Here is a 103279-nt window from a genome sequence, read left to right as displayed (position 1 = left end):
CCTGCACCACCCGCCTGCGCCTGATCGTGGCCGACCAGAAGGCTGTTGACGAGGCCCGCCTCAAGGCCCTGGGCGCGCGCGGCATCGTGCGGCCCTCCGACAAGGCCCTGCAGGTGGTGCTCGGCCCCATCGCCGACACCGTCGCCGGCGAAATCCGCCAGGCCGCCGGCGCGGGCGTGCAGGCTCCGGTCGTCGCGGCCGTGGCTTCGGCCAAGGCCGCTGACCCGGCTGCCGCCCAGGCCCTGCTGCCGGGTCTCGGCGGCGCGGCCAACATCGCCGCCGTTAGCGCTTGTTCCAGCCGTCTGCGGTTGGAGCTGCGTGATCCGTCCAAGCTCGACGAGGCGGCGCTGAAGGCCGCCGGCGTCCGGGCGCTCGTGCGGCTCGACGGGCCGGTGGTGCATCTGGTGCTCGGACCTAACGCCGAGGCCGTGGCTGCGGCGCTGCAAGAGGCGGTGGCCGTCTAACCCCTCGCTCCTCCTGCCGCCTTCCTGGGCCTTGTGCCCAGGACCCATCGGTCAGCCTGCCCAAACCTTTCGAGCGCGGCCGCTGTCTGAGCCGCCGCCGGCATGGGCCCTCGCCACAAGGGCGAGGGAGGCGGAAAGAGAGGGGCGAGAGGGCGGCAGAAGGGAAGGGGCAGTGATCCTTCCGTCCGCTCCCTGGCCAACACTCGCCGACTCGCGTCATCCGACGCCGCGCTCGCGGGGCGCGGGCGCCTTTTCGTGGGCGCCGGGCGCAAGCTCCGCGCGCGGCGGCCTGGCGATTGCGCGCGGAGCTTGCGTGCGCCCGGGGTGTTGGGCGCGAATGGTCGCAAAAAAGGCATTAAATTGGTATTATGCCTAGGCCTGTCCAATAAGGACAAAATTTCACTAATCGACTGACTTCATTCGTATTTGTTGCCGATCGCCGATATGCGGCGCGGCTTAGCCCGACAAATTGGGCGCCTAACCGGCAATCTCTGCCGAAATACAAGCAATAGAACAGGTTGCCGGCTTTGACGGGTATCGCGTCGGCCCCTAGGTTGCCGGTGAGCAGCGAAAAAAGGTCTTTAAATGGTCTGCTCAAAAACGACGCCGCGGGGGAGCGGCGTTCACAGGGCGCGCGCGCCGCGCCAGCTTGAGGGGATAACAGGATGATCGGTCACAAGCTTACGAGTTTCAGGCCCGCCGCCCGGCGCAAGGCCTTCGCCCTGGCCCTGCTGGCGGGCGTCAGCTTCGCCGGCGTCGCCGCCGCGCAAGAGGCCGCGCCCAGCGAGGCCGTCGACGAGGTGGTGGTCACCGCCTTCCGCAAGAGCCTGGCCACGGCGCTGGACACCAAGCGCAACGACGTGCGCGTGTCGGACGGCATCTCGGCCGAGGACATCGGCAAGTTCCCGTCGGAAAACATCGCTGAAGCCATCCAGCGCATTCCGGGCGTGCAGATCTCCAACATCAACGGCCGCGGCTCGACGATCAGCATCCGGGGCCTGGGTCCGCAGTACGCCCTGACCACGGTCAACGGCCAGGCCTTCAAGAGCTCGAACTTCACCGACGGCTTCCGCTACGACGTCATCCAGACCGAGCTGGCCTCGGGCATCCAGGTCTACAAGTCGCCGACCGCCGACATGGACGCGGGCGGCCTGGCCGGCACCGTCAACATCGACACCGTGCATCCCTTCAACGTGAAGGGCCGCCAGCTGATCTTCGCCGGCAAGCTGCAGCAGCAGGAGCTGATCGGCGGCGATCCGACCGCCAAGTTCGGCGCGACCTATGTCGACCACTTCCTCGACGGCAAGCTGGGCGTCTTCCTCGGCGCGGGCTACCAGGAGCTGAAGGACCGCGGCGACTATCTGTGGATGGACCGCTGGACCGTCGCCAACGGCGTCTACACCCCGGCCCGCCTGCGCTATCGCCGCATCGACCGCGAGACCAAGCGCAGCATGATCAACGGCGCGGTGCAGTTCAAACCGACCGACGACCTGCAGATCGACGCCATCGCCACCTACGCCAAGGACAAGACGACGCAGGAACTGCACCAGCAGGTCTTCCTGTTCACCACCCCCTCGGCCTCGAACGTGGTGACCCTGGCGACGGCGAACAACACCGCCACCAAGGTGCAGATCAACAACTTCCGCCTCGAGAACAACCACCAGCACGAGGACCGGCCGCAGTCGACCGGCGCCTTCACCACCAAGGTGCGCTGGACCGGCATCGAGAACTGGGACTTCAGCGGCGTCGGCCACTATTCGCGCGGCCACGCCCTGTTCAACGAAGAGGCGGCGATCCTCGGGGTCAACATCTCGAGCGCTTCGCTCGACATCAGTAACCCGAAGAACATCGTGTTCTCGACGGCGACGGCGCTGGACGACACGGCCCAGTACAACACCTCGACCCTGATCCGGAACACCTACCCGAACGGCGCCTACCGGACGATCGACTCCTACGAGAACGCCGGCCAGTTCGACGCCAAGCGCTACGTGAACTTCAGCATCCTCGACTCCGTGCAGTTCGGCGCGAAGATCCGCCAGGAAGTGCTCAAGCGCTACGTCGTGCGCCGCGACGGCCAGAACACCATCCCGGCCTCGTACTCGCCGACCATGGCCGGCTCGGGCATCCTGGTGACCAACTTCCTGGACGGCGACATGACGCTGCCGGGCAGCTGGGTCTCGCCGAACCTCGACGCCTATCGCGCGGCCCTCAAGGCCCAGGGCGTGACCGTCTACGAAGCCTTCGACCCGGCCGGCTCGTTCCGCGTAGAGCGTGACCTCGGCTCGCTCTACGCCATGGCCAACCTGAAGGGCGAAGTGCTGTCGCGCACCTTCCGCGGCAACATCGGCGTGCGTCGCGAAAGCACCGACCAGACCGTCAACGGCTATGTCGGCGGCGCGGCCAACCCGCTGAACACCGAAGTCAAGCTGGTGGCCGGCACCTACACGACCAAGAAGTCGTACGACAACGTCCTGCCGTCGGCGAACTTCAGCTTCGACATCACCGACAACCTGCTGCTGCGCGTCGCCGCGGCCAAGGTGCTGGTGCGTCCGATCATCGACTCCAACAACCAGCTGGCCACCACCATGACCAGCACCACCGACACCACCGGCCACAAGGTCTACACGATCTCGATCGGCCAGGGCGGGCTGGACCCGATGACCGCCAACCAGCTGGATGTCAGCCTGGAGTGGTACTACGGCTCGGGCAACGGCCTGTCGGCGGGCTTCTTCTCGAAGAAGGTCAAGAACGGCGTCTACACCTCGACCATGTGCCCGACCGCCTACGAAGGCACCTCGCTGACCAAGGACAGCAGCGGCGTCTGCGTCTCGGCCGCCGGCGACACCTACACCATCACCCAGAGCTTCAACGACGCGCGCACCGTCGACATCCACGGCTACGAGCTTAACTGGCAACAGTCGCTCGACGCCTGGCTGCCGATCGCGGGCTTCGGCCTGATCGCCAACTACACCCACGTCAATCCGGCGACCTCGGTGACCGGCTTCAAGCTGGCCAACCTGTCGGAGCACACCGCCAACGGCACGGTCTACTGGGAAAACCAGACGTTCAGCGCGCGCCTGTCGGCCAACTACCGCAGCGCCTACGACCAGACCTCGGTCGAGAGCTTCTTCTCCGGTCCCCTGGGCCACACCGTCGATGCGCGCACCCAGTTCGACCTGAACCTGGGCTACAACATCAACGAGAAGCTCAGCCTGTCGTTCGCGGCGATGAACATCAACAACGCCCAGGAGAAGGCCTATCTCGGCAACGAGAGCCGCTGGCAGATGACCTCGGTCACCGGCCCCAGCTACTACCTGTCGTTCCAGTACAAGATGTAACCGAATCTCCTCCCCGGAGACGCCGCCTCGTGCGGCGCAACTGCTGGTCGCCGCCTGACTCCTGGGCGGCGACCAGATTTTCGTTTCGGAGCAAGAGCCAACGATGCCGTCCACCCCCTCGCGTCGCCAGACCCTGAAGCAGGCCCTGGCCCTGATGGCCGTCTCCACCGCGCCGTCCCTGGCCCAGGCGGCGGGCAAGGCGGCGGTGAAGGAGCCCGGCGGCGTGGCGGCGGCTCGGGCGGTGCTGGCGCGGCGGTTCGGACCCAAGGCGGCCGGCGTCCAGCTGGCCCTGACGGCGTCCAAGGGCGGCAAGCCCGGTTATGCGGTGAAGGCCGTCGGCGGCAAGGTGGCGATCAGCGGCGACACGCCGGTGGCCCTGGCCCGCGGCGCCTACGCCTATCTCAAAGATCACGGCGCGGCCTCGGTGAGCTGGGAAGGCGATCGCGTCGCGCTGCCGGCCCGTCTGCCCGACGCCGACACCGGCCGGGTGGAAAGCCCCTTCGCCCATCGCGCCTATCTCAACACCTGCACCTACGGCTACACCACGCCCTGGTGGGGCTGGGACCGCTGGTCCCGCGAGATCGACTGGATGGCGGTCCACGGCGTCGACATGCCGCTGGCCATGGAAGGCCAGGAATATGTCTGGCGGGCCCTGTGGCGCGAGTTCGGGCTGAGCGAGGGCGAACTGGCCGAGTATTTCTCCGGGGCGGCGTTCACGCCCTGGCACCGGATGGGCAATATCGAGGGCTACGCCGCGCCGCTGCCGACCGCCTGGATCGACAAGAAGAAGGACCTGCAGGTTCGGATCCTGTCGCGGATGCGCGGGCTTGGCATGACGCCGATCCTGCCGGCCTTCGGCGGCTACGTGCCCAAGGCTTTCGCCAAGAAGAACCCCAAGGCCCGCATCTACCGCATGCGGCCGTGGGAGGGCTTCCACGAGACCTATTGGCTGGATCCCGCCGACCCGCTGTTCGCCAAGATCGCCGGCCGGTTCCTGGCGCTCTACACGGAGACCTATGGCGCGGGGACCTACTACCTCGCCGACTCCTTCAACGAGATGCTGCCGCCGATCAACGCCGACGGCGCCGACGCGCGCGATGCGGCCTATGGCGACGGGACGGCCAACACGGCGGCGACCAAGACCAAGGTCGAGGTCGATCCGGCCCTGAAGGCCGAGCGCCTGGCCGCCTACGGCAAGGCGATCTACGATTCCATCCGCCAGGCCCGGCCGGACGCGGTGTGGGTGATGCAGGGCTGGCTGTTCGGCGCCGACAGCCACTTCTGGGATCCGGCCGCGATCAGCGCCTATCTCAGCCGCGTGCCGGACGAGAAGCTGATGATCCTCGACATCGGCAACGACCGCTATCCCGACGTCTGGAAGAACGCCAAGGCCTTCGGCGGCAAGCCGTGGATCTATGGCTACGTCCATAACTACGGCGGCAGCAATCCGGTCTATGGCGACCTCGACTACTATCGTCGCGACATCGCCGCGGTGGCGGCCAGCGGCGAGACCGGCAAGCTGTCGGGCTTCGGCATGTTCCCCGAAGGCCTGCACAACAACTCGATCGTCTACGAGGCGGTCTACGACCTGGCCTGGAACGGCGGCGGGGCCTCGACGGGCGCCTGGCTGTCGAGCCGTTCGAAGGCGCGCTACGGCAGGACCTCGCCGCAGCTGGACGCGGCCATGGGCCTGCTCGTGCAGGGCGCCTATTCGACCCGCTACTGGTCCTCGCGCTGGTGGAAGAGCAAGGCCGGCGCCTATCTCTTCTTCAAGCGGCCGACGGCGACCATCGGCGAGTTCCCGGGCCATCCGGGCGACCGCGCCAAGCTGGATGCGGCCGTGCGTGCGCTGAGCGCCCTGGCGCCGGGCTACGCCAAGGAAAAGCTGTTCGTGCTCGACCTGGTCGACGCCGCCCGGCAGCTGGCCAGCCTGGAGATCGACGTGCAGCTGCAGGCCGCCGTGGCCGCCTATCGCAAGGGCGACGCGGCCGCCGGCGACGCCGCCCGCCGCAAGGTCGAGGACCTGGCCCTGGCCGTCGACGCCCTGCTGGGCGTGCAGCCCGAGACCCTGGCCACCTGGGTCGACGACGCCCGCGCCTATGGCGACACGCCCGCCGACAAGGCGACCTATGTCAGCAACGCCAAGGCCCAGGTCACGGTGTGGGGCGGGGAGGGCAACCTCAACGACTACGCCTCCAAGGCCTGGCAGGGGCTCTATGCCGACTTCTATCTGCCGCGCTGGGGCCGTTTCCTCGACGCCCTGAAGGCGGCCGGGACCGGGTCCTTCGACGAGGCCGCCGTGGTCAAGGACGGCGTCGTCTGGGAAAAGGCCTGGGTGGCCGCCGACGTCGCCTATCGCCGCCAGGCGCCGGCCGATCCGGTCGCCGGGGTCAGGGCGCTGATCGCGCGCATCGACCGGGCCTAGAGGGGGAAAGACACAGCCATGACGACCAAGCCCGCCCCCCGTTTTCTGTCGCTGGACGTGTTCCGCGGCCTGACGGTCTGCCTGATGATCGTGGTCAATACCGCCGGTCCCGGCGCCAAGGCCTTCACCCAACTGGTGCACGCCAAGTGGTTCGGCTTCACGGCGGCCGACGCGGTGTTTCCCTCGTTCCTGTTCGCCGTCGGCTGCTCGATGGCGTTCGCCTTCTCGCGGCCGATCCCGCTGCCGGACTTCAGCGCCAAGGTGTTCAAGCGCACGGCGCTGATCTTCCTGCTCGGCTTCCTGATGTACTGGTTCCCGTTCGTGCATCACGTGGACGGGCACTGGGCGCTGGCGCCGTTCTCCCAGACGCGGGTGATGGGCGTGATGCAGCGGATCGCCCTGTGCTACCTGATCGCCGCCTTCGCCGCGCGGTTCCTGTCGCCGCGCTGGATCCTGGCGCTGTGCGCCGGCCTGCTGCTGGGCTATTGGGCGATCCTGCTGGGCTTCGGCGACGGCGATCCCTATTCCAAGCTGGGCAACGCCGGCACCAAGCTTGATTTGCTGGTCGTCGGCCGCGACCACCTCTATCGCAAGGACGGCGGCTTCGATCCCGAGGGCCTCTTGGGCACCCTGCCGTCGGCGGTCAACGTGCTGGCCGGCTACCTGGCCGCCCGCGCCCTGCGCCAGGCGACCGACACCCGCAAGGCCCTGGTCCGCATGGCTGGTGTCGGCGGCGTGCTGATCCTGGCGGCCCTGGCCTGGAACCCCTGGTTCCCGATCGCCAAGAAGCTGTGGACCGGCCCCTTCGTGCTGCTGACCGTCGGCATCGACCTGCTGCTGCTGGCCGCCCTGACGGCCGTGCTGGAAGGCCGCGAGCCCAACGCCGCCACCCGCTTCTTCCAGGTGTTCGGCCTCAATCCGCTGGTGATCTACCTGTTCTCGGAGCTGTTCGTGGTCACCCTGAACCAGTTCGCGATCGGCGGCGTGGGTCCCTACGAGTGGGTGGGCGTGCACGTGTTCCAGGCGGTCGCGCCGGGGCCTGTGGGCTCGCTGCTGTGCGCGGTGGCCTACATGCTGGTGTGCTGGCTGCTGGGCTGGGTGATGTACCGGAAGAACTGGGTGGTGAAGCTGTAGGGGCGTTCGCCCCTTCTTCTTCCCGTCATTCCCGCCCTTGTGGCGGGAACCCCTCTGTCAGCCGCAGGTGCGGATGGGGCGGATCGCTGGCGATCCGCTGGCGCTTCTTGTGCGAGCGGAACCAGGGTTTCCCGCCACAAGGGCGGGAATGACGGGAGGTGGGAGTGTGGCTGCGCTACACCGCCCCCGCCGCCGCGCCCTCCGCATAGCCCCGCAGCCGCGCCGCGATGATCTCGCCCACGGCCTCGGCGGCGGGGCGCTGGGGGAAGTGGGTGCGCCAGACGATGCGGACGGTGCGGCTGGTCAGGGCCGACAGCGGCCGCAGCACGATGCCGGCGTCCTGCGCCGCGCCCGAGGCCAGGCCCGGGATCAGGGTGGTGCCGTAGCCGGCGGCGACCATGTTCAGCAGGGTCGAGAGGCTGGAGGCGCGCAGGGCCGTGCTCAGCGCCGTGCTGGACTTGCCGCAGGCCTCCAGCGCCTGGTCGCGCAGGCAGTGGCCGTCGGCCAGGACGAGGATGTCGCGCGCCAGGTCGGTCTCGGCGATGACCTCGCGGCCGGCCAGAGGATGGTCGGGCGGCAGGGCGGCCAGGAACGGTTCGGCGAACAGCGCGCGGCCGTCGAGGTCGGGCGCGGCCTCGTCGGTGGCCAGCAGGATGGCGTCCAGTTCGTGGGTCCGCAGGCGCTCCAGCAGGGCGGCGGTCTGGTCCTCCCAGGGCTCGATCTCCAGATGGGGCAGGGCCTCGCGCAGCGGCGCGAAGATCAGCGGCAGCAGGTAGGGCGCCAGGGTCGGGATGATGCCCAGGCGGAAGCGGCCGGCCAGCGGGTCGCGCAGGTTCCGGGCGGTGGCCAGCACCGCCTCGCCCGACGTCACCGCCGCCCGGGCGTGGTCGAGCAGTTCGCGGCAGGCGGCGGTCGGGGCGGCGGTCTTGCTGGTGCGCTCGAAGAGCGTGACCCCGAGCAGTTCTTCCAGCTTGCGGATCTGCACCGACAGGGTGGGCTGGCTGACGCCGCAGGCGCGGGCGGCGCGGCCGAAGTGCTCGTGCTCGGCCACGGCCAGCAGGTAGCGCAGGTCTCGCAGGTTCATGGTTCCTCCCGATAGGGGAAGCCTATCGCAACCATTGGATCTTGGCGCTTCTATTCAATCCTGGTTTGCGTGAAGGTCCTTCGCGACGGCGCCCTCGGGCGGCGTCGGAATTCGGGCGCGGGAACAGAGGTCGCGACGCCGGAAAGAGCGCGACCGTCCCTCCGCCCCGGGAGGACGCCTTCGATGCCTCACGCCGTGGACGCCGTCCTCCAGGACGCGCTGCGCCGGGCGGGACTGCCGAGCCGTGGCCCGGCGCCCCGACTCTTGGCGCTGCTGCGCGCCTCCGAGGAGACCCACCTGACCCTGCCCGAGGTCGCCGACCTGGCGGTCGAGGCCGGCCTGTCGATCCCGCTCGGCGAGCTTGCCCGCCAGATGGAGGCCTTCGCCGACCACGGCCTGGTCTCGCGCCTGCCGACCACCGGTCCCGAGCCGGTGTTCGACACCCAGCCCGAGCCGCACTTCCACATGGTCTACGAGGAGACGGCGCGGATCGTCGACCTGCACGTCTCGGAAGAGACCCTGCTGGCCATGCTGCGCGACGCCCTGGCCCGGCGGCCGGGCGGGGTGGAGGTGATGGTGGTGCTGCGCAAGCCGCCGGATGGGAAAGGCGAAGGCGGGGGCTAGTTCCCCTCGGCGGGCGCCAGGGCGATGTCGACCATGATCTCGCCCGAGATGTCCTCCAGCGCCGCCTGCACGGTCGCGACCGACAGGCCGGCGGGCAGCCGCAGGCGGGCCTCCATGTGGAACAGCGGCGCGCCCGAATGCGGCTCGACGCTGAGACGCGTGCCGAAGGTCTCGATATTGGCCGAAAGGCCGCTGAGCACGCCCGTCACCTGGTGCACGATGCCCGGCCGGTCCTGGCCGACCAGGGCCAGTTGGATCGCCTCGCCGGCGCTCTCGGCGGCCTCTATGGCGGGAGCGATCCGCACCTCCAGGCCCTGGGCGTCCACCGCGCCGGCGGCGGCGCGCAGGGCGTCGACCTTGCCTTCGTCCAGCTCGACCAGCACCGAGCCGACATAGAGCCCGCCCAGCCGGCTGAGGTGGCTCTCCAGCCAGTTGCCGCCGGCCGACAGCACCGCCTGGGCCAGGGCCTGGGTGAGGCCCGGCCGGTCGCTGCCGACGACGCTCAAGATCAGCCTGGCCATGGGAGTCCTTTGCCTTGGAAACGGTTGGAGCGAGCCAGCCACGGGCCGGTCCGGCCGTCAATCCGTGCGCTAACCCCTCAGCATACGATCCACTCGCGCGGCCAGGTCGGCGACGGCGAAGGGCTTGGTCAGCACTTCCATGCCGGGCTGGATGTGGCCGTGGTTGAGCACCGCGTTCTCGGCGTAGCCGGTAATGAACATCACCTTCAGGTCGGGCCGCAGGGCGCGGGCGGCGTCGGCCACCTGGCGGCCATTCAGCCCGCCGGGCAGGCCGACATCGGTGATCAGGAGGTCGATGCGAGCGTCGGTCTGCAGCAGGCGCAGGCCGGCCGGGCCGTCGGCGGCCTCGATGCAGGCGTAGCCCAGCTCCTGCAGCGCATCGACGATCAGCATGCGCACGGTCGGCTCGTCGTCGACCACCAGCACGGTCTCGCCGGCGGCGGCGGGCGCGGGCAGGGCGGCGGCGACGTCGCTGTCGTCGCTCTCTTCCTTGCCGAAGTGGCGCGGCAGGTAGATGCAGACCATCGTGCCCTCGCCCAGCTCGGAATAGATCCGCACGTGGCCGTGCGACTGGCGGGCGAAGCCGTAGACCATGGAGAGGCCAAGGCCGGTGCCCTCGCCGATCGGCTTGGTGGTGAAGAACGGGTCGAACACCCGCTCCTGGATGGCCTTGTCCATGCCCACGCCGGTGTCGCTGACGCAGATGCAGACATACTGGCCCGGCTCCATGCCGCGCTCGTCGGCCGAGCGGCGGTCGAGCCACTTGTTGCCGGTCTCGATTGTGATGCGGCCGCCGTCGGGCATGGCGTCGCGGGCGTTGATGCAGAGGTTGAGGAGGGCGTTCTCCAGCTGGTTGGCGTCGACCAGGGTGGGCCAGAGGCCGCCGGCGGCGACGGTCTCGACCTTGATCGCCGGTCCCACGGTGCGGCGCACCAGTTCGACGAACTCGGCCATCAGCCGGTTGATGACGATCGGCTTGGGCGACAGGGTCTGGCGGCGCGAGAAGGCCAGCAGGCGGTGGGTCAGGGCGGCGGCCCGCCGCGCCGCGCCCTGGCCGGCGGCCACGTAGCGGTCGACATCGACCATGCGGCCCTGCGACAGCCGCGTGCCGATCATCTCGAACGAGCCCGAGATGCCCGACAGCAGATTGTTGAAGTCGTGGGCCAGGCCCCCGGTCAGCTGGCCGACGGCCTCCATCTTCTGGGCTTGGCGCAGGGCCTCCTCGGCCTCGCGTAGGCGGTCCTGCTCGGCCAGGCGCTCGGTGACGTCGTAGACGAACTGATAGGCGCCGGCCTGGAGGCCGGCCTCGTCGCGCAGGGCGCCGAACCGCATCTCGTAATAGCGACGGTAACGGTCGGGATCGCCATAGGCCTCGACCTGGACGAACTCCTCTCCGGCCAGGGCGCGGGACCAGACCGCGCGCACCTGCTCGCGGTTCTCCGGCTGGTCGGCCAGCAGGTCGAGCATGCTGTCGCCGACACACGGCGTCACGCCGAATACCCGTTCGAACTCGCCGGCGGCGGCGCTGTTGATGGCCAGCCAGCGGAAGTCCTTGTCGGCCACCTGGATGAAGGCGTTGGCCCCCTCCATCGCGTCGGCCAGCACCCGGCGCTCGGCCAGGGCCGCGGCCACGCGCTGCTCCAGGGTCTCGTTCAACTGGCGCAGGGCCAGCTCGGCCCGGCGACGCTCGGTGATGTCCTGGAACAGCACCGCCACCTGCCTGCGCTCGGCCGGCTCGATGCGGAAGGCCGACAGCGAAAGGTAGCGGCTGGTGGCCACCAGCTCCTGCTCGAAGCGGATCGGCTGGCCCGTGCGCAGCACCTGTCCGTAGCGCGCCGCCCAGGCGTCGGCCTCGTCGCCGACCATCTCGCGCAGCTTCTGGCCGACCACGTCGGGAATGCCGGCGTGGCGGGCGTAGGCGGCGTTGGCGTCGACGTGGACGTAGTCGCTGAGCGGCCCGTGCGGGCCGTCGAAAAACTCGATGATGCAGAAGCCCTCGTCCATCGAGTCGAAGAGGGTGCGGTAGAGCTGCTCGCTCTGGGCCCGGTGCTGCAGCGAAAGCCGCAGGTCGAGCTGGTTCATCACCTGCCGGGCCAGCACCTGCAGGGTGCGCTGCTGCAAGGGCGACAGGTCCTTGGGCGCGGTGTCGAGCACGCACAGCGTGCCGATCGGCAGGCCCTCGGCGGTCTTCAGCAGGGCGCCGGCGTAGAACCGCAGGTGCGGCTCGCCGGTGACCAGCGGATTGCCGTCGAAGCGGTGGTCGCGCGTGGCGTCGGGCACCAGCAGGAAGTCGTCTTCCAGGATCGCCTTGGCGCAGAACGAGGTCTCCAGCGGCGTCTCGCGCACGCCAAGACCCACCTCGGCCTTGAAGAACTGCCGGTGCTCGTCGATCAGGTTGACCACGGCGATGGGCGCGCCGCAGATCTCGGCGGCCAGGGCGACGATCTCATCGAACGCCGCCTCGCGCGGGGTGTCCAGAATGTCGTAACGGCGGAGCGCCGCGAGGCGATGGGCCTCACGCTCCGCCGGATCGGCAGCGTCCATGCGAACTTTGAGGCCCCCCTCGATCACCGGCAGCGTCGGACAGCCGACGCGCGTGCACGGCTAGTGGCTTAAGACGCATGGCGAGGCCAACGGTTCCACGCAATTACGGCAAAGCTTGCAAAAGGTGGAGCGTGGCGGCCGAACGCGCGTGCGCTTTTGGGGCTCAGCCCCAGCCTTCCGACACGCCGACGCGGCGGGCCATCGGGGTCACGGACACGGGCTTCTGCGAGGGCTGCGGCTGGTCGGCCGGCTTGCCGTAGAGCCAGCCCTGGGCGAAGTCGACGCCGGCCTTGCGGACCACGTCCTCGACCTCGGCGGTCTCGACCATCTCGGCGACGGTGCGGACGTTGAGGTCGCGGCACAGCTCGACCAGGCGGCGCACCATGGCCCCGTCGCGGCTGTTGCCGGCCAGCTCGCGCACGTAGCGGCCGTCGATCTTGACGATGTCGAGGGTCAGTTCCTGCAGGTAGGCGAACGAGGCCGCGCCGGCCCCGAAGTCGTCCAGGCAGACCAGCGAGCCCAGGCCGCGCAGGGCCTGGATGTGGCGGTTGGCGCGCGGCAGGTCGTCGATGGCGCTGGTCTCGGTGACCTCGAAGATCAGCTTGCCCCTGGCGGCCGGCGTCTGGGTCAGCAGGCGGTTGATGTGATCGACGAAGGTCTCGCTGACGATGGTGCGGCCCGAGACGTTGACGGCCAGCTTCACCGCGCCGTTGCGGTCCGAGGCGATCCGGCGCACCGCCTGCTCGGCGATGGCGTGGTCCAGCTCCTCGATGATGTCGAACTCCTCGGCCATGCGGATCAGGGCGAAGGGGCTGGCGCCGTCCTCGAAGCGCACCAGCGCCTCGTGGTGGTGGGCCTGACCGTTCGAGAGGTCGACCACGGGCTGGTAGGCCAGGGTGAAGCGGCGCTGGCTGACCGCCGCGCCCAGGGCCCCGGCGCGGGCCAGGGTGCGCTTTACAGACCTGTTCATCGCTTCGGACAGGGTCAGGGGCGGAGTGTCCTTCAGGCCCTCGCGGAGGAAGTCGTCGAGGGCGTAGCGCAGGGCCCGCAGGCCGCGCGACGAGGTCCCGCCGTCCAGCGGCACCACATGGGCGCTGGCGTCGAGGGCGGCGATCTTGGTCAGGCGGGCGGCCAGGGCCTCGGGTCGGTCGTCCTTGGCGCGCAGCAGGGCGTAGCGCTCGGGTGAGACCTGGGTGGCCATGGCGCCGGCGTGGGACTCGGCCCGCACGGCGCCGGCGATCTTCATGTCCAGCGCCAGGGCGTCAGGCGCGTTCAGGCCCTCGCGCAGGGCCGACAGGCCGGCGAACTCGACCATGGCCAGTTCCAGCTCGAGCCCGGTGACCCGCGCGGCTTCAAACAGGCCCTTGGCGATCTCCTCGAAGTTCTCGCGCGGGCGCAGGCCGGCGGTGTCCAGGCCCCCCGCGGGCGCGCGGGCGGCGGTGACCGCGATAGAGGTGCGACCGAAATTGTCGGGGAGGGCCCGCAGAGTGACTCCAACGAAGCGCTCCGGCTCCCCGGCGACGCGGACGGTGACCGGACCCCGGCGCTGGCCCTCGTCGAGAGCATAGAGCGCGGCGTCCATCAGCGGGCGGTCCGCGGCGGTGAACAGGTCGCGCCAGACGCGGCCGATCAAGGAGGTTTCAGGCTTGCCCATGATCTTTTGCGCGGCGCCCAGGGCGAGGCTGACGCGATCGCCTTCGAGTTCCAGCAGAAGGTCGGCGCTGGCGAAGGCCAGGCCCAGAAGGCGGCGCGGATCGATCGACACGGACAGAGCTCTCCCCAGAGGAGGGGCAGCTTGCGCGCCTTAGCTTAAAGACCCGTGCACGGGGGCGGGTCGCCGATGGGGCTGCGACCGCCCGTCGCAGGCGGGTCCGGCGGGCGCGCCGGAACGAAAAAGAACATCTTGCGAACATAGAACAAAATGTGTACGCATTAATCATTCCACAGGCGGTGGGCGCCGAGGCGCTCGAACTTCCGGCCGGACGGTCGGAATCATGGAATAAGGCGGATCATCCAATGACCAGTCAGGCGGCTTTGAAACTCGTGGGCAAGGAAGAAGGCGACAAGGCGCGGGCGCTAGAAGCGGCCCTGGCGCAGATCGATCGGGCCTTCGGCAAGGGCTCGGTGATGAAGCTGGGCGAAAAGGGCAAGGTCGAGATGGAGTCGGTCTCCACCGGCTCGCTCGGCCTGGACATCGCGCTCGGCATCGGCGGCCTGCCCAAGGGGCGGGTGATTGAGATCTACGGTCCCGAAAGCTCCGGCAAGACCACCCTGGCCCTGCACGTCGTCGCCGAGGTCCAGAAGGCCGGCGGCACCGCGGCCTTCGTCGACGCCGAGCACGCGCTGGATCCGGGCTACGCCTTCAAGCTGGGCGTCAATCTCGACAACCTGCTGGTCTCCCAGCCGGACAACGGCGAGCAGGCGCTGGAGATCACCGACACCCTGGTGCGCTCGGGCGCGGTCGACATCGTCGTCGTCGACTCCGTGGCCGCCTTGACCCCGAAGGCCGAAATCGAAGGCGAGATGGGCGACAGCCTGCCCGGCCTCCAGGCCCGCCTGATGAGCCAGGCGCTGCGCAAGCTGACCGGCTCGATCAACAAGGCCAACACCATCGTCATCTTCATCAACCAGATCCGTCACAAGATCGGGGTGATGTACGGCAGCCCGGAAACGACCACGGGCGGCAACGCGCTGAAGTTCTACGCCTCGGTGCGCCTGGACATCCGCCGCACCGGCTCGGTCAAGAACCGCGACGAGATCATCGGCAACAACGTCCGCGTCAAGGTGGTGAAGAACAAGGTGGCCCCGCCGTTCCGCGAGGTCGAGTTCGACATCATGTACGGCGAGGGCATCTCGAAGCTCGGCGAAATCATCGACCTGGGCGTCAAGGGCGGCATCATCGACAAGGCCGGCTCCTGGTTCTCCTACAACAGCCAGCGCATCGGCCAGGGCCGCGACAACGTCCGCGAGTTCCTCAAGAACAACAAGGACCTGGCCAACGAGATCGAGATGGCCGTGCGCAAGGCCTCGCAGAAGATCGAGGAAGAGCTGCTGGTCGGCGGTCCCGAGGACGGCGAGGAAGAATAAGAGACAGCTCGGGGCGCGCCTGCTCCGAGTTTCGCGGCCGCCGCCCGCCGAGGGCGACCCCGCCATACGCCCGCGGCGGACCTACACCGCCACGACGGCCGCGACCCCGGACGCCTGGACCCCATGCCAGGCGTCCGATTTCGTTTATCCTCCCCCGTGCAACGGGGGAGGTGGCGCGGCGCGGAACGCGCCGTGACGGAGGGGGCGACCGCCGCAGGACGCGGGCCTCATCCCCCTCAGCCGCTCCGCGACACTCCCCCAGAGGGGAAGCACCTTCCTGGCGCTGCGCCGACCAAAAGATCCTCCCCCTCTGGGGGAGGTGGCCCGGAGGGCCGGAGGGGGGGCGTTCTCAGCTTCCAAAATCCCGGCCGGTTTCCTCCCCGCGATAGGGGAGGCGAAAAGCCCCAGCCCCTTCAGTCCCCGATCTTCGTCCACGGCCGCTGCACGCACACCGGCCGGCCGTCGATCACAGGAAGGGGCGACTGCCGCAAGGCGCCGCCAAAAGATCCTCCCCCTCTGGGGGAGGTGGCGCTAAGCGCCGGAGGGGGGCCGGTTTCAACTTCCGATCTGCCGGCCGGTTTCCTCCCCGCGACAGGGAGATGAACAGGCCCCGCCCCTCAATTCCCGACCCTCGTCAGCGGCCGCTGCACGCAGACCGGCCGTCCGTCGATCACCGCCACCCGCGCCGAAGCCGGCGGCGCGTAGAACGCCCGCTCGCTGCCGATGCTCACGGCCAGGGCGATCGGGCCGGTGAAGTCGCAGACCGGCGCCTCGCGCCTGCCGCCTGCCTGGGCGTAGGTCCGGTGGGTGCATTCCATGTGGCCGGCGCCCCGCGCCAGGCCGACGCCGTCGAAAGCGAAGGTCATCGGCTTGCGCTGCCGGGCCTCGAAGGCGGCCTGGGTCAAGACCGGGCAAGGCGTCCCGGCCAGGCTCCAATAGGCCTCGGCGGCGCCGGCGGCCTCGCGCTGCTTCCAGGCGACGAAGGCGATCAGCGGCGCGGCGATGGCGACGGCGATCGCGGCCCAGAAGATCCAGCCGCCGCGCCTACGCCGTCCATCGACCCGCACGGCGCCTGCTCGTCTCGCAATCCCGGCGTCGGTCATGGCGTTCCTCCCGTGCAGCGACAGTAGGGGCGAGGCGATCGCCGCGCCAAGAGCTTCCTTCTCGGTGGTGGGCACGCCCGCCGGCCCCCTCAGTCGCTCCGCGACAGCTCCCCCAGAGGGGGAGCATCTGCGCGACGTAGATCCTCCCCCTCTGGGGGAGGTGGCCCGAAGGGCCGGAGGGGGGCGTTTTCAGCTTCCGCCGAACCGGCCGTCCGCCAACACACGCCCCCCGCCGATCGCTACGCGATCGCCTCCCCCATAGGGCTAGGTTCTTCCATTCGATTTCCCCAAAACTTGAAACCGCGCTATGCAGCGCCGACTTCCGGCAGCCACCGGACCTTTCGAGATTCCCGAGACGACGATGCCTAGCCTCAACGAGATCCGCAGCACCTTCCTCGACTACTTCGGCAAGGCCGACCACGCCGTCACGCCGTCGGCGCCGCTGGTGCCGCAGAACGATCCGACCCTGCTGTTCGTCAATGCGGGCATGGTGCCGTTCAAGAACGTCTTCACCGGCGCCGAGACGCCCGCGCACCCGCGCGCGGCCAGCTCGCAGAAGTGCGTCCGCGCCGGCGGCAAGCACAACGATCTCGACAATGTCGGCTACACCGCCCGCCACCACACCTTCTTCGAGATGCTGGGCAACTTCTCGTTCGGCGACTACTTCAAGGAACAGGCGATCACCCACGCCTGGACCCTGCTGACCGGCGAGTTCGCCCTGCCCAAGGACAAGCTGCTGGTCACGGTCTACCACACCGACGACGAGGCGGCCGATCTGTGGAAGAAGATCGCCGGCCTGTCCGACGACAAGATCATCCGCATCCCGACCAGCGACAACTTCTGGTCCATGGGCGACACCGGCCCCTGCGGCCCGTGCTCGGAAATCTTCTACGACCACGGCGAAGGCATCTTCGGCGGCCCTCCGGGCAGCCCCGATGAGGACGGCGACCGCTTCATCGAGATCTGGAATCTCGTCTTCATGCAGTTCGAGCAGTTGGCCGGCGGCGAGCGCCTGTCGCTGCCCAAGCCGTCGATCGACACCGGCATGGGCCTGGAGCGCATCGCCGCCGTCCTGCAGGGCCAGCACGACAACTACGACATCGACCTGTTCAAGGCCCTGATCGCCGCTTCGGTCGAACTGACCGGGGTGAAGGCCGAGGGCGACCAGGCCCCGTCGCACCGCGTGATCGCCGACCACCTGCGCTCGTCATCGTTCCTGCTGGCCGACGGCGTCACCCCGTCGAACGAAGGCCGCGGCTATGTGCTGCGCCGGATCATGCGCCGGGCCATGCGCCATGCCTATCTGCTGGGCGCGCAAGAGCCCCTGATGCACCGCCTGGCCCCGACCCTGGTGGCCGAGATGGGCCAGGCCTATCCGGAACTGCGCCGCGCCGAAGCCTCGATCGTCGAGACCCTGCGCCAGGAGGAAGAGCGCTTCCGCGTCACCCTGGGCCGCGGCATGGGGCTTCTTGACGAAGCTACCGCCGGGCTCGAAAGCGGCGGCGTGCTGGACGGTGAGACCGCCTTCAAGCTCTACGACACCTACGGCTTCCCGCTCGACCTGACCCAGGACGCCGTGCGCGCCAAGGGCATCACGGTCGACACCGACGGCTTCGACGTGGCCATGGACCGCCAGCGCCAGATGGCCCGCGCCAACTGGGCCGGCTCGGGCCAGCAGGGCGCGGCCGCCGCCTGGTTCTCGATCAAGGAAAAGGCCGGCGCCACCGACTTCGTCGGCTACGAGACCACCGAGACCACGGGCGTGGTCAAGGCCATCGTCGCCGACGGCGCCGAGGTCGAGTCCGCCTCGGCCGGCCAGACCGTCGACGTCCTGCTCGACCGCACCAGCTTCTACGCCGAGAGCGGCGGCCAGGCCGGCGACACCGGCGCGATCGAGGCCAACGGCGCCGAGAGCCGCGTGCTCGACACCCAGAAGCAGGCCGGCGAGCTGCACGTGCACCGCGTCGAACTGGCTGGGCCGCTGAAGGTCGGCGACCAGGTCGTGGCTTCGGTGGACGCCGAGCGCCGCCACACCACCCGCTCCAACCACTCCGCCGCCCACCTGGTGCACGCGGCCCTGCACCATGTGCTCGGCCCGCACGTCGCCCAGAAGGGCCAGATGGTCGACGGCGAGCGCATGCGCTTCGACTTCAGCCACGGCGGCCCGCTGAGCCCCGACGAGATCGAGCGCATCGAGGCCGAAGTGAACGCGGTCATCCGTCAGAACGTGGCGGCCCAGACCAAGGAAATGGCCCCGCAGGAGGCCATCGAGGCCGGCGCCGTGGCGCTGTTCGGCGAGAAGTACGGCGACAGCGTGCGCGTGCTGACCCTCGGTGACTCGCTGACCGAAGCCGGCAAGGCCTATTCGGTCGAGCTGTGCGGCGGCACCCACGTGGCCCGCACCGGCGACATCGCCCTGTTCAAGATCGTCTCGGAACAAGGCGTGGCCGCCGGCGTGCGCCGCATCGAGGCCCTGACCGGCGAGGCGGCTCGCCGCTTCCTGCTCGACCAGGCCGGCGTCGCCAAGGCCCTGGCCGACCAGTTCAAGACCCCGGTCGCCGAGGTCCTGGCCCGCGTCGACGCCCTGGTGGCCGAGCGCAAGAAGCTGGAGAAGGAACTGGCCGAGGCCAAGAAGCAGCTGGCCCTGGGCGGCGGCGGCGCGGCCTCCGGTCCGGAAGACGTCAATGGCACGGCCCTGATCGCCCGCGTCCTCGACGGCGTCGGCGGCAAGGAGCTGCGCGGCGTCGCCGAGGAGTTCAAGAAGCAGCTGACCAGCGGCGTCGTGGCCCTGGTGGGCACGACCGACGGCAAGGCCGCCGTCACCGTGGCCGTCACCGCTGACCTCGTCGGCAAGTTCAGCGCCGCCGAACTGGCCAAGGCCGCCGTGATCGCCATGGGCGGCCAGGGCGCGGGCGGCAAGCCCGACTTCGCCCAGGGCGGCGCCCCGGACGCGACCAAGGCCGACGACGGCCTGGCCGCCATCAAGGCCGTGCTGGCCGGCTGATCGCCTTAGATCGGCCCGCTTCCTCGTCGAAGCGGGCCGACTTCTCTTCCAAGTTCAGTATCGGCGGACCAGCGCCTGCGTAAGATCCACAACATCGTGCCCGATCCCGCCGAGCGTCGCGCCTGGCGGGTCTGGCTGGGCCTCGCCGCCGTGGTGGCGGTGATCGGCGGCGGCGTCGGCCTGACCGTCTCGCGCTGCACGCGCCCATCCGAGCCCGGGACCAAGGCCGAGCGCCAGGTCGCCGCGGCCGCCACGCCCGTCGTCCTGCCGCTGGAGGCCAAGGACTGGCGCGGCAAGATCGACTACCGCGCGCTGGACGCCCGCATCCGCACGATGATGGCCGACCGCAGCATGACGGGCCTGGCCGTCGCCGTGGTCGAGGACGGCCGGCTGTCGTTCGTGAAGGGCTATGGCCAGACCACGCCGAACGACGGCGAGGCGGTCAACGCCGATACCGTGTTCCGCTGGGCCTCGCTGTCGAAGACCGTAGCCTCGACGCTCAGCGCGCGGCTGGCCGGGGAGGGGGCGTTCTCGCTGCAGGACCCGCTGGCCAGGTTCGGCGTCAGCCTGCGCCTGCCGGGCGGGGCCGAGCACAGCCTGACGGTCGAGCAGCTGCTGTCGCAGCGCACCGGCCTGCCGCGCAACGCCTATGACGGCTGGCTGGAAGGCGGTCGCGATCCGAAGACGATCCGGCAGGCGCTGGGAACGGTGCCGCCGCAGTGCCCGCCGGCCACCTGCCACACCTACCAGAACCTCGCCTACGACACGATCCGCGAGGTCATTGAGGCCTCCACCCACCGGCCCTACGCCGAGGAGGCGCGCCAGAAGCTGTTCCTGCCGCTGGGCATGGGCAGCACGACCATCGGCATGGAGGAAATCCGTGGCGAGCGGCACTGGGCGCGGCCCACCCGCTATGGCCGCGAGTCGATCCTGGCCGAGGCCTATTACCGCGTGCCGGCCGCCGCCGGGGTGAACTCCAACATCGTCGACCTGGCGCGCTGGATGCAGGCCCAGATGGGCCTGGCGCCCGCCGTGCTGCCGGCCGGGGTGCTGGAGGAGATCCAGCGTCCGCGCGTGCCGACCAACCGGCCCTACGGCAACTCGCCGCTCGGCCGTTCGCTCGACAAGCCGGCCTATGGCCTGGGCATGCGCAGCTTCGGCTACCAGGGCCACCGCCTGGCCGGCCACAGCGGCGCCGTCGATGGCTACCGCTCGACGATGATGTTCGACCCGGCCACGAAGACCGGCGTCGTCATGCTGTGGAACAGCGAGAGCAGCCTGCCCTTCAAGCTGCAGGCCGAGGTCTTCGACCTCTACTACCACCTCCCGTTCACCGACTGGCTGCAACTGAAGGGCAGTGACGCGGTGGAGGTCGCGCCCTAAGGGGGCGGCGACAATCCAGATCCGGCGCTTTTCTCACCGCTTCGGCCCATGCCAACGACCGCCTTCCTGGGCCTTGCGCCCAGGATCCATGGTTCAACCTGCTCAGACCTTCACAGGACGGTTAGGGCGGATCGACATTCGGCTATTAGCGACCTTCAACTCCGCGCATCCCCGCGAAGGCGGGGACCCAAGCTGGATTTCAGGATGAGGCGCGACCGTGGATCGAATCCAACCTCGTCTTGGATCCCCGCCTTCGCGGGGAGGCTCGGTGAAAAATGAGCTCAGGCCGGTGAATGTCGATTGGCCCTAGGTCTGAGCGGTCGCCGGCATGGGCCCTCGCCACAAGGGCGAGGGAGGCGACTGTGAACAGGCGCTCTTCTTGTCCGATGTGGAAGGCCACGTCGCCGCGGCCTCGCTTCTGAGCGTCCCTCCGTCCGGGATGACGGGCGAGGGGGGCTAAACGAAGAAGGGCGCTCTTCCCTTCCGGAAAGAGCGCCCCTGTCTCGCCTGGAACTAGGCTCCCTAGAACTTCGCGCGAACGCCGAAGAAGTAGCGCGAGCCGAAGGTCTCGTTGCCGATACGGCGGGCGGGGCTGTTGTATTCGATCCGCACTTCGTCGGTCAGGTTCACGCCCTCGACGAAGACGGTGATCTTGTCGTTGACGTTGTAGCTGGCCGAGGCGTCCAGCGTGCCGAAGGCCTTGTTGAACTCGGCCAGGCCGCCGCGGCCGCGCGGGGTGATCAGCCAGTCGTCGCGCCAGTTATAGGAGGCGCGGGCGCTGAACTTGTCGTTCTCATAGTAGAGCGAGGCGTTGTAGCTCTTCCGCGACAGGCCCTGGAACGGCAGGATCTCGCCGGTCAGGATGCTGGTCTCCTTGTAGCCCTTGTCCTTCTGGTAGGTGAAGTTGGCCAGGACGCCGAAGCCGTCGAACGGCGCGGGCAGGAAGTCGAAGGCGTACTGACCGCCGACCTCCAGGCCGTCGATGGTCACCTGGTCGGTCCCGTTGACCGGCACGGTGATCGTATAGGGCTTGCCGTCGATATCCTCGGTCGTGCTGGTGTTGGTGATGAAGGACGAGATCTCCTTACGGAAGTAGGTCGCCGACACGAAGCTGTCCTTGCCAAAGTACCACTCCAGCCCCGCGTCATAGGCGGTGGCCTCGAACGGCTGCAGGTCGGGATTGCCGCGCGATCCGGTGAAGCCGACTTGATCGATGCTGCGGCGCAGGGCCAGCTGGCTGGGCGCGGCGCGGGCCATCACCTTGCTGGCGGCGGCGCGGCCGATCAGCTTGCCAGGAATGAACTCGAACCGCAGGTTCAGCGACGGCAGGGTCTTGGTGTAGCCGCCCTCGGCCTCGCCCTTGATGAAGTTGACGACGGTGGGGCTGGTCTGCACGCGGTTGTAGCCGGTGGAGAGGGTCTCGGTGTCGACGACGCGTACGCCCAGCGTACCGCTGACCGGCACCGGCAGTTCATGGAAGTCGAAGTTGGCCTGGACGTAGGCGCTTTTGGTCTTCTCCTCCACCGACCATGTGTCGAGGAAGGCCTGGAAGCTGCCACGGCCGCCAGCGGTCTCAGCGGTGTTGATGTTGGGATTGACGCCGTAGATGTCGTTGCCGAGGCCCGCGGTCGCCAGGGTGGCGGCGTAGGTGCCCATCGTGTTGTCGTTCCACTGGCGGATGCCGCCGGAATAGCCCAGGTCGCCGGTCTGGAAGAACGGGATGTTGTTCACGCCCGAATTGACGTTGACGATGTTCTCGAGCGTCGCGCACGAGGCAGCCACGGCGATGATGGCGCCGCTGCTGGCGTCGCCTCGGCAATTCAGACGCGTGGTGCGCTGGTATAGGATCTGGTCGGTCTCGAACTGACGCGCCTGCACGCCGGCCTTGATCGAGGTCAGCCAGTCGATGTTGGGCCGGTAGGTGACGTTGAACTGCTGGGCTGTCTCTTCGGAGGTGTTGTTGCGCGGGTTGAACAGCGCGTCGAGCCGCTTGACGCCCTGGCCGGTGGTGACGTCCAGGCCCGGGAACGAGAAGTTCGGCGACTTCTGTCCGCCCTTGTAGTCGATGATGGCGCGCGGGACGCCGAACACCGTGGCGGTCGCGTTGATCTCGTTGTTCTGGACCTCGGCGTTGGAGTAGTCGAGGCGGGCGTCGAAGGTCCAGTTGTCGAGCTTCCACTCGCCGCCGACGGCCGTGGCGTATTGGGTGCGCTTCAGGTCGCCCAGGATGTTGCGGTAGGCCAGATCCATCGGGAAGTCGGCGTTGCTGGTCAGCTCGATGTGGTTGACCGTGTTCTCCTCGCCCAGCGTGGTCTTGCTGTAGTCGATCAGGCCGCCCGACGCGCCCAGCTGCAGGAACGAGCTGTTCACCTTCTCGGTGGCGGTGGCGTAGGTGGCGTCGACATAGGCCTTGAAGTTGTCGGTCGGACGCCACTCGACGACGCTGCTCAGCGCTTTGCGCTCGGTCTCGCGGCGGTCGATGATCAGGCGCGGGATCTCGGGGATGTAGTCCAGCTTGCCGTCGCCGTTGATGTCGGTGCTGCGCCCCGGCGTAGCCCCCGTGCCGGTGGCCGTGGCCGCGCGGCTCAGCCAGCCGGTGGTGCGGGCGTTGTTGCTGTTGAGGTGGCGCTTTTCCCAGGTGCCCGACAGCAGGACGCCCAGCTTGTCGTCGAAGAAGGTGCGGCTGCCGATCAGGGCGACCTTGGGGTCGTATTCCTTGGCCAGGTTCGAATATACGCCCTGGATCGAGCCGGCGACGTAGGGCTCCTTGCTGTCGAACGGCCGGCGCGTGATCACCCGCACCGTGCCGCCGATGCCGCCCTCGGCCATGTCGGCGGTCGGCGACTTGACCACGTCCAGACGCGAGACGAACTCGACGGGGATGTCGCGGAAGTCCACAGCCCGGTCGCTGCCGCCGACGGTGAGCGACAGGGCCGAAGAGCCGTTGATCTCGACGCGGTTGAGGCTGGGATCGGCGCCGCGGATGCTGACGCCGCGGCCTTCGCCGTCCTGGCGGCTGATCTGCACGCCGGTCACCCGTTGCAGGGCTTCGGAGAGGTTCTTGTCAGGGAAGTCGCCGATGTCCTCGGCCGAGATGGTGTCGACCACCTGCAGGGAGTTGCGCTTGACGTCCATGGCGCTGCGCAGCGAGGCGCGGATGCCGGTGACGACGACTTCCTCGACCGCGTCGGGCTCGACGGTCTGGCCGGCCGGGGCGGCGGGCGCGGTCTGGGCGAGGGCCATGGCCGGGGCGGCGAACACGGCGGCGGCCACCGCGATGCTCGAAACACCCGCCCACAGTTGCGCGCTGTTCGACGACTTCATCGTTTCCTCCTGTGCCTGGCGTGGCTCGGAGGCGACCCGGGGGAGGGCGCGACGCCGAGATCGACAGTTTTCATATTGTGGGAACTTATCCCGATAATCGGGATGATAGTCGCGATGTCTCGGAGATGTCGAGTGGGATACGATATGTCGTATTAGAAATGGACCGAAAGCACGGATCTGGCCAATATCGGCAACGTGAGGATTTGCTTGGCTTTTTCGGCGCTTCAGGTTGAGGCGAGGCGTATCGTCGGTATCGCAAGGGCTCGGTTCAGCCCCGATCACGACGACCCTCTGGGCGACGTCCCGACAGCCCGCGCGGCCAAATCGGGGGCGACCTAAACAAGACCCTCGGGGCGCCGACCGGCAGTATCGCCGGCGTTCAATCCACTCCGCTTTCCAAGGACACCGTCGATGCCGATCACGGCCACCCCGACTCCCGGCGATCAACTGATCACCCCGACCGACCACACGCTGATCATGATCGACTTCCAGTCGCAGATGGCGTTCGCGACCAAGTCGATCGACCCGGTCTCCCTGCGCAACAACGCCGCCCTGGTGGCCAGCGGGGCGGCCGGCTTCGGCGTCTCGACCATCCTGACGACGGTGGCCGAGAAGAGCTTCTCGGGCCCGATGTTCGACGAGGTCACCGCGCCGTTCCCGGGCAAGGCCCTGGTCGACCGGACCTCGATGAACAGCTGGGAAGACGTCGGCGTGATCGACGAGGTCAACAAGATCGGCAAGGGCCGCATCGTGCTGGCCGGCCTGTGGACCAGCGTCTGCATCGTCGGTCCGGCCCTGTCGGCCCTGCAGCAGGGCTATGAGGTCTACGTCATCACCGACGCCTGCGGCGACATCTCCGAAGAGGCCCACGAACGGGCCGTGCAGCGCATGATCCAGGCCGGCGCCCGTCCGATGACGGCCCTGCAGTACCTGCTGGAGCTGCAGCGCGACTGGGCGCGCGGCGAGACCTACGACCTGACCACCGGCATCGCCAAGAAGTTCGGCGGCGGCTACGGCCTGGGCATCATCTACGCCAAGACCATGTTCAACGCCCACGAGGGCTGACGAACCGGCCCGCGCCGGCCGCTTTCCAGGCCGGCGCGGGCCGCCTTTGCAGCAAGGCGTATCCCAATGAAGATCTACATCCTGTCGCTCGCCGCCGGCCTGGTGGTCGGCGTGTTCTACGCCCTGGTCCAGGTGCGCTCGCCCGCTCCGCCGGTGGTGGCCCTGCTGGGGCTGCTGGGCATACTGGTCGGCGAGCAGATCCCGCCGCTGGTCAAGGGCGCCCTGGCGCGCAAGCCCGCCGCCGTCTCGTGGCTGCGCCACCAGGTGGGGCCGCACATGTTCGGCAGCCTGCCGGGCGGCGTGAAGCCTGCCGAACAGGCGCGAGCCGAGCCGACCACCCCTGAAGCCTGACGTCCCCACTTCCCTCGGCCCCAGTTCCCCCGGAGTATCCGCATGACCTCGCCCGACCTGATCCTGCGCAACGGCCGCTTCACCACCCTCGACCGTGGCAATCCCAACGCGCAGGCCGTCGCCGTGACCGGCGGGCGCTTTTCCGCCGTGGGGACCGAGACCGAGGTCATGGCCCTGGCCGGGCCGGCGACCCGGGTGGTCGACCTGAAGGGCCGCCGGGTGCTGCCGGGCCTGATCGACAACCACCTGCACATCATCCGCGGCGGACTGAACTTCAACATGGAGTTGCGCTGGGACGGCGTGCGCTCGCTGGCCGACGCCATGGGCATGCTCAAGCGCCAGGTGGCCATCACCCCGCCGCCGCAGTGGGTGCGGGTGGTGGGCGGCTTCACCGAGCACCAGTTCGTCGAAAAGCGCCTGCCGACCATCGAGGAGCTGAACGCCGTGGCGCCCGACACGCCGGTGTTCATCCTGCACCTCTATGACCGCGCCCTGCTGAACGCCGCGGCGCTGCGGGTGATCGGCTACGACCGCGACACCCCCGAACCGCCCGGCGGCCAGATCATCCGCGACAGCCAGGGCAATCCCACCGGCCTGCTGCTGGCCAAGCCCAACGCCCAGATCCTCTACGCCACCCTGGCCAAGGGTCCGAAGCTGCCCTTCGACTACCAGGTCAACTCGACCCGCCACTTCATGCGCGAGCTGAACCGGCTGGGCGTGACCGGGGCGATCGACGCCGGCGGCGGCTTCCAGAACTATCCGGACGACTACGAGGTCATCCAGAAGCTGGCCGACGACAACCAGCTGACCATCCGCCTCGCCTACAACCTCTTCACCCAGAAGCCCAAGGGCGAGAAGGACGACTTCCTGAACTGGACGAAGACCTCGACCTACAAGCAGGGCGACGACTATTTCCGCCACAACGGCGCGGGCGAGATGCTGGTGTTCTCGGCCGCCGACTTCGAGGACTTCCGCCAGCCGCGCCCCGACATGCCGCCGCAGATGGAAGGCGAGCTGGAGGAGGTGGTCACCATCCTGGCCCAGAACCGCTGGCCCTGGCGGATGCACGCCACCTATGACGAGACCATCGACCGGGCGCTGGATGTCTTCGAGAAGGTCAACAAGGACGTCCCGCTGGAAGGCCTGAACTGGTTCTTCGACCACGCCGAGACGATCTCGGAGAAGTCGATCGACCGCATCGCCGCCCTGGGCGGGGGCGTGGCCGTGCAGCACCGCATGGCCTATCAGGGCGAATACTTCCTCGAGCGCTACGGCGCGGCGGCCGCCGAGGCGACGCCGCCGATCGCCAAGATGCTGGAGAAGGGGCTCAAGGTCTCGGCCGGCACCGACGCGACACGGGTGGCCTCGTACAATCCCTGGGTCTCGCTGGCCTGGATGATCACCGGCAAGACCGTGGGTGGCACGCGGATCTATCCGCAGCGCAACTGCCTGGACCGCGAGGGCGCGCTGCGCATGTGGACCGAGAACGTCACCTGGTTCTCCAACGAGGAGGGCAAGAAGGGGCGGATCGTGGAGGGCCAGCTGGCCGACCTGATCGTGCCCGACCGCGACTTCTTCGGCGTGCCCGAGGACGAGATCGCCGACATGACCTCTGACCTGACCATGGTCGGCGGCAAGATCGTCTATGGCGCGGGCGACTTCGCCACGCTGGACGAGAACGAGGTGCCGCCGGCCATGCCCGACTGGTCGCCGGTGCGGGTGTTCGGCGGCTATGCGGCCTGGGCCGAGCCGGAGAAGGATGCGGCCCTGCGTCGCCAGGCGGCGGCCGCGTGCGCTTGCGCCAGCGGCTGCGGGGTTCACGGCCACGACCACGCCACGGCCTGGACCAAAAGCCTGCCGATCAGCGACCTGAAGTCGTTCTGGGGCGCGCTGGGCTGCGCCTGCTGGGCGGTCTGATGCGGGCCGTCCTCACCTCGCCGGCGGTGCGCTGGATCGCGCTGCTGGGCCTGTGCGCGGCCTATATCCAGGGCGGACTGACCAAGGCCTTCGACTTCGGCGGGGCCGTCGGCGAAATGGCCCACTTCGGCCTGTCGCCGGCCGCGCCGTTCGCCGTGGCGGTGATCGTGCTGGAGCTGGCCGCCTCGGCGATGATCCTGAGCGGCCGGCTGCGCTGGCTGGGGGCGCTGGCCCTGGCGGCCTTCACCCTGGGCGCGACCTTCATGGCCAACCGCTTCTGGGAGATGGCCACTCCCGAGCGGTTCGGCGCGACCAACAGCTTCTTCGAGCACCTGGGCCTGGTCGGCGGCTTCCTGCTGGTGGCCTGGCACGATCTCGACGCGCGGAGAGGGTCATGAGGACGTTGGCGGCCGCGGCCCTGGTGCTCGCGGCTACCGGCCCGGCCCTGGCGGCCGAGCGTCCCGCGATCAAGGCCAACCGCTGGCAGGAGGACTGGTCGGTCCTGGCCGATCCGGCCAGACGGACGGAGCCTCTCGACGGCCTGAAGTACGTGCCGCTGGGCGACGGGGCCTTCCTGTCGCTGGGCCTGACCCTGCGCGAGCGGCTTGAGCTGGGCGACGCCCCGACCTTCGGCCAGGAGGCGTCCGACACCAGCCTGTCGCAGCGCTTGCAGGTGCACGCCGACGCACGGGCCGGCGGCTGGCGGGCGTTCGTCATGCTGGAGGACGTGCGCGCCATCGGCCGTCGCCATGTGGGCGGGGCCGACGCCGACCGCCTGGACCTGCGCCTGGCCTTCGTCGATCACGTGGGCCAGCTGGCCGGCGGCAAGGCGACGGTGCGGGTCGGCCGGCAGGACTTCCCGATCGACCAGCAGCGCTTCCTGTCGGCCCGCGACGGTCCGGGCGTGCGCCAGTCGTTCGACGCGGTCTGGGTCGACTGGAGCCGGGGTCCCTGGACCCTGGCCGGCGTCGTCAGCCAGCCGGTGCAATATGCCGACGACGAAGCCTTCGACGACACGTCCAGCGGCCATGTGCGGCTCGACTTCGCACGGGTTGAGCGCAAGGCCTTCGGCGGGGCGGTGTCGGCCTATGCCGGCCGTCTGGCCCGTTCGACCGCCCGCTACGGCGACGCTGTCGGACAGGAGGATCGGCAGGTCTACGACCTGCGCTACGCCGGCAAAGCCAGAAGCCTGGACTGGGACCTCGAAGCCATGGTCCAGCGCGGCGAGGTCGGCTCGACCGACGTCCACGCCTGGGCGGCCGGGGCGCGGGGCGGCTGGACGTTCGCGGGCGTCCCCTGGTCGCCGCGCCTTGGCCTGCAAGGCGACCTGGCCAGCGGCGACGGCCGGAAGGGCGACGGGCGCCTCGGCACCTTCAACCCGCTCTATCCCAACGCCGCCTATTTCACCCGCGCCGGCTACACCGGCTACGCCAACATCGCGCACCTGAAGCCATCGGTGACGGTGGCGCCGACGCCGAAGCTGAACATCATGGCCGCCCTGGCCGGCCAGTGGCGGCGCACGAGCGCCGACGCGATCTACGGCCAGCCCTTCGTCGCCTATGCCGGCACGGCCGGGCAGGGCGGCCGGTGGACTGGCGCCTACGCCCACCTGCGGGCCGACTACGCTTTCAATCGGAGCCTGACGGGCACGGTCGAGGCCGTCCATTTCGAGGCCGGAAGCGCCCTGCGCGCCGCCGGCCGGGACGACAGCGACTATCTCGGCGTCGAGCTCAAGTACGGATGGTGACCATGCGTTTTCCCAGCCTTTCCAAGGTGATGAGCTTCAACGGCGGCTATCTCGACACGGTCGGGTTCCTGGCCTTGCAGGGGCTGTTCGTCGCCCACGTCACCGGCAACTTCGTCACCTTCGGGGCGGCGATGATCCATGGGGCCGACGGGGCGGTGGCCAAGCTGCTGGTCCTGCCGATCTTCTGCGCGGCGGTGGTGATCAGCCGGCTGGTCACCTTCCGGCTGGAGGCCGAGGGCCTGCCGGTCCTGCGGATCATGCTGGGGGTCAAGACCCTGCTGCTGGTCGCCGGCTCGGCCCTGGCCGTGACCCTGGCGCCGTTCGCCAAGGGCGACAGCTGGCAGCTGATCCTGGTGGCGGCGGTCTTCGTCTGCGCCATGGCCATCCAGAACGCCGCCCACCGGGTGCACATCCCGACCGCGCCGCCGACCACCCTGATGACCGGCTCGACCACCCAGATCATGCTCGACGTCGCCGAACTGATCCGCCGGGGACCCGATCGGGCGGCCTCGATCGCCCGGATCAGGAAGCTGTCGGTCGCCGTCGGCCTGTTCGCGGCCGGCTGCGGCCTGGGGGCTCTGGCCTTCGCCCTGCTGGGACCCGCTGCCTTCTGGCCGTCGGCGGTGCTGGGCCTGCTGTCGCTGTTCTCGGACGAGGCGCGGGGCGTGGCGGTGAAATAGGGGGAGGAGATAGCGCTCCCATCCGGGCGGGATTCTTCACCCGCCTGGGTGAGTGCGCTTCACCCGTGCGGGAATGGCGCACAGGCGCGCCTTGGTTGAGTTTGCTCCTGCGCCGGCAAGTGGTCGGCGGCGTCCTGGACTGACCACCTTCCCAAGAGAGCGACGATGCAAGCCCAGACCGTCATGACCCGCGCCTCCGACACAGGCGCCCAAACCGACGCCGAACAGGCTCCCAGACCGGCCCACGACCAGATCCGCCAGCTGCTGCAGCAGGCCCGTCACGCCCTGGCCACCGACCCGGCCGACGCCGAGCGCTGCATCGCCGTGGCGGTGCGGCTGCTGCCGCAGATCGAAGCGGCGGCCTCGCGCAGCTTCGCCCCGGCCGCGCCCGCCTCGCCGGCCCTGCAACGCGGGGGGCTGGCCCCCTGGCAGGTGCTGCGGGTCAAGGCGCTGGTCGAGGCCCGGTTGGCCGACCGGGTGACCAGCGCCGAGCTGGCCGCCGCCGCCCGCCTCAGCCCCAGCCACTTCTCGCGGGCCTTTAGGGCGAGTTTCGGCGACGCGCCCAAGACCTATGTCAACCGCCGCCGCATCGCCCGGTCCAAGGACATGATGCTGTCGACGGGCGACAGCCTGGCCGCCATCGCCCTGGCCTGCGGCCTGTCGGACCAGGCGCATTTCTGCCGGATGTTCCGTCGCTTCGAGGGCCAGTCGCCCAGCGTCTGGCGTCGCCTGCGCGGCGGCGAGCGCGAGGCGGCCTGGCCGCTGATCGCGGCGGAATGATCGAGGTTCGGAACCCGTCGTGACCGCGACCGTCCTGCTGATCCACGGCGCCTGGCTGACCCCCAGGTTCTGGGATCGCTTCCAGGCCCGCTACACCGCGCGCGGCCTGAGCGTGTTGGCGCCGGCCTGGCCGCTGCTGGACGCGCCGCCGCGCGGCCTGGGGCGGCTGAGCCTGGAGGAAGTGGTCGAAAGCTACGCCGCCCACGCCGCGACCCTGGCAGAACCGCCGGTCCTGATCGGCCACGGCTTCGGCGGACTGGTCGTACAGCTGCTGCTGGACCGTGGCTGCGGCGCCTGCGGGGTGGCCATCGCCTCGACCCCGCCGTTCGGCCTGCTGGAGCGGCCGCGCGCGGCCTGGGCCCTGCGCCGGATCCTGGCCCGCTGGTGCGGCTGCAACGGCGCCGCGCCGCTGAGCTTCGAGCGCTTTTCCGCCCTGTTCGCCCAGACCCTGCCCGAGGCCGAGCGCCGCGCCGCCTATGCCGAGCAGATCGTGTCTGCGCCGGCCAGGGTAGTGCGCCAGGCGCTGCTGGGCCCGTGGCGACGGAGGAAGGGCGCGGGCCGCCGCCGGCCGCCGCTGCTGCTGATCGCCGGCGACGAGGACAGGATCGCGCCGGCCGGCATGGTCGCGGCCGCGGCCCGCCACCAGCGCCGCGCGGCCTCGCGCACCGACCTGCAATGCTTCTCGGGCCGTTCGCACTGGCTGTGCAACGAGCCGGGCTGGGAGGACGTCGCCGACTTCGCCCTCGACTGGGCGCTGGCGAATGGGCGTCCCATTCCCATGGAAGCTTGATCGGCGCGGTTCCGCGTCAACCCCCGAAAGGGTAATGCTGCGCCGCTTTCGTGTATGGTCGCGGTTCGCCAAACACGTCACCTGTACGAGTCCCATGCGCAAGGACCGGTCCACGGACGCCGCCGAATGAACGAGTACCCCGCCAGCGGCGCGTCCCCTGCCAGCGACGAACGCATCCGCGTGCTGATCGCCGATGACCACCCGATGCTGCGCGAGGGGGTGATCGCGGTGCTGGAGACGCAGGCCGACATGGTCGTGGTCGGCGAGGCCGCCACCGGCGACGAAGCGGTCGCCAGCTGGGAGGCGCTGCGCCCCGACATCACCCTGATGGACCTGCAGATGCCCGGCCACGGCGTGGTGGCCATCGAGACCATCCGCCGGGCCCATCCCGAGGCGCGGATCATCGTGCTGACCACCTTCACCGGCGACGCCCAGGCCCTGCACGCCCTGCGCGCCGGGGCGGCGGGTTATCTGCTGAAGAGCAGCCTGCGCCGAGACCTGCTGGACGCCATCCGCGGCGTCCACGCCGGCCGTCGCCACCTGCAGGCCGAGGTGGCCGAGCGCATCGCCATCCACGCCATCGACGAGTCGCTGAACGCCCGCGAGATCATCGTCCTGCAGCTGATCGCCAACGGCAATTCCAACAAGCACATCGCCCGCGAGCTGAACCTGTCGGAAGACACCATCAAGTCGAACATCAAGAGCATCTTCGCCAAGCTCTACGTCAACGACCGGACCCACGCGGTGACCGTGGCCGCCAAGCGCGGCATCATCGACCTTTGAGCCGGGCGGGGGGCTTCCGGATCGGACTGGCGGGCGTCGCGCTCGCCTTCGGCCTCGCGATTTCAGCGCAGGCCGCGCCGAGTCTCGAGCCCCTGGCCGAATACAAGCGCGTCAGCTGGTCGCTCGAGGGCGGCGCGCCCAGCCGGGTCAACAGCATCGGCCAGTCGAAGGACGGCTATCTGTGGATCGGCAGCGTCGACGGCCTCTTCCGCTTCGACGGCGTCGCCTTCGAGCAGATCCAGCGCGGCGGCCCCAAGCCCGGCCGGCTGAACGTCGCCCAGGTGCTGGGCGCGAAGTCGGGCGCGCTGTGGGTGGGCCTTGGCCGCAGCGGCGGGGTGGCGGTCTATCGCGACGGCCAGCTGATCGACGCCCGCATGCCCAATCCCTCGCGCGAGGTCACGAGCCTGGCCGAAGACCGCGAGGGCGGGATCTGGGTCGCGCGCGGCGGCCGCAAGCGAAACACCCTGGCCCGCTGGCATGCCGGCCGCTGGCAGGAGTTCGGGGCCGAGGTCGGGCTGCCCGAGCAGGAGGTCTGGCAGGTCTTCTTCAGCCGCGACGGCGCCCAATGGCTGGTGCTGGGCGACACCGTGCTGCGCCGCGCGCCGGGCCAGGCCCGCTTTTCGCCCACCGGCGTCAAGGTCGCTCGCCGCGCCAGCCTGGCGGAGGACGCGCTGGGGCGCCTCTGGGTGTCGGATTCCACCGGCGTGCGGCTGCTGGCCGGCGAGGCCCCGGCCGCGTCGTCGCTGACCCGGGCCTATCCGCGGCGCGACGAGGTCGGCGGTTCGAAGATCCTGTTCGACCACAAGGGCGACCTGTGGGGCGCGACCTGGACCGACGGGGTCGTGCACATTCCGGCGCCGGGCGTGGCGGCCAGGCGCGCCGACGCGGCGGGCCTGCGCATCCAGTCCTACAAGGCCGTGCACGGCCTGACCTCGGACCAGACCCACGCCGTGTTCGAGGACCGCGAGGGCAATGTCTGGTTCGGCACCGAGCTCGGCCTGGACATGATGCGGCCGGCCAGCGTGGTCGTGGAGCAGGCCATCCCGCCCAACTCCGCGCGCGGCTACCGCATGACCGCCACCCGCGACGGTACGGTCTGGGTCGCCGACGCCCACACCGTCTACGCCATCGCCCCGGGCGGAGCGCCCAAGCCCGTCGCCAGGACCGAGTGGTCGGCCGGGGCCCTGTGCGCGGACGCGAGCGACGCGGTCTGGGTCACCCTGCGCGACACGGTGCTGAGAGTGCGCGGCGGCAAGGTCGAGACCTATCCCAAGCCCGCCGAGGCCAGCGCCTATGGCTGCGCGCAGGACGCCGAGGGCCGACTGTGGATGGCCGCGCTCGACAAGGGCCTCTACTGGCGCGAGGGCGGGGCCTGGAACCGTTGGCCGGGCCTGTCGCCGACCCTGGGCGTGGCCTCCAACGCCGCCGTCCAGCCCGACGGCCGGGCGGCGATCCTGTTCCGCACCCCGCCGCCGCTGCAAGGCCGGCCGCCGTTCGAGCCGCTGTACAAGGAGCGCTTTGCGATCGGCGAGATCGAGGGCGTGCTGCCCGGCGCGGCGGCGCTCTATCTCAGCGGCGGCCAGGGCCTGGCCCGCCTGCGCGACGGCAAGGCCGCGACCCTCGACGCCGAGCGCTATCCGTGGCTGGCCTCGGTCAACGGCCTGGTCCAGACCCCGGCCGGCGACACCTGGACCATCGGCGACGCCGGGGTGGTGCGGATGCGCTCGGCCGATCTCGACCGCGCGCTCGACAAGCCCGGCTCGCCGCTGCCCCGGCAGGTCTTCGACTTCCGCGACGGTCTCAACAGCTTCGTGCAGAAGTCACCCGGCGCCCAGATCGCCGCCGGCGGCGACGGCCGCATCTGGATCCTGACCCGGCGCAACGTGCTGGTCGTCGATCCGGCCCGCCTGGCGTTGAACACCGTGGCGCCGCCGGTGGCGATCCGCGCGGTGGTGGCGGGCGAGCGGCGCTTCGCCGATCCGTCGGCCGTGCGCTTGGCGGCCGGCACGACCAGCCTGCGCATCCACTACACGGCCTTGAGCTTCGCCGTGCCCGGCCGGGTGCGTTTCCAGTACCGGCTGGAGGGCGTCGATCGCGACTGGGTGGACGCCGGCGGCCGGCGCGAGGTGATCTACAACAACCTGCGTCCCGGGACCTTCCGCTTCCGGGTCAAGGCGGCCAACAACGACGGCGTCTGGAACGAGCAGGGCGCGCAGGTGCTGGTCACCATTCCGCCGACCCTGGCCGAGACCTGGTGGTTCCGCCTGCTGTGCATGGCCGCCGTGGGCCTGGCGCTGTGGGGCGTCTACGCCCTGCGGCTGCGGCGGGTGTCGGCCCAGATCAAGGACCGGCTGGAGGAGCGCGCCGCCGAGCGCGAGCGCATCGCCCGCGAGCTGCACGACACCCTGCTGCAGAGCGTCCAGGGCCTGATCATGCGCTTCCAGTCGGTGGCCTATCAGATTCCCGACGACCTGCCGGCCAAGGACGTCATCAACCAGGCGCTGGACCGCGCCGACCAGATGCTGGTCGAGGGCCGCGACCGGGTGCGCGACCTGCGCGGCCGCGAGACCCGGCGGCTGGACCTCCAGCTGCGCGAGCTGATGGCCGAGCAGCCGTTCGAGCCCGGCGTGAAGGTCGAGCTGGTGGTCGAGGGCGTGGCCCGCGCCATCCAGCCGCTGGTGCAGGAAGAGATCGTCCGCATCGGCGGCGAGGCCCTGTTCAACGCCGCCCGCCACGCCCGCGCCGGCCAGGTGCAGGTGCGGGTCTCGTACGGGGTGCGCCAGCTCCAGGTGACGATCCGCGACGACGGCGTCGGCATCGGCGCCAACCGCATGGCCTGGGCCAGCCGCGAGGGCCACTACGGCCTGATCGGCATGCACGAACGCGCCAGCAAGATGGGCGCCCAGCTGGCCATCGAAAGCGCCGCCGGCAAGGGCACCACCATCACCCTCAGTGTCGCCGGCTCGATCGCCTACCCGACGCAGCCGTGGCTGGCGCGGCTGGGGAGGCGGGCGAGGGGGTAGATCTCCGTTCCTTGACGCCCGTCGTTCCCGCCCTTGTGGCGGGAACCCCTTTGTCGGCCGCAAGGGCGGGAGGGGCGACGTGCCGAGCACGTCGCTTGCGTCTCACATGCGAACGGAACCAGGGTTTCCCGCCACAAGGGCGGGAATGACGGGAGGTGGGGCGGGCTTCAGCTCTTAAGCCACACCGCCGTCGCCGACAGGGTCAGGCAGGCGACCACCGTGGTCAGGGCGACGATCCTCGCGCCGCCGCGGGCGAAGACGTTGTAGGCGCGGGTCTGGATGAAGACGTTGACCGCCGACGGGGTCGCCGCCAGCAGGGTCGCGGCCAGGCGGAAGGCGGCGGGGGCGGGCGTCAGGCCGACAACGATCCAGACCAAGATCGGCAGCACCAGCAGCTTGGCGAGGGCGGCGGCGATCACCGGGCTCCAGCGCGGGGCGGGGACGTCGGCCTCGACCGGCAGGCCCAGCACCACGCCCAGCGCCACCAGGGCCACCGGGCTGCCCGAGGCGGCGGCCGCGCCGACCGCGCGGTCGAGCACGCCGGGCAGTTGCAGGCCGAGCAGCGCCAGGGCCGCGCCGAACAGGGCGGCGGCGACGATCGGGTTGCGGAACGCCTGCATGGTCGAGCGCCAGACCGAGCGCCCGCCGGCCCAACCGAGCAGGGCCACGCCGAGAGCGGTGGCCAGCACGAAATCGACGGCCACCAGCCCCGCGCCTAGGCGGGCGATCTCGGGTCCGAACACGGCGGCGGCCACCGGCAGGCCCAGGAACGCGCTGTTGCCGACGCCGGCGGCCATGGCGGTTCCGGCCCGCTCCTCGCGGGTCCAGCGCAAGGCGAGACCCGCCAGCACCAGCAGCCCCATGATCGCCGCCAGGCAGCCGGCGTAGGCGGCCAGGCCCAGCGTCAGGTCGTGGCCCGGCCGGCCCATGCGCGACAGGGAATGCACCAGCAGGGCCGGGAAGCCGATCCAGTAGACATAGGCGGAAAGACCCTGGGCCATGCGGCCGTCGAACAGCCGCAGCCGCGCCAGCACCACGCCGGCCCCGACCAGCATGAAGAACGGCAGGGCCCGCGTCAGGACCTCCAGCGTCAGGGCGGTCACGCCGGATACGCCCTGGAGGGCGGGGAGAAGGTCATGCGCGAGGGCCTCGGCGGAAAACGCGGGGTCGCTGATACCACCCGTCGCGCGCCGGGGTCAAAAGCGGCGCTGCGCGGCGATCGCGGCCGGCAGGGTCAGGCGATAGACGAGGATCAGGCTGTCGTTGTCGGCCGCCGGGGCTCCGTCGGGCGTCTTGGGCGCGGCGTCGAAGGCCAGGTCGCCGACCTTGCCCTCGCGCGTCTGGAAATCGTTGTCGCTGCCGACCAGCAGGAAGACGTCGTTCGGCGCGGCCGGATCGAGGGCGGGCACGATGGCCAGCGACTCCAGCTTTTCGGGCAGGGTGGCGGCGGTCGGGGCGGCGTTGTCGAGGTTCAGGCCCACGCGGGCCAGGCCCTTGGGATCGACAAGGTTCACGTACTGGACCTGCCGGGCCGGGACCACGCCGGCCGGCAGCACGCCGCCGGGCGCGATCGCCGCGCCCTCGGCGTCGGCCGCCTCGCCGACCAGGTTGGTCGCGCCGGCGGTGTCGACCAGCAGCACCGAGCGATAGACGGTGGGGTTGGCCGAGCCGGAGCCGAGGCCCGCCCCGTCGCGGGCCAGGACCAGGAACTGGTGGTCCGACAGCGCCAGCAGTTCGGACTGGGCGGCCACCTTGTTGGGCGCGCCGCCGTCGCCCTTGGTGCGCACCGCCGGCAGTTCGAGCGCGTATTCGGCGATCGGGGCGGCGGGCGCGGGGTCCTTCTCGATGTCGTAGACGAAGAGGCGGGTCACGGCGCGGTCGGCGTCGCCCTCGCCGGAGTCCTGGATCGTCGCGCTTTGCAGCAGGGCGTAGAGGCGCTTGCCGTCAGCCGAGACGGCCACGCCTTCGAAGCCCTGGTTGATGCGGCGGCCGGTCCTGGGCTTGGTCTCGCCGGAGAAGGCCGGGCGGCCGTCCTTGCGCGGCTGGACGGCGGCGACCGGGGCGATCACCCCCTTCAGCGCGCCCGCGGCGTCGAAGCGGTAGAGATTGGCCGCATATTCGTCGCCGACATAGAAGCCGCCGTCCGGCAGGCGGGCCAGGGCCTCGCCGTCCAGGCTGATGCGGAAGGCGCCGGGGCCGGTGATGGCGCTGGGGCAGGCGGCCTGGCCGCAGAACACCACGCCTTCGCCCGGATCCATGCCGGTGAACGGATGGCCCTTTTCGTCCTTCAGCAGGAAGCCGCCGGTCGGGGTTAGGGTCAGCTGGTCGGGCGCGCCGCCGGCGCCGGCGGCCAGCGGCCGGAAGACGATGTCGAAGCTGTGCACGCGGTTGTCGTAGGGCGTCGTGCCGCTCACCGAGCCCACGCCGTTGGGGCCGCGGTCGGGCAGGGTCAGCAGCGCGCCGGCGTAGGATCCGTCTTCGCGACGGCTCCAGGCGGTCACGGCCATGCCCGAGAACGAGCCGAGGGAGTCGCCGAGGAAGTCCCTGGTGGTCGCAGGCAGGCGTCCGGCCCCGACCAGGCCCTGGTTGACGAAGCTCGCCCCGTTCAGCGTCGCGGTCGCCGGCGTGTCGGCGGCCACGTCGGGCGTGCGGTAGGCGGCGGGCGCGGCGATCGCATGGGAAGACAGGGCCGGCGAGGCGGCCAGCAGCGCCAGCAGCGACGCGGCGCGGACGAACGACTTCATGATTGACCCCCGATACGCCCCCCCGGGCGATAGAGCTGCCTAGCAGCAGCGCTTGAAGGTTCGGTGACAGCCGCCGTTGCCTCTCGCGCCGGGATGACGGCAAGCTGGTCCCATGAGCGAGACCATCCAGTTCATCCGCGCCGTTCCGATCCTGCGCAGCTTCGACGAGGCCAAGGCGCGGGAGTTCTATCTCGGCTTCCTCGGTTTCTCGGTGACGTTCGAGCACCGCTTCGAGCCGGGAACGCCGCTCTACATGGGGATCGAGCGGGCGGGCCTGGTGCTGCACCTGTCGGAACATCACGGCGACGCGTCGCCGGGCTCGACGGTCTATGCGCCGATGACGGGCGTGCGCGCCTACCAGGCCGAGCTGATCGGCAAGGGCTACAAGTACGGCCGGCCCGGCGTCGACGAGCAGCCGTGGGGCGACGTGCTGCAGGTGCACGACCCGTTCGGCAATCGCATCAGGTTCTGCGAGGAGCGGGGCTAGGCCTTACCGATCCTTCATTTGCCACCGTCTTGCGGTTGAGGTTGAACGAAACCTCGTTCTTTGCGTGAAGGGTTCCCGATGCTCGACCGCCGCCGACTGCTCGCCCTGGTCGCTGTCGCGGGAGCCTCGCCGTCCCTGGCCGTCGCGCGGCAGGCGGCGCCCGCTCCCGCCGCGCCGATAGATCCGGCGGAGGTGCTGGCCGAGACCGGCGCCCCGGCCGTGGCGGGGCTGGTCAGCGACGGCGACAAGGTGATCGCGCAAGCCGTGGGCGGCGTGCGCCGGATCGGCGCGACCGATCCGGCGACGGCCGCCGACCGCTGGCACATCGGCTCCAACACCAAGGCGATGACGGCGGCGCTCTACGCCCGGCTGGTCGAGGCCGGCCAGGCGAAATGGGGCGCGACCCTGAGCTCGCTGTTTCCGGACGTAAAGCTCGACCCGGCCTGGAGCGGAACCACCATCGAGCAGCTGATGAGCCACCGCGCCGGGATCAGCGACGGGCCGATGCTGGCCGGCGGCTGGTTCGTGCGCGCCAGTCTCGACAGACGGCCGCTGCCGGTCCAGCGGGCCGAGGTCGCCGCCCGGCTGCTGGCCGCGCCGCCGACCGGCAAGCCGGGGACCTTCGAATACGCCAACTTCAACTACGTCCTGGCGGGCGCGGCGATCGAGGCGATCACCGGCGCGGCCTGGGAGGACGCGATCCGCACGCGCCTGTTCCAGCCGCTGGGCATCGAGAGCGCCGGGTTCGGCGCGCCGAAGGGCGATGCGCCCTGGGGGCACCTGCCCGCGCCGGGCGGCGGGCTGACGCCGATCGATCCGTCGGGACCGGCCGACAATCCGCCGGCGCTGGGTCCGGCCGGCACGGTGCACATGAGCCTGGCCGACCACGCCCGCTTCGCGCGGCTGTTCCTGAAGGACAATGCGATCCTCTCGCCCGACAGCATCCGCCGCCTGACCACGCCCGCCGACGGGGCGACCTACGCGCTGGGCTGGGGCGTCGCGCCCGAGCAGAGGCCCTGGAGTCGCGGTCCGCTGCTGATGCACGAGGGCTCCAACACCATGTGGCACGAGGTGGTGCTGATCGTTCCCGGTCGCGGCGTCGCGATCATCGCCGCCAGCAACGCCGGCCCTGAGGCCTCCAAGGGCGCGGCCTTGAAACTGGGCCAGCAGCTTCGCAAGGCCTACATGGCCTGACGGGCGGCCGCTTCGTCGAGGGCGGTCTCGGCGGCGGCGACCGCCAGGTCCCGTCCTGCCCGGATCGCCGCCAGGGTCTGTCGCGCGGGCCGGTCGGGCGCGACGCCGACGCCTTCGAGGTGCTTGCCGTCGAGGTCGAGATAGGACGCCACCGGAACCTGCACCGCGCCTCCGCCGGGCAGGTCGAACCGGCGGGAGACCAGGACGGCCCCGGCCGTGCGCTCGCCGACCAGAACCGCGCGGCGGTGGCGGCGCAGGGCGTCGGCGGTGACCTCGGCGGCGCTGGCGCTCATCGGGCCGATCAGGACGGCGACGGGACCGGCGTATAGCTTTTCGCCCTCGGTCTTCTCGATGCGTCGCCGGCCGGTCAGCCAGACGCCGATCGGGACGCCGTCGCCCAGCAGGGCGCCCAGCAGGCGCTGGTTGGCGCGCGTGTCGCCGCCACTGTTGGCGCGAAGGTCCAGCACCACGCCCTTGGCCGGCGCCCGCTTCAACTGCTCCCGCAGCCAGGCGATCGAGGCGTCGTCATAGCGGTCGAAGCGCAGCAGCAGGCGGCCGCTGGGCAGGGGTGTGGCGGCGAACGGCGGCGGCTGCGATGCGGTCCACAGGTAGGACAGGTCGGCCAGGCTTCCGTCCGGGCGCTCGAACCGGCCTTCGAAGCGCGACGCGGAACCGGCCGGTCCCACGGACAGGGCCAGGATGCGGTCGCCGGGGGCGACGTCGGTGCGGTCGAGCGGCGAACCCTTGTCGACCCCGACCACCACGAGGCCGTCAGCGTTCATCGTGAAGGTGAAGCCCAGGCCCTTGCGCGGCGGGTCGCCCGAGGGCGTGAAAAGCGGGGCGGCGGGGCGGGTCGAGGTCTGGGGGCGCGCCGCGGGCTGCGGGGGAAAGGCGTCGAAGTGCGACTCGCCCAGCGTCCCGAAGGCCGACCGCAGGATGTTCAGATAAAGGTCGACATCGTTTGCGGCCCTGGCCGCCAGCGGGCGCGTCCCGCTGGCGATGGCGTCCAGTTCGGTCCGGCGGGCCTCGCGGTCGTAGTAGTTCCGCTCGACCACGCGCCAGGCGGCGTCGAAGATCCGCAGGTTATGCCGCTCCAGGCTTTCGGGCTCGCGGGCGCAGGCCTCCAGCCCGGGCGGCAGGCCAAGCGCGGCGAGGCCGGCCGCCAGTGCGAACCGGCGCGATCTTGGGACCATGCGCTTCATCCCCGAATGACGGGGTTATCCTTAGGTTGCACCGCCGGGGCGAGCAACCGACGCGCGGTCAGCGCTCGTCGCCGGGCAGGCGGATGTGGACCAGCTTCCACTCGAACAGCGCCCGGCGCTGGAAGGTGAAGATCGTCGCCTTGTCCTTGGCGTCCGGCCGGCGCACGGCGATGCGCACGCGGTTGGGGTCCCAGTAGGCGATGGTCGGGTAGGGGCCGCGCACCACGGCCTGCATCCGGGCCAGCACCGTCGGCGGGCGCGGCGGGGACAGCGGGGCCGCGCCTGGCGCATAGCCGCGGGTCAGGGCTTGCAGGCCCGGGACGGTGAGATAGCGGTCGACCTTGGGCTCGGGCGGGGCGATCGGCTCGATGGCGCGCTTGAAGACGCCCAGCGGGTTGCTCCAGATCGACGGGGCCTCGGGCTTGGCGGCCGGCGCGGCCTCGTCCAGCTGTCCGGTCAGGCTGCGGCGCACCGAGGGGAAGTCGACGAGTTCGCCGATCGCCTGCACGTCCTCGTACTGGGCGGCCGCCTTCAGGGCGCGGAACGCGAACCAGGGCGCCGTGGCGTAGGCGGCGGCGAACACGAAGATCGCCAGGACGATGAGGTCCCAGATCCGCTTCTGCAAAGTCATTGCGCCCCCGCACGGTTAACGCCGCCTAGAATGGGCATTCATGCCCTTCCTGCAAGGGCGTTCGCGCGCCGGGAGTTCCATTGATGGAATCCGCTTTCCTGACGCGCTTGGGCGCTCTATGGGGTCGCCGCTCGCGGTCGGGCTTAAGCGCCCGCCGCCCCTGAGGAATTTCCGGAGCGCCCATGGCCGGCCTGCGTCTCGCCGATCTCTTCCGCTGCAAGCCCGTGGGCGCGATCGCGGCCGAGGGGGACGACAATCCCAACGACCTGTCGGGTGAACTGCACCGCTCGATCGGCCTGTTCCAGCTGACCATGCTGGGCGTCGGGGCCACGATCGGCACCGGCATCTTCGTGGCCCTGACCACGGCGGTGCCGCTGGCAGGACCTGCGGTCATCGTCTCGTTCGTCATCGCCGGGATCACCGCGGCCCTGACGGCCCTGTGCTACGCCGAGCTGGGCTCGACCATCCCGGTCTCGGGCTCGTCCTATTCCTACGCCTACGCCACGCTGGGCGAGTTCGTCGCCTTCCTGGTCGGGGCGTGCCTGCTGCTGGAATACGCCGTCTCGGCCTCGGCCATCGCGGTGGGCTGGGGGCAGTACCTGAACGAGCTGTTCTTCGACCTCTTCCAGTGGCGTCTGCCCGAGGCCCTGGCCGCGCCGCCCGGGGCGGGCGGGGTGTTCAACCTGCCGGCGGTGGTGCTGGTCGGCTCGTGCATGGTGCTGCTGCTGCGCGGGGCCAAGGAGTCGACGACCATCAACGCCGTGCTGGTGGTGGCCAAGCTGCTGGTGCTGCTGTTCTTCGTGGTCATCGCCTTCACCGGCTTCCGGTCGGAGAACCTGACGCCGTTCGCGCCTATGGGCGTGGCCGGGATCGGGGCGGCGGCCTCGTCGATCTTCTTCTCCTACATCGGCATCGACGCGGTCTCGACCGCCGGCGACGAGGTCAAGAACCCGCGCCGCAACCTGCCGCTGGGCGTGGTGCTGAGCCTGCTGATCGTCACCGCCGTCTATGTGCTGGTGGCCGTGGCCGCCGTCGGCGCCCAGCCCTGGACCGCCTTCGCGGGGCAGGAGGCGGGTCTGGCGGTGATCCTGCGCAACCTGACCGGCGCGGGCTGGACCTCGCTGATCCTGTGCCTGGGCGCGATCATCTCGATCTTCAGCGTCACCCTGGTCGTGATGTACGGCCAGACGCGGATCCTGTTCGCCATGAGCCGCGACGGCCTCTTGCCGCGCCTCTTCCAGAAGACCGACCCGCGCACCCGCACGCCGGTCTGGAACACCGTGATCGTGGCGGCCTTCATCGCCTTCCTGGCCGCCTTCGTGCCGCTGGACGTGCTGGTCAACCTGACCAGCATGGGCACGCTGATCGCCTTCGCCATCGTCTCGGCCGGGGTGATCATCCTGCGCCGCACCCGGCCCGACCTGCCGCGCGGCTACAAGGTTCCGCTCTATCCGGTGCTGCCGGTGCTGAGCGTGGCCTTCTGCCTCTACCTGATCATCGGCCTGCCGTGGGACACCTACGTGCTGTTCGGCCTGTGGGCGGCGGCGGCCTGCGTCATGTACTTCGGCTATTCGCGCCGGCACTCGAAGCTGGCGGCGTAGCTGCCCAGATCCAAGACGCCCGTCATTCCCGCCCTTGTGGCGGGAACCCCTGGTTCCGCTTCTACGTGAAGAGCCAGCGGACTGCTCAGCAGTCCGCCCCTCCAGCCCTTGCGGCTGATAGAGGGGTTCCCGCCACAAGGGCGGGAATGACGGGAGGAGAGGAGTTCAGGATCGTTTCGGGACGCCGTCGCGTGAAGTTTCGGCGCTGCGCCATCTTCCTGGGGACCATCCGTCCTCGCGCCTTGCCCTGGCTTTCCCCGCGCCTCTAGGCTCGCTCTCAGGTTGGCGATGGGGCGGGGCAATGATCGCGACGAACAGTCGGCGGGCGGTGCTGGCGGGACTAGGGACGATGGGACTGTCGGCCTGCGCCTCGACCGGGCGGGTCGCGCCCGGCCCAGGTCTTGTCGCGTCCGGCTTTCTCGCCACGCCGCTGGCCCCGCTGCGGATGGAGGTCGACCGGATCACCAAGATCACCGTCTGCCTGCGCCCCTTCCGCGCCATGGGTCCGCGTCTCGACGTCGAGACCGTCGCCGGAAAGCGCGTGGTGCACAACTACGGCCACGGCGGCAGCGGCTGGTCGCTGTCGTGGGGCTCGGCCGAGATCGCGGCCGGCAAGGCGCTGGAGGGCGGTACCCGCGAGGTCGCCGTCATCGGCTGCGGCGCCATCGGCCTGACCACGGCCCTGACCCTGCAGCGGGCCGGCGCCAAGGTGACGATCTACGCCAAGGAGCGCACGCCCTACACCCGCTCGGCTCGAGCCACCGGCACCTGGTCGCCCGACAGCCGCATCGCCGAGGCCGACCGTGTGTCGGCCGACTTCCCGGCGCTGTGGGAGCGGATGGCCCGCACCTCCTACGCCGCCTATCAGACCATGCTGGGGCTGCCGGGCGAGCCGGTGGCGTGGAGCGACCGCTACACCCTGTTCGACGCCCTGCCGGCGCCGCGCGGCCCTGGCCCCGTCGACGCCGCGCCGCCGGTGCGTTTCGCCGCCTACAACGAGCGCCTGGCGGGCCTCGTGCCCAGCATGCGCGACCTGCCGGCCGGCGCGCATCCGTTCCCCGTCGCCCGCGCGCGGCGCGGCGTGCAGATGCAGTTCAACGTCGCCGACCTGGCCCACCAGTTGACCACCGACTTCCTGATCGAGGGCGGGCGCATCGAGACCATGGTCTTCGACACGCCGGCGGATCTCGCGCGCCTGAAGGAGCCCGTGGTCGTCAACTGCACCGGCTATGGCGCGCGGGCGCTGTGGAAGGACGAAAGCGTCGTGCCGGTGCGCGGCCAGATCGCCTGGCTGGCGCCGCAGCCCGAGGTCCGCTACGGGCTCTACTACCGTCACGTCTCGGTGCTGCCGCGCCCTGACGGGATCGTCGTTCAGCAGGTGGGCGACGGCGAGATGTTCGGCTACGGCGTCGCCGACGAGACGCCGGACCGCGCCGAGGCCGAAGACGCGGTTCGTACAATCGCAAAGCTGTATTCACCAAGTCGGGTGTAGAATCGCCGCGATGAGCCAGATTGAAGTCCAGGGAATGGAAAAGCGCGCCTACCGACGCTACCCCGCCTCGCGCAAGGCCTACCTCGTGGTGGGCGGCGAGCCGATGCGTTGCCGGCTGATCGACATCGCCAAGGGCGGCGCCCGCATCGCCGGGCCGGAGCTGTCGCCACAGGCCGGCCCGCTGCACCTGGTCGACCCGGCCCGGCGCCTCGTCCACCTGACCCGCATGGTCTGGCAGGGCGACGGCCAGATGGGCCTGCAGTTCATCGAGAGCCGCGCCTTCACCGAGGCCCTCGGCGGCGCCGAAGGCGCCGGCCGCGTGGTCGACATGATCGGTCCCTGGCCCAGCGACGGCTAGTCCGCCGTCGCGGCCTCGTGGCGCATGGCTTCGGCGCCCAGGGCGACGTGCTCGGGGATGCGGCCGTCGGCCTTCCGCTCGCTGTAGCGGTCGACCAGATAGTCGGCCCGGTCGCGGGTCAGCAGGGTGAACTTCACCAGCTCCTCCATCACGTCGACGACGCGGTCGTAGTAGCTGGACGGCTTCATGCGGTCGTTCTCGTCGAACTCCTTGTAGGCCATGGCCACTGACGACTGGTTGGGGATGGTGATCATCCGCATCCAGCGGCCCAGCAGGCGCAGGGTGTTGACCGCATTGAACGACTGCGAGCCGCCGCTGACCTGCATCACCGCCAAGGTCTTGCCCTGGGTGGGACGGACGCTGCCGATCTCCAGCGGGATCCAGTCGATCTGCGACTTGATGACCCCGGTGATCGCGCCGTGGCGCTCGGGGCTGCACCAGACCTGGCCCTCCGACCACTGCGACAGCGCCCGCAGTTCCTGGACCTTGGGATGGTCGAGGCCGGCGGCGTCGGGCAGCGGCAGCTCGCGCGGGTCGAAGATCCGGGTCTCGCAGCCCAGCGCCTGGAGGATGCGCGCCGCCTCCTCGACCAGCAGGCGGCTGAACGAGCGCTCCCGCAGCGAGCCATAGAGCAGCAGGATGCGGGGCGGATGCGTGGCGGGCTCCGCCACCGCGAGCCGGGCTTGATCCACCGGGGCGAGAAACTGGCGGTCGAGGGCGGGGAACTCGGTCACGGGCGACTCCAAGAGGGTCATTGAACTGTCGGATAATTCCATCATATTGGAAATATGGAATCGAAGTCCGCTGTCAACATGCTCTCCGCCCTCGGCCATGAGGGACGCCTGGCGATCTTCCGCCTGCTGGTGAAGGCCGGCCCGGTAGGGATCGCGGCGGGCGACATCGCCCGGACGCTGGACGTCCTGCCCAACAGCCTGTCGGCCAATCTCAACGTCCTGTCGCACGCGGCGCTGGTCACCTCGCGGCGCGAGGGGCGGTCGATCATCTATTCGGCGGACTACGGCGCGATGAGCGGCCTGCTGGGCTTCCTGATGGAGGACTGCTGCAACGGCGCGCCGGAGGTCTGCGCGCCGCTGGGCGCGATCGTCGCCAAGGCCGGGGCCTGCTGCTGACATGGCGCGCTTCGACCTGCCGCGCCGCCTCGTCGCCGAAGGCCTGGGCTCGGCCCTGCTGCTGGCGGTGGTGGTCGGCTCGGGGATCATGGGCGAGCGCCTGGCGGGCGGCAACGTCGCCGTCGCCCTACTGGGCAACACCCTGGCCACGGGGGCTGCGCTGGTGGTGCTGATCGGGGTGTTCGGACCGATCTCCGGCGCGCACTTCAATCCGGCCGTGACCCTGGTCGCGGCGCTGCGGCGGGAACTGCCCTGGCGGCTGGCGCTGGCCTATCCGGTCGTGCAGGTCGTCGGCGCGGTGCTGGGCGTCTGGATCGCCCACGCCATGTTCGGCGAGCCGGTCGTCCAGGTCTCGACCAAGCTGAGAGCGGGCGGCGCCCAGGCCCTGGCCGAGGTGGTGGCCACCTTCGGCCTGGTGGCGACGATCCTCGCGACCATGCGCTTCAGGCCCGACAGCACGCCCATGGCGGTGGGGCTCTACATCACCGCCGCCTACTGGTTCACGGCCTCGACCTCGTTCGCCAATCCGGCGGTGACGATCGCGCGGAGCCTGTCGGACACCTTCGCCGGGATCGCGCCGTCCTGCGTTCCGGCCTTCATCCTCGCCCAGCTCGCCGGCGCCCTGCTGGCGGCGGGCGTCTTCGGCTGGCTGCTGAAAGCGGAGACCGCGTCGTGACCGACTTCCCGATCACCATCTTCCACAACCCCACCTGCGGCACGTCGCGCAACGTCGTGGCCATGGTCGAGGCCGCCGGCTATGCCCCGGTCGTCGTCGAGTATCTGCAAGCCGGCTGGACCGTCGAGCAACTGCGCGACCTGGCCGCCCGCGCCGGCCTGCCGCTTCGCGACCTGATCCGCGAGAAGGGAACGCCCGCCCAGGACCTGGGCCTGCTGGCCGACGGCGTTTCCGACGAGCGTATCCTCGATGCCATGATCGAGCATCCGATCCTGGTGAACCGTCCGATCGTCGTGACGCCCAAGGGCGTGGCTCTGTGCCGTCCGTCCGAGCGAGTGCTCGACCTGCTGGATCGCCGTCCGGCCAGCTTCACCAAGGAGGACGGCGAGGTCGTCATCCTCTAGACGGCCGCCGCGTCCCGGGGGCGAACAGCAGGTCGGACCAGCGCCAGGAGGCGTCGCCGAGCGCCAGGCGCGGCGCGCCGGGGCCGTCGGCCAGGCTGACGACCACCAGGCCGCGCATCAGGTCGGCGCGGCAGGCGGCTGGAGCAAAGCCGACCTCCATGATGATCGCCTCGCGCACGCCTGCCAGGCCCTTGCCGACTTGCCCGGGACTCTGCAGCCACTTGCCGCGCCAGACCAGCACCGCCTTGCCCGAGGCGGCGGCCTCGCCATGCGCCGAAGCCAGGGCCGAGCGGACTCGCGGATTGCGCCGCAGCGCGGCCTGCAGCCGCCGGACCATGTCGCAGCTGGCGCCGTCGCCCGCGCCGTTGCCGGAGCCCGTTCCCACGGTGGTCGCGCCGGCCAGGTCGGCCTCGCCCAGTTCGGCGGCCATCATGGTGGTGTCGGCGGGCGTGGCGGTCAGGGGCTCGACGTCGGGCGGGCGCACGGCCGGGCGGGCGGTGCGGGTCGGCGGCTTCGGGTCCGGCTTGGGCGGGGCGGGCGAGGGCGGCCGCGCGGGCGTGGGCTCGGGCTTCGGCTCCAGGGCCGGCGGCTTGGGTTCCGGCTCGGGCGGGGGCGGGGGAGGGGGCTGGACCAGATCGACCGCGATGGGCTCGGGCTCGGGCGGACGCGGCTCCGGCTGCGCCATCAGCACGGCCGCCAGGGCCAGGGCGTGCGCGCCGACGCTGACCAGGCCAGCCGTCAACTGCGTCGCGCGCGAGGGGCGGCGGCGAGCCGGCGGGTCGATCAGCGGTCTTGGCATCACGCGTCCGTGGCGAGCGCCGGAACGCCGGCGCCCGTGCAGGTGAACACTCCCCCGCGTCAGGATCGTGGCGAGCCGCGCCCCGATGCGGCCACGGGCTAACTGGACGGTGTGGACGTCAGCCGCCGACGGGGAAGACTTCGATGGTCAGCGGGGCGCCGCCGGCGGCGATCGCGAGCAAGCGGTCGACATTGGGGTGCTTGCCCGGGTGCTCGCGCGCATCGGCCGCGTGCTCGCCGAACACCGCCAGGCCGTGCTCGGCCGCCTGGGCGTTCAGCGCGCCGAAGGCCTGCTTCAGGTGCTGGTAGACGGCCAGCGAGCCTTGCTTGCCCGGCTGGTTCTCGATGCTGGCGACCACGGCGCCTTCGGAATCGACGAGGTCGATGCGCTGCACGCCGTCGATGGCCGGCAGTTGCCGAAGGTTGTCCTTGAAGGTCGCGCCCGGTTGAAACATCGCCAGCTTTCTTGAAACGCCGAGGGAGAGGCGGGGGCCTGTAGCACCCCGCGCGGCGGTTCGCCCAAAGAAAAAGGCCCTCCCGCGAGGGAGGGCCTTCTCGTTCCGAAAGGTCGGACCGCTTAGACGGCCATGGCCTTCTGGAGGTTCTCGTCGATCTTGTCGAGGAAGCCCTCGGTGGTCAGCCAGCCTTGCTTGTCGCCGACCAGCAGCGCCAGGTCCTTGGTCATGAAGCCGCTCTCGACGGTGTCGATGCAGACCTTTTCCAGGGTGGCGGCGAACTTGGCCAGTTCCTGGTTGTCGTCGAGCTTGGCGCGGTGAGCCAGGCCGCGGGTCCAGGCGAAGATCGAGGCGATCGAGTTGGTCGAGGTAGACTCGCCCTTCTGGTGCTGGCGGTAGTGGCGGGTGACGGTGCCGTGGGCGGCTTCGGCTTCCACCGTCTTGCCGTCCGGCGTCATCAGCACCGAGGTCATCAGGCCCAGCGAGCCGAAGCCTTGAGCCACGATGTCCGACTGCACGTCGCCGTCGTAGTTCTTGCAGGCCCAGACGTAGCCGCCCGACCACTTCAGCGCCGAGGCGACCATGTCGTCGATCAGGCGGTGCTCGTAGTGAATGCCCTTGGCCTTGAACTGGTCGGCGTATTCGGCGTCGAAGATCTCCTGGAAGATGTCCTTGAAGCGGCCGTCATAGGCCTTGAGGATCGTGTTCTTCGTGGAGAGGTAGACCGGGTAGCCGCGGTTCAGGCCGTAGGCGAACGAAGCGCGGGCGAAGTCGCGGATCGAGTCGTCGAGGTTGTACATCGCCATGGCGACGCCGGCGTCCGGAGCCTTGAAGACTTCGTGCTCGATGGTCTCGCCGTCTTCACCGACGAACTTGATCGACAGGGTGCCCTTGCCCGGGAACTTGAAGTCGGTCGCGCGGTACTGGTCGCCGAAGGCGTGACGGCCGACGATGATCGGCTGGGTCCAGCCCGGCACCAGGCGCGGCACGTTCTGGCAGATGATCGGTTCACGGAAGATCACGCCGCCCAGGATGTTGCGGATGGTGCCGTTCGGCGACTTCCACATCTTCTTCAGGCTGAATTCCTCGACGCGTTGCTCGTCGGGGGTGATGGTGGCGCACTTCACGGCCACGCCGTGCTTCTTCGTCGCGTTGGCCGCGTCGATGGTCACCTGGTCGTCGGTGGCGTCGCGGTTCTCGACCGACAGGTCGTAGTAGTCGAGTTCCAGGTCCAGATACGGGAAGATCAGCTTATCCTTGATGAGCTTCCAGATGATCCGGGTCATTTCGTCGCCGTCCATGTCGACGACGGGATTGGCGACTTTAATCTTGGCCATTGCGGGGTCTTCCTCTCGCGGTGGCGCGCTCTGACGCTCGGCGCACAGGGCCGGAACGTGGCGCGGACGGCGAGCCCTATAGACTGTTGCGGCCGTTGGGGAAAGGCTGCGTGGCGGCGCCTCGCGCGGGAGCGCGGCATTCCACCGCAGGCGACATCACCCCCGCAGCGCCCTAATGGGTTGAGATCGTGCGGAAGGTCCCTGGCGGGGGACGGTTTGGGGGAGATGCGTGAGCAGCCTGTGGCGCCATACGGACGTGAAATCGCCCCTGGCGCGACGGCTCCTGGCCTTCGCCGCCCTGGTGTCGATCGCGGTCACGGGGCTGGTCACGGCGGTCACCTTCTACTTCGTCCAGCAGAGCGCGGCCGAGACCCAGATGCGCCACCTGGCCGAATATGTCGGCGAGCGGGTGAAGACCGAGGACCGGCTGTTCTCCGACCTCGTCAAGGTGCACGACGCCTCCAGCCTGGCCCTGCTGCGCCGCCTGCGCGAGATCGAGCCCGACATCGACCGCCAGTTCGACCTGCTGTTCCCCGACCACGGCGACGGCACCCGTCGCACCGCCCCGCGACTCTATGACGGCGGTCGAACGGGCAACCACTACGTCTACGGCATAGGCGGCTTCGTGCCCCACGCCGCCGACCTGACCCGAGCGGACAAGGCCCTGATGGTCGGGGCCATGGAGGTGGTGGCCAACGCCGGCGAGACCGAGATCGGCCACTACGACAACTTCTACTTCTTCACGCCCGACACGCGGCTGGTGATGTTCGGCCCCAAGCGCAAGGACCGGCTGCTCTACTACCGGCAGGACGCGCCGCCGACGCTCGACATCTCCAAGGAGGAGATGACCCAGCTGACCCGGCCGGAGGCCAATCCGCAGCGGGTGATGAAGTGCACCAAGCTGCGCAAGCTGATCTCCAATCCCAGCGGGCGCGGGCTGAACGCGGCCTGCATGACGCCCTTCGACCTCAACGGCCGCCACGTCGGCGCCTGGGGCACCAGCCTGTCGCTGGATTCCTTCCTGCTTCGGGCGGTGGGCGACGCCCTGCCGGGCGGCCAGAACCTGATCGTCTCGTCCGACGGCGAGCTGATCGCCGCCCCCGGCCTGGCCAAGGACGGGGTGGTCGACGCCGCCCAGCTGGCGCGGGTGCAGTCCAGCGAGCGTGTGGCCGACCTGGTGGCCCAGATCCGCAGACACGGCGGCGAGGTCGGCGCCCTGCGCGACAAGGCCGGCGACCGGGTGGTGGCCTACGGCCGCATGAAGGAGCCCGACTGGTACTTCCTGATGACCTTCCGCTCGGACCAGATCGTGTGGAACGCGGTGAAGACGGCCTCTTGGGTGCTGCTGTTCGGCGTGGTCGGGGTGATCGCCCAGCTGTTCCTGCTGTATCGCCTGATGGCCCGCGAAGTGGTCTCGCCGCTGCGGGGCCTGGCCGAGGCCCATCGCGAGGACGACGGCGTCGCGGCCGCCCGCATCGAGGCCCGCGGCGACGAGATCGGGGCTTTGGCCAGGGCGTTGCGCAAGCAGAGGGAAGTGCACGACGAGCTGTTGCGCTCGCTGGAGGACCGCGTCGCCGACCGCACCCGCGAGCTGGAAAAGGCCAACCAGGCCAAGTCGGTGTTCCTGGCCAACATGAGCCACGAGCTGCGCACGCCGCTGAACGGCGTCATCGCCGTCGGCGACCGCCTGGCCGAGGAGAGCGATCCGGCCCGCCGCCGCGAGCTGGCCGCCCTGGTCGCCTCTTCGGGGCGCCTGCTGGAGCAGGTGCTGGGCGACATCCTCGACGTCTCCAAGATCGAGGCCGGCGAGTTCCAGCTGACCTTCGCGCCCTTCGACCTGGAGACCCTGGTCGCGGGCATGGCCGAGCTGCATCGCGCCTCGGCGGAAGCCAAGAACCTCGCCTTCTCGTGGTCGGTGTCGCCGGAAGCGATCGGCCGCTACGAGGGCGACGCCGGCCGGATCAGCCAGATCCTGTCGAACCTGCTGGGCAACGCGGTGAAGTTCACCAGCGTCGGCGGGGTGGACCTGTCGGTCGAGCGGATCGGCGACGTGGTCCGCTTCAGCGTCAGCGACACCGGGGTGGGCTTCGACGACGCCGTGCGCGAGCGCCTCTTCAAGCGCTTCGTCCAGGCCGACCAGTCGATCACCCGCCAGTTCGGCGGCACGGGCCTGGGCCTGTCGATCTGCGCGGCCCTGGCGGAGATGATGGGCGGCTCGATCGACGCGCGGGCCGTGACCGGACGGGGCGCGACCTTCATCGTCGACCTGCCGCTGCAGCCCTCGACCGAGATCCTCGGCCACGAGGACGACGAGGACGACGGGCCGATCTCGCTGGAGGGCCTGCGGGTGCTGGTGGCCGAGGACCATCCGGGCAATCGCAAGGTGGTCGAGATCGTGCTGGAGCCGTTCGGCGTCGACCTGACCATGGTCGAGGACGGCGAGGCGGCGCTGCGGGCGCTGGACGAGCAGCCCTTCGACGCGGTGCTGATGGACATGCAGATGCCGGTGATGGACGGCCTGACCGCCACCCGCGCCATCCGCGCCCGCGAGGCGGCCCAGGGCGCGCGGCGGATGCTGGTGATCATGCTGACCGCCAACGCCATGGACGAACACATCGCCGCCGCCCACGCCGCCGGCGCCGACCTGCACGTGGCCAAGCCGCTCAATCCCGGCCTGCTGGTCCAGGCCCTGGCCGGCGCCCGCACGCGGTTGACGACGAAGGTCAGCGCGGCGGAGTAGAGGGCGTCAGGCCTTCCGGGGCGCAACCGTCCGGCGTTTCGCCGAGCTCGGCCGGCGCAGGCCAGACCTGCAGGGTCTTCCGCGTCAGCGGCAGGTTCGGGCCCCGGAGTTCGCACCACAGCGTCATGTCCGGAAGGAAGCTGAGGTTCATCGAGCCGGCGAGCGTCGCTTCGACCAGCGACACGTTGGTCGTGGGATTGGCGCGGGTCAGGGTTCCCGCCGCCACCTCTGCATCCAGCCAGAATATCCGCCAATCGACCGTGGCGTCCTGGCCCGGCGGCCGGCGCCAGTCGACCCGCACCGCGGGGCCCAGCATGACAACCCCGTCAGGGCCGGGCGTTTCCTCGAGGGCGGATGGCGGCGTGTCGTGCGGGGCGGCTGGTGACATGGATATCGCTCGCGAGAGTGAGGTCCGAGCATAGCCGATGGCGCGGATCGCTGTCAGGTCGTGCTTGCTCGCTGCTATCGGCCCGATTGCCTGGTCGCCGCCAGCACCGTCCGCGCGACGTCCACGATCAGCGCAGTCCGATCCTCGTCCTCCAGCGGCGAGGCCTTGAGGAAGATGGCCAGGGCGAAGCGGCGGCCGTCGCTCAGCTGGACCATGGCCAGGGTGGCGTCGGCTGCGCAGAGGCCAAGGTCGTAGGGCGCAGAAGCGGTCAGGGCCGCCAGCCGTGCGCCGGCGGGCAGGGCGGGACGCAGGCGATCGCCGGCGGCGGCCTCCATCAGCCGCAGCAGGCGGCCCCGGCCGTCCTGGCTGGTCAGTTCGAACTGGTTGAGGGCTTCGAGGAAGCGCACCGCGCCCAGGGGCGTGGCGGTGTCGCGCGGATCGGCGAGATAGCGTTGCTGGGCGGCCCGGCGCTGCGCCTCGGGCTCGGCCAGCACCGCCTTGCGCCAGGCCTGGCCCTTCCAGTCGGCGCGGAACGAGGCCGTGCCCGATCGCTCGGTCAGCAGCTGGCGGGCATAGCGGTTGAGGCGCACGCCCTCGACCTTGCGCAGCTCCAGCCAGGCGGTGACCGCGCCGGGACCCCCGATCCGCTTCAGCAGCACGTCGGCGGCGGTGTTGTCGGACAGGGCCACGGCGCGTTTCAGCAGGTCCTCGACGGTGTAGCGGGCGTGTTCGGGCCAGGCGTCGGCCAGGGCGCCGGGCGGCGGCGACAGGTCGACGTCCTCGATCGCCAGGGTCTCTGAGAGCGACAGCGCCCTGGCCTCGACCTCGGACAGCACGGCCGCGCCCAGCGCCGCCTTCCAGACGCCGTCCATCGGGAAGGGGCTGTCGCCGGCCACGGCGATGCGCTGGGCTGTGGTCAGGTCCTGGGCCGCGACGCCCAGCATCCCGGGACGGGCCCGTTCGGCCAGGGCCGCCAGCTTGGGGTTCAGGGTCTCGGGGGCGAAGGCCAGGTCGTCCTTCCCCGTCCGCGAGCGGCCGCGGCAGGCCGTCAACGCCGCCGGCAAGGCGGGAACGGCGAGGGCGGCGAGCAGGGCGCGGCGGTGCATGGGGCCTCCGGACGAAACAAGCGTGAGCGGGGGCTAAACGCGCCAGACGGTGGTTCGGACTTGCGCGGAGGCGCGCGGCGGCGGCAAAGGGACGCCCATGACGACCGAAATCGCCGAAACCGCCCCGCAAGACCTCGTCCGCACCCCGCCGTGCGTGATCCTCAGCGCGCCGCAACTGGCCGAGAACATCGGCGCGGTGGCGCGGGTGATGGCCAATTTCGGCCTCTATGAACTGCGGCTGGTCAATCCGCGCGACGGCTGGCCCCAGGAGCGGGCCTGGGCCAGCGCCTCGGGCGCCAGCTGGCCGCTGGACGACGCCAAGGTGTTCGGCAGCCTGGCCGAGGCCATCGCCGACCTGCATCTGGTCTACGCCACCACGGCGCGGCCGCGCGAGACGCGCCTGCCGGTCTACACCCCGCGCGAGTCCGCCGGCCACCTGGCGACCGAGGTCGAGCAGGGTCGCAAGGTCGGGCTGCTGTTCGGCGGCGAGCGCGCGGGGCTGGAGACCGACGACATCGCCCTGTGCCAGGCCATCGTCTCGATCCCGATCGACGAGCGCTTCCGGTCGCTGAACTTGGCGCAGGCCGTGTCGATCAACGCCTACGAATGGAAGATGACGGTCGACGACCGGCCGTGGAAGAAGTTCGAGCTCAATGTCGAGGGGCCGGCCGACCAGGCCGCGATGATGGGCCTCTACGAGCATCTGGAAGGCGAGCTGGACAAGGCCGGCTTCTACCATCCGCCCGAGAAGAGGCCGTCGATGGTGCGCAACCTGCGCGTCCCGTTGGCTCGCGCCCGCCTGACCGACCAGGAGGTCCGCACCTTCCGCGGCGTGATCACGGCCCTGTCGAAGGGGCGCGGCCGGGTGCTGGCCAAGCTGGCGCAGAAGGCGGCGAAGGAAGAGTAGAAACTCCCACGTTCCGGGACCAGAGAAACCGGTTTCCCACCTTACAGGGCTTTAATTTTCGCATCCGCGAAAACGCCGCTATCCAGCCAAAATCCATGGCCAAGGTTCGGTTGTGGGAAGCGTCCGGCGGTTGAGCGTCGGGGCGAGCGTGGGGAGTAGGGGCGATGACGCTGGGCGGAACGCTGCTGCAAGGTCTGGCGGCCGCCTTGGCCGTGGGAAGCGGCCAGCCGGGCGAGACCAAGCCCGCCGAACCGGCGAGCGCCGAGGCCTCTGCTTCGGAAGCCAAGTCTTCGGACGCCAAATCCTCGACCACGTCTTCTGCGGCCGCGCCCGCCGAAACCGCGCCTGTCGAGACCGCGCCCGCCGCGGCCGATAGCGGCGACACCGTCTCCGGCGTGACGGTCGACGCCGCGCCGCGCGGCAAGACCGAGGGGCCGATCGAGGCCGAGCACGTGCTCGACGAGGCCGACATCCAGGCCTATGGCGCGGGCAGCCTGTCGGAGCTGGTCACGGCCCTGGCGCCGCTGACCGTCTCGTCACGCGGCCGGGGCGGCGACGAGCCGCCGATCATCGTCATCAACGGCCAGCGCATCTCCGGACCGCAGGAGATGAACGGCATCCCGCCCGAGGCGGTGCTGAAGGCCGAGATCTATCCAGAGGAAAAGGCTCTGGCCTACGGCTACCGCGCCGACCAGAAGGTGCTGAACTTCGTCCTCAAGAAGAACTTCCGCCAGCTCTCCGTCGAGGACGAGCGGCGCTTCGCCACCGAGGGCGGCCGCACCTTCTCGGAGGAGCGGGGCGGCCTGTTCAAGGTCGACGCCGACGGCCGCTGGACCGTCAATGTCCGCTATCGCCGCGAGACGCCGCTCTACGAGCAGGAGCGCGACATCGTCCGGTCCAGCACCTCGCCCTACGACCTGCAGGGCAACATCGTCGGCCCGCCGCTGGCGACGCCGACCGAGATCGATCCGGCCCTGTCGGCCTTGGTCGGCTCGACCGTGACCAAGGCCGCGGTTCCGGGCGCCTTCGCAGGGGGCGCGCCCAGCCTGGCCGACTTCGTCGCCAGCGCGGGCGGCTATGCGACCGACGACCTGACCGCCTCGCGAACCCTGCTGCCGCGCGGCGAGGAGGGGGCGATCCAGGGCGGCTACAGCCGCAACTTCGGCAAGACCACGGTGTCGTTCAGCGGCAATCTCGAGAGCACCAGCCGGATCAGCTATCTGGGCCTGACCGGCGTCAAGCTGGACCTCTACGACGACAACCCGTTCTCGCCGTTCGCCAAAGACGTGGCCCTCTATCGCTATCTCGACGTGCGCGACGCCCTGCGCCGCAAGGTCGACACCGACAAGGTCGAGCTGGCGACGACGGCGCTGGGCATGTTCGGCGGCTGGCGCTGGAGCCTGTCGGGCAATTTTGACCTGACCGACAGCGCCACCCGCACCGGCCGGGGGCTCGACACCTCGCTGTTCGCCGCCGCGGTCAAGGCCAACGACCCGACGGTGAACCCGTTCGGACCCATCCCGGCCAACCTGCTGCGCTACAACGCCCAGGACACCGCCGACTCCGTCACCACCAACGCCAAGACCGAGTTCACGGCGTCCGGGCCCCTGGCGGAACTGCCGACGGGCCGCCTGCGCGCCACCTTCAAGACCGGGCTCGACAGCCGCCGGGTCGAGGCCGACAGCGTCCGTTCGGGCGTGGCGACCAAGCGCGACCTGACCCGCGACCGCGCCACCGCCTACGCCAGCCTCGACCTGCCGCTGCTGGAGCGCGGCGAGGGGCCGCTGGGCTTCATCGGTTCGGTGTCGCTGAACGGCAACGGGCTCTACGAGCAGTTCTCCGACATCGGCGGGCTGGTCACCGCCGGCGGCGGGGTGTCGTGGCAGCCGATGAAGGGCGTCAGCCTGGGGCTGAACTACAGCACCGAGGAGGGCGAGCCGACGCCGCAGCAGGTCAACGACCCGGTCGTGCAGACGCCCAACATCTCGATGTACGACTTCGCCACCGGCGACACGGTCAACGTCACCCGCATCGAGGGCGGCAATCCGAACCTGAAGCCCGACAGCCGCCAGGTCGTGAAGCTGAACTTCTTCTACAAGCCGTTCGAGAAGACGGACTTCTTCTTCTGGGGCAACTACACGGCCAGCCGCATCGACGACCAGATCGCCTCGTTCCCGTCGATTTCGCCCGAACTGGAGGCGGCCTTCCCGTCGCGCTTCGTGCGCGAAGCCTCGACGGATCCGACGCAGGTGGGGCGGCTGATCTCGGTCGACAGCCGGCCAGTGAACTTCGCCCACGCCGATAACCAGATCCTGCGCTGGGGCGTGAACTACAACCTGCGTTGGGGCGGACCGGCCCCGGCGGCGCCTGGCCCGGCGCCGAGGCCGGCCCCGGGGGCTGGCGCAAGCGGCGGCGCGAGCCCTGCATCCGGCGCTCCCTCGACCGCGCCGGCCGGCGGCGGACAGGCGAGGGTGGTCCAGGGCGGGGCGCGTCCCCCCGGCGGGGTGCAGGTGACGGGCGGCGGCATGATGTCCCGCATGGGCGGGGGCGCCATCCCGCCCGGCCAGACGCGGCTGCAGATCTCGATGAACCACACCTGGCGGGTGAAGGACGAGGTGGTGATCCGCGACGGCATGGCGCCGCTGAATCTGCTGGACGGCGCCTCGCTGGGCCGCCGGGGCGGCACGCCGCGCCACGAACTCTATCTGCAGGCGGTGCTGGCGCGCAGCGGCATGGGCGCCACCCTGCGCGGAAGCTGGCGCTCGTCCACCTGGGTGGACGGCGGCTCGCGCGGCGACGATCTCTATTTCTCCGACCTGCCGACGCTGGGCCTGCAAGGCTTCGTCGATCTCGACACGCGCAAGGACTGGACCAGGCGCTACGGCTGGCTGAAGGGGTCTCGGATCACCGTGGGCGTCGACAACCTGTTCGACACCAAGCAGCAGGTGCGCGACGACAAGGGCGTGACGCCCCAGGCCTATCAGGAAGACTACATGGACGCCGCCGGCCGCACCGTACGCATCAGCTTGCGCAAGGTGCTCTGACCCACTCTTGAATCGTGAAGGCGCACCGTTCAGGATGATGGCGCAATTGTGTCAGTCTTCGCCAGTAATGACGTAACGTAAATCGCCGGAACTCTTCGGTGCTGACCTGCGTTGCCCGGCTGAGCTCCCGAAAATGGGAGTCGCAGGGAGGAAGCAGCGTGAGCAAGCACCTGAAGACACGGCTCGCCGTGAGCGCGGCCGTGTGCGCGGTCGTCAGCGCCGGACACGCCTTCGCGGGCGCCTTCTACATCCAGGAGCAGTCGGTGAAGGGCATGGGCCGCGCCTATTCGGGCGAGTCCACCGACGTAGGCGCCTCGGCGATGTTCTGGAACCCCGCCGCCATCGGCCGGATCGAGGACAAGGAGCTCTACACCGGCGCGGCCGGCATCTTCGTCACCGGCGAGGTGACCGACGAGGGCTCAACCCTGCAACGGCCGACGCTGAACGTTCCCGCGGTGCTGGGAACCTCGATCCCGGGCCTGCCGAACGGGGTCACGGGGCTGCTCAGCGGCGTGCTGCCGGGCCTGACCAACGGCGTGCTGATCCCCACCCTGGCGAGCCTGCCCAACATCCCGCTGCAGCCGGCCCTGGCGGTCGGCGGCAATTCGGTGGCCAAGAACCCGATCCCCAGGTCGATCGTGCCCAACTTCGCCTTCGCCATGCCGCTGACCAGCCGCCTGTCGCTGGGCGTAGGGATCAATGCCCCGTTCAACGCCGTGACCACCTACGACGGCGACAGCTGGGTGCGCTACAACGCCATCAAGTCGCGGTTCCTGAACATCAACATGCAGACGGCCCTGGCCTATCGGGTCACCGACTGGCTGAGCGTCGGCGGCGGCGGCAACATCGACTATTTCGACGCCACCTTCAGCCAGATGGGCCCCGACCTGACCGCGCCGTTCCCGGACGGCAAGATCGAGGTCAAGGGCGAGGACATCCGCTACGGCTGGAACGCCGGCTTCCAGGTGCATCCGGGCGACCGCCTGGTCGTCGCCGGCTCCTACCGCTCCGGCTACAAGCACGAGCTGGACGGCGACGTCTCGATCTTCGGCTTCCAGGGGCCGTTCTCGCTGGTCACCAGCCAGCAGGAGGCGACGACCAGCTTTTCCACGCCGTGGATCGCCACGGGCGGGGTGACGGTGAAGCCGACGCGCAAGCTGGCCATCCACGCCCAGGTGCAGCGCTTCGGCTGGAGCGACTTCGACACGGTCACCGTCGACCTGAAGGGCGCGGGCCAGCTGCTGCCGGGCGCGCTGCTGCCCAAGCAGATCGTCGTCGACGAGTTCTACAAGGACACCACCAACGTCGCCGTCGGCGTCGACTACCAGGCGACGAAGTGGCTGGCGCTGCGGGCCGGCGTCCAGAAGGACCCGACCCCCACCAACGACCAGTACCGCGACGCCCGCGTGCCCGACGGCGACCGGATGATCTACAGCCTCGGCGCGACGGTGACGCCCAAGCGCAACATCAACCTCGACCTGGGCGCCTCGTACATCAAGCTGAAGGACAGCGTGATCCACGCCGACCAGACGCTGTACGACGGCACCGCCTTCCCGATGAACCTGTCCCTGCGCGGGCGCTCGGAGGGCAAGGGACTGGTGATCGGCGGCGGGGCGCGGATCGCGTTCTGAGGTTGGGAAGGACCCCCTCAGTCGCTCCGCGACAGCTCCCCCAGAGGGGGAGCATCCACGGCGCAGATCCTCCCCCTTTTTTTTGGGGGGGGGCGGAGGGGGTCTTCACCCCAACCCCCGCTCCAGGTGCTCCACCAGCAGCCGCACCTTGGCCGGCAGCAGGCGCAGGTGCGGATAGACCGCCCAGACGCCTTCGTCGGCCGGATTGTGCGCCTCGAGCAGCGGGACCAGCCGGCCCTCGGCGACGGCGGCGTCGACGTAGAAGTTGGGCAGCTGGCAGATGCCCAGGCCTTGCAGGGTGGCGTCCAGCACCGCCTGGCCGCTGTTGCAGCGCCAGCGGCCCTGGGGCTTGAAGACGATCTCGCGGTCGCCTTCCGGATTGGGGTCGCGAAACGGCCAGGCGTCGACCGCGCCCAGCACGCAGGCGTGGCCCTCCAGCTCGGCGATCGTACGCGGCGTTCCGGCCTGCGCCAGATAGGCAGGGGCGGCGCACAGGCGGCGGGTGCGGGAGGCCAGGCGCTTGGCGATCAGGCGGCTGTCGGTCAGGCGGCCGAAGCGGATGGCCAGGTCGAAGCCCTCGCTGACGATGTCGCGCACGGCGTCGTCCAGCTCGATGTGCACCGACAGCCGCGGGTGGGCCAGGACGAAGGCGTTGACCGCCGGAACGACATAGCGCTCGCCATAGGCGGTCGAGCAGGTCATGCGCAGCAGGCCCTTGACCTCGCCGTCCTCCTCGCCGACGGCGGCCAGGGCCTCGTCGCGGTCGTGGATCAGCTGGCGGCAGCGCGCCAGGAAGGCCCGCCCGGCGTCGGTCAGGCTGACGCGACGCGTGGTGCGATAGAGCAGGCGGGTCTGGAGGCGCTCTTCCAGCCGGGCGACCTCGCGGCTGACGCCCGATGTGGACAGCCCCAGCCGTCGCGCGGCCTGGGAGAAGCTTTCGGCCTCGGCCGTGGCCACGAACTCGTCGATCCCGTCCCAGGCGCTCATGGCCGCGGTGGTGCGCGCATTGTCCCTTTGTGGCAACAATGTTTTGCATCAATTGGGATTATCGAACCCTGCGCATCGGCGTACCACAGGCGCTCAAGTTCGATCGGAGCCCCACGATGAAGACCCGCGCCGCCGTCGCTTTCGAAGCCAAGAAGCCGCTGGAGATCGTCGAGGTCGACCTCGAAGGGCCCAAGGCCGGCGAAGTCCTGATCGAGATCAAGGCCACCGGCGTCTGCCACACCGACGCCTACACCCTGGACGGCCTCGACAGCGAAGGCCTGTTCCCGTCGATCCTGGGCCACGAGGGCGCGGGCGTGGTGGTCGAGGTCGGCGCCGGCGTCACCAGCCTGGCGGTCGGCGACCACGTGATCCCGCTCTACACGCCCGAATGCCGCCAGTGCAAAAGCTGCCTCTCGGGCAAGACCAACCTCTGCACTGCCATCCGCGCCACGCAAGGCAAGGGGCTGATGCCGGACGGCACCAGCCGCTTCTCCTACAAGGGCCAGACCATCCACCACTACATGGGCTGCTCGACCTTCTCGAACTACACCGTGCTGCCCGAGATCGCCGTGGCCCGCATCCGCAAGGACGCTCCGTTCAAGACCGCCTGCTACTGCGGCTGCGGCGTGACCACGGGCGTCGGCGCGGTGACCAACACCGCCAAGGTCGAGCCGGGCGCAAACGCCATCGTCTTCGGCTTGGGCGGCATCGGCCTCAACGTCATCCAAGGCCTTAAGCTGGTGGGCGCCAACATGATCGTCGGCGTCGACCTGAACCCGGACCGCGAGGAATGGGGCCGCAAGTTCGGCATGACCCACTTCGTCAATCCGAAGGACGTTTCGGGCGATCTGGTCGCCCATCTGGTGGCCCTGACCGACGGCGGGGCCGACTACACCTTCGACGCCACCGGCAACACCACGGTCATGCGCCAGGCGCTGGAAGCCTGCCACCGCGGCTGGGGCGAGAGCATCATCATCGGCGTGGCCGAGGCGGGCAAGGAGATCGCCACCCGTCCGTTCCAGCTGGTCACCGGCCGGGTCTGGAAGGGCACGGCCTTCGGCGGCGCTCGCGGCCGCACCGACACGCCCAAGATCGTCGACTGGTACATGGACGGCAAGATCCAGATCGACCCGATGATCACCCACGTCCTGCCGCTGGAGCGCATCAACGAGGCGTTCGACCTGATGCACGCCGGTGAGAGCATCCGCACCGTGGTGACGTTCTAGTCTCTTCGACCTTCTCCCCTTGTGGGAGAAGGTGTCGCCGCAGGCGACGGATGAGGGGTTGAAGGCGCGATCAGCCGCGCACGGTCTCGGCCGGTGCGACCCCTCATCCGACCTGCTTCGCAGGCCACCTTCTCCCGCAAGGGGAGAAGGATCGCTCAGGTAGCCGCCATGACCGTCGAAATCCTCGCCACCCACCGCACCCAGGGCGGGACCCTGCGCTACTGCCGGCACGACAGCGCCAGCACGGGCACGCCGATGAAGTTCACGGTGTGGACGCCGGACGGTGAGGGGCCGTTCCCGTATCTCGTCTGGCTGTCGGGCCTGACCTGCACCGAGGACAACTTCACCACCAAGGCCGGGGCCTACACCTGGGCCGCCAGGCACGGGATCGCCATCGTCGCGCCCGACACCAGCCCGCGCGGAGAGGGCGTGGCCGACGATCCGGCCTATGACCTGGGCCAGGGGGCGGGCTTCTATGTCGACGCCACGCAGACGCCGTGGGCGCCGCACTTCAACATGTATTCCTATGTCGCCAAGGACCTGCTGGAGGCCGTCGACGGCGCCTTCCCGCTGGATCCTGCCCGGCGGGGGATCTTCGGCCACTCCATGGGCGGCCACGGCGCCCTGACCATCGCCCTGCGCAACCCGCAGCTCTTCAAGTCGGTCAGCGCGTTTTCGCCGATCGTCTCGCCGCTGAACTGCCCCTGGGGCGACAAGGCGCTGACGGCTTATCTGGGAGCTGACCGCGCCGTTTGGCGGGCCCACGACGCCTGCGCCCTGATCGAGGACGGTTTCGGCCAGGGCTTCGACGAGATCCTGGTCGACCAGGGCCTGGCCGACAACTTCCTGGAAAACCAGCTGAAGCCGCAGTTGCTGGAAGAGGCCGGCGCCGAGGCCCGGCTGAAGGTCACCGTCCGCCGCCAGGAAGGCTACGACCACAGCTACTTCTTCATCGCCACGTTCATCGGCGACCACATCGACTGGCACGCCGCGCGGTTGTGAACTTTCGGTAATTCATCCCGGGTTCAGCCGCCGAGCGCTCCTCTCCGCCAAGGCCAAGTTCGGCCGCTGAGGGGTGCTAAACATGCAGAAGAAACTGGCCGTCCTGGCCCTGGTGATGGCCGCGGGCCTGTCGACCTCGGCCTGCGTCATCATCGACGCCGATCACGGTGGCAAGCGCGACGTCACGGTGAAGATCAACGACAGCGACGACCTGGAGTCGATCTATTCGGTCGGCCTGGAGAAGGGCGAGCTGGTGGCCCGGGTGTCGTCCAACGGCTGCACCAAGGCCGAGGACTTCAAGGTCGAGGCCAACCGTCGCGACTCCGTCGTCGCCATCACCCTGGTCCGCGAGCGTCCCGACCTGTGCCGCGCCCTGGTGCCCGAAGGCAAGGACGTGCGCTTCGATCTCGACGGCCTGGGCGTGCAGCGCACCGACCGCATCCGCGTGCGCAACCCGCTGCAACGGCCGTAAATTACGCTTGTCAGTCTTTCGCCGCCGCGCCACTCTCGCTTCGAGAGAGAGGCGCGGATGGCCCAGAGGCTGGCGGGACGGTTCGAGAGCAGGCCGATGGCGGCGCCGAACGTGGCGCCGCTGGTCGGCGTCTTGCTGGGCCTGTTCGCCGCGACGCTGATCGTCGGCCAGTCGCCGGACACGCCCCTGGCCGAGTTGAGGCTTCCGCCGGCCTTTTCACACATGAACTGTTTTCCCACCCGCCAGGCGACATTCCTGTCCCTGCATGATGGGCGCTATGTCCTCGCTCACGACGGGGAGGAGATCGAGACCGCCTCCGCGGACATCGCCGCGCGCCTGCGGATGCTCGCGGCCGTCCACCCCGATGCGATCGTCGATGTTCGCGCGGACGCCGAAGTCCCCTTCGCCCGGTTCATGGCCATGGTCGAGGCGGTGAAGTCCGCCGGCCTGCGACCGCGCCTGATCAACGAAGACCTTCGCTGACGGCGCTTTGCTAGGCCTGTCCGTTGACTCCCCGTCGCCCCTCCGTCATAAACCGCGCCTTCACGCCGCCGGCTCGCCGCGCGGTGCGAGCTTCATGACGGAATGACCCGACGCCGCCGTTGCAATCGCCCTCCCCAGGGAGGACCGGCCCGGATCGATATAAAGAGTGACCTATGTCGAAGCGCCATAGCGCCAAGTACAAGATCGATCGCCGTATGGGCGAGAACCTCTGGGGCCGGCCCAAGTCGCCGGTCAACCAGCGGTCCTACGGCCCGGGCCAGCACGGCCAGCGTCGCAAGAGCAAGGTGTCGGACTTCGGTCTGCAGCTGCGCGCCAAGCAAAAGCTGAAGGGCTACTACGGTAACCTGACCGAGAAGCAATTCTCGCGCACCTACGAGGAAGCCGCCCGCCGCAAGGGCAACACCTCGGAAAACCTGATCGCGCTGCTCGAGTCGCGCCTGGACGCCATCGTCTACCGCGCCAAGTTCGTGCCGACCGTGTTCGCCGCTCGTCAGTTCGTGAACCACGGCCACGTTACCGTGAACGGCAAGCGCGTGAACATCGCTTCGTACCGCTGCAAGCCGGGCGACGTGATCGCGGTCCGCGAAAAGTCGCGCAACATGGCTCTCGTGCTCGAAGCCGTCGCCTCGAACGAGCGTGACTTCGCCGAGTACGTCTCGGTCGACGCCAAGGGCCTGTCGGCCACCTTCGTCCGCGCTCCGGAACTGTCGGAAGTTCCGTATCCGGTGAAGATGGAACCGAACCTCGTCGTCGAATTCTACGCTTCGTAAGACGCGTCGAACTCGCAAGAGATCGGAAAAGGCCCCGGAGCGATCCGGGGCTTTTTTTGTTTTCGGGAGAGGGTGGCCTCGCGGAGCGAGGTCGGGTGAGGGGTCTCTCAGAAGGTTTCGGATAGGCCTTTCGACCCCTCATCCGACGGCCTTCGGCCGCCACCTTCTCCCGCAAGGGGAGAAGGATCAAAGCCAGCCCTTGAACTCCCAAAACCCCTTCCTATCTCCACTAAGCGGGCCGGGCCCCTCTGGCGCAGCGTTGTAGGACAACGCGCGTGATGTCGGACCGCATCGGGTGTTCTCGATGTCTGGGTCCGGGTTTCCCTCCCCCCTCGTGCCGGACCTGACGTCGGGAACACCCGTCCACTCTTGGAACAGGGACCCGACCGACCATGCCCCTTCTGATGTGCCCCAATTGCGACGGCTCCATGCAGGCCGTGCAGCGCGCCGGCGTAGAGTTCGACATGTGCCCCAAGTGCCGGGGCGTGTGGCTCGATCGCGGCGAACTGGAAAAGCTGATGGCGCTGGAGCGCGAGGACGCGCAAGGCGCACCCGCCCCGCAGCCCGCGCCCCAACCCTCGCCTTCGCCCTTCAACCGCGCCCAGCCGACCTATGAGTCCAGGCCCGAACCAAGGCCCGAGCCCCGTCGCTACGACGACAGCTGGCGCGACCAGCACAAGCGCCAAGACGACCGCAAGCGCTACGACCATGACGACGACTACCGTCGCCACGGCCACCACAAGAAGAAGCGCTTCGACCTCTTCGACATCTTCGACTGATCCATACCCTCAAAGGCCATGAACCACTTCAAGACCTTCGCTCTGCTGGCCGGCCTGACGGCCCTGTTCGTCGGGGCCGGCTACATGATCGGCGGCGCCACGGGCATGCTGATCGCCTTCGTGCTGGCCGCCGGCATGAACGTCTTTTCCTACTGGAACGCCGACAAGATCGTGCTGCGGGCCTATGGCGCGGTCGAGGTCGACGAGAGCCATCCCGAGCCGCTGGTGCGCAGTTACGCCCGCGACGTGCGAGACCTCGCCCAGCGCGCCGGCCTGCCCATGCCGCGCGTCTGCATCATCGACAGCGACCAGCCCAACGCCTTCGCCACCGGCCGCAATCCCGAGAACGCCGCCGTGGCCGCCACGACGGGCCTCTTGGCCATGCTCGACCGCGACGAGATCCGCGGCGTCATGGCCCACGAGCTGGCCCACGTGAAGAACCGCGACACCCTGACCATGACCGTGACGGCGACCATCGCCGGCGCGATATCGGCCCTGGCCAACTTCGCCTTCTTCTTCGGCGGCTCGCGCGAGAACGACGAGCGTCCGGGCGGGGTCATCGGCGCCATCGCCCTGGCGATCCTGGCGCCCATCGCCGCCATGCTGGTGCAGATGGCCATCAGCCGCTCGCGCGAATACGAGGCCGACCGGGTGGGCGCGGAGATCGCCGGCGACAACCGGGGTCTGGCCCGCGCCCTGGAGAAGATCGACGCCTATGCCCGCGGCGGCGTGGTCAACCACGAGGCCGAGCGCAATCCGGCCACGGCCCACATGTTCATCATCAACCCGCTGGCCGGCCGCGGCGCCGACAACCTGTTCTCGACCCACCCGGCCACCCGTAACCGGATCGAGGCTCTGTTGCAGCTGGCGATCGGGCAGGGGACGCGTCAGCGCCTGGAGACGGCCGTGCCGACCAGCGCGCCCAGCCGCAAGCCGGGGCCGTGGAGCTAGGGAGAGGGCGTCAGGGGGGGGCTTCCGACCTGAGAGTGCGTCAGCCCCATCGCCTCAGGCGACGTGCTGCGACAGCGACAAGAGGTTGCCGTCCGGGTCCTTGAACCAGGCGACCTTGTCGCCGCCGGGCGCGCTCCAGACGCCGTCGGGACGCTGGTCTTCGCCGAAGAAGGCATAGCGCTCGAAGGCCACGCCCTTGCCTGTCAGCTCAGCGACGGCCGCGTCGATGTCGTGCACCCGCCAGCCGAACACGGTGTAGGGCGCGATGAGCGGCTGCGGCGGCGTGGTGATGCGCACGAAGATCGGTCCGGCCCTCAGAACCAGGGCGAAGTCGTCCTGGCTGACGAAGGCCAGGCCCAGCACGCCCTCGTAGAAGGCGCGCGCCTTGCCGAAGTCGCCGACCGCCAGAAAGCCCATCGGGGCGGCGTCGCCGAGCATGACTGGATCCTGCGATCAGGCGACCGGGCTCACTGGGTGGGGAGCGGCGGCGGCGGAACGTACACGCCGGGCACGTAGGGCGAGCCCGGATAGTTGGGGTAGCTGACGGACTGGGCGCGCGACCACATTTCCGGGAAGGCCGACTGGGGCGTCGTTCGCGGCGACATGCGCAGGGACGTCCGCACCCAGTCGTTCGACGCCACGCAGGTTCCCAGCGCATCGGCGCTGTCGGCGCGGCAGCTGAAGCCGTCGGCGGTCTGGCGGCACACGTCCAGGGTCGCGGCGGGCTTGAAGCAGGTGCCTTTGCGTTGCGCCTTGGCCTCGGCCTGGGCGCTCGCCGCGGCCATGGCGTCCGCCTTGGTCGAGGCCTGGGCCCAGTGCCAGGTGCTGGCGGCCGCTCCGCCGGCCGTGGCGAGCGCCGAAGCCGAGGCCAGGGCCAGGCCGATCGCGATGACATGCGCCTTCATGAGTTCGCCTCCCGACTTAGTTGAGTCGATTTCGACATCCATCAGGCGCGGCGTCAACAACCTTTACGGATATTGTGGGATTGCGTTCCACCTTTGGGATGCTTCCGACCGCGCTCACTCCACCAGCGGCGCGCGCGAGGGATCCAGCCGCACGATCTCGCGGATGCCGACCAGGGTGATGAACGAGCGCACCCGCCGGTCGTCGTTGAGCACCTCGTGGGTGAAGGCCTCGTAGGCCTCCATGGTCGGCACCGTGACGGTCAGCAGGAAGTCGGTGCTGCCGGTCACGTGCCAGGCGCTGAGCACCTCCTTGCGGGCCGCCACCCCGGCGGCGAAGGCGTTGAAGAGGGCGCTGCCTTCCCGCTCCATCTCCACCAGCACATGCATGGTCAGGCCCGCGTTCAGCCGGGCCGGATCGACGATGGCCACGTCGGCGACGATCACGCCTTCCTTGCGCAGCCGCCGCAGGCGGCGCAGCACGGCGCTTTCCGACAGGCCGACCTTCTGCGCCAGGCTGCGGGCCGGCTCCAGGTTGTCGCGGCGGACCAGTTCCAGAAGCTTGCGGTCGAAATTGTCGAGGGTGACGGATTTCGTCATTCGGGCCTCCGATATCGCCTGTTTCAGGCGGTATACGACGAATTTCGGCGAGAAGCGTCGAGGATCGACGCCTATTTTCCGGGCATGTCCTCCGTCGCCCTCCGCCGTCCCGCGCTCGACGCGCTGTTGCCCTATGCCGCCCTGTTCGGGGGCATGGTGACGCTGGCCGGCGGCACCTCGTTCGCCAAGAGCCTGTTCCCGCTGGTCGGGGCGCAGGGAACCTCGGCCTACCGGGTGGGCTTCGCGGCCCTGCTGCTGCTGGTCCTGTGGCGGCCCTGGCGCTTTCCGCTCAGCCGGCGCGACATCATGGGCGTCGTCTTCTACGGCGCGGCCACCGGGGTGATGAACCTCTGCTTCTACATGGCCCTGCGCACCATCCCGCTGGGCGTGGCCCTGGCGATCGAGTTCATGGGGCCGCTGGCCCTGTCGCTGCTGCACGCGCGCAAGCCCAGCCACTTCCTGTGCATCGGCCTGGCCGCCTTCGGCCTGATGCTGCTGTTGCCGCTGAAGCTGGGCGGGCCGGCGCTCGACCCCGTCGGCGTCGCCTTCGCCCTGGCCGCGGCGGTCTGCTGGGCGCTCTATATCGTCGCCGGCAAGCGCCTGGGCCACCTGCACGGCGGCCGCTCGGTGGCGCTGGGCATGAGCGTGGCGGCCCTGATCGTCGTGCCGTTCGGCATCGCCGGGGCCGGCGCGGCCCTGCTCGACCCGCGACTGATGCTGCTGGGCCTGGTGGTCGCCGTCTGCTCCAGCGCCGTGCCCTATTCGCTGGAGATGATCGCCCTCAAGCGCATCCCCAAGCGCACCTTCGGCGTCATGCTCAGCGTCGAGCCGGCGATCGGCGCCCTGGCCGGCCTCTTCGTGCTGGCCGAGCACCTTTCGCTGCAGCAGTGGGCCGCCATCGCCTGCATCGTCGCCGCCTCGGCCGGCGCGATCCTGACCACCACGCCCGAGAGCGCCGTGGTCGACGACGCCGAGGCGCTGGAGCGGCCGGGCGGCTAGGGCGCTTCACGCCCGCGCCCTAGAATGACGGTACCAAAAACCGCAGTGTTCCAGCTCGGCGCTACTTCGCCTCCACCGGCAGCAGCCGGGTATATTCCCAGCCCCACGGCAGGCCCGTCTCGCCCAGGGCCGCCTTGACGATCGATGGGATGATCCGCTGGCCGTCGCCGGCGTTGGTCAGCACCACCACGCAACGCCGGCGCTTCTCGACGCAGACCAGCATGTTGTCGGTGATGTCGTTGTGCCCGCCCTTGAAGAAGGCGTGGCCCTGCGGCCCGTCGAAGGTGACGACGCCCACGCCCGCCGCCAGTTTGATCCTGGCGTTGTCGGGGTTCTTGTCCTCGGTGAAGGGCGGGAACTGGTAGGCGGCCGGGATCGCCAGGCTGCCGCGCGAGAACTCGGCGCGGGCCTTCTTCGACAGGCCCCAGCCGCCGGCGATGGCCGCCGCCAGCTTGCCCATGTCGTCGATCGTGGTGTCCAGCGAGCCGGCCGCCTTGACGCTGGAGCGGTCGTCGTGCGGCTCCCACTTGCCGTCGGCCTGGCGCCCGTCGGCGAGGTCGGTGACGAAGTCGTCGCGCCAGACCATGCCCGAGCGGTTCATGCCCAGCGGCTTGAACAGGCGCCTGTCCATGTCCTCGCCGACCTTCAGACCCAGGCCCTGCTCGATGACGAACTGCATCAGGTTGAGGCCCTCGCCCGAATAGGCGTAGCGGCTGCCCGGCTCGAACTTGATGTCGAGCTTCTCGTCGGGGTTCAGCCAGCGGAAGTTCGGAAAGCCCGCCGAGTGGGTCAGCAGCATGCGCGGCGTGATCCTGCGCCAGCGCGGATCGCCGGCGAGATCGGCATAGGCCTTGTAGTCGGGCAGGGGCTTCTGAAGGATCTCGGCGATCGGCTTGTCGAGGTCGAGCTTCCCCTCGTCGACCAGCATCATCACGTAGTAGGCGAAGGTCGTCTTGGTCAGCGAGGCGGCGTACATCACCGTCTGCGGGGTCAGGGGATCGCCCTTCTGGTTGCGCACGCCCATCGCCGTGACGTGGACGACCTTGCCGTTCTCGATCACGGCGACGGCCACGCCTGGGATCTTGCCCATGGTCGTCAGCCGGGCGATCTCGTCATCGAGTTTCGGATTTTCGGCGCGCGCCGACCCGGCGGCCATGCAGAGCGCGGCGGCCGCCGCCCACGCCAGAGACTTTCCACGCATTTCCAGAGGCCCCACTGTTGCGCGCACCCTCGCGCCGGGCGACCTTGGCGGCCATGGGCGTCTTTTTCAACCGCCGCGTGCTGCTGGCCGGATTCTTGCTCTCAGGCTGCGCCACCGTTCCCGCGGGGCCGCCGCGCCTGCTGCCGGCCGGACCCGACGCGCCGGGCGAGCTGGAGCCGCTGCTGGGCGTGCGCGCCGAGGCCGACGGCCTGGTCGTCCGCCTGAAGTCGGCCGGCTGCCTGCGCAAGGAGGACCTGCGCTTCTTCGTCGAGCGGAAGGGCGGTGTACCGGCCGTGGCCTTCGCGCGGCGGCGGCTGGAGACCTGCAAGGCGGCCGGGCCGGAGGCGGTCGAGGTGCGGTTCGGCTGGAGCGAGCTGGGCCTGAGCGGAGCGCGGGCGGTGCGGGTGCTGAATCCCGTCGCCACCAACCTCTAATTCCCGTCATTCCCGCCCTTGTGGCGGGAAACCCTCTGTCAGCCGCAAGGGCGGTAGGGGCGGACTGCTGAGCAGTCCGCTTGAACCTCACGTGCGGGCGGAACCAGGGGTTCCCGCCACAAGGGCGGGAATGACGGGAAGAAAGGAAATGCGGGCGGTCGGTAGGCCTCACCCCTTCGGCGTGAAGCGCTCGATCATCCAGGGCAGCACCCGGGCCGGGCGCTTGGCGGCGATGTCTATCAGCACCCAGTCGGTGCGGCTCTGGGCGCACATCTCGCCGTCGGGGCCGTCGATGCGGACATAGCGCTCGAAGCGCGGACCCTTCAGCTCGCCCACCCAGGTATAGCCGGTGGCCACCTCGTGCGGCAGCAGTTCGCGGCGGTAGTCGATCTCGTGCCGGCGGGCGACCCAGCTCCAGGGAGCCCGCTCTTCTTCCGAAGCCCAGGCTTCCCAGTGCGCGATCGCCAGGTCCTGGGCCCAGCCCAGATAGACCACGTTGTTGACGTGGCCGTTGGCGTCGATGTCCGACGCCTTCGGTTCGAAGGTCAGGGGATAGGCGTCGCTGGGCGGGACGAAGAGGCGGCTCACCCGGTCAGGCCGAGATCACGCCCTGGTCAATCAGCAGGGTCTTCAGCTCGCCCGACTGGAACATCTCGCGGACGATGTCGCTGCCGCCCACGAACTCGCCCTTGACGTAGAGCTGCGGAATGGTCGGCCAGTCGGTGAAGGTCTTGATGCCCTGGCGCAGCTCGTCGTCCTGCAGCACGTCGACGCCGACGAACTCGACGCCGAGGTGGTCGAGGATCTGCACGGCCACCGACGAGAAGCCGCAGCGCGGCTGGTCGGGCACGCCCTTCATGAACAGCACCACCGGGTGCTCGGCCACGGTCTTGGCGATGAATTCGATGGCGGGAGAGGCGGCGACTTCAGTCATGACGGGGAATTCCTTGGGCGTAGCCTCTCAGCTAGGCGCCGCAAGGCCCCGGGTCAAGCGCGGCGCTTGGCCCCATCGGCCTGTTCGGCCGAAAACCGCGCCATCTCGATCTGGGCGGCGCATCCGGTCGGCAGGTCGCGCTCGGTCACCCTGGCCAGGGCTTCCAGCTTGTCGCGCTTGCGGGTGATGACCTGCACCGTGGCCAGCGAGGGCTCGGTCAGGGCGTAGCCGAGGCAGAGCTCCTGGCCGGTCCAGCCGGGAGTGCTGTCGAGGAAGTCGTAGCCGCCCAGATTGGCCAGCGGATCGGTGCGGCGACGCCACAGCGACGGTTTCTTGAAGATCGGCCTGGCTTCGCGGTCGCGGATCGACTGGGGCCAGAAGTCCTCGCCGATCACCGCCACGTCGCGGCCGAAGGCGTTGCGGACCCGGTGGCGGTCGGCCCAGCCCGAAGACAGGTTGAACGGCGCGGCCAGGGCGTCGAACACGCCGGTGGCCAGATGGCGCTCCTGGCTGTCGCCGCGGCTGGCCAGGCCCAGGGACTGGATCAGGCCCGACTGGCGCAGGCCCTGCAGGGCGGCTAGGGCCGAGGGCGGGAAGGCCGAGCCCGGGTCGTCGACCGTGACCAGGTTCACATAGGACAGGCCGCAGCGCTCGACGGCCAGGTCGACCGTGTCGTGCGCGGCCTGGGCGCTCAGCAGCTCGCCGCCGCTGCGCAGCCGCCAGCCCACGAACAGCAGCCGCCGCTCGATGGTGGTCAGGGACTCGCCCACGCCCTCCAGCAGGGCGTTGGACGAGCCGTGCACCTCGAAGCTGTTGATGCCGGCTTCGAGGGCCGTGAAGATCAGGCTGCGCCAGTCCTTGCCGCTCATGCGCGGATGGTCGGCCAGCCTCAGCGTGATCGCCGAGATCGCCATGCCTTCCTTGCCGAACGGACGATAGCGCAAGGGCCTTACTCCGTGGGGGCGGCGGTTTCGAGCGCCAGGGCGTGCAGCTCGCCGCCCAGCACGTCGGCCAGGGCGCGGTTGACCATCTGGTGCTGCTTGACGCGGTTCAGGCCGCGGAAGGCCGGCGAGACGATGCGCGCCTTGTAGTGATCGCCGTCGCCGGCGAGGTCGGTCAGCACGATCTCGGAGTCCGGGAAGGCCGCGTTCAGGCGGGCTTCGAGCACGTCGGGCGCCATGGGCATGGGGCGGAGTCTCCGATCCTTGGAAGGGCTAGATGCCCGATAAACCTTAAGATCGCGCATATGGCGGGTGTCGCGCCCAGGTGCAATCGACGCAGGGGCGAGCGCCCGCCGTCGATCCCGCTTGACGATAACGCAATCTCACGCAACACTCACGCATCCGTGAATTTCACGTGAGGTCGACGTGATGCGGTGGTTGGGGGTTGCGGTCGCGGCGGCGATCGCGATGGGGCTGGGCGGATGCACGCCGATGATCACGCGGGAGCCGGTGTTCGGGCTCGCCGACGTCGCCGGCGCGCCGCGCCTGCGTGATGGGCTATGGGTCTCGAAGGAAGAGAATTGCCGGTTTCGCGGCGAGCGTCCCCTGGGGCGGTGGCCTTCCTGCGCCAGGGACAACGCGATCCTGGTTCGCGGCGGCGAGATCCTGCAGTTGAGCCGTGATGTCGACCAGGAAGGTCGGCCTGTCAGGCCCGCCGCTTATAGCTGGCTTGTCCTGCCTCACCTCATCGTGGGCGGGACGCCTCCGATCCTGCAGCTGCATCTCGTGGATGGTGCGCCGTCGCGGCCGGGAACCCTGGCCGACATCGCCCAGCCGTCCGAGGTCGAAGGCGCATACGAATATCTGGCCTTCGAGGTCGTCGAGCGCGATCCGGGCGACGGCGGCGTCAAGGCGTTGCGGATGTGGATGGTTCTCTGCGGGTCGGAGGGCGACGCCGAGCCGCCCTGGCCCGGGGTGCGTTCGGTGGAGGCCTCCGGCTGCGCCGTCGACGGACCAGAAGCGGTCCGCGAGGCCGCCCGCCGCAGTTTCCGCGAAGACCACGTCGTGGACTACCGCTGGATCCGCGAGGCGGGGCCGAACGATTTCGCGGGAGGCGGTCGATGATCGCCGCCCCGTCCGGCCGCCGTCGGTTGCGTGATCCGGCGCCGGATGATCAAACCTTCGAAGCGCCCGCCGCTTCGGCGTCCGGGCGAGCCGAAGACAGGTAACCGAGAGCCTTGATGCGTCCGTTTTTCACCGCCCCCTCCGCGCTCGTGTTCGCCGCCGCTCTCGCCGGCCTCGCTGGCCTCGCCGGGCCCGCGCTGGCCGGCCCGGGCGACCTGGCGCTTGACGACGTCAGGATCCTGTCGAGCGACGCCATGCAGGGAAGGGCGGTCGGCTCGCCCGGCGCGCAACTGGCCCGCACCTACATCCTCGAGCGTTTCAAGGGCGTCGGCCTGTCGCCGATCGGCGAGGGCTTCGAGCGGCCGTTCCGCTTCACCCGCAAGGACGGCGTTGTGGTCACCGGCGTCAACCTCGTGGCCCGCATCAAGGGGAGCGAAGCTGGCGGCAAGGTGCTGCTGGTCACCGCCCACTACGACCACATCGGGGTCAGGAACGGCCAGATCTACAACGGCGCCGACGACAACGCCTCGGGCGTGGCGGGCCTGCTGGCGGTGGCCGAGGCGTTCAAGGAAAAGCCGCCCAGGCACGACGTGCTGATCGTCGCCCTCGACGCCGAGGAGAGCGGCCTGCGCGGCGCCAAGGCCTTCGCCGCCGAACCTTCGATCCCGCTGGCGAACATCGGCCTGGCGGTGAACTTCGACATGCTGAGCAAGAACGCCAAGGGCGAGCTCTACGTCTCCGGGGCCGGGCCGCAGCCGTTCCTCAAACCCATCCTCGACGAGGTCGCCAAGACCGCGCCCGTGACCCTCAAGCAGGGCCACGACACCGACGCCGACGGCAAGGACAACAACTGGACCTTCCAGTCCGACCAGGGGGCCTTCGCCGAGAAGGGCGTGCCGTGGGTCTATTTCGGCGTCGAGGACCATCTCGAGTACCACAAGCCCACCGACGACTTCGAAACCATCCCCCAGCCCTTCTTCAAGGGCTCGGTGGCGACGGTGGTGCAGGCGAGCCGGGCGTTCGACGCAAGGCTGGACGAGATCGCCGCGGCCGCCGCGCGATAGGTCGTCGCCCCGCCCGCGATCGGCGGGCGGGGCGGACGGTCAGGCGACCAGGAACAGGCCGTCCGACGACAGCGTCGGCAGGGCGAAGCTCTGCAGCCACATGCCGCCGCCGTTCGAGAAGGCGATCTGGATGCCCTGGTCGCTGATCATCTGGATGTTCCAGGTGATCCCGGCCGCGACCAGCGCGCTGACGTCGATCCTGTCGCCGGCGTCGAAGCCGACGATACGGTCGTAGCCGTTGTCCACGGAGGCCACGAAGGTGTCGGCGCCCGAGTCGCCGAACAGGGTGTCGTCGCCGGCGCCGCCCACCAGGGTGTCGTTGCCGCTTCCGCCCGTCAGCCAGTCGTCGCCGCTGCCGCCGTCGATGAAATCGTCGCCCGCCCCGGCATAGATCCAGTCGTCGCCGCCGGCGCCCAACAGCAGGTTGTCCTGGTCGTTGGCCGACAGGGCGTTGTTCAGCGCATTGCCGGCTCCGCTCACCGCCGCGCCCGTCAGGATCAGCTGTTCCTGGTTGTCGCCGAGGATCCAGGAAACGGACGAGATCACCGTGTCGACGCCTTCGCCGGCCTGCTCGACCACGACGTCCCGGAGGTCATCGACAGAGTACTCGTCGTTGCCCGTTCCGCCGATCAGCATGTCGGCGCCTAGACCGCCGTCCAGCGTGTCGTCGCCGCCCTGGCCGCTGATCCAGTCGTCGCCGGCGCCGCCGACCAGTCTGTTGAAGTAGCCGTTGCCGAGGATGGCGTTGTTCAGGGCGTTGCCGGTCGCGTGGAAGCCATCGGTCAGGATCACGTCCTCGACATTCTCGCCCAGCACATAGCTGGCCGCCGACGAGAACACCCGGTCGTAGCCTTCGCCGGCTTGTTCGATGACGATGTTGCCGTCGTTGACGAAGTATTCGTCGTCGCCGGTTCCGCCGATCATCACGTCCTGCCCGTAGCTGCCGATCAGCCGGTCGTCGCCCGCGCCGCCTTCCATCCGGTCTTCGCCGTCGCCGCCGTTCAGCACGTCGCCGCCGTCCTGGCCGCTCAGCCAGTCGGCGCCGGCCCCGCCGAACAGGATGTTGTTCTGGGCGTTGCCGAGGATGGCGTTGTTCAGCTCGTTGCCCAGGCCTTCCACGGCCGAGCCGCTGAGGACCAGTTGCTCGACGCCGCTGCTCATGGTCCAGGACACCGACGCGAACACCCGGTCGTAGCCCTCGCCGGGGCGTTCGATCACCCGGTCGCCCGCCTCGGCGACGACATAGCCGTCGTCGCCCGCGCCGCCGGCCATGATGTCCGCGCCGGCGCCGCCGTCCAGCCAGTCGGCGCCCAGGCCGCCCTCGAGCTGGTCGTCGCCGTCGTCGCCGATCAGCAGGTCGTCGCCGGCCTGGCCGCTCAGCCAGTCCGCGCCGGCCCCGCCGAACAGGTTGTTGGCCAGGCCGCTGCCGAGGATGGCGTTGTTCAGCGCGTTGCCGGTTCCCCGCACCGCCGAGCCCGTCAGGATCAGCTGCTCGAAGTGGTCGCCGAGCGTGTAGGAGAACGCGGCGATCACCTGGTCCTCGCCCTCGCCGGCCTGTTCGACGATGGTGTCGGTCAGGTCGTCGAGCAGGTAGAGGTCGTCGCCCGCGCCGCCGATCATCACGTCGGCGCCGGCCCCGCCGAACAGGATGTCCTTGCCGGCGCCGCCTTCCAGCCGGTCGTCGCCGCTTCCGCCGTCGAGCGTGTCGTCGCCGGCCTGGCCGCTCAGCCAGTCCGCGCCGCCGGCGCCCGAAAGCCTGTTGTCGTAGCTGTTGCCGAGGAGGGCGTTGTTCAGCTGGTTGCCGGCGCCGTAGAAGCCCCAGCCTTCCTGGGAAAGGATCAGCGTCTCCAGATTGGCGCCCAGGGTCCAGTCGGTGTGGGAGATGACCTTGTCGTCGCCCGCGTTGGCCGCCTCGAGCACGATGTCGCCGACGTCATCGACGACATAGGTGTCCGATCCCCGGCCGCCCATCAGGAAGTCGGCGCCGAAGCCGCCGTCGAGGTGGTCGTTCCCCGCCCCGCCAAGCAGACTGTTGGCGCTGTAGTTGCCGATCAGGGTCGATCCGTAGTCGCCGGCCTGAACGGACTCTATCGAGTTCAGCGACACCAGGCCCATGCCGGTCTGCTGCTCGGCGCTGGATGTCAGATTGACCTGGACGAAGCCGCTGGCGCCCGACAGGTCCAGGGCGTCCATGTCGGAGTTCAGCGCGTCGTAGCGGTTTTCGTGCCCCCACAGCACCAGCACCGAGCCCCAGAAGTAGGGGCCCATGACGAAACGGTCGGCGCCCGCGCCGCCGACGATTTCCTGCAGTTGGCGGGTTTCCGCCGCGCCGTTGTTGGCGCCCAGCTGGGCGATGTAGATGACGTCGTTGCCGGAGCCGCCCGACACCTCGGCGTCGGCCAGGCCGGCGTAGATGATGTCGTCGCCCGCGCCGCCATAGAGCTTGTCGGCCCCGCCTTCGCCCCACAGCTTGTCGTTGCCGTTGTCGCCGTACAGCACGTCGGCGTCGCCGCCGCCGTGAAGCTGGTCGGCCCCGTTGATCCCGTAATAGACGTCCACGCCGGACGTGCCGTTGAAGGTGTCGGCCTCGGTCGTGCCGTTGATCGCGGTCAGGGTGGAGGCGCCGAAATCGCTCGCGGTCAGGCCGGACACGCCCTTCAGTTCGACAACGAAGTCGGGATTGACGCCGGGGCCGGTGTTGAGGACGCCGTCGCGGTTGACGTCGAGGATCAGGTAGGTCGAACCGTTCGAGATCCAGGTCCAGACCTGCTGATAGGTCGAGCCGTAGTCGCTGGCCGAAAAGGTCTGGCCGTTGGTCAGCGAGAAGCCCTGGTCGACCGCGCCGCGCCAGACCACCGGCGTGGTGCTGAAGCGCCAGGTGATCTGGACCCAGTCGCCCTCGGCGCGGTTGAAGTCGGTGATGACGGCGTTGAGCGACGGCTGGCTTCCGTACCACGGGGACATGGCCACGAAGCTGTCGGCGCCCGCGCCCCCGGTGATGGTCGAACCGTTCCAGATGTCGACGAAGTCGGCGCCGGCCCCGCCGTCCAGCACGGTGTCGGTTCCGTTCTGGATCGCGTCGCCGCCGGAGTAGAGACGGACGTAGTCGGAGCCGTCGCCGCCATAGAGCTTGTCGCCCTTGTCGCCCAGCACGGAGTCGTCGCCGGCCCCGCCGTAGAGGGTGTCCTTGCCCCAGCCGCCGATCAGGACGTCGTTTCCGTCTTCGCCGTAGAGGGTGTTGACGGCGTCGGGCGCGTCGGCCTGGTCGCCCCAGCCGGCGCCGGCGTAGATCCAGTCCTGGCCGGGGCCGCCGCGCAGGGTGTCGCCGCCGCTGTCGCCCCAGATCGTGTCGTCGCCGTTGTCGCCCCAGACGGTGTCGTCGCCCGCGCCGCCGTGCAGCTTGTCGTCGCCATCGGCGCCGGCATAGGTGTCGGCGGTTTCGCCGCCGGTCCAGTTGTCCGCGTTATCCGTGCCCAGCACCAGGCTGAGCGTCCTCACCGAACCCGCCATCAAACCCCTCACTCACACGAGAGCGGTCATGGCTTGCCGACATGATGGAGCCCCGCCGCTCGCCTCAACCTAGAGCATTGCGGGCGGGCTCAAGCAAGCCGTGCGTTGCGATATTTTTCAGGTCTGAAATCTTTTTCGCGGGCGAGCGAGGGGGGCTCTTCAGGCCTCGTCTTCCTCGTCGTTGGCCGCCTCGACCTCGACGCCGAACACCTCGTCGATGACTTCCATGATCTCTTCGAGGTCGTCGAGAGTCACCCGCACACGCAGGGTCTGTTCGTCGTCGGCGGTGAGCGTCAGGAAGATGCCGTGCTCGGACTCCTCCAGTATGAATTCGTCGAGATTGGCGATGACGGACATGGCGCGCCTCCCTGCTGGCGAAGGGGGAGCGGACGGCGGCGGCTTTCGTTCCGCGCCGCCGCCGTCCAGGGGTCAGGCGTGTTCGGGGACCTGGTAGCGGGCCGCCGGCCGGTCGCGCGACAGGTTTGGCGCCAGGCTCAGCCGCGCGCCGTCATAGGCGGCGAAGTCGGCGGCGTCGGGCAGGGAGGGGATGGTGACCAGCTCGCCCTGATCGAAGCCGGCCAGGGCCGCGTCCACCAGGTCGCCGACCTCCATCAGGGTCGAGGGATCGAGCGCCGCCGTGCCGCCGCCGCCCGAACGGTCCCAGATCTCGGTGCGGGTGGCGCCGGGCAGCACCGCCTGCAGTTTTACGCTGTCCGGCAGCTGGCTGCGCAGGCCTTGCGTGAAGTAGGTCACATAGGCCTTGGTCGCGCCGTAGACCGGCGAGCGGAACTCCGGCAGCAGGCCGACCACCGACGAGATGTTGACGATCGCCCCGCGATCGCGGGCCTTGAAGGCGCCGGCCGCGGCGTGGGCCAGGCGGGTCACCGACACCACGTTCAGCTGGATCAGGTTGTCGACCTTGTCGAGGTCCTGGTCGACGAAGTCGCCGGCCAGGGCCGCGCCGGCGTTGTTGATCAGGAGGTCGATGGACGCGTCGTCGCGCAGCCGGGCCTCGACGCGGGCCAGGTCGGCGGCGTTCGTCAGGTCGGCCTGGATGACGTCGACCTTGACGCCGGTCTGCGCCTTCAGGCGTTCAGCCAGGTCGGCGAGGCGCTTGGCGTCGCGGGCGACCAGCACGAGGTCGTGGCCGCGCCTGGCGAGGCGGTCGGCATAGGTGGCGCCGATGCCGGTGGAGGCGCCCGTCACCAGGGCCGCGCCGGGAAACTGTTGCTTGCTCATGGTCTCTATCCCCTCGGGATGGTTGTCGCCTCGGCGCTCGGCCCGGCGTGACTTGCAGATGGCAAGTTGCTTTCGAATTGCAAGTGACCGGCTTTCATTTTGCTAGCGAGGCCCTATCTTTCCTCCATGACCACGCGCGCCTTCGATCCTGGACAGTGCCCCGTCGGCCGCACGCTGGAACGCGTCGGCGACGTCTGGAGCCTGATGATCCTGCGGGACGCCTTTCACGGCCTCACCCGTTTCGACGCCTTCGAAAAGAGCCTCGGGGTCGCGCCGAACATTCTGACCAAGCGCCTCGGGGCGCTTGTAGAATCCGGCTTTCTCGAGCGGCGGCCCTACCAGGATCGGCCCGTGCGCCACGAATATGTGCTGACGGAAATGGGCCGCGACTTCGGTCCGGTGCTGACGGCGCTGCTGGCCTTCGGCAACCGCCATCTCGCCAAGGAAGGGATCGCCAGCTGCCTGGTCGACCGCGAGACGGGCCAGACCGCCGAGCCGGTGGTGGTCGACGCCCGCAGCGGCAAGCCGATCGACGGATCGGCCTTCGCCTATGGCGCCGGCCCGGCCGCGGGCGAGGCGGTTCGTGCGCGCTTGGCGCTGATCGAGGCCCTGGGCCGCCGAAACTGAAACGGCGATCTTGCCGACGGCTTTCGCTTCGGTTGTATGCTATCTTCGATTGCGGAAAATCGCCGTCGGGGAGGCACGACCATGGAGACCATCACCGCCAAGAGCGCCAACGGCGCGACCGATCCGGCCGCGATCTCGGCGCTGGCCGAGGATGTCGCCGCCTCGCCCGCCCCGGCCGCGCCGGCCGAGGCCGAGGCTCAGCCCGAGAGCCTGACGGCGACCGCCGCCTCGACCGGCCCGGAGGTGAAGCTCAACTTCGTCAACCGCTCCAACGGCGGCCCCGGAACCCAGGTGCTGGTGTTCGGCAAGCCGGTGACCCCGGCCGCCGACGAGGCCTCGTCCGCCTGGCTGGTGATCCAGAACTGCGCGCCCGGATGGAGCCATCCCTTCGTCTGGCCGGCGGCGGTGACGATCGGGGTGATCGACGCCTGGGGCAACGTCTCGCCGCAGCTGGCGATCGAGAACGGCCAGGTGGCCACGGTGGTAAGCACGGCCTCTGGCGAGAGCCTGCAGCTCACCGACCAGACCACCTCGCCCGAGGCCTTCGGGGTGATCAACCAGCTGGCCCAGGGCTCGGTCGGGGTCACGGTGTTCCGGGCCGGCAAGCCCTATGTCCAGACCCGCGCCCTCTTTCCCGGCAGCCAGGTGATCTTCACCTTCAAGCCGACGATCTGGATCGGCGCGGTCTCGCAGGTGCGCGAAGGCGAGCCGCTGACCAGCGCCGTCGTCCAGCAGGTCAACACCGAGATCAACCTGATCGGCATGGCAGGCGCCGACATCGTCATGACCGGCGGCGGCGAAGGCCACGACGCCAAGCCGTTCGTGTTCTCGCTGGAGAACGTGACCTACGCGTAGGCCTTCTATTCTCTCTATTCTCCCGTCATTCCCGCCCTCGTGGCGGGAACCCCTCTGTCAGCCGCAAGTGCAGATGGGGCGGATCGCCAGCGATCCGCTGGCGCCGCACGTGCAAGCGGAACCAGGGGTTCCCGCCACGAGGGCGGGAATGACGGGAAGAGAGGGAGGCCTCACGCCGCCCGGATCGCCCGCAACGTCGTCGCCGCCTCGACGCAGGCCGCCGCCGCTTCGCGGCCCTTGTTGCCGGCGTCGTCGCGGCTGCGCAGCTGCGCCTGTTCGTCGGTGTAGGTGGTCAGCACCCCGAAGGCGATCGGGGTCTCGGTGGCCAGGCCCGCGCTGACCAGGCCCCAGGCCGTACCGGCGCTGATGAACTCGAAGTGGGCGGTGTCGCCCTTGATGACGCAGCCCAGGCAGGCGATCCCGGCGTAGCGGCCCGTCCGCGCCAGGGCCTGGGCGATCAGCGGCAGCTCGAAGGCGCCGGGGGCCTCGAAGATGTCGGCCTGCGCGACCGGCGCGCTGCGCTCGGCGAACTCGGCCAGGGCTCCGGCCAGCAGGCCGCCCGTGACCTCGGGATTGAAGCGGCTGATGGCGATCGCGAAGCGGGGAGCGGTCATGCGGGGATCCTCGAAGGCGGGACGGAAAGGCGGTGCCCGAGCTTGGCGCGCTTGGTCGCCAGATAGCCGGCGCTCAGCGGATCGGGCGGAACGATCAGGGGCAGGGTCTCGCGCACGGCGACGCCCAGGCCTTCCAGCGCCTTGGCCTTGCGCGGATTGTTGCTGAGCAGGCGAACCTCGCCGATCCCCAGCGAACGCAGGATCGCGGCGGCGGGGCCGTAGTCGCGGGCGTCGTCGGGAAAGCCCAGGGCGTGGTTGGCCTCGACGGTGTCCAGCCCCTCGTCCTGCAGGGCGTAGGCGGCGATCTTGTTGGCCAGGCCGATGCCGCGACCCTCGTGGCCGCGCAGATAGACCAGCACGCCGTTGCCCGACGCATCGATCGCCGCCAGCGCCGCTTCCAATTGGGCGCCGCAGTCGCAGCGGCGCGAGCCGAAGGCGTCGCCGGTCAGGCACTCGGAATGCACCCGCACCAGCGGCGCGCTGGTCAGGGGACCGCGCACCAGGGCCAGGTGTTCGCCGCCGTCGAGGCGGCTGCGGAAGGCGCGGGCTTCGAACAGGCCGTGGCGGGTGGGCAGGCGTGCGCTGGCCACGGCCTCGACCGGCGGATCGGCGGCGATCAGGTAGGCGCGGAGCTCGGCGATGCTGAGGATCGGCAGGTCGTGACGGGCCGAGAAGGCGGCCAGGTCGTCGCCCCGGGCCATGGTCCCGTCGTCGTTCATGATTTCGCAGATCACCGCCGCCGGCGTCAGGCCGGCCATCCGCGCCAGCTCGACCGAGGCCTCGGTGTGGCCGGCCCTGGCCAGCACCCCGCCGGGCACGGCCCGCAGCGGGAAGACGTGGCCGGGCGAGACGAGGTCGGCGGGGGAGGCGTCGGCGGCGACCGCCGCCTGGATGGTCCGCGCCCGGTCCGCGGCCGAGATGCCGGTGTCGACGCCCAGCGTCGCCTCGATCGAGACGGTGAAGGCCGTGCTGCGCCGCGTGCGGTTGTCGGCGACCATGGGCGGCAGGCCTAGGCGATCGATCAGCGGCGCGTCCATGGCCAGGCAGATCAGGCCGCTGGCCTGCTTGGCCATGAAGGCCACGGCGGCGGCGTCGGAGAACTGCGCGGCCTGCACCAGGTCGCCCTCGTTCTCGCGGTCCTCGTCGTCGACGAGGACGATCATGCCGCCGGTCTCGAGGCGCTTCAGCGCTACGCTCAGGCGTTCAGGGAGGCGTGACATAGCCGCTCCACGTATTTGGCCAGCACGTCGACCTCGACATTGATCGGGTCGCCGGGCGCGGCGTGCTGCAGGTTGGTGTGGGTCCAGGTGTGGGGGATCAGGGTCACCCCGACGGCGAAGCGGCCGTTCTCGACCGGCTCGACGGTGTTGAGGGTCAGGCTGACGCCGTTGAGCGCGATCGAGCCCTTCTCGACGCAATAGGGCGCCAGGGCGGCCGGCAGGTCGAAGCGGGTCTTCCAGGCGCCGTCCTCATGGACGATCGAGGCCACGCGGGCCTCGCCGTCGACATGCCCTTGGACGAGGTGTCCCGATAGCCGGGTGGCCAGGGTCACGGCCCGCTCCAGGTTGACGAAGCCGCCGGCCGCCAGGGCCTTGAGGTTGGTGCGCGCCAGGCTCTCGGCGCTGACGAACACCTCGGCGCGGCCGCTCTGGTCGCTGGCGACGATGGTCATGCAGGCCCCGTTGACCGCCACGCTCTCGCCCAGGGCCAGGTCGGGGAAGCCGGTATGCAGGGTCAGGCGCACGGCGCCGTCGGCGACCGTCTCGACGGCGGTCACCTCGCCCAGACGCTCGACGATTCCGGAAAACATCGGGTCTCCTCCTTTAGGCCAGGACGCGGGTGACGGCGTCGCCGTCCGCGCCTTGGCGAATGATCAGGTGCGCGTCCCACAGGTCGGCTTCTAGGAAGGCGGCCAGCAGGGTCGGGCCGCACTCGACCAGGGCCTCCATGACCCCGTCCTCGGCGAGGGCGGCCAGCGCCTGGGGGATGTCGCCGTGCAGGCTGGGGACGAAGCCCCGCGCGCGGGCGGCGTCGAGATAGGCGCTTGGGGTGCGGCCCCGGCGGTCGAGGATGGCCAGGCGGCGTGGTTTGCGGCGCGGGTCCAGAACCCGGCGGACGGTGAACAGCGGGCTGTCGGCCAGGATCGTGCCGGAGCCGGTGATCACCGCGTCGGCCCGCCGCCGCAGGTCGTGGGCTAGGGTCAGGGAAGCCTCCGAGGTGAAGGTCTTGGCTCCAGCCGGCGGGATCATCGAACCCTTGATATCGAGAGCCTGCTTGATGGTCAGCCACGGTCGGCCCTTGGTCAGTCGCGCGACGAACGGCGCGATCAGCCGGAGGGCGCGGGCGCGAAGTTCGCCGGCGTCGGGTTGAGCGAGGTCGGCGATCGGCCGGACGGCCAGGCCCGCCGCCGCCAGTCGCGTGGTTCCGCCGGCCGCCGTCGGATTGGGATCGCTCGCGCCGTACCAGACCGCTCGCGCCGGGCTGGCCAGGATCGCCTCCGTGCAGGGCGGGGTGGCGCCGTGGTGGTTGCAGGGCTCTAGGGTGACGACCACGGTGTGGACCTGGTCCAGCCGTCCCACCGCGCGGCAGGCGGCCAGGGCGGCGGCCTCGGCGTGTGGCCCGCCCGCCGCCTCGTGGGCCGTCACGGCCAGCACCGAGCCGTCCGCCGCCAGCACGGCGCAGCCCACCGGCGGGTTGGGCGCGGTGGCGCCGACGAAGCGGTCGGCGGCGTCCAGCGCCAGCCGGAAAGCCGTCGCGATCTGCTCAGGGGAAGGGGAGGGGGCCGTCATCGGCCGCCTATAGATGACGGGATCGGCGGCTTTCCAAGCCAGCATCGCCGTTCGCGTCTCTTACATTTTAGACCCCGTCGGGAATGACGGTCGGGGCCTTTTGGCTTAACTGCGAAGCATGACCGACCATCCGCCACCGCCGCGATGAAGGGGCCGCGCAACAGCGTCGAGCCGCACGGCGCCTGGTCGCCGGGGCTGCAGAAGGCCCGGCTGTACGAGCTGATCCTGCAGGACATCCTGCTGGGCGACCTGGCGCCCATGCAGGTGCTGGAGGAAAAGGCCCTGGCCGCCCGTTACGCCGGAGGCCTGGCCGGCGTGCGCGACGCGCTCGGACGGCTGGCCATCGAGGGGCTGGTCGTGCGCCGTCCCCGCGTCGGCACCATCGTCGCCCCGCTGGACGTGGCCGAGATCGAGCACGCCTTCCAGGTGCGGCTGATGCTGGAGGCCAGGACCGCTGGCCTGGCCGCCCGGAACCATCGCCCCGCCGACCTGCCGGCCATTCTCGGCGCCTTCGACGGTGCGGAAGAGGCGATCGCCGCCGGCGACTTCCGGGCCATGCTGGCCATGGACCTGGCCTTCCACCGCGCGGTGGCCTTCGCCACCCAGAACCCGACCCTGGCCCGTTTCGTCGTCAGCCTGCAGAACACCGCCACCCGCTTCTGGATCTGGCAGATGGAGAAGCAGGCGCCCGACGACCAGATGGTCGACGTCGTCCTGCACCGGCGGATGGCGGACGCGATCGCCGCCCGCGACGCCGCCCTCGCCGAGGCGATCTGCGCTCAACTGATCGGCCAACCGCCCAGCGCGTCCTAGAGCCCGCTAGCGGGCTCTAGTCTTTTGCATTTGCGCGCGCCCGGGCGGGTTAGCCGCACACACCTAACCCTGGCGCGCTTGAACCCGAAGGCCGGTAGGGGTTTTGCGGCGCGGGGCGACCCGTGCTAACGCCGCGTCATGATCGAGCAACACCCCACCGGCGGCTACATCCTCGAGGAACTGTTCGTCGGCATGACCGCCGAGAAGCAGGTCCCCGTCACCGAAGAGCGCATCCAGCTGTTCGCCGAAGCCTCGGACGACTTCAACCCGGTGCACGTGGACGAAGCCTTCGCCGCCAAGACCGCCTATCGCGGCCGTATCGCCCATGGCCTGCTGTCGGCGTCGTTCGGTTCGGCGGTGGTCGGCACCATCCTGCCGGGCGCGGGCGCGATCTATCTGAGCCAGACCCTGGCCTTCCACCGGCCGGTGCGGATCGGCGACGTGGTCACCGCGCGCATCACCGTCGCGGCCATCGATCAGGAAAGCGCGCGCGTGACCCTGACCTGCTCGGCCCTGGTCGGCGACGACGTGGTCATGGATGGCGAGGCCACCGTGCGCGTGCCGCGCCGCCGCCGTCCGGCCAAGGGCTGAGGCGAGCTTAGCGTCCCGCCTCGTCGCCGGTCGGGCGCAGGCCGAACCAGCCGCCGTCGGCGTCGAACAGCACCTCGTAGCGGCGCAGAATGTGGCGGCCGGTGTTCACGAAGGCCGTGGGCATCGGCGAGTTGACCAGCACCTGGGTGGGTGCTGCGGGATCGGGCCGGCCCACCGTGAAGGCGAAGGTGGTGGCCGGCCGGGTCGGCACGGTCAGCCGCACCGTCTCGCCCGGCGCCAGCACCTTGGCCGGGACCTTGTCGTTGTTGTTGGTCTCGGTGCGCGTGCGCAGGGCGCCCGGATCGGCCACGCCCAGGTACATGGTCGGGATGCCCGTATCGATCAGCAGCGCTCCGGGCTGGTCGGGCTGGTTTCCGGCCGCGACGCTCATCGGCGCCTGTGGCCAGTCCAGCGGTCCGCCGGGGCCGGGCGCGCCCAGCTTGACGAACCGGAAGCCGGCGGCGACGGCCGGGGTCAGGCCCGCGCGCACGCCCTCGCGCGTCACCACATAGCCCTTGCGGTACGAGTCCCGCGCGATCGGCCGGCCGTCGAAGGCGGTGAGGTTCAGCAGCGGGTTCTTGTCGGGCGTGCCCTGCGACTGGCCGTTGCCTTCCCGGCCAAAGCCCACGCCCATATAGGCGATGCCCTTGGGCATGCTGACGGTCGATGTCGGCGCCGCGCAGGTCCCCGGCGCGGCCTTCACGTCGTAGCCGGGACAATGCATCTCGGTATCGACGACCAGGATCGGAACCTCCGCCCGCGCGACCTCGCCGCCCGCCCCGTCGAGGAAGGTCACGGTCGTCGGGATCCAGCGGCCGACCCACAGGCGCTTGCTGCTGCTGAGGAACTCCCAGCCGGGCTTGTAGCCGGCGGCCTTGGCGGGGGAATAGCCGGGCAGGTCCGACGCCGAGATCACCAGTCCGGTCGAGCCGGTGTCCATCACGACCGGAGGCGGCCGGAAGCTTCCCAGCGGTCCGTCGAGGCGCAGCGACACGGTCGGCGGCCCCGTAAACGGCGGCAGGCCGGCGGCCCAGGGGGCGAACGGGATGAGCCTGGTCTGGTCGAAGGCGCTGAAATCGGGCTCGGGCCTGGCGCACGCCTGGGTCGCCAGGGTGGCGCTCGCCAGGGCGAGGGCCGCGCCGCTTCGAAAAGTCCAGATCGACCGCATGGGCGTCTCCCGAGGTGGAGTCTATGTGCCCGACTTCAACTCAAGATGGACTGGCGCGCAGGCGATTTGCAAGCGGAGCCGCCGGCCTCGCCTCAGATCAATCCACGCAGATGGTCGCGGTGGCGCGGCCGTTCTCGACCTTGGCGTAGCAGCCGAACTGCACGTTCGAGCGACGGCACTGGCCGGTGACCGGTTCGTCGCGGCTTTCCAGATTGCCCTCGAGGACGCAGCCGCCCTGGCATTGCGAGCCGCTGGTGCAGGCCTTGCCGGCGTCGGCGTAGGGCACGACGCAGGTCGGCAGGCCGCGGCGGCCGACGGTCTCGATCTGGCCGCCGCGCGCCGCGCAGGCTTCGACGCTGTCGCCTTGGGCGATCGGCGCCGGCCCCGGCGGCGGAGCCGTCGGGGCGCAGGCGGTCAGGGACAGCAGCAGGGCGGCGATCAGCGGCAGGCGCATGGCTTTCCTTTAGCGAAAGGCGCGTGGTCCTCGCCCTTCGACAGGCTCAGGATGAGGACCATTTCAGCGCCGAGGGTGAGTGAAAACCTCACCCTGAGCTTGTCGAAGGGCGAGGTTTTCACCTTACCCCATGAACGCGGGCAGCCAGGCTTCGTTCGTCTCGCGCAGCTTGGCCAGCGGGATCGAGAACAGGTCGGTCGAGGCGAAGGCCTCGCCGCCGGCCACGCCCGCGATGTTGGCGTGCACGCCGGCTTCCTTGGCCGCTTCCAGTAGGGCGTCCGGATCGGGCGTCGCCAGCAGGTAGCGGGCCTGGTCCTCGCCGAAGAGATACGGGTGAGCGTGAGCGTGGCTGCTGGCGTTCAGCGTGATCCCGACCTTGCTGGCCAGGGCGATGTCGGCCGCGGCGACCAGCAGGCCGCCGTCAGACAGGTCGTGCACGCCGGCCACCAGGCCCGAGCCGATCAGGCCGCGAACGAAGTCGCCGTTCTTGCGCTCGACCGCCAGGTCGACCGGCGGCGGGGCGCCGTCCTCGCGGCCCAGGATCTCGCGCAGATAGATCGAGGCGCCCAGCTCGCCGTGCGTCTCGCCGATCAGCACCAGGGTGTCGCCTTCGGCCACGTTGCCGAAGCCCGTGCGCAGGTCGAAATCGGTCAGCAGGCCGACGGCGCCGACGGTCGGGGTCGGCGGAATGGCGACGCCGTTGGTCTCGTTGTAGAGGCTGACGTTGCCGCTCACGACCGGGAAGTCCAGCGCGCGGCAGGCCTCGGCCATGCCGTCGGTGGCGCGCACGATCTGGCCCATGGTCTCGGGCTTTTCGGGGCTGCCGAAGTTCAGGTTGTCGGTGATGGCGATCGGGAGCGAGCCGGCGGCCGTCAGGTTGCGCCAGGCTTCGGCGACGGCCTGCTTGCCGCCCTCGTACGGGTCGGCCTGGACATAGCGCGGGGTGCAGTCGCTGGTCACGGCCACGGCCTTGCCGGTGCCGTGGATGCGCACGATGCCGGCGTCGCAGCCGGTGGCGCTGTCTTCCAGGGTGTCGGCCATCACGTGGCGGTCGTACTGCTCCCACAGCCAGCGCTTGGAGGCCATGTCGGGGCAGCCGATGACCTTCAGCACGGCCTCGTCCCAGTTCTCGGGGGCGGGCACGTGGCCGGGGTCGAGGCGGGCGTCGACCTTGGGCTCGGTCCAGGGGCGGTCATAGAGCGGCGCGTCGTCGAACAGCGGGGCCAGCGGCACGTCGCAGACCGTCTCGCCGTGGTGCTTGAGCACCAGGCGGCCGGTGTCGGTGGTGTAGCCGATGACGGCGGCGTCCAGGCCCCACTTCTCGAAGATGGCGTGGCCGTCCTGCTCGCGGCCGGGCTTCAGGACCGCCAGCATGCGCTCCTGGCTTTCCGACAGCATCATCTCGTAGGCCGACATGCCGGTCTCGCGCTGCGGCACCATGTCCATGTTCAGCTCGATGCCGACGCCGCCCTTGCCGGCCATCTCGACCGACGACGAGGTCAGGCCGGCCGCGCCCATGTCCTGGATGGCGGCGACGGCGCCGGTGGCCATCAGTTCGAGGGTGGCCTCGATCAGCAGCTTTTCGGCGAAGGGGTCGCCGACCTGCACGGTCGGGCGCTTCTCCTCGGAATCCTCCGAGAACTCGGCCGACGACATGGTCGCGCCGTGGATGCCGTCGCGGCCGGTCTTGGAGCCGAAATAGACGACCGCCAGGTTCGGACCGGGGGCGGCCGAGTAGAAGATGCTGTCGGCCTTGGCCAGGCCAACGCACATGGCGTTGACCAGGATGTTGCCGTTGTAGCCCTTGTGGAAGTTGGTCTCGCCGGCGACGGTGGGCACGCCCACGCAGTTGCCGTAGCCCGCGATGCCGGCCACCACGCCGTCCACGAGACGCTTGGTCTTGGCGTGGCCCGGCTCGCCGAAGCGCAGGGCGTTCAGGAGGGCGATGGGGCGCGCGCCCATGGTGAAGACGTCGCGCATGATGCCGCCCACGCCCGTCGCCGCGCCCTGGTAGGGCTCGATGTAGGACGGGTGGTTGTGGCTCTCCATCTTGAAGATGATCGCGTCGCCGTCGTCGATGTCGATGACGCCGGCGTTCTCGCCGGGACCGCAGATCACCCGCGGGCCGCTGATCGGGAACTTCTTCAGCTGGTTCTTCGACGACTTGTACGAGCAGTGCTCGGACCACATCACCGAAAACACCCCCAGCTCGACGAGGTTGGGCTCGCGGCCCAGGCGGTCGAGGACGACCGCGTATTCCTCGGGCTTCAGACCGAATTCGGCGGCCGTATCGGCCATGGACTTGGCGGGGGCGGTGGAGGGTGCGCTCATGGGCGCGCCTTCTAGCGCGGCTGGGGGGATTCCGCTATATTCTAGAAAGCTGAAGGTGGTTCTAGAATGGGCATCAGCATCAAGCGGGCCGAGACGGAAGCCCTGGCGCGCCAGGTGGCCGAGGCCACGGGCGTCAGCCTGACCGACGCGATCCACAACGCCTTGGCCGATACGCTGAAGGCGTTGGGGCTGGAGCCGCAGGCGCAGACCGATCGATATGCCGAGATCGAGGCCTGGCTGCGTGAGGTCGATGCGCGACCTCGGATCTCCGAAAAGACGGCGGCGGAAATCGACGCCGAAATGTATGACGAGCAGGGCCTGCCGCGTTGATCGTCGTCGATACGTCGGCGCTGGCGGCCATCGTCTTGAGAGAACCTGAGCGCGAGGTCTTCCTCCCGATCCTGCTCGCCCAACCGCGCAAGGCGATGTCCGCCGCCAGCATGGTCGAGGCCGCCCACGTTTACGCCAAGGTCTTCGTGCCGGAGATTGTCTCGCACGAACTCGACAGGGATCTGCAGATGCTCGGGATCGAGATCGTCGATGTCGATCGGCCGCAAGCGCGTCTGGCGATCGAGGCGGCGATGACCTTCGGCAAAGGTCGCCATCCGGCGCGGTTGAACCTGGGCGACTGTTTTTCCTATGCCCTCGCCAGGTCGCTGGACGCGCCGTTGCTCTACAAGGGCGACGACTTCACCCATACCGACATCCGCTCCGCGCTCTGACGCATGGCGCGAAAACATCTGCGAAAACATTAGCTAAGCAGGAACTAAGGCAGCTCCGCCGGAGGAACGCGGCGAGTCCTCGGCCCGTTTTCTGTCTCGTGCGCAGGCAGCGCGCGGAACGAAGAGGAGTAAAGCCCATGGGCGAGCAAACCCGCAATCCGCAGCAACAGCAGCAGAACCCGCAGCGACAGGCCCCGGGCCAGCAGCAACAGCAGCGCCAGAACGAACAGGGCCGCAACCCGGGCGGCCAGGAAAATCAGCCGGATCGCGACCGCGAACGCTGATCTAGCAGGGCGCTAGCAGCGCTCCATCGGAGGAAGGGCCGGCGTTCGCTCCGCCGGCCCTTTTTCGTGGGCGGCGGGCGGTTGGAGCCTCAGGCGCTCTGGAAGACGCTGCGGAACAGGATGGCGCCGTCTTCCGAGCCGAGGTCGGCGTCGAACGAGCGGTCGGGGTGGGGCATCAGGCCCAGGACGTTGCCGCCGGCGTTGACGATGCCGGCGATGTCGCGGGCCGAGCCGTTGGGGTTTTCCTTGTAGCGGAACACCACCTGGCCTTCGCCCTCGATGCGGTCGAGGGTCTCTTCGTCGGCGAAGAAGTTGCCCTCGCCGTTGCCGACGGTCATCACCGCGTCGCGCTGCTCGCCGAAGGCGGCGGTGAAGCGGGTCTGGCCGTTGACGATGTCGAGGTCGACCGGCTTGCAGATGTACTTCAGCTTGGCGTTGCGCAGCAGGGCGCCGGGCAGCAGGCCGACTTCCGTCAGCACCTGGAAGCCGTTGCAGATGCCGACGACGGCCACGCCCTTGCCCGCGGCCGAGACGACCTCGCGCATCACCGGGCTCTGGGCGGCCATGGCCCCGCAGCGCAGGTAGTCGCCGTAGGAGAAGCCGCCGGGCAGGACGATCAGGTCCAGGTCGTCCGGCAGGGCCGTCTCCTGGTGCCAGACCATCTCGACGCGAGCGCCGGTGGAGCGTTCGACGGCGACCTTGCAGTCACGATCGCAGTTGGAACCCGGGAAGACGACGACGGCGGCTTTCATGGCGCGGGCCTGTAGCACCGTTCGGATCGAATGTCAGGCGCCGGAAGGCCGAAACGTCACGCGCATTCGTCCAGCACCGGCTCGACCGTCTCGCCGGCCGGGGCGGGGAAGGGCTGGCGGAAGGTGAAGGCGGCGGGCGTCGGGCCATGGGCGGCCAGCAGGGCCAGCTTCTGAACCGCCTCCTCGACCGTGGGCCTATGACCGGCCGGAACCCACCACAGCGCCAGGTGCGGGCCCTCCGCCGGCTCGAACCATTCGCGCCGCCGCCGCATGATCTCAACATGGGCCGAGCGGTAGACATAGGCGCCCAGCGACGGGATGTCGGTCCAGGTCGACAGGTTGGGGATCACCAGCGGATCGCCGCCGACGGAAAGGTCGGTGGCGTTGTTCCCATCGCCCTTCAGCCGCCAGACGAAGCCGGGCGAGGCCTCGGCCAGCTGGTTGATGCGGTCGAGATTGTCGACGAAGTCCCTGATCGCCGGATCGTCGATCGGCGCCCTCAGGCGGCCGATATTGACCTGGGCCAGTTCGAAGGCGGCCATGACGTCCTCCCGTCTTGTTCCAAGCGCAGGTAGGAAGCCATGGCCGCCCTTGGAAGGGCTCAGCTTCCGAGCAGTCGCCGAAGCTGGCCCTCCGCCCGGTCGGGCGGCGACTGGTAGGCGATCGGCTCGACGAAGCCGCCCTTGGCGTCGAACAGGTAGATCGCCGACGAGTGGTCGATCGTGTACTCGCCGCCCTCCTGCGGGACCTTCTTGTAGTAGACGCGATAGGCCTTGGCGGTCTTGGCGATCTCGTCAGGCGCGCCGGTGAAGCCCTGGATGCGGTGGTCGAAGTTCGACAGGTAGAGCTTCAGCTGGGCGGGGGTGTCGCGTTCGGGATCGACCGAGACGAACACCACGTTCAGCTTGTCGGCGTCCGGTCCCAGGGCCTTCAGCCAGGCGGTCATGTCGGCCATGGTCGTCGGGCATACCTCCGGGCAATAAGTGAAGCCGAAGAAGATCGCCGTCGGCTTGCCCAGCAGGCTCTTCTCGGTGACCGGCTTGCCGTTCGTGTCCACGAGGTTGAACGGCCCGCCGATCTGGATCGTCGAGCGCGGAGCCTGCGCCGGGTCTTTCTGGCCGCAGCCGGCCAGGGGCAGGGCGCTGGCGGCGACGAGGCCGAGGGTCAAGGCGAGCGCGCGCATCAGCGGTTCCCCACGGCGCGGACCTGGGCCTGGACCGTCACCGGCGGGGCCTTGGCGAACTTCAGGGTCAGGGGAACCTTGGCGCCGGCCGTCAGGGCGATCTTCGGGCCGATGACCATCAGGTGCTCGGAGCCGGGCTTCAGGGCCACGGCCTTGCCGGCGGGCAGGGCGAGGCCGTCGGCCAGCTTGCGCATGCGCATGACGCCGCCGTCCATCGACATGGTGTGGATCTCGCCGCGCTTGGCGGCCGGGGTCTCGACGGCGACCAGGCGGTCGTCGGCGCCTGCGGTCAGGGTTACGTAGCAGCCGCCGGCCAGGGCCCCGGCCGGAGCGGCGCGACACCAGGCGTCGGCGACAGCCACCTTCGGCGCGGGGGCGGCCAGGGCGGGGCTCGCCAGGACGGCGACGGCGAGGGGAAGAAGAGCGAAGGCTTTCATAGTCAGGCTCCGAGACGCGGCGCGGGGGACAGCCGCCGCAGGACGAGGTCGAGGATCAGCGCCGCCGCCAGCGTGGCGCCGACGAGCGGATAGAGAACGGCCAGGGGCAGCACGACCGCCAGAAGGCCCAGATAGGCGCCGCGACGGGCCGGCGGAACCGGGGCGGCCAGGCGACCCTTCGGCCGCCGCTTCCACCACATGACCACGGCCGAGACGCCCAGCAGCCAGACGGCGACGCAGCCGACCAGCATGACCAGCTTGTTGGCGAGGCCGAACTCCTGGCCCTGGTGCACGGCGATGCCCCATTCGATGACCTTGGCCGCCGGTCCGAAGTCGCGGTAGCCGAGGTCGGCCAGCACCCGGCCGTCGCCGCCGTCGAGATAGACGGCGCGGGTCGCCTCCACCTTGTCGGGCATGTAGGCGGCGGTCCAGGTTCCGCCGTGGCCCTTGGGCAGGGTCAGGGTGAAGCCGCCGGTCAGGCCCGCGGCGCGGGCCCTGGCGACGATCGCATCGACGTCCAGGCTGGCGTGACGGGCCATGGAGGCGGGCGCGGCGTGGGTCTGCAGCGCCCAAGGGACGCCCTCCGCGGGTGCGGCGGGAGCGGGCGCGCCAGCGTGATGGCCCTCGGCCACCGGCGGCTTGGGACGGCCCCAGCCGGCGTGGGTGGTGATCTGGCGGACCTCCTTGCCCCAGAAGGCCGACCACGGCATGCCGGTAGCGGCCAGGAACACGATCACCAGCCCCGCGAAGGCGCCGGTCACCGCGTGCAAGTCGCGCCAGAACAGGCGCCTGGCGGGCCGGCTCCGCACCGTCACCACCCCGCCGCCCTGGCCGCGCGGCCACCACAGGAAGGCCCCGGTGGCGACCAGCACGATCGCCCAGCCGGCGGCGACCTCGACCAGCAGGTTCGCGACTGGTCCTGCGATGTCGAGGCTGTGCAGCCGCTTGACCAGTCCCATCAGGCCGCCGGGCGCGGTGACGCCCAGGGCCTGGCCGGTGTGGGGATCGACATAGGCCGTGCGCGGTCCGGCGTCGGTGTCGATCTCCAGCTGGACCGAGCGGTCGCCGCGCGCCGGTACGACCAGCCGCCGGACCTTGCCGCCCGAGGCCAGTTCGGCGTTGGCGATCCAGGTGGCGACCGGCGTCGTCGCGGGGCTGTCGGCGACCACCACCAGCGGCCGGTGGACGATCGCCGTCAGCTCGTCCTTGAACAGGTAGAGCCCGCCGGTCAGGGCCAGCAGCATCAGCACCGGCAGCACCAAAAGGCCGGCGTAGAAGTGCCAGCGCCAGAAGGCGCGGTAGACCTCGCTGGCCGTCCCTGTCGTTGGGGTTGGTTCGATCGCCGCCATGCTCAGAACGCCACCGTCACGCCGCCATAGACCGAGCGGCCGTCGCCGGGCCACAGCACCGCGCTCGAGGCGGTCCACACCGTGGCGGCCTGGGTGTTGGAGACATAGGCCTTGTCGGTCAGGTTCCGGGCGTCGAGGAACAGCGAGACCTTGTCGGTCGCCTTCCAGCCGGCGTTGAGGTTGAGGATCGCGTAGGCCGGGGCGGCCTTGGTGTTCTTGTAGTCGATCCACTGGTCGCTCGCCGACCACTCGACCGACGGGGCCACGAACCAGCCGCCGGGACCGTCGTAGCGCACCTCGGCGCGATAGAAGTGCTCGGGCACGATCGGCAGGCGGTTGTCGCCGTACTGGGCGTCGCCGTCGAAGCGGAAGTCCGACCAGGTCCAAGTCTGGCGGATGCGCCAGCGCGGGGCCACGGCCCAGTCCAGCGCCGCCTCGATCCCCTGGTGGATGGTCTTGTCGGCGTTGAAGGTCGTGGCCGGGATGGTGCTGCTGACCGTGTACTGCAGCATCTCGTGCTTCAGGTTCGCGCGATAGAAGGTAAGGTCGTAGGTCAGCGGGCCGCGATGGCCGCGCGTCCCGACCTCGCCGGTCCAGGCCTCCTGCGCCTGCACGGGGGTGAAGCCGGCGTTGGTCGGGCTCATGGAGCTGAAGTTCGGCGGTTCGACCGAGCGGGTGACGTTGGCGAACACCTGGTCGCCGGCCGAATTCTGCCACAGCAGGCCGACGCGCGGCGAGAACCAGTCATAGGTCTTGTCGGCGGTCAGGTTGAAGGTCGTCGAGACGCCCGGCACGGCGAAGCTGACATAGTCGCGCTCGGCCCGGCCCCAGCTGGCGCCGCCGACCAGGGCCAGCTGCTCGGTCACGAACAGGCGGCCCTCGCCGAACAGGTCCATGGCCTTGGCGTTCTGCTGGGTGCGCGAGGTCGGCGCGCCCCGAGCCCCGCGATTGTTGACGTAGAAGTTGGAGTCCATGTCGCCCTGGCGGTACCAGGCGCCGAAGAAGGCGTCGGTGCGCAGGCCGCCCAGCTGGCCGTCCCAGTCGAAGCGGCCGAAGGCCCCGTAGTTGCGGCTCTGTTGGTCGATGACCTGGAAGATCGGGTGGTCGAGGTCCTTCCACACCGCATAGACCGCGCCCTCGAACACCAGTTGCTCGTTCAGCCGCCAGCTGGTGCGCAGCGAGCCGCGCAGGCCGCGCTGGTTGCGGCCCTGGTCGGCGGCGGCGCTGGCGGCGGCGGTCTGGCGCGGATTGGCCTGGAACTGGGCCAGGGTCAGGGCGCCGGGGATCTCCTGGTTGACGTTCGAGCCGTTGAGGATGAACCGCACCTCGCGGTCCTCGCCGAACGATCGCCCGACGTTCAGGCTGCCGAACTGGATGTTCTGCTGGCTCTGCGAGCGCCAGCCCTGGGCGGTCTGGTTGGTGGCGGCGGCGTAGACGTCCCAGTCGCCGGACTGGCGGGCCAGGGCGACGTGCTCGCGGATCAGGCCGTAGGAGCCGCCGTCGATGCGGACCTGGGCGCCGTAGCCGGCGTCCTTGCCGGTGGGGGTGACCATGTTGATCGCCCCGCCCAGCAGGGCGCCGCCGAAGCGCAGGGCGTTGCCGCCGCGATAGACCTCGGCGTAGCGGGTGTTGAGCGGGTCGGCGACCTGGCTGTCGCCATAGCCGTCGGCCTCGTTCAGCGGCACGCCGTCCTGGGCCAGCAGCAGGCCGCGGTTGTGGCTGGCGTTGCCGATCCCCGAGCCGCGGATCGAGATGCGGATGTCGCCGCCCCATTTGCGCTGGGCGTAGACCCCGGGGGCGTCGCGCAGCACGTCGTCCAGCGCCAGCGACTGGCGGGAGGCGAAGGATTCCTGGGAGATCACCGACACCGCGCCGGGAGTCTCGGACAGGCGCCGGCGGGCGGCGGCCACCACGGCGGGCTCCTCGGGATTGGGACGGGCGGTGACGATGACCGACGAGACGTCGGTGTCCGCGTCGACGGGGGCGGAAACAGCGTCTGCGGCGAAGGCGGCGGGCGCGACGGCGAGCATGGCGGCGGACGCCAGCAAAAGGGACTTCATGGTGGTTTGTTCGTCCTTCGGCCGCGCACGGCGGCCGTGATGATCTGCGCGCGTCGCCAGGGACGCGCGGGCGTTCAGCCGGCCGAGGGCGGCCGGATCAGATCAGCAGGGACGGGGGGCCGGTGGCCGGCGGCGGCGGGGCGGCCAGGCCCCGGCCGGGAACGACGGTGCGGGCCAGCGCCGTGGGCGCCTGGGTTTCGGCGGCGATCAGCGTCTCGGCGGCCAGGGCGATCTCGACCGGCGGCGCGGCGGGACCCTGGGCGGCGAACGGGCAGGGGCCGTCGTGATGCTGTTGCTTGCCGTCGCCTTGATCGTGCTGCTGGTCGCTGGAGCGCGTGTCCATCAGCTCGCCGGGCGAGACGGTCTTGGCCCCGCCGGCGGTGCAGAGCACCAGGGCGAAGGGCAGGCCGTTACGCGGCTCGGCATTGGGCATGAAGCCCGCCGGGATCAGCACCTTCAGCACGATCGCCAGCACCGCGAGCGCCATGAAGGCGTCGCGCGCAAGCCATCTCGCAAGGGTGTTCGGGCGGGTCACGCCGCAGTCATAGCCGAAACATCCTGGGTTGTCCCCCCAAGGGGCGGCTGTGCGGAGCGTCAGTGTGCGACCAGGTCGGCGACGACGGGGAAGTGGTCCGAGATCACCTTTCCCGAGGCGGTCTCGGCCAGGGTGGCGAAGCTTCGCACCGCCAGCCGGCGGTCGGCGAAGACGAAGTCGATCGGCGGCGCGGGCGGCGGGCTGGGCGAAAAGTCGTTGAACGTGCCTTCGGGTCCCGAAACGGTCGGGCTGGCGGCGCGGGCGTCGACATAGGGGGCGCCCGGCGCGGTCAGCAGCCGGTGCGGGGCTTCGGTGGGGCCGCTGTTGAAGTCGCCCAGCGTCACCAGCATCGCGCCGGGCCAGGCCGGCAGGTCGCGGATCTGGGCGGCGCAGCGCTCGCGGGAGGTCGGGCCGCGGTGGTCGAGATGGGCGTTGCGCACGTCCAGCAGCGCGCCGCTCTGGCGGTCGCGCAGCACCAGGCGGGTGAAGGTGCGCGGCAGGGCCGCGTCATAGGCCTTGCCCGGAACGTCCGGCGTCGGCGAGCACCATTGGGTCTGGGCCGAGACCTTCTCGAAGCGGTCGGCGCGCCAGAACACCGTCGTGCTCTCGCCCGCCGTCGCCCCGTCGTCGCGGCCGACGCCGTAGTGGTCGTAGCCGGGCAGGGCGCGGGCCAGGTCGTCGACCATCGGCAGAAGGGCCTCCTGCACGCCCAGAACGTCGGGCGCGACGCGGCGGATCTGGTCGCCCATCGGCCCGCGCCGGGCGCGCCAGTCGGGAACGTCGTCGGGATTGTCGTAGCGGATGTTGTAGCTCATCACCCGCAGCTCGCCCGCCTGCACGGCGGCGGGCAGCAGCGCCAGCAGCAAGGCGGCGATGGGCAGCATGCGCATTAGGCCACCACCACGGTCGAGCCGGCGAACATCGCGGCATAGGCCTCGTCGAGCGGCTCGTCGGTGACCAGGATGTCGACATCGTCGGCGCTGGCGGTGCGGATCAGGCCCAGGCGCCCGAACTTGGTGTGGTCGGCGGCCAGCAGCACCCGGTCGGCGCAGCCATAGGCGATGCGGCTCATGGCGGCCTCGCGGGCGTGGCGGTCCATCAGGCCGTGATCGGCATGGATGGCGCTGACGGTGAGGATGGCCAGGTGCGGGGTGAACTGGGCCAGATAGGCCTGGGCCGCGTGGTCGGAAAAGGCCTTGTAGTCGTAGTCCAGCTCGCCGCCGGCCAGGAACAGGGTGTTGCCGTTGCGGCCGCCCAGGGTCTGGGCCACGGTCAGCGAGTTGGTGATCACCGTCAGGTCGCGGCGCACGCCGGCCAGCACCCTGGCCACGAAGCAGGCGGTGGTGCCGGCGTCGATGAAGATGGTGTCGCCGTCGCCGACGAAGCGGGCCGCCGCCTCGGCGATGCGGGTCTTCTCGGCGACGTTCTCCTGCAGGCGGCGGTCGAACGGTCCCTCGGCCGTGGCGGCGGCCAGGCGCACCGATCCGTGCGTCCAGACCACCGAGCCCTGGGCCTCCAGCACCCGCAGCTCGCGGCGGATGGTCTCTTCGGAGACCTCCAGTTCGTGGGCGATCTGGACCAGGGCCCGGCTTTCGCCCGGGCGCAGCTTGCTCAGGATCTCGCGCTGGCGGTCTTCGCGTTTCAAGCCCGGCTTCCTTCGATCCGACGATTGAGAGGGATTATGTTGGGTTCGTGGGATTTGTGCGAGATAAATGTGAGATTGATGTGTCTGCGCTTTGCGTTTTGTGAATTTTCCGCAGAATCGTCACAGAATCTTGTTGCGACCCCCGTACTAGGCCCCCGTCGCCCGATGCGACTTCGAGAGGGGCCTCATGCAACGTTTCAACCTTTCGCGCCTTGCCGCGCCGCGCCGCTTCAAGCGCGCCCTGCTGGCCAGCGCCGTCCTGGGCGCGGCCGTGGCCGCCGGCGCCCAAGCGCAAGCCGCCGAGACCGCCGCCGCCGATCCCACCGAGATCGACTCGGTGGTCATCATCGCCAACCGCAACGACGCCGCCCAGGCCCAGCTGAAGTCCGCCACGGCCGTCTCGGTGCTGTCGGCCGAGGACCTGGAGCACACGGCCGTGCACAACGTGGCCGAGGCCCTGGGCATGATGCCCAGCGTCAACGTCATGAACACCGGCTCGTCGTTCTTCGGCGGCATCGACGGCGCCTCGCGCGGCGAGGGCATGTTCGTCTCGATCCGCGGCCTGAACGCCGAGTTCAACGTCAACATGATCAACGGCGTCACCGTGGCCCAGGGCATGCCCTACAGCCGCCAGGTGCAGCTCTCCCTGCTGCCGCCGTCGGGCCTGCACACCATCGTGCTCAACAAGACCTCGACCGCCGACATGGACGGCGACGCCATCGGCGGCACGGTCGACTTCCGCACGCCTTCGGCCTTCGACTTCCGCGACGACTTCAACGGTTCGGTGACCGCCTCGGGCCGCGTCGAGAGCCGCGCCCGCGACTATGGCGACGAAGGCCTGGGCGGCGGCCTGTCGGCCGAGTGGGCCCACCGCTTCGGTCCCGACCAGAGCTTCGGCGTCTACGCCAGCGCCTTCTACGACAAGCGCAGCTACGCCAACAGCGAGATGGCCGGCGTCATGGCCGCCACCAACGACGGCGGCTGGGGCTATCTGGTCAAGGACGCGGCCGGCAACAGCTATCCGGGCCTGGATCCCGAGAAGAACATCACCCAGACCGGCCTGAACGTCGGCGTCTCCAACGGCTACACCGAGCGCTGGGGCGGCAACTTCACGCTGGAATGGCGTCCGGACGACACGCTGAAGGCCTATCTGCGCAGCTCCTACGCCTTCGCCAAGACCGAGCAGAACTCCACGCTCAGCCAGTTCGTCAGCGCCACCAAGAGCTACAAGGAAACCGTCGCCGGCAGCGGCCGCTACAATCTCAGCGTCGACGCGATCTCGACCCGCGTCTGGTACGAGACCAACCCGGAAGAGGCCGATCTCGGCACGGTGCAGCTGGGCCTGGACAAGATCCTGGGCGCCTGGACCCTGTCGCCGCAGGTCTTCTACAGCGAAGGCGACAACGACCGTCCCGACCACATCGAGGCCTCGGTCCGCATCAACCAGAGCGACCGCTACAACAGCGGCTCGAACCGCGCCTTCGGCGGCCTGTCGATGGGTTATTCCGACGACCTGCCGCGGCCGCTGTTCACCCAGGCCGCCTATGACGACCTCAACAACGCCAACACCGCCCTGCTGGCGCGTCGCGCCGGCCAGCTGACCGAGCAGTACAGCGGCCAGGAGAAGTACGGCTTCAAGTTCGACGCCAAGCGGGTGTTCGAGGGCGGGGCGCTGCAGTGGATCAAGCTGGGCGGCAAGTACGTCGACAGCCACCGCCGCGTGACCAACCGCGACTGGACCAACGACCACTTCGCCAACCTGCTGGGCCAGGCCGGCGTCACCTGGGCCAGCCTGGGCATCGCCACCAGCTACTACGACCAGGTGTTCCCGGGCGAGTACACCTGGCGCGCGCCGAAGGTGAACCACGACAAGCTGGTGGAGTACTTCTACAAGTACAAGACGGCCGCCAGCTTCGACACCTGCGGGTCGAACTTCGTCAACAACATGAACTGCAACACCCAGAAGGGCGACGAGGCGGTGGCCTCGGTCTACGCCATGGCCAACTACAGCTTCGGCGACGTCGAGGTGGTTCCGGGCCTGCGTTACGAGCACACCAAGATCGACAACACCTACTGGGTGATCCCGACCACCAGCGCCGGCGAGCAGACCGGCTCGTGGGGCTTCAACAGCACCGAGTACAACGAGGTGCTGCCCAGCGTGTTCGTCACCTGGCGGCCCAGCGACGCGAGCGTCTATCGCGGCTCGATCTGGACGTCCTACACCCGCCCGGCCTTCGTCCAGCTGGCCGGTGGCGAGCGTCGCCAGGTCGGCGACGACGGCAACGTCACGATCTCCCGCGGCAATCCCGACCTGAAGCCGATCCGCGCCATCAACCTGGACCTGTCGGGCGAGTGGAGCAGCGGCAAGGGCGGCTACGCCATGGTCGGCGCCTTCTACAAGCGCCTGTCGAACTACATGTACGACAACGGCTCCAGCTCGGTGAACTCCGACACGTACACCGAGGGCAAGACCACCATCAGCCAGCCGACCAACGGCGGCGACGGCGACGTCTACGGCCTGGAACTGCAGCTGCGCCAGAAGTTCACCGAACTGCCGGGCCTGCTCAGCGGCCTCGGCGCGGGCGTGAACGTGACCCGGCAATGGACCAGCGTCGACCTGGGCGACGGGATCGACAACCGCATCCAGAACGCCCCCGACTGGCTGGCCGACGCCCAGCTGTTCTACCAGCGCGGCGGCTTCAGCGTGGACCTGATCTACCACTACACCGGCGCGTACCTGGCCTCGTACGACGTGCTCGACCAGGCCGGCCAGTGGGACAACCTGTGGGTCCGTCCGCTGCGCAGCGTCGACCTGCACGTCGGCTACGCCTTCGACAACGGCTTCAAGGTCGATCTGTCGGTGGCCAACCTGCTGAAGGACTACAGCTACTGGTCGCACATCGGCGAGCACAGCCTGGCCCTGTCGGACGTGGTCGACTCGGGCCGCACGACCCTGCTGACCCTGAAGAAGACCTTCTAGAGACCCGCCCTTTCAGGCGTCGTCGTTCCCCCGACGCCTGGAACCAGGCCCGCCGGACGCCTCCCGTCCGGCGGGCCGATCTCCAAGGCCCCCAAAGGCCGACCCGCCGTCGCGGCGGCGTCATCGAAACATGAAAGACAGTCCGTTCGCGGACTCGACGAGGTGGTTCCCATGGCTCTTTCCCGCAGGCTCTTCCTCGGCGCGGCCGCCACCAGCCTGGCCTTCTCCGGCTTTTCCGCGCGCGCCCAGGACGAGGCGCCGGAACTGGAGACCTATCTCAACGAAGTCGAGGGCTACGGCCCGCTGATCCCCGATCCCAAGGGCATGCTCGACCTGCCCAAGGGCTTCCGCTACCGCGTCATTGCCCAGGTCGGCGAGACGATGAGCGACGGCCTGCTGGTGCCGGGCAAGGGCGACGGCATGGGCTGCTTCGGCGTCGACGCCGACCGGGTGCTGCTGGTGCGCAACCACGAGCTTTCGGTGACCGACCACGACTACGGCCCCTACGGCCTGGGCATGCGCTACGTCGACAAGGTGGACCGCAGCAAGGTCTGGGACTTCCACAACGGCGACCTGCCGCTGGCCGGCGGCACGACCACCCAGCTTTACAATCTGCGGACCGGCCAGACCGAGCGCCAGCACCTGAGTCTGGCCGGCACGATCATCAACTGCTGCGGCGGCGTCACGCCGTGGGGCTCTTGGCTGAGCTGCGAGGAGACGACGCTCGACGCCGGCCTCGAGGTGGGCAAGAGCCACGGCTACGTCTTCGAGGTGCCCAGCGCCCATCTCGGCCTGGTCGAGCCGGTGGCGCTGACCGCCATGGGCCGCTTCCAGCACGAGGCCGCCTGCATCGATCCGCGCACCGGCGTGGTCTACATGACCGAGGACGTGGCCGACGGCCTGTTCTACCGCTTCTTGCCCAACGACCGTCGCAACCTGGCGGCGGGCGGCCGCTTGCAAGCCCTTGGACTGGTCGAGGCCCCCGAAGGCGGCGACACCCGCAACCAGGTCGAGAAGTCGTATCCGCCGCGCAGCTGGAAGACCGTGCGCTGGATCGATCTCGACGGCGTCGACAACCCGCACGACGACATCCGCCGCCGGGGCCACAAGGCGGGCGCGGCGATCTTCTGCCGGGGCGAAGGGCTCTATTTCGGTCACGGCGAGCTCTATTTCGCCTGCACCTCGGGCGGGCCGATCGGGGCGGGCCAACTGTTCCGCTACGTGCCCAGCGCCCTTGAGGGCCAGGCGGGCGAGGCCGACCAGCCGGGCCGCCTGCAGCTCTTCGTGGAAAGCGGCAACGGCCGGGTGCTCGACTACGCCGACAACCTGGTGGTCGCCCCGTGGGGCCACGTCATCGTCTGCGAGGACCGATATTCGGAGACCCTGCGCAACCACCTGCGCGGCGTGACGCCGGAGGGCAAGGTCTACACGCTGGGCCGCAACGTCTTCCCGGGCAATTCCGAACTGGCCGGCGCCTGCTTCTCGCCCGACGGGACCACGCTGTTCGTCAACATCCAGAACCCGGGGATCACGGTGGCCATTTCCGGCCCCTGGGCCTCGGCGAAGGTGTAGGGCGCTACACCAGGCTCAGCTTCGGCCCGGTCTCGCGCCAGGGGGCGAACAGGGCGTCGCAGCGTTCGCGCTCGACGTCGCGCGTCCAGTCGCGGAACCGCCAGTAGGTCGGGGCCAGCCGCTCGGGCGTGGCGGCCAGCGGGGTCATGCCCTTGGCGTCGTAGAATTCCAGCGCCAGGCCGGCCTCGAAATCGACGACGCCGACCGACAGGTTGATCAGGCCGCGCTTCTGGAAGCCGCCGACCGCCGCCAGCAGGAACGGCGCCAGGGCGTCGGCCGTGGGCGCCAGCTCCACATAGGCGAGGTTCCACCACCAGTCGGGGGCGTTGTCGGGATCGGGCCGCAGGCGCCAGTCGGGCTTGCGCGCCAGGTCGTAGCCCAG

General features: G+C 69.8%; 95 protein-coding genes and 2 pseudogenes (1 of these 97 only partly in view). 51 read left to right on the top strand and 46 right to left on the bottom strand.

Annotation, left to right across the window (positions count from 1 at the left end):
• From AC07N1_RS10835 to AC07N1_RS10815, 5 genes and pseudogenes are all read left to right on the top strand, one after another.
• A partial coding sequence (locus AC07N1_RS10835; protein WP_494671809.1) for a PTS sugar transporter subunit IIB occupies positions 1-464 on the top strand: 464 nt, incomplete at its 5' end.
• Positions 465-1129: 665 nt separating this feature from the next.
• Positions 1130-3802 (top strand): TonB-dependent receptor, encoded by a 2673-nt coding sequence (locus AC07N1_RS10830; protein ID WP_494671808.1) that lies wholly within the window; start codon positions 1130-1132, stop codon positions 3800-3802.
• Between the two features lie 103 nt (positions 3803-3905).
• A complete protein-coding gene (locus AC07N1_RS10825; protein WP_494671807.1) occupies positions 3906-6227 on the top strand; it encodes an alpha-N-acetylglucosaminidase in 2322 nt (773 codons plus the stop codon).
• Between the two features lie 18 nt (positions 6228-6245).
• Positions 6246-7361: an acyltransferase family protein gene (locus tag AC07N1_RS10820; RefSeq protein ID WP_494671806.1), complete on the top strand. Its 1116-nt coding sequence runs from the start codon at positions 6246-6248 to the stop codon at positions 7359-7361.
• Between the two features lie 16 nt (positions 7362-7377).
• Positions 7378-7524 (top strand): annotated as a pseudogene (locus AC07N1_RS10815) (hypothetical protein); the annotation flags it as partial.
• A gap of 12 nt (positions 7525-7536) precedes the next feature.
• On the opposite strand, the gene AC07N1_RS10810 reads toward AC07N1_RS10815, so the two are convergent.
• Positions 7537-8445, bottom strand: a complete 909-nt coding sequence (locus AC07N1_RS10810) for a LysR substrate-binding domain-containing protein (RefSeq protein ID WP_494671805.1) — start codon at positions 8443-8445, stop codon at positions 7537-7539.
• Positions 8446-8628: 183 nt separating this feature from the next.
• Between AC07N1_RS10810 and AC07N1_RS10805 the strand changes: the two genes are divergently transcribed.
• The gene (locus tag AC07N1_RS10805; protein ID WP_494671804.1) at positions 8629-9069 is read left to right on the top strand and encodes a transcriptional repressor; all 441 of its coding nucleotides are present in this window, start codon (positions 8629-8631) and stop codon (positions 9067-9069) included.
• Here AC07N1_RS10805 and AC07N1_RS10800 read toward each other — a convergent pair.
• The 4 genes and pseudogenes from AC07N1_RS10800 to AC07N1_RS10785 all read right to left on the bottom strand — a co-directional run bounded on the left by AC07N1_RS10800 (position 9066) and on the right by AC07N1_RS10785 (position 13899).
• Positions 9066-9590, bottom strand: coding sequence for a glycine cleavage system transcriptional repressor (locus AC07N1_RS10800; protein WP_494671803.1), 525 nt, complete (start codon positions 9588-9590; stop codon positions 9066-9068). The two genes, AC07N1_RS10805 and AC07N1_RS10800, sit on opposite strands and share 4 nt — an antisense overlap.
• 69 nt (positions 9591-9659) lie before the next feature.
• A complete protein-coding gene (locus AC07N1_RS10795; RefSeq protein WP_494671811.1) occupies positions 9660-11180 on the bottom strand; it encodes a PAS domain-containing sensor histidine kinase in 1521 nt (506 codons plus the stop codon).
• Positions 11181-11279: 99 nt separating this feature from the next.
• Positions 11280-12134, bottom strand: a pseudogene (locus AC07N1_RS10790) (GAF domain-containing protein); the annotation flags it as partial.
• A 163-nt stretch (positions 12135-12297) separates the two neighbouring features.
• A complete protein-coding gene (locus tag AC07N1_RS10785; RefSeq protein ID WP_494671802.1) occupies positions 12298-13899 on the bottom strand; it encodes an EAL domain-containing protein in 1602 nt (533 codons plus the stop codon).
• A 251-nt stretch (positions 13900-14150) separates the two neighbouring features.
• On the opposite strand from AC07N1_RS10785, the gene recA reads away from it, so the two are divergent.
• Entirely contained in the window at positions 14151-15221 is a 1071-nt protein-coding gene (recA, locus tag AC07N1_RS10780) for a recombinase RecA (protein WP_487287918.1), read from the top strand.
• A 617-nt stretch (positions 15222-15838) separates the two neighbouring features.
• Here the strand turns inward: recA and AC07N1_RS10775 are convergent.
• Positions 15839-16399, bottom strand: a complete 561-nt coding sequence (locus AC07N1_RS10775) for a hypothetical protein (protein ID WP_494671801.1) — start codon at positions 16397-16399, stop codon at positions 15839-15841.
• Positions 16400-16685: 286 nt separating this feature from the next.
• Between AC07N1_RS10775 and alaS the strand changes: the two genes are divergently transcribed.
• Both alaS and AC07N1_RS10765 read left to right on the top strand, forming a co-directional pair.
• Complete coding sequence (alaS, locus tag AC07N1_RS10770; protein WP_494671800.1) at positions 16686-19328, top strand: alanine--tRNA ligase; 2643 nt, start codon at positions 16686-16688, stop codon at positions 19326-19328.
• A gap of 96 nt (positions 19329-19424) precedes the next feature.
• Positions 19425-20711, top strand: coding sequence for a serine hydrolase domain-containing protein (locus AC07N1_RS10765; RefSeq protein ID WP_494671799.1), 1287 nt, complete (start codon positions 19425-19427; stop codon positions 20709-20711).
• Positions 20712-21233: 522 nt separating this feature from the next.
• Here AC07N1_RS10765 and AC07N1_RS10760 read toward each other — a convergent pair.
• Positions 21234-24035, bottom strand: a complete 2802-nt coding sequence (locus AC07N1_RS10760; protein ID WP_494671798.1) for a TonB-dependent receptor — start codon at positions 24033-24035, stop codon at positions 21234-21236.
• A 411-nt stretch (positions 24036-24446) separates the two neighbouring features.
• Between AC07N1_RS10760 and AC07N1_RS10755 the strand changes: the two genes are divergently transcribed.
• From AC07N1_RS10755 to AC07N1_RS10710, 10 genes are all read left to right on the top strand, one after another.
• Positions 24447-25100 carry a hydrolase gene (locus tag AC07N1_RS10755; protein ID WP_494671797.1) on the top strand — a complete coding sequence of 218 codons (654 nt, stop codon included), beginning with the start codon at positions 24447-24449 and terminating at the stop codon, positions 25098-25100.
• A 66-nt stretch (positions 25101-25166) separates the two neighbouring features.
• The gene (locus AC07N1_RS10750; protein WP_494671796.1) at positions 25167-25451 is read left to right on the top strand and encodes a DUF1427 family protein; all 285 of its coding nucleotides are present in this window, start codon (positions 25167-25169) and stop codon (positions 25449-25451) included.
• A 42-nt stretch (positions 25452-25493) separates the two neighbouring features.
• Complete coding sequence (locus AC07N1_RS10745; protein WP_494671795.1) at positions 25494-27368, top strand: amidohydrolase; 1875 nt, start codon at positions 25494-25496, stop codon at positions 27366-27368.
• Positions 27368-27766, top strand: a complete 399-nt coding sequence (locus tag AC07N1_RS10740) for a DoxX family protein (RefSeq protein ID WP_494671794.1) — start codon at positions 27368-27370, stop codon at positions 27764-27766. Before AC07N1_RS10745 ends, AC07N1_RS10740 begins: the two co-directional genes overlap by 1 nt.
• The gene (locus tag AC07N1_RS10735; protein ID WP_494671793.1) at positions 27763-29115 is read left to right on the top strand and encodes an alginate export family protein; all 1353 of its coding nucleotides are present in this window, start codon (positions 27763-27765) and stop codon (positions 29113-29115) included. The genes AC07N1_RS10740 and AC07N1_RS10735 overlap by 4 nt, the downstream gene beginning before the upstream one ends.
• A 2-nt stretch (positions 29116-29117) precedes the next feature.
• The gene (locus AC07N1_RS10730; RefSeq protein ID WP_494671792.1) at positions 29118-29795 is read left to right on the top strand and encodes a YoaK family protein; all 678 of its coding nucleotides are present in this window, start codon (positions 29118-29120) and stop codon (positions 29793-29795) included.
• 165 nt (positions 29796-29960) lie between these two features.
• Entirely contained in the window at positions 29961-30575 is a 615-nt protein-coding gene (locus AC07N1_RS10725) for a helix-turn-helix domain-containing protein (protein ID WP_494671791.1), read from the top strand.
• Between the two features lie 19 nt (positions 30576-30594).
• On the top strand, positions 30595-31365 hold the full coding sequence (locus AC07N1_RS10720; RefSeq protein WP_494671790.1) for an alpha/beta hydrolase: 771 nt from the start codon (positions 30595-30597) through the stop codon (positions 31363-31365).
• A 126-nt stretch (positions 31366-31491) separates the two neighbouring features.
• Entirely contained in the window at positions 31492-32148 is a 657-nt protein-coding gene (locus AC07N1_RS10715) for a response regulator transcription factor (RefSeq protein WP_494671789.1), read from the top strand.
• Positions 32145-35171 carry a sensor histidine kinase gene (locus AC07N1_RS10710; protein ID WP_494671788.1) on the top strand — a complete coding sequence of 1009 codons (3027 nt, stop codon included), beginning with the start codon at positions 32145-32147 and terminating at the stop codon, positions 35169-35171. The genes AC07N1_RS10715 and AC07N1_RS10710 overlap by 4 nt, the downstream gene beginning before the upstream one ends.
• A gap of 167 nt (positions 35172-35338) precedes the next feature.
• On the opposite strand, the gene AC07N1_RS10705 is transcribed toward AC07N1_RS10710, so the two are convergent.
• Together AC07N1_RS10705 and AC07N1_RS10700 are read right to left on the bottom strand one after the other, a co-directional pair.
• Positions 35339-36274 carry an AEC family transporter gene (locus AC07N1_RS10705; protein ID WP_494671787.1) on the bottom strand — a complete coding sequence of 312 codons (936 nt, stop codon included), beginning with the start codon at positions 36272-36274 and terminating at the stop codon, positions 35339-35341.
• Between the two features lie 93 nt (positions 36275-36367).
• Complete coding sequence (locus AC07N1_RS10700) at positions 36368-37915, bottom strand: esterase-like activity of phytase family protein (protein ID WP_494671786.1); 1548 nt, start codon at positions 37913-37915, stop codon at positions 36368-36370.
• 112 nt (positions 37916-38027) lie between these two features.
• On the opposite strand from AC07N1_RS10700, the gene AC07N1_RS10695 reads away from it, so the two are divergent.
• Both AC07N1_RS10695 and AC07N1_RS10690 read left to right on the top strand, forming a co-directional pair.
• A complete protein-coding gene (locus tag AC07N1_RS10695; protein ID WP_494671785.1) occupies positions 38028-38402 on the top strand; it encodes a glyoxalase superfamily protein in 375 nt (124 codons plus the stop codon).
• Between the two features lie 78 nt (positions 38403-38480).
• Complete coding sequence (locus tag AC07N1_RS10690; protein WP_494671784.1) at positions 38481-39596, top strand: serine hydrolase domain-containing protein; 1116 nt, start codon at positions 38481-38483, stop codon at positions 39594-39596.
• On the opposite strand, the gene AC07N1_RS10685 is transcribed toward AC07N1_RS10690, so the two are convergent.
• Both AC07N1_RS10685 and AC07N1_RS10680 read right to left on the bottom strand, forming a co-directional pair.
• Complete coding sequence (locus AC07N1_RS10685; RefSeq protein ID WP_494671783.1) at positions 39584-40789, bottom strand: S41 family peptidase; 1206 nt, start codon at positions 40787-40789, stop codon at positions 39584-39586. The genes AC07N1_RS10690 and AC07N1_RS10685 overlap by 13 nt on opposite strands.
• A 67-nt stretch (positions 40790-40856) precedes the next feature.
• A complete protein-coding gene (locus AC07N1_RS10680; RefSeq protein ID WP_494591333.1) occupies positions 40857-41429 on the bottom strand; it encodes a DUF2939 domain-containing protein in 573 nt (190 codons plus the stop codon).
• 182 nt (positions 41430-41611) lie between these two features.
• Here AC07N1_RS10680 and AC07N1_RS10675 point away from each other — a divergent pair, with 182 nt between their 5' ends.
• The 3 genes from AC07N1_RS10675 to AC07N1_RS10665 all read left to right on the top strand — a co-directional run bounded on the left by AC07N1_RS10675 (position 41612) and on the right by AC07N1_RS10665 (position 44880).
• Positions 41612-43030, top strand: a complete 1419-nt coding sequence (locus AC07N1_RS10675; protein ID WP_494671782.1) for an amino acid permease — start codon at positions 41612-41614, stop codon at positions 43028-43030.
• A gap of 301 nt (positions 43031-43331) precedes the next feature.
• A complete protein-coding gene (locus tag AC07N1_RS10670; protein WP_494671781.1) occupies positions 43332-44522 on the top strand; it encodes an FAD-dependent oxidoreductase in 1191 nt (396 codons plus the stop codon).
• Positions 44523-44532: 10 nt separating this feature from the next.
• Positions 44533-44880: a PilZ domain-containing protein gene (locus AC07N1_RS10665; protein ID WP_494671780.1), complete on the top strand. Its 348-nt coding sequence runs from the start codon at positions 44533-44535 to the stop codon at positions 44878-44880.
• Here the strand turns inward: AC07N1_RS10665 and arsH are convergent.
• Positions 44877-45614, bottom strand: a complete 738-nt coding sequence (gene arsH / locus AC07N1_RS10660) for an arsenical resistance protein ArsH (protein ID WP_494671779.1) — start codon at positions 45612-45614, stop codon at positions 44877-44879. The two genes, AC07N1_RS10665 and arsH, sit on opposite strands and share 4 nt — an antisense overlap.
• A 54-nt stretch (positions 45615-45668) precedes the next feature.
• Here arsH and AC07N1_RS10655 point away from each other — a divergent pair, with 54 nt between their 5' ends.
• From AC07N1_RS10655 to arsC, 3 genes are read left to right on the top strand one after another with little or no spacing between them, the layout of a single operon-like run.
• Positions 45669-46010: an ArsR/SmtB family transcription factor gene (locus AC07N1_RS10655; RefSeq protein ID WP_492855255.1), complete on the top strand. Its 342-nt coding sequence runs from the start codon at positions 45669-45671 to the stop codon at positions 46008-46010.
• 1 nt (position 46011) lies between these two features.
• On the top strand, positions 46012-46686 hold the full coding sequence (locus tag AC07N1_RS10650; RefSeq protein WP_494671778.1) for an aquaporin: 675 nt from the start codon (positions 46012-46014) through the stop codon (positions 46684-46686).
• Positions 46683-47090: an arsenate reductase (glutaredoxin) gene (gene arsC / locus AC07N1_RS10645; protein ID WP_494671777.1), complete on the top strand. Its 408-nt coding sequence runs from the start codon at positions 46683-46685 to the stop codon at positions 47088-47090. The genes AC07N1_RS10650 and arsC overlap by 4 nt, the downstream gene beginning before the upstream one ends.
• On the opposite strand, the gene AC07N1_RS10640 is transcribed toward arsC, so the two are convergent.
• From AC07N1_RS10640 to AC07N1_RS10630, 3 genes are all read right to left on the bottom strand, one after another.
• Entirely contained in the window at positions 47080-47889 is an 810-nt protein-coding gene (locus AC07N1_RS10640; RefSeq protein ID WP_494671776.1) for a hypothetical protein, read from the bottom strand. The two genes, arsC and AC07N1_RS10640, sit on opposite strands and share 11 nt — an antisense overlap.
• Positions 47890-48007: 118 nt before the next feature.
• Positions 48008-48343, bottom strand: a complete 336-nt coding sequence (locus AC07N1_RS10635; protein WP_494671775.1) for a DUF2322 family protein — start codon at positions 48341-48343, stop codon at positions 48008-48010.
• Positions 48344-48465: 122 nt separating this feature from the next.
• Positions 48466-49680 carry an NADP-dependent isocitrate dehydrogenase gene (locus AC07N1_RS10630; RefSeq protein ID WP_494671774.1) on the bottom strand — a complete coding sequence of 405 codons (1215 nt, stop codon included), beginning with the start codon at positions 49678-49680 and terminating at the stop codon, positions 48466-48468.
• A 229-nt stretch (positions 49681-49909) separates the two neighbouring features.
• On the opposite strand from AC07N1_RS10630, the gene AC07N1_RS10625 reads away from it, so the two are divergent.
• On the top strand, positions 49910-52420 hold the full coding sequence (locus AC07N1_RS10625; protein WP_494671773.1) for an ATP-binding protein: 2511 nt from the start codon (positions 49910-49912) through the stop codon (positions 52418-52420).
• Here the strand turns inward: AC07N1_RS10625 and AC07N1_RS10620 are convergent.
• Positions 52404-52736 carry a hypothetical protein gene (locus tag AC07N1_RS10620; protein WP_494671772.1) on the bottom strand — a complete coding sequence of 111 codons (333 nt, stop codon included), beginning with the start codon at positions 52734-52736 and terminating at the stop codon, positions 52404-52406. The two genes, AC07N1_RS10625 and AC07N1_RS10620, sit on opposite strands and share 17 nt — an antisense overlap.
• Positions 52737-52882: 146 nt before the next feature.
• Entirely contained in the window at positions 52883-53914 is a 1032-nt protein-coding gene (locus tag AC07N1_RS10615) for a serine hydrolase (RefSeq protein WP_494671771.1), read from the bottom strand.
• Positions 53915-54011: 97 nt separating this feature from the next.
• On the opposite strand from AC07N1_RS10615, the gene AC07N1_RS10610 reads away from it, so the two are divergent.
• The 3 genes from AC07N1_RS10610 to AC07N1_RS10600 all read left to right on the top strand — a co-directional run bounded on the left by AC07N1_RS10610 (position 54012) and on the right by AC07N1_RS10600 (position 59496).
• The gene (locus AC07N1_RS10610; protein WP_494671770.1) at positions 54012-54821 is read left to right on the top strand and encodes an RNA methyltransferase; all 810 of its coding nucleotides are present in this window, start codon (positions 54012-54014) and stop codon (positions 54819-54821) included.
• Between the two features lie 164 nt (positions 54822-54985).
• Positions 54986-57865 (top strand): hypothetical protein, encoded by a 2880-nt coding sequence (locus tag AC07N1_RS10605; protein WP_494671769.1) that lies wholly within the window; start codon positions 54986-54988, stop codon positions 57863-57865.
• A gap of 158 nt (positions 57866-58023) precedes the next feature.
• The gene (locus tag AC07N1_RS10600) at positions 58024-59496 is read left to right on the top strand and encodes an OmpP1/FadL family transporter (RefSeq protein WP_494671768.1); all 1473 of its coding nucleotides are present in this window, start codon (positions 58024-58026) and stop codon (positions 59494-59496) included.
• Between the two features lie 105 nt (positions 59497-59601).
• Here AC07N1_RS10600 and AC07N1_RS10595 read toward each other — a convergent pair whose 3' ends face one another.
• Positions 59602-60483: a LysR family transcriptional regulator gene (locus AC07N1_RS10595; protein WP_494671767.1), complete on the bottom strand. Its 882-nt coding sequence runs from the start codon at positions 60481-60483 to the stop codon at positions 59602-59604.
• 116 nt (positions 60484-60599) lie between these two features.
• Here AC07N1_RS10595 and AC07N1_RS10590 point away from each other — a divergent pair, with 116 nt between their 5' ends.
• The 7 genes from AC07N1_RS10590 to htpX all read left to right on the top strand — a co-directional run bounded on the left by AC07N1_RS10590 (position 60600) and on the right by htpX (position 66187).
• Positions 60600-61709: an S-(hydroxymethyl)glutathione dehydrogenase/class III alcohol dehydrogenase gene (locus AC07N1_RS10590; RefSeq protein WP_198577627.1), complete on the top strand. Its 1110-nt coding sequence runs from the start codon at positions 60600-60602 to the stop codon at positions 61707-61709.
• Between the two features lie 168 nt (positions 61710-61877).
• Entirely contained in the window at positions 61878-62711 is an 834-nt protein-coding gene (gene fghA / locus AC07N1_RS10585) for an S-formylglutathione hydrolase (RefSeq protein WP_494671766.1), read from the top strand.
• 82 nt (positions 62712-62793) lie between these two features.
• Positions 62794-63183 carry a hypothetical protein gene (locus AC07N1_RS10580; protein WP_494671765.1) on the top strand — a complete coding sequence of 130 codons (390 nt, stop codon included), beginning with the start codon at positions 62794-62796 and terminating at the stop codon, positions 63181-63183.
• Between the two features lie 96 nt (positions 63184-63279).
• Positions 63280-63666: an ExbD/TolR family protein gene (locus AC07N1_RS10575; protein ID WP_494671764.1), complete on the top strand. Its 387-nt coding sequence runs from the start codon at positions 63280-63282 to the stop codon at positions 63664-63666.
• Positions 63667-63839: 173 nt separating this feature from the next.
• The gene (rpsD, locus tag AC07N1_RS10570; protein ID WP_110121502.1) at positions 63840-64457 is read left to right on the top strand and encodes a 30S ribosomal protein S4; all 618 of its coding nucleotides are present in this window, start codon (positions 63840-63842) and stop codon (positions 64455-64457) included.
• A 392-nt stretch (positions 64458-64849) separates the two neighbouring features.
• Complete coding sequence (locus AC07N1_RS10565) at positions 64850-65236, top strand: TFIIB-type zinc ribbon-containing protein (RefSeq protein WP_494671763.1); 387 nt, start codon at positions 64850-64852, stop codon at positions 65234-65236.
• A gap of 18 nt (positions 65237-65254) precedes the next feature.
• On the top strand, positions 65255-66187 hold the full coding sequence (htpX, locus tag AC07N1_RS10560) for a zinc metalloprotease HtpX (protein ID WP_494671762.1): 933 nt from the start codon (positions 65255-65257) through the stop codon (positions 66185-66187).
• 54 nt (positions 66188-66241) lie between these two features.
• Here htpX and AC07N1_RS10555 read toward each other — a convergent pair whose 3' ends face one another.
• The 3 genes from AC07N1_RS10555 to AC07N1_RS10545 all read right to left on the bottom strand — a co-directional run bounded on the left by AC07N1_RS10555 (position 66242) and on the right by AC07N1_RS10545 (position 67689).
• The gene (locus AC07N1_RS10555) at positions 66242-66625 is read right to left on the bottom strand and encodes a VOC family protein (protein ID WP_494671761.1); all 384 of its coding nucleotides are present in this window, start codon (positions 66623-66625) and stop codon (positions 66242-66244) included.
• Between the two features lie 29 nt (positions 66626-66654).
• Entirely contained in the window at positions 66655-67092 is a 438-nt protein-coding gene (locus tag AC07N1_RS10550) for a hypothetical protein (RefSeq protein ID WP_494671760.1), read from the bottom strand.
• A gap of 114 nt (positions 67093-67206) precedes the next feature.
• Positions 67207-67689: an Lrp/AsnC family transcriptional regulator gene (locus AC07N1_RS10545; RefSeq protein ID WP_110121498.1), complete on the bottom strand. Its 483-nt coding sequence runs from the start codon at positions 67687-67689 to the stop codon at positions 67207-67209.
• A gap of 84 nt (positions 67690-67773) precedes the next feature.
• On the opposite strand from AC07N1_RS10545, the gene AC07N1_RS10540 reads away from it, so the two are divergent.
• A complete protein-coding gene (locus AC07N1_RS10540; RefSeq protein ID WP_494671759.1) occupies positions 67774-68688 on the top strand; it encodes an EamA family transporter in 915 nt (304 codons plus the stop codon).
• A 61-nt stretch (positions 68689-68749) separates the two neighbouring features.
• On the opposite strand, the gene AC07N1_RS10535 is transcribed toward AC07N1_RS10540, so the two are convergent.
• Positions 68750-69889, bottom strand: coding sequence for a serine hydrolase domain-containing protein (locus AC07N1_RS10535; protein ID WP_494671758.1), 1140 nt, complete (start codon positions 69887-69889; stop codon positions 68750-68752).
• A 17-nt stretch (positions 69890-69906) separates the two neighbouring features.
• Here AC07N1_RS10535 and AC07N1_RS10530 point away from each other — a divergent pair, with 17 nt between their 5' ends.
• Positions 69907-70323, top strand: coding sequence for a hypothetical protein (locus tag AC07N1_RS10530; protein WP_494671757.1), 417 nt, complete (start codon positions 69907-69909; stop codon positions 70321-70323).
• A gap of 168 nt (positions 70324-70491) precedes the next feature.
• Here AC07N1_RS10530 and AC07N1_RS10525 read toward each other — a convergent pair whose 3' ends face one another.
• Genes AC07N1_RS10525 through AC07N1_RS10510 form a run of 4 tightly spaced genes read right to left on the bottom strand, consistent with a single transcriptional unit; the run spans position 70492 to position 72443 of the window.
• Entirely contained in the window at positions 70492-70911 is a 420-nt protein-coding gene (locus tag AC07N1_RS10525) for an acyl-CoA thioesterase (protein ID WP_494671756.1), read from the bottom strand.
• Between the two features lie 4 nt (positions 70912-70915).
• Positions 70916-71257 (bottom strand): Grx4 family monothiol glutaredoxin, encoded by a 342-nt coding sequence (grxD, locus tag AC07N1_RS10520; protein ID WP_492855230.1) that lies wholly within the window; start codon positions 71255-71257, stop codon positions 70916-70918.
• Between the two features lie 53 nt (positions 71258-71310).
• On the bottom strand, positions 71311-72201 hold the full coding sequence (locus AC07N1_RS10515; RefSeq protein WP_494671755.1) for an aldo-keto reductase family protein: 891 nt from the start codon (positions 72199-72201) through the stop codon (positions 71311-71313).
• A 5-nt stretch (positions 72202-72206) separates the two neighbouring features.
• Positions 72207-72443, bottom strand: coding sequence for a BolA/IbaG family iron-sulfur metabolism protein (locus AC07N1_RS10510; protein ID WP_487287870.1), 237 nt, complete (start codon positions 72441-72443; stop codon positions 72207-72209).
• A gap of 181 nt (positions 72444-72624) precedes the next feature.
• On the opposite strand from AC07N1_RS10510, the gene AC07N1_RS10505 reads away from it, so the two are divergent.
• Positions 72625-73323 carry a hypothetical protein gene (locus AC07N1_RS10505; RefSeq protein ID WP_494671754.1) on the top strand — a complete coding sequence of 233 codons (699 nt, stop codon included), beginning with the start codon at positions 72625-72627 and terminating at the stop codon, positions 73321-73323.
• A gap of 116 nt (positions 73324-73439) precedes the next feature.
• A complete protein-coding gene (locus AC07N1_RS10500; RefSeq protein WP_494671753.1) occupies positions 73440-74387 on the top strand; it encodes a M20/M25/M40 family metallo-hydrolase in 948 nt (315 codons plus the stop codon).
• 39 nt (positions 74388-74426) lie between these two features.
• On the opposite strand, the gene AC07N1_RS10495 is transcribed toward AC07N1_RS10500, so the two are convergent.
• From AC07N1_RS10495 to AC07N1_RS10485, 3 genes are all read right to left on the bottom strand, one after another.
• Entirely contained in the window at positions 74427-77897 is a 3471-nt protein-coding gene (locus AC07N1_RS10495; RefSeq protein ID WP_494671752.1) for a calcium-binding protein, read from the bottom strand.
• Between the two features lie 159 nt (positions 77898-78056).
• Complete coding sequence (locus AC07N1_RS10490; RefSeq protein ID WP_494671751.1) at positions 78057-78254, bottom strand: hypothetical protein; 198 nt, start codon at positions 78252-78254, stop codon at positions 78057-78059.
• Between the two features lie 72 nt (positions 78255-78326).
• The gene (locus tag AC07N1_RS10485; RefSeq protein WP_494671750.1) at positions 78327-79136 is read right to left on the bottom strand and encodes an SDR family NAD(P)-dependent oxidoreductase; all 810 of its coding nucleotides are present in this window, start codon (positions 79134-79136) and stop codon (positions 78327-78329) included.
• 126 nt (positions 79137-79262) lie between these two features.
• Between AC07N1_RS10485 and AC07N1_RS10480 the strand changes: the two genes are divergently transcribed.
• Positions 79263-79763 (top strand): winged helix-turn-helix transcriptional regulator, encoded by a 501-nt coding sequence (locus tag AC07N1_RS10480; protein ID WP_494671749.1) that lies wholly within the window; start codon positions 79263-79265, stop codon positions 79761-79763.
• 81 nt (positions 79764-79844) lie between these two features.
• Positions 79845-80618: a hypothetical protein gene (locus tag AC07N1_RS10475; RefSeq protein ID WP_494671748.1), complete on the top strand. Its 774-nt coding sequence runs from the start codon at positions 79845-79847 to the stop codon at positions 80616-80618.
• 170 nt (positions 80619-80788) lie between these two features.
• Here the strand turns inward: AC07N1_RS10475 and ribH are convergent, their stop codons facing one another.
• The 4 genes from ribH to ribD are packed head-to-tail and all read right to left on the bottom strand — an operon-like array spanning position 80789 to position 84066.
• The gene (ribH, locus tag AC07N1_RS10470; RefSeq protein ID WP_494671747.1) at positions 80789-81232 is read right to left on the bottom strand and encodes a 6,7-dimethyl-8-ribityllumazine synthase; all 444 of its coding nucleotides are present in this window, start codon (positions 81230-81232) and stop codon (positions 80789-80791) included.
• The gene (gene ribB / locus AC07N1_RS10465; RefSeq protein ID WP_494671746.1) at positions 81229-82452 is read right to left on the bottom strand and encodes a 3,4-dihydroxy-2-butanone-4-phosphate synthase; all 1224 of its coding nucleotides are present in this window, start codon (positions 82450-82452) and stop codon (positions 81229-81231) included. The genes ribH and ribB overlap by 4 nt, the downstream gene beginning before the upstream one ends.
• On the bottom strand, positions 82428-83042 hold the full coding sequence (locus AC07N1_RS10460) for a riboflavin synthase (protein WP_494671745.1): 615 nt from the start codon (positions 83040-83042) through the stop codon (positions 82428-82430). Before AC07N1_RS10460 ends, ribB begins: the two co-directional genes overlap by 25 nt.
• A 13-nt stretch (positions 83043-83055) precedes the next feature.
• Entirely contained in the window at positions 83056-84066 is a 1011-nt protein-coding gene (gene ribD / locus AC07N1_RS10455; RefSeq protein ID WP_494671744.1) for a bifunctional diaminohydroxyphosphoribosylaminopyrimidine deaminase/5-amino-6-(5-phosphoribosylamino)uracil reductase RibD, read from the bottom strand.
• A 99-nt stretch (positions 84067-84165) separates the two neighbouring features.
• On the opposite strand from ribD, the gene AC07N1_RS10450 reads away from it, so the two are divergent.
• Entirely contained in the window at positions 84166-84834 is a 669-nt protein-coding gene (locus AC07N1_RS10450; RefSeq protein WP_494671743.1) for a GntR family transcriptional regulator, read from the top strand.
• A gap of 138 nt (positions 84835-84972) precedes the next feature.
• A complete protein-coding gene (locus AC07N1_RS10445) occupies positions 84973-85425 on the top strand; it encodes a MaoC family dehydratase (protein ID WP_494671742.1) in 453 nt (150 codons plus the stop codon).
• Between the two features lie 7 nt (positions 85426-85432).
• Here the strand turns inward: AC07N1_RS10445 and AC07N1_RS10440 are convergent, their stop codons facing one another.
• The 3 genes from AC07N1_RS10440 to purL form a co-directional block, all read right to left on the bottom strand.
• Positions 85433-86593, bottom strand: a complete 1161-nt coding sequence (locus AC07N1_RS10440) for a hypothetical protein (protein WP_494671741.1) — start codon at positions 86591-86593, stop codon at positions 85433-85435.
• 97 nt (positions 86594-86690) lie between these two features.
• Positions 86691-87047 carry a hypothetical protein gene (locus AC07N1_RS10435; RefSeq protein ID WP_494671740.1) on the bottom strand — a complete coding sequence of 119 codons (357 nt, stop codon included), beginning with the start codon at positions 87045-87047 and terminating at the stop codon, positions 86691-86693.
• Between the two features lie 123 nt (positions 87048-87170).
• Positions 87171-89378: a phosphoribosylformylglycinamidine synthase subunit PurL gene (gene purL, locus AC07N1_RS10430; protein WP_494671739.1), complete on the bottom strand. Its 2208-nt coding sequence runs from the start codon at positions 89376-89378 to the stop codon at positions 87171-87173.
• A 66-nt stretch (positions 89379-89444) separates the two neighbouring features.
• On the opposite strand from purL, the gene AC07N1_RS10425 reads away from it, so the two are divergent.
• The 3 genes from AC07N1_RS10425 to AC07N1_RS10415 all read left to right on the top strand — a co-directional run bounded on the left by AC07N1_RS10425 (position 89445) and on the right by AC07N1_RS10415 (position 90384).
• Positions 89445-89708: a type II toxin-antitoxin system VapB family antitoxin gene (locus tag AC07N1_RS10425; protein WP_494671738.1), complete on the top strand. Its 264-nt coding sequence runs from the start codon at positions 89445-89447 to the stop codon at positions 89706-89708.
• Positions 89705-90100, top strand: a complete 396-nt coding sequence (locus AC07N1_RS10420) for a type II toxin-antitoxin system VapC family toxin (RefSeq protein ID WP_494671737.1) — start codon at positions 89705-89707, stop codon at positions 90098-90100. Before AC07N1_RS10425 ends, AC07N1_RS10420 begins: the two co-directional genes overlap by 4 nt.
• Before the next feature lie 137 nt (positions 90101-90237).
• Entirely contained in the window at positions 90238-90384 is a 147-nt protein-coding gene (locus AC07N1_RS10415) for a hypothetical protein (RefSeq protein ID WP_494671736.1), read from the top strand.
• 89 nt (positions 90385-90473) lie between these two features.
• Here AC07N1_RS10415 and purQ read toward each other — a convergent pair whose 3' ends face one another.
• The 9 genes from purQ to AC07N1_RS10370 all read right to left on the bottom strand — a co-directional run bounded on the left by purQ (position 90474) and on the right by AC07N1_RS10370 (position 98345).
• On the bottom strand, positions 90474-91136 hold the full coding sequence (gene purQ, locus AC07N1_RS10410) for a phosphoribosylformylglycinamidine synthase subunit PurQ (protein WP_494671735.1): 663 nt from the start codon (positions 91134-91136) through the stop codon (positions 90474-90476).
• A 56-nt stretch (positions 91137-91192) separates the two neighbouring features.
• Positions 91193-91678, bottom strand: a complete 486-nt coding sequence (locus tag AC07N1_RS10405; protein ID WP_494671734.1) for a DUF3291 domain-containing protein — start codon at positions 91676-91678, stop codon at positions 91193-91195.
• 59 nt (positions 91679-91737) lie between these two features.
• A complete protein-coding gene (locus AC07N1_RS10400) occupies positions 91738-92319 on the bottom strand; it encodes an SCO family protein (protein WP_494671733.1) in 582 nt (193 codons plus the stop codon).
• Complete coding sequence (locus AC07N1_RS10395; RefSeq protein ID WP_494671732.1) at positions 92319-92756, bottom strand: copper chaperone PCu(A)C; 438 nt, start codon at positions 92754-92756, stop codon at positions 92319-92321. The genes AC07N1_RS10400 and AC07N1_RS10395 overlap by 1 nt, the downstream gene beginning before the upstream one ends.
• Before the next feature lie 2 nt (positions 92757-92758).
• Positions 92759-94105 carry a PepSY-associated TM helix domain-containing protein gene (locus tag AC07N1_RS10390; protein WP_494671731.1) on the bottom strand — a complete coding sequence of 449 codons (1347 nt, stop codon included), beginning with the start codon at positions 94103-94105 and terminating at the stop codon, positions 92759-92761.
• 2 nt (positions 94106-94107) lie between these two features.
• Entirely contained in the window at positions 94108-96165 is a 2058-nt protein-coding gene (locus tag AC07N1_RS10385; protein WP_494671730.1) for a TonB-dependent receptor family protein, read from the bottom strand.
• 97 nt (positions 96166-96262) lie between these two features.
• A complete protein-coding gene (locus AC07N1_RS10380; protein WP_494671729.1) occupies positions 96263-96652 on the bottom strand; it encodes a DUF2946 family protein in 390 nt (129 codons plus the stop codon).
• A gap of 107 nt (positions 96653-96759) precedes the next feature.
• A complete protein-coding gene (locus AC07N1_RS10375; protein ID WP_494671728.1) occupies positions 96760-97590 on the bottom strand; it encodes an endonuclease/exonuclease/phosphatase family protein in 831 nt (276 codons plus the stop codon).
• A complete protein-coding gene (locus AC07N1_RS10370; protein ID WP_494671727.1) occupies positions 97590-98345 on the bottom strand; it encodes a DeoR/GlpR family DNA-binding transcription regulator in 756 nt (251 codons plus the stop codon). The genes AC07N1_RS10375 and AC07N1_RS10370 overlap by 1 nt, the downstream gene beginning before the upstream one ends.
• A 187-nt stretch (positions 98346-98532) precedes the next feature.
• Between AC07N1_RS10370 and AC07N1_RS10365 the strand changes: the two genes are divergently transcribed.
• Both AC07N1_RS10365 and AC07N1_RS10360 read left to right on the top strand, forming a co-directional pair.
• Positions 98533-101325, top strand: a complete 2793-nt coding sequence (locus AC07N1_RS10365; RefSeq protein ID WP_494671726.1) for a TonB-dependent receptor — start codon at positions 98533-98535, stop codon at positions 101323-101325.
• A 171-nt stretch (positions 101326-101496) separates the two neighbouring features.
• Entirely contained in the window at positions 101497-102897 is a 1401-nt protein-coding gene (locus AC07N1_RS10360; protein WP_494671725.1) for an alkaline phosphatase PhoX, read from the top strand.
• A 4-nt stretch (positions 102898-102901) separates the two neighbouring features.
• Here the strand turns inward: AC07N1_RS10360 and AC07N1_RS10355 are convergent, their stop codons facing one another.
• Positions 102902-103279, bottom strand: the 3' portion of a protein-coding gene (locus tag AC07N1_RS10355; RefSeq protein ID WP_494671724.1) for a DUF3885 domain-containing protein. 285 nt of this gene lie beyond the right edge of the window; the window shows 378 of its 663 coding nt (coding positions 286-663); its start codon lies off the right edge, out of view — the gene reads right to left on this strand; it ends in the stop codon at positions 102902-102904.

This window comes from Caulobacter sp. GW821-FHT09B11 (genome assembly GCF_059418205.1).
Note: the sequence above shows the minus strand (reverse complement) of the source record. Positions and strands in the feature narration are given on the sequence as shown.

Excerpts from the sequence above, each read along its gene's own strand:
- ribH (WP_494671747.1), bottom strand. The coding sequence starts at position 81,232 with ATGACCGCTCCCCGCTTCGCGATCGCCATCAGCCGCTTCAATCCCGAG.
- AC07N1_RS10400 (WP_494671733.1), bottom strand. The coding sequence starts at position 92,319 with ATGCGCGCGCTCGCCTTGACCCTCGGCCTCGTCGCCGCCAGCGCCCTG.
- AC07N1_RS10415 (WP_494671736.1), top strand. The coding sequence starts at position 90,238 with ATGGGCGAGCAAACCCGCAATCCGCAGCAACAGCAGCAGAACCCGCAG.
- AC07N1_RS10605 (WP_494671769.1), top strand. The coding sequence starts at position 54,986 with ATGACGCTGGGCGGAACGCTGCTGCAAGGTCTGGCGGCCGCCTTGGCC.
- AC07N1_RS10700 (WP_494671786.1), bottom strand. The coding sequence starts at position 37,915 with ATGAAGTCGTTCGTCCGCGCCGCGTCGCTGCTGGCGCTGCTGGCCGCC.
- AC07N1_RS10500 (WP_494671753.1), top strand. The coding sequence starts at position 73,440 with ATGCGTCCGTTTTTCACCGCCCCCTCCGCGCTCGTGTTCGCCGCCGCT.
- AC07N1_RS10615 (WP_494671771.1), bottom strand. The coding sequence starts at position 53,914 with ATGCACCGCCGCGCCCTGCTCGCCGCCCTCGCCGTTCCCGCCTTGCCG.
- AC07N1_RS10680 (WP_494591333.1), bottom strand. The coding sequence starts at position 41,429 with ATGACTTTGCAGAAGCGGATCTGGGACCTCATCGTCCTGGCGATCTTC.
- AC07N1_RS10405 (WP_494671734.1), bottom strand. The coding sequence starts at position 91,678 with ATGGCCGCCTTCGAACTGGCCCAGGTCAATATCGGCCGCCTGAGGGCG.
- AC07N1_RS10445 (WP_494671742.1), top strand. The coding sequence starts at position 84,973 with ATGATCGAGCAACACCCCACCGGCGGCTACATCCTCGAGGAACTGTTC.
- AC07N1_RS10735 (WP_494671793.1), top strand. The coding sequence starts at position 27,763 with ATGAGGACGTTGGCGGCCGCGGCCCTGGTGCTCGCGGCTACCGGCCCG.
- AC07N1_RS10475 (WP_494671748.1), top strand. The coding sequence starts at position 79,845 with ATGGAGACCATCACCGCCAAGAGCGCCAACGGCGCGACCGATCCGGCC.
- AC07N1_RS10450 (WP_494671743.1), top strand. The coding sequence starts at position 84,166 with ATGAAGGGGCCGCGCAACAGCGTCGAGCCGCACGGCGCCTGGTCGCCG.
- AC07N1_RS10460 (WP_494671745.1), bottom strand. The coding sequence starts at position 83,042 with ATGTTTTCCGGAATCGTCGAGCGTCTGGGCGAGGTGACCGCCGTCGAG.
- fghA (WP_494671766.1), top strand. The coding sequence starts at position 61,878 with ATGACCGTCGAAATCCTCGCCACCCACCGCACCCAGGGCGGGACCCTG.
- AC07N1_RS10425 (WP_494671738.1), top strand. The coding sequence starts at position 89,445 with ATGGGCATCAGCATCAAGCGGGCCGAGACGGAAGCCCTGGCGCGCCAG.
- AC07N1_RS10685 (WP_494671783.1), bottom strand. The coding sequence starts at position 40,789 with ATGGTCCCAAGATCGCGCCGGTTCGCACTGGCGGCCGGCCTCGCCGCG.
- AC07N1_RS10640 (WP_494671776.1), bottom strand. The coding sequence starts at position 47,889 with ATGCCAAGACCGCTGATCGACCCGCCGGCTCGCCGCCGCCCCTCGCGC.
- purQ (WP_494671735.1), bottom strand. The coding sequence starts at position 91,136 with ATGAAAGCCGCCGTCGTCGTCTTCCCGGGTTCCAACTGCGATCGTGAC.
- AC07N1_RS10750 (WP_494671796.1), top strand. The coding sequence starts at position 25,167 with ATGAAGATCTACATCCTGTCGCTCGCCGCCGGCCTGGTGGTCGGCGTG.
- AC07N1_RS10630 (WP_494671774.1), bottom strand. The coding sequence starts at position 49,680 with ATGGCCAAGATTAAAGTCGCCAATCCCGTCGTCGACATGGACGGCGAC.
- AC07N1_RS10635 (WP_494671775.1), bottom strand. The coding sequence starts at position 48,343 with ATGTTTCAACCGGGCGCGACCTTCAAGGACAACCTTCGGCAACTGCCG.
- AC07N1_RS10545 (WP_110121498.1), bottom strand. The coding sequence starts at position 67,689 with ATGACGAAATCCGTCACCCTCGACAATTTCGACCGCAAGCTTCTGGAA.
- alaS (WP_494671800.1), top strand. The coding sequence starts at position 16,686 with ATGCCTAGCCTCAACGAGATCCGCAGCACCTTCCTCGACTACTTCGGC.
- AC07N1_RS10690 (WP_494671784.1), top strand. The coding sequence starts at position 38,481 with ATGCTCGACCGCCGCCGACTGCTCGCCCTGGTCGCTGTCGCGGGAGCC.
- AC07N1_RS10610 (WP_494671770.1), top strand. The coding sequence starts at position 54,012 with ATGACGACCGAAATCGCCGAAACCGCCCCGCAAGACCTCGTCCGCACC.
- AC07N1_RS10435 (WP_494671740.1), bottom strand. The coding sequence starts at position 87,047 with ATGCGCCTGCCGCTGATCGCCGCCCTGCTGCTGTCCCTGACCGCCTGC.
- AC07N1_RS10725 (WP_494671791.1), top strand. The coding sequence starts at position 29,961 with ATGCAAGCCCAGACCGTCATGACCCGCGCCTCCGACACAGGCGCCCAA.
- AC07N1_RS10745 (WP_494671795.1), top strand. The coding sequence starts at position 25,494 with ATGACCTCGCCCGACCTGATCCTGCGCAACGGCCGCTTCACCACCCTC.
- AC07N1_RS10810 (WP_494671805.1), bottom strand. The coding sequence starts at position 8,445 with ATGAACCTGCGAGACCTGCGCTACCTGCTGGCCGTGGCCGAGCACGAG.
- AC07N1_RS10755 (WP_494671797.1), top strand. The coding sequence starts at position 24,447 with ATGCCGATCACGGCCACCCCGACTCCCGGCGATCAACTGATCACCCCG.
- AC07N1_RS10620 (WP_494671772.1), bottom strand. The coding sequence starts at position 52,736 with ATGCTGGGCCCCGCGGTGCGGGTCGACTGGCGCCGGCCGCCGGGCCAG.
- AC07N1_RS10540 (WP_494671759.1), top strand. The coding sequence starts at position 67,774 with ATGTCCTCCGTCGCCCTCCGCCGTCCCGCGCTCGACGCGCTGTTGCCC.
- AC07N1_RS10650 (WP_494671778.1), top strand. The coding sequence starts at position 46,012 with ATGGCGCGCTTCGACCTGCCGCGCCGCCTCGTCGCCGAAGGCCTGGGC.
- AC07N1_RS10440 (WP_494671741.1), bottom strand. The coding sequence starts at position 86,593 with ATGCGGTCGATCTGGACTTTTCGAAGCGGCGCGGCCCTCGCCCTGGCG.
- AC07N1_RS10380 (WP_494671729.1), bottom strand. The coding sequence starts at position 96,652 with ATGGCGCTCGCGGTGCTGGCGATCGTGCTGAAGGTGCTGATCCCGGCG.
- AC07N1_RS10480 (WP_494671749.1), top strand. The coding sequence starts at position 79,263 with ATGACCACGCGCGCCTTCGATCCTGGACAGTGCCCCGTCGGCCGCACG.
- AC07N1_RS10820 (WP_494671806.1), top strand. The coding sequence starts at position 6,246 with ATGACGACCAAGCCCGCCCCCCGTTTTCTGTCGCTGGACGTGTTCCGC.
- AC07N1_RS10575 (WP_494671764.1), top strand. The coding sequence starts at position 63,280 with ATGGCGGCGCCGAACGTGGCGCCGCTGGTCGGCGTCTTGCTGGGCCTG.
- AC07N1_RS10395 (WP_494671732.1), bottom strand. The coding sequence starts at position 92,756 with ATGAAAGCCTTCGCTCTTCTTCCCCTCGCCGTCGCCGTCCTGGCGAGC.
- AC07N1_RS10805 (WP_494671804.1), top strand. The coding sequence starts at position 8,629 with ATGCCTCACGCCGTGGACGCCGTCCTCCAGGACGCGCTGCGCCGGGCG.
- recA (WP_487287918.1), top strand. The coding sequence starts at position 14,151 with ATGACCAGTCAGGCGGCTTTGAAACTCGTGGGCAAGGAAGAAGGCGAC.
- AC07N1_RS10795 (WP_494671811.1), bottom strand. The coding sequence starts at position 11,180 with ATGGAGGGGGCCAACGCCTTCATCCAGGTGGCCGACAAGGACTTCCGC.
- AC07N1_RS10740 (WP_494671794.1), top strand. The coding sequence starts at position 27,368 with ATGCGGGCCGTCCTCACCTCGCCGGCGGTGCGCTGGATCGCGCTGCTG.
- AC07N1_RS10490 (WP_494671751.1), bottom strand. The coding sequence starts at position 78,254 with ATGTCCGTCATCGCCAATCTCGACGAATTCATACTGGAGGAGTCCGAG.
- AC07N1_RS10670 (WP_494671781.1), top strand. The coding sequence starts at position 43,332 with ATGATCGCGACGAACAGTCGGCGGGCGGTGCTGGCGGGACTAGGGACG.
- AC07N1_RS10800 (WP_494671803.1), bottom strand. The coding sequence starts at position 9,590 with ATGGCCAGGCTGATCTTGAGCGTCGTCGGCAGCGACCGGCCGGGCCTC.
- rpsD (WP_110121502.1), top strand. The coding sequence starts at position 63,840 with ATGTCGAAGCGCCATAGCGCCAAGTACAAGATCGATCGCCGTATGGGC.
- AC07N1_RS10555 (WP_494671761.1), bottom strand. The coding sequence starts at position 66,625 with ATGCTCGGCGACGCCGCCCCGATGGGCTTTCTGGCGGTCGGCGACTTC.
- AC07N1_RS10485 (WP_494671750.1), bottom strand. The coding sequence starts at position 79,136 with ATGAGCAAGCAACAGTTTCCCGGCGCGGCCCTGGTGACGGGCGCCTCC.
- AC07N1_RS10590 (WP_198577627.1), top strand. The coding sequence starts at position 60,600 with ATGAAGACCCGCGCCGCCGTCGCTTTCGAAGCCAAGAAGCCGCTGGAG.
- AC07N1_RS10360 (WP_494671725.1), top strand. The coding sequence starts at position 101,497 with ATGGCTCTTTCCCGCAGGCTCTTCCTCGGCGCGGCCGCCACCAGCCTG.
- AC07N1_RS10385 (WP_494671730.1), bottom strand. The coding sequence starts at position 96,165 with ATGAAGTCCCTTTTGCTGGCGTCCGCCGCCATGCTCGCCGTCGCGCCC.
- AC07N1_RS10595 (WP_494671767.1), bottom strand. The coding sequence starts at position 60,483 with ATGAGCGCCTGGGACGGGATCGACGAGTTCGTGGCCACGGCCGAGGCC.
- AC07N1_RS10825 (WP_494671807.1), top strand. The coding sequence starts at position 3,906 with ATGCCGTCCACCCCCTCGCGTCGCCAGACCCTGAAGCAGGCCCTGGCC.
- AC07N1_RS10695 (WP_494671785.1), top strand. The coding sequence starts at position 38,028 with ATGAGCGAGACCATCCAGTTCATCCGCGCCGTTCCGATCCTGCGCAGC.
- AC07N1_RS10675 (WP_494671782.1), top strand. The coding sequence starts at position 41,612 with ATGGCCGGCCTGCGTCTCGCCGATCTCTTCCGCTGCAAGCCCGTGGGC.
- AC07N1_RS10665 (WP_494671780.1), top strand. The coding sequence starts at position 44,533 with ATGAGCCAGATTGAAGTCCAGGGAATGGAAAAGCGCGCCTACCGACGC.
- AC07N1_RS10375 (WP_494671728.1), bottom strand. The coding sequence starts at position 97,590 with ATGCGCATGCTGCCCATCGCCGCCTTGCTGCTGGCGCTGCTGCCCGCC.
- htpX (WP_494671762.1), top strand. The coding sequence starts at position 65,255 with ATGAACCACTTCAAGACCTTCGCTCTGCTGGCCGGCCTGACGGCCCTG.
- AC07N1_RS10715 (WP_494671789.1), top strand. The coding sequence starts at position 31,492 with ATGAACGAGTACCCCGCCAGCGGCGCGTCCCCTGCCAGCGACGAACGC.
- AC07N1_RS10760 (WP_494671798.1), bottom strand. The coding sequence starts at position 24,035 with ATGAAGTCGTCGAACAGCGCGCAACTGTGGGCGGGTGTTTCGAGCATC.
- ribD (WP_494671744.1), bottom strand. The coding sequence starts at position 84,066 with ATGCTGGCTTGGAAAGCCGCCGATCCCGTCATCTATAGGCGGCCGATG.
- AC07N1_RS10550 (WP_494671760.1), bottom strand. The coding sequence starts at position 67,092 with ATGAAGGCGCATGTCATCGCGATCGGCCTGGCCCTGGCCTCGGCTTCG.
- purL (WP_494671739.1), bottom strand. The coding sequence starts at position 89,378 with ATGAGCGCACCCTCCACCGCCCCCGCCAAGTCCATGGCCGATACGGCC.
- AC07N1_RS10730 (WP_494671792.1), top strand. The coding sequence starts at position 29,118 with ATGCGTTTTCCCAGCCTTTCCAAGGTGATGAGCTTCAACGGCGGCTAT.
- AC07N1_RS10535 (WP_494671758.1), bottom strand. The coding sequence starts at position 69,889 with ATGCGTGGAAAGTCTCTGGCGTGGGCGGCGGCCGCCGCGCTCTGCATG.
- AC07N1_RS10510 (WP_487287870.1), bottom strand. The coding sequence starts at position 72,443 with ATGCCCATGGCGCCCGACGTGCTCGAAGCCCGCCTGAACGCGGCCTTC.
- grxD (WP_492855230.1), bottom strand. The coding sequence starts at position 71,257 with ATGACTGAAGTCGCCGCCTCTCCCGCCATCGAATTCATCGCCAAGACC.
- AC07N1_RS10495 (WP_494671752.1), bottom strand. The coding sequence starts at position 77,897 with ATGGCGGGTTCGGTGAGGACGCTCAGCCTGGTGCTGGGCACGGATAAC.
- AC07N1_RS10365 (WP_494671726.1), top strand. The coding sequence starts at position 98,533 with ATGCAACGTTTCAACCTTTCGCGCCTTGCCGCGCCGCGCCGCTTCAAG.
- AC07N1_RS10580 (WP_494671765.1), top strand. The coding sequence starts at position 62,794 with ATGCAGAAGAAACTGGCCGTCCTGGCCCTGGTGATGGCCGCGGGCCTG.
- AC07N1_RS10565 (WP_494671763.1), top strand. The coding sequence starts at position 64,850 with ATGCCCCTTCTGATGTGCCCCAATTGCGACGGCTCCATGCAGGCCGTG.
- AC07N1_RS10830 (WP_494671808.1), top strand. The coding sequence starts at position 1,130 with ATGATCGGTCACAAGCTTACGAGTTTCAGGCCCGCCGCCCGGCGCAAG.
- AC07N1_RS10655 (WP_492855255.1), top strand. The coding sequence starts at position 45,669 with ATGGAATCGAAGTCCGCTGTCAACATGCTCTCCGCCCTCGGCCATGAG.
- ribB (WP_494671746.1), bottom strand. The coding sequence starts at position 82,452 with ATGTCACGCCTCCCTGAACGCCTGAGCGTAGCGCTGAAGCGCCTCGAG.
- AC07N1_RS10390 (WP_494671731.1), bottom strand. The coding sequence starts at position 94,105 with ATGGCGGCGATCGAACCAACCCCAACGACAGGGACGGCCAGCGAGGTC.